Annotated in this window: 100 protein-coding genes and 4 pseudogenes (1 of these 104 running past the window's edge); 26 read left to right on the forward strand and 78 right to left on the reverse strand. The window is 56.7% G+C overall.

Features of this window, described 5'->3' with window-relative positions:
• Positions 1-1,589, forward strand: a 1,589-nt coding sequence (locus VSX58_RS04755; protein ID WP_327617079.1) for an ATP-dependent nuclease, incomplete at its 5' end; no start/stop codon positions are given.
• Positions 1,586-3,262: an ATP-dependent helicase gene (locus VSX58_RS04760; RefSeq protein ID WP_327617080.1), complete on the forward strand. Its 1,677-nt coding sequence runs from the start codon at positions 1,586-1,588 to the stop codon at positions 3,260-3,262. The genes VSX58_RS04755 and VSX58_RS04760, both read left to right, overlap by 4 nt.
• A gap of 47 nt (positions 3,263-3,309) precedes the next feature.
• Here VSX58_RS04760 and VSX58_RS04765 read toward each other — a convergent pair whose 3' ends face one another.
• Entirely contained in the window at positions 3,310-5,055 is a 1,746-nt protein-coding gene (locus tag VSX58_RS04765) for an ATP-binding protein (protein ID WP_327617081.1), read from the reverse strand.
• Positions 5,056-5,562: 507 nt separating this feature from the next.
• On the opposite strand from VSX58_RS04765, the gene VSX58_RS04770 reads away from it, so the two are divergent.
• Together VSX58_RS04770 and VSX58_RS04775 are read left to right on the forward strand one after the other, a co-directional pair.
• Complete coding sequence (locus VSX58_RS04770) at positions 5,563-6,276, forward strand: KilA-N domain-containing protein (RefSeq protein ID WP_327617082.1); 714 nt, start codon at positions 5,563-5,565, stop codon at positions 6,274-6,276.
• 365 nt (positions 6,277-6,641) lie between these two features.
• Positions 6,642-6,864, forward strand: a pseudogene (locus VSX58_RS04775) (Arm DNA-binding domain-containing protein); the annotation flags it as partial.
• 32 nt (positions 6,865-6,896) lie between these two features.
• Here VSX58_RS04775 and VSX58_RS04780 read toward each other — a convergent pair.
• From VSX58_RS04780 to ybtP, 4 genes and pseudogenes are all read right to left on the reverse strand, one after another.
• Positions 6,897-7,256, reverse strand: a pseudogene (locus VSX58_RS04780) (salicylate synthase); the annotation flags it as partial.
• 27 nt (positions 7,257-7,283) lie between these two features.
• Positions 7,284-8,564: a yersiniabactin-associated zinc MFS transporter YbtX gene (ybtX, locus tag VSX58_RS04785; RefSeq protein ID WP_327617083.1), complete on the reverse strand. Its 1,281-nt coding sequence runs from the start codon at positions 8,562-8,564 to the stop codon at positions 7,284-7,286.
• Positions 8,557-10,359 (reverse strand): yersiniabactin ABC transporter ATP-binding/permease protein YbtQ, encoded by a 1,803-nt coding sequence (gene ybtQ, locus VSX58_RS04790; RefSeq protein WP_327617084.1) that lies wholly within the window; start codon positions 10,357-10,359, stop codon positions 8,557-8,559. Before ybtQ ends, ybtX begins: the two co-directional genes overlap by 8 nt.
• A complete protein-coding gene (gene ybtP / locus VSX58_RS04795) occupies positions 10,346-12,058 on the reverse strand; it encodes a yersiniabactin ABC transporter ATP-binding/permease protein YbtP (RefSeq protein ID WP_327617529.1) in 1,713 nt (570 codons plus the stop codon). Before ybtP ends, ybtQ begins: the two co-directional genes overlap by 14 nt.
• A 381-nt stretch (positions 12,059-12,439) precedes the next feature.
• Between ybtP and ybtA the strand changes: the two genes are divergently transcribed.
• From ybtA to fyuA, 3 genes and pseudogenes are all read left to right on the forward strand, one after another.
• Positions 12,440-13,399: a yersiniabactin transcriptional regulator YbtA gene (gene ybtA, locus VSX58_RS04800; RefSeq protein WP_327617085.1), complete on the forward strand. Its 960-nt coding sequence runs from the start codon at positions 12,440-12,442 to the stop codon at positions 13,397-13,399.
• 79 nt (positions 13,400-13,478) lie between these two features.
• A pseudogene (locus VSX58_RS04805) lies at positions 13,479-13,598 on the forward strand (hypothetical protein); the annotation flags it as partial.
• 133 nt (positions 13,599-13,731) lie between these two features.
• Complete coding sequence (gene fyuA / locus VSX58_RS04810; protein WP_327617086.1) at positions 13,732-15,753, forward strand: siderophore yersiniabactin receptor FyuA; 2,022 nt, start codon at positions 13,732-13,734, stop codon at positions 15,751-15,753.
• Between the two features lie 247 nt (positions 15,754-16,000).
• Here fyuA and VSX58_RS04815 read toward each other — a convergent pair whose 3' ends face one another.
• From VSX58_RS04815 to VSX58_RS04850, 8 genes and pseudogenes are all read right to left on the reverse strand, one after another.
• Positions 16,001-16,180, reverse strand: a complete 180-nt coding sequence (locus tag VSX58_RS04815; protein WP_327617087.1) for a hypothetical protein — start codon at positions 16,178-16,180, stop codon at positions 16,001-16,003.
• 230 nt (positions 16,181-16,410) lie between these two features.
• Positions 16,411-16,677: pseudogene (locus VSX58_RS04820) on the reverse strand (PfkB family carbohydrate kinase); the annotation flags it as partial.
• A gap of 124 nt (positions 16,678-16,801) precedes the next feature.
• A complete protein-coding gene (locus tag VSX58_RS04825) occupies positions 16,802-18,205 on the reverse strand; it encodes an efflux transporter outer membrane subunit (RefSeq protein ID WP_327617088.1) in 1,404 nt (467 codons plus the stop codon).
• 262 nt (positions 18,206-18,467) lie between these two features.
• The gene (locus VSX58_RS04830; protein WP_327617089.1) at positions 18,468-19,430 is read right to left on the reverse strand and encodes an NmrA family NAD(P)-binding protein; all 963 of its coding nucleotides are present in this window, start codon (positions 19,428-19,430) and stop codon (positions 18,468-18,470) included.
• Positions 19,431-19,518: 88 nt separating this feature from the next.
• Positions 19,519-20,418, reverse strand: a complete 900-nt coding sequence (locus tag VSX58_RS04835; RefSeq protein ID WP_327617090.1) for a helix-turn-helix domain-containing protein — start codon at positions 20,416-20,418, stop codon at positions 19,519-19,521.
• A complete protein-coding gene (locus tag VSX58_RS04840; RefSeq protein WP_327617091.1) occupies positions 20,408-21,040 on the reverse strand; it encodes a TetR family transcriptional regulator in 633 nt (210 codons plus the stop codon). Before VSX58_RS04840 ends, VSX58_RS04835 begins: the two co-directional genes overlap by 11 nt.
• 101 nt (positions 21,041-21,141) lie before the next feature.
• A complete protein-coding gene (locus tag VSX58_RS04845) occupies positions 21,142-24,279 on the reverse strand; it encodes an efflux RND transporter permease subunit (protein ID WP_327617092.1) in 3,138 nt (1,045 codons plus the stop codon).
• Between the two features lie 9 nt (positions 24,280-24,288).
• Positions 24,289-25,413: an efflux RND transporter periplasmic adaptor subunit gene (locus VSX58_RS04850; protein ID WP_407654851.1), complete on the reverse strand. Its 1,125-nt coding sequence runs from the start codon at positions 25,411-25,413 to the stop codon at positions 24,289-24,291.
• 86 nt (positions 25,414-25,499) lie between these two features.
• On the opposite strand from VSX58_RS04850, the gene VSX58_RS04855 reads away from it, so the two are divergent.
• Complete coding sequence (locus VSX58_RS04855; RefSeq protein WP_327617094.1) at positions 25,500-26,129, forward strand: TetR/AcrR family transcriptional regulator; 630 nt, start codon at positions 25,500-25,502, stop codon at positions 26,127-26,129.
• A gap of 153 nt (positions 26,130-26,282) precedes the next feature.
• Here the strand turns inward: VSX58_RS04855 and VSX58_RS04860 are convergent, their stop codons facing one another.
• The gene (locus tag VSX58_RS04860) at positions 26,283-26,834 is read right to left on the reverse strand and encodes a TetR/AcrR family transcriptional regulator (RefSeq protein WP_327617095.1); all 552 of its coding nucleotides are present in this window, start codon (positions 26,832-26,834) and stop codon (positions 26,283-26,285) included.
• Positions 26,835-27,034: 200 nt separating this feature from the next.
• Between VSX58_RS04860 and VSX58_RS04865 the strand changes: the two genes are divergently transcribed.
• Positions 27,035-27,622 (forward strand): sugar O-acetyltransferase, encoded by a 588-nt coding sequence (locus VSX58_RS04865; RefSeq protein ID WP_407654856.1) that lies wholly within the window; start codon positions 27,035-27,037, stop codon positions 27,620-27,622.
• A gap of 95 nt (positions 27,623-27,717) precedes the next feature.
• On the opposite strand, the gene VSX58_RS04870 is transcribed toward VSX58_RS04865, so the two are convergent.
• From VSX58_RS04870 to VSX58_RS04880, 3 genes are read right to left on the reverse strand one after another with little or no spacing between them, the layout of a single operon-like run.
• On the reverse strand, positions 27,718-28,068 hold the full coding sequence (locus VSX58_RS04870) for a DUF488 domain-containing protein (RefSeq protein ID WP_327617097.1): 351 nt from the start codon (positions 28,066-28,068) through the stop codon (positions 27,718-27,720).
• A 12-nt stretch (positions 28,069-28,080) separates the two neighbouring features.
• Positions 28,081-28,839: an SAM-dependent methyltransferase gene (locus VSX58_RS04875; protein ID WP_327617098.1), complete on the reverse strand. Its 759-nt coding sequence runs from the start codon at positions 28,837-28,839 to the stop codon at positions 28,081-28,083.
• A 14-nt stretch (positions 28,840-28,853) separates the two neighbouring features.
• Positions 28,854-29,195 carry a cupin domain-containing protein gene (locus tag VSX58_RS04880; RefSeq protein ID WP_327617099.1) on the reverse strand — a complete coding sequence of 114 codons (342 nt, stop codon included), beginning with the start codon at positions 29,193-29,195 and terminating at the stop codon, positions 28,854-28,856.
• Positions 29,196-29,333: 138 nt separating this feature from the next.
• Between VSX58_RS04880 and VSX58_RS04885 the strand changes: the two genes are divergently transcribed.
• The 4 genes from VSX58_RS04885 (at position 29,334) to VSX58_RS04900 (ending at position 33,282) form a co-directional block, all read left to right on the forward strand.
• Complete coding sequence (locus tag VSX58_RS04885) at positions 29,334-30,035, forward strand: Crp/Fnr family transcriptional regulator (protein WP_327617100.1); 702 nt, start codon at positions 29,334-29,336, stop codon at positions 30,033-30,035.
• Between the two features lie 112 nt (positions 30,036-30,147).
• Positions 30,148-30,414, forward strand: a complete 267-nt coding sequence (locus VSX58_RS04890; RefSeq protein WP_327617101.1) for a type II toxin-antitoxin system RelE/ParE family toxin — start codon at positions 30,148-30,150, stop codon at positions 30,412-30,414.
• A gap of 773 nt (positions 30,415-31,187) precedes the next feature.
• On the forward strand, positions 31,188-31,997 hold the full coding sequence (locus VSX58_RS04895) for an EAL and HDOD domain-containing protein (protein WP_327617530.1): 810 nt from the start codon (positions 31,188-31,190) through the stop codon (positions 31,995-31,997).
• Between the two features lie 229 nt (positions 31,998-32,226).
• Positions 32,227-33,282: a bifunctional transcriptional activator/DNA repair enzyme AdaA gene (locus VSX58_RS04900; protein WP_327617102.1), complete on the forward strand. Its 1,056-nt coding sequence runs from the start codon at positions 32,227-32,229 to the stop codon at positions 33,280-33,282.
• Positions 33,283-33,299: 17 nt separating this feature from the next.
• Here the strand turns inward: VSX58_RS04900 and VSX58_RS04905 are convergent, their stop codons facing one another.
• A complete protein-coding gene (locus VSX58_RS04905; RefSeq protein WP_327617103.1) occupies positions 33,300-33,551 on the reverse strand; it encodes a hypothetical protein in 252 nt (83 codons plus the stop codon).
• Between the two features lie 319 nt (positions 33,552-33,870).
• On the opposite strand from VSX58_RS04905, the gene VSX58_RS04910 reads away from it, so the two are divergent.
• The 3 genes from VSX58_RS04910 (at position 33,871) to acuI (ending at position 36,449) form a co-directional block, all read left to right on the forward strand.
• Complete coding sequence (locus tag VSX58_RS04910) at positions 33,871-34,437, forward strand: E3 ubiquitin--protein ligase (protein WP_327617104.1); 567 nt, start codon at positions 33,871-33,873, stop codon at positions 34,435-34,437.
• Positions 34,438-34,651: 214 nt separating this feature from the next.
• A complete protein-coding gene (gene acuR, locus VSX58_RS04915) occupies positions 34,652-35,335 on the forward strand; it encodes an acrylate utilization transcriptional regulator AcuR (protein ID WP_327617105.1) in 684 nt (227 codons plus the stop codon).
• 136 nt (positions 35,336-35,471) lie between these two features.
• Positions 35,472-36,449, forward strand: a complete 978-nt coding sequence (acuI, locus tag VSX58_RS04920; RefSeq protein WP_327617106.1) for an acrylyl-CoA reductase (NADPH) — start codon at positions 35,472-35,474, stop codon at positions 36,447-36,449.
• Positions 36,450-36,609: 160 nt separating this feature from the next.
• Here the strand turns inward: acuI and VSX58_RS04925 are convergent, their stop codons facing one another.
• The gene (locus VSX58_RS04925; RefSeq protein WP_327617107.1) at positions 36,610-37,800 is read right to left on the reverse strand and encodes a M20 aminoacylase family protein; all 1,191 of its coding nucleotides are present in this window, start codon (positions 37,798-37,800) and stop codon (positions 36,610-36,612) included.
• Positions 37,801-37,825: 25 nt separating this feature from the next.
• The gene (locus tag VSX58_RS04930; protein ID WP_327617108.1) at positions 37,826-39,121 is read right to left on the reverse strand and encodes an MFS transporter; all 1,296 of its coding nucleotides are present in this window, start codon (positions 39,119-39,121) and stop codon (positions 37,826-37,828) included.
• 297 nt (positions 39,122-39,418) lie between these two features.
• Between VSX58_RS04930 and VSX58_RS04935 the strand changes: the two genes are divergently transcribed.
• A complete protein-coding gene (locus VSX58_RS04935; protein WP_327617109.1) occupies positions 39,419-40,321 on the forward strand; it encodes a LysR family transcriptional regulator in 903 nt (300 codons plus the stop codon).
• On the opposite strand, the gene pdxR is transcribed toward VSX58_RS04935, so the two are convergent.
• A complete protein-coding gene (pdxR, locus tag VSX58_RS04940) occupies positions 40,318-41,805 on the reverse strand; it encodes a MocR-like pyridoxine biosynthesis transcription factor PdxR (RefSeq protein ID WP_327617110.1) in 1,488 nt (495 codons plus the stop codon). The genes VSX58_RS04935 and pdxR overlap by 4 nt on opposite strands.
• Positions 41,806-41,920: 115 nt before the next feature.
• Here pdxR and VSX58_RS04945 point away from each other — a divergent pair, with 115 nt between their 5' ends.
• Positions 41,921-42,724, forward strand: coding sequence for an alpha/beta fold hydrolase (locus VSX58_RS04945; protein ID WP_327617111.1), 804 nt, complete (start codon positions 41,921-41,923; stop codon positions 42,722-42,724).
• Here VSX58_RS04945 and VSX58_RS04950 read toward each other — a convergent pair.
• Positions 42,701-43,102: a nuclear transport factor 2 family protein gene (locus VSX58_RS04950; protein WP_327617112.1), complete on the reverse strand. Its 402-nt coding sequence runs from the start codon at positions 43,100-43,102 to the stop codon at positions 42,701-42,703. The two genes, VSX58_RS04945 and VSX58_RS04950, sit on opposite strands and share 24 nt — an antisense overlap.
• A 97-nt stretch (positions 43,103-43,199) precedes the next feature.
• Between VSX58_RS04950 and VSX58_RS04955 the strand changes: the two genes are divergently transcribed.
• Entirely contained in the window at positions 43,200-43,931 is a 732-nt protein-coding gene (locus VSX58_RS04955) for an AraC family transcriptional regulator (RefSeq protein ID WP_327617113.1), read from the forward strand.
• Positions 43,932-43,993: 62 nt separating this feature from the next.
• Here VSX58_RS04955 and VSX58_RS04960 read toward each other — a convergent pair whose 3' ends face one another.
• The 9 genes from VSX58_RS04960 to murQ all read right to left on the reverse strand — a co-directional run bounded on the left by VSX58_RS04960 (position 43,994) and on the right by murQ (position 55,904).
• Positions 43,994-45,040 (reverse strand): fimbrial protein, encoded by a 1,047-nt coding sequence (locus VSX58_RS04960; protein WP_327617114.1) that lies wholly within the window; start codon positions 45,038-45,040, stop codon positions 43,994-43,996.
• Between the two features lie 85 nt (positions 45,041-45,125).
• A complete protein-coding gene (locus VSX58_RS04965; protein ID WP_327617115.1) occupies positions 45,126-45,716 on the reverse strand; it encodes a fimbrial protein in 591 nt (196 codons plus the stop codon).
• 14 nt (positions 45,717-45,730) lie between these two features.
• A complete protein-coding gene (locus tag VSX58_RS04970; RefSeq protein WP_327617116.1) occupies positions 45,731-46,780 on the reverse strand; it encodes a fimbrial protein in 1,050 nt (349 codons plus the stop codon).
• A gap of 101 nt (positions 46,781-46,881) precedes the next feature.
• Positions 46,882-49,500, reverse strand: coding sequence for a fimbrial biogenesis usher protein (locus VSX58_RS04975; protein WP_327617117.1), 2,619 nt, complete (start codon positions 49,498-49,500; stop codon positions 46,882-46,884).
• A 103-nt stretch (positions 49,501-49,603) separates the two neighbouring features.
• Entirely contained in the window at positions 49,604-50,254 is a 651-nt protein-coding gene (locus VSX58_RS04980; RefSeq protein WP_327617118.1) for a fimbria/pilus periplasmic chaperone, read from the reverse strand.
• 278 nt (positions 50,255-50,532) lie between these two features.
• On the reverse strand, positions 50,533-51,090 hold the full coding sequence (fimA, locus tag VSX58_RS04985; RefSeq protein ID WP_327612494.1) for a type 1 fimbrial major subunit FimA: 558 nt from the start codon (positions 51,088-51,090) through the stop codon (positions 50,533-50,535).
• A gap of 919 nt (positions 51,091-52,009) precedes the next feature.
• Positions 52,010-52,627, reverse strand: coding sequence for a helix-turn-helix domain-containing protein (locus VSX58_RS04990; protein WP_327617119.1), 618 nt, complete (start codon positions 52,625-52,627; stop codon positions 52,010-52,012).
• 918 nt (positions 52,628-53,545) lie between these two features.
• Positions 53,546-54,991: a PTS N-acetylmuramic acid transporter subunit IIBC gene (gene murP / locus VSX58_RS04995; protein WP_327617120.1), complete on the reverse strand. Its 1,446-nt coding sequence runs from the start codon at positions 54,989-54,991 to the stop codon at positions 53,546-53,548.
• Positions 54,984-55,904 carry an N-acetylmuramic acid 6-phosphate etherase gene (gene murQ / locus VSX58_RS05000; protein WP_327617121.1) on the reverse strand — a complete coding sequence of 307 codons (921 nt, stop codon included), beginning with the start codon at positions 55,902-55,904 and terminating at the stop codon, positions 54,984-54,986. The genes murP and murQ overlap by 8 nt, the downstream gene beginning before the upstream one ends.
• A gap of 174 nt (positions 55,905-56,078) precedes the next feature.
• Between murQ and VSX58_RS05005 the strand changes: the two genes are divergently transcribed.
• The gene (locus VSX58_RS05005) at positions 56,079-56,951 is read left to right on the forward strand and encodes an SIS domain-containing protein (RefSeq protein WP_327617122.1); all 873 of its coding nucleotides are present in this window, start codon (positions 56,079-56,081) and stop codon (positions 56,949-56,951) included.
• Between the two features lie 335 nt (positions 56,952-57,286).
• Here the strand turns inward: VSX58_RS05005 and VSX58_RS05010 are convergent, their stop codons facing one another.
• From VSX58_RS05010 to VSX58_RS05045, 8 genes are all read right to left on the reverse strand, one after another.
• Complete coding sequence (locus tag VSX58_RS05010) at positions 57,287-58,213, reverse strand: DUF3829 domain-containing protein (protein WP_327617124.1); 927 nt, start codon at positions 58,211-58,213, stop codon at positions 57,287-57,289.
• A gap of 317 nt (positions 58,214-58,530) precedes the next feature.
• Positions 58,531-59,883 (reverse strand): Na+/H+ antiporter NhaA, encoded by a 1,353-nt coding sequence (gene nhaA / locus VSX58_RS05015; RefSeq protein ID WP_327617125.1) that lies wholly within the window; start codon positions 59,881-59,883, stop codon positions 58,531-58,533.
• Positions 59,884-60,030: 147 nt separating this feature from the next.
• A complete protein-coding gene (locus VSX58_RS05020; protein WP_327617126.1) occupies positions 60,031-60,342 on the reverse strand; it encodes a hypothetical protein in 312 nt (103 codons plus the stop codon).
• A gap of 112 nt (positions 60,343-60,454) precedes the next feature.
• Positions 60,455-62,521: an FAD-binding protein gene (locus tag VSX58_RS05025; RefSeq protein ID WP_327617531.1), complete on the reverse strand. Its 2,067-nt coding sequence runs from the start codon at positions 62,519-62,521 to the stop codon at positions 60,455-60,457.
• Positions 62,522-62,573: 52 nt separating this feature from the next.
• Positions 62,574-63,776: an MFS transporter gene (locus VSX58_RS05030; RefSeq protein WP_327617127.1), complete on the reverse strand. Its 1,203-nt coding sequence runs from the start codon at positions 63,774-63,776 to the stop codon at positions 62,574-62,576.
• Between the two features lie 181 nt (positions 63,777-63,957).
• Positions 63,958-64,806, reverse strand: a complete 849-nt coding sequence (locus VSX58_RS05035; RefSeq protein WP_327617129.1) for a sugar phosphate isomerase/epimerase family protein — start codon at positions 64,804-64,806, stop codon at positions 63,958-63,960.
• A 28-nt stretch (positions 64,807-64,834) separates the two neighbouring features.
• Positions 64,835-65,986: a Gfo/Idh/MocA family protein gene (locus VSX58_RS05040; protein ID WP_327617130.1), complete on the reverse strand. Its 1,152-nt coding sequence runs from the start codon at positions 65,984-65,986 to the stop codon at positions 64,835-64,837.
• A gap of 49 nt (positions 65,987-66,035) precedes the next feature.
• Positions 66,036-66,824, reverse strand: coding sequence for a 3-ketoacyl-ACP reductase (locus tag VSX58_RS05045; RefSeq protein WP_327617131.1), 789 nt, complete (start codon positions 66,822-66,824; stop codon positions 66,036-66,038).
• Positions 66,825-67,141: 317 nt separating this feature from the next.
• Here VSX58_RS05045 and VSX58_RS05050 point away from each other — a divergent pair, with 317 nt between their 5' ends.
• Positions 67,142-67,786 carry a TetR/AcrR family transcriptional regulator gene (locus tag VSX58_RS05050; RefSeq protein ID WP_327617132.1) on the forward strand — a complete coding sequence of 215 codons (645 nt, stop codon included), beginning with the start codon at positions 67,142-67,144 and terminating at the stop codon, positions 67,784-67,786.
• A gap of 511 nt (positions 67,787-68,297) precedes the next feature.
• Here VSX58_RS05050 and VSX58_RS05055 read toward each other — a convergent pair.
• From VSX58_RS05055 to VSX58_RS05075, 5 genes are read right to left on the reverse strand one after another with little or no spacing between them, the layout of a single operon-like run.
• Positions 68,298-69,161, reverse strand: coding sequence for an endonuclease/exonuclease/phosphatase family protein (locus tag VSX58_RS05055; protein WP_327617133.1), 864 nt, complete (start codon positions 69,159-69,161; stop codon positions 68,298-68,300).
• A 16-nt stretch (positions 69,162-69,177) separates the two neighbouring features.
• A complete protein-coding gene (locus VSX58_RS05060) occupies positions 69,178-70,299 on the reverse strand; it encodes an ABC transporter ATP-binding protein (protein ID WP_327617134.1) in 1,122 nt (373 codons plus the stop codon).
• A 3-nt stretch (positions 70,300-70,302) separates the two neighbouring features.
• Entirely contained in the window at positions 70,303-71,349 is a 1,047-nt protein-coding gene (locus VSX58_RS05065) for a carbohydrate ABC transporter permease (protein WP_327617135.1), read from the reverse strand.
• Positions 71,346-72,263 carry a carbohydrate ABC transporter permease gene (locus tag VSX58_RS05070; protein ID WP_327617136.1) on the reverse strand — a complete coding sequence of 306 codons (918 nt, stop codon included), beginning with the start codon at positions 72,261-72,263 and terminating at the stop codon, positions 71,346-71,348. Before VSX58_RS05070 ends, VSX58_RS05065 begins: the two co-directional genes overlap by 4 nt.
• Positions 72,264-72,312: 49 nt before the next feature.
• Positions 72,313-73,683: an ABC transporter substrate-binding protein gene (locus VSX58_RS05075; protein ID WP_327617137.1), complete on the reverse strand. Its 1,371-nt coding sequence runs from the start codon at positions 73,681-73,683 to the stop codon at positions 72,313-72,315.
• A gap of 108 nt (positions 73,684-73,791) precedes the next feature.
• Between VSX58_RS05075 and VSX58_RS05080 the strand changes: the two genes are divergently transcribed.
• Complete coding sequence (locus tag VSX58_RS05080) at positions 73,792-74,895, forward strand: ROK family protein (RefSeq protein WP_327617138.1); 1,104 nt, start codon at positions 73,792-73,794, stop codon at positions 74,893-74,895.
• A gap of 83 nt (positions 74,896-74,978) precedes the next feature.
• Here the strand turns inward: VSX58_RS05080 and VSX58_RS05085 are convergent, their stop codons facing one another.
• From VSX58_RS05085 to VSX58_RS05115, 7 genes are all read right to left on the reverse strand, one after another.
• Positions 74,979-75,881 carry a thiamine pyrophosphate-dependent enzyme gene (locus tag VSX58_RS05085; protein WP_327617140.1) on the reverse strand — a complete coding sequence of 301 codons (903 nt, stop codon included), beginning with the start codon at positions 75,879-75,881 and terminating at the stop codon, positions 74,979-74,981.
• Positions 75,865-77,208, reverse strand: coding sequence for a pyruvate ferredoxin oxidoreductase (gene porA / locus VSX58_RS05090; protein ID WP_327617141.1), 1,344 nt, complete (start codon positions 77,206-77,208; stop codon positions 75,865-75,867). The genes VSX58_RS05085 and porA overlap by 17 nt, the downstream gene beginning before the upstream one ends.
• Before the next feature lie 33 nt (positions 77,209-77,241).
• Positions 77,242-77,703, reverse strand: a complete 462-nt coding sequence (locus VSX58_RS05095; protein ID WP_327617143.1) for a 4Fe-4S dicluster-binding protein — start codon at positions 77,701-77,703, stop codon at positions 77,242-77,244.
• The gene (locus VSX58_RS05100) at positions 77,696-78,340 is read right to left on the reverse strand and encodes a 2-oxoacid:acceptor oxidoreductase family protein (RefSeq protein WP_327617144.1); all 645 of its coding nucleotides are present in this window, start codon (positions 78,338-78,340) and stop codon (positions 77,696-77,698) included. Before VSX58_RS05100 ends, VSX58_RS05095 begins: the two co-directional genes overlap by 8 nt.
• 40 nt (positions 78,341-78,380) lie before the next feature.
• Complete coding sequence (locus VSX58_RS05105; protein ID WP_327617145.1) at positions 78,381-79,718, reverse strand: phenylacetate--CoA ligase family protein; 1,338 nt, start codon at positions 79,716-79,718, stop codon at positions 78,381-78,383.
• Between the two features lie 9 nt (positions 79,719-79,727).
• Positions 79,728-80,585 carry a MetQ/NlpA family ABC transporter substrate-binding protein gene (locus VSX58_RS05110; protein ID WP_327617146.1) on the reverse strand — a complete coding sequence of 286 codons (858 nt, stop codon included), beginning with the start codon at positions 80,583-80,585 and terminating at the stop codon, positions 79,728-79,730.
• Positions 80,586-81,159: 574 nt separating this feature from the next.
• A complete protein-coding gene (locus tag VSX58_RS05115) occupies positions 81,160-82,062 on the reverse strand; it encodes a creatininase family protein (protein ID WP_327617147.1) in 903 nt (300 codons plus the stop codon).
• Between the two features lie 613 nt (positions 82,063-82,675).
• Here VSX58_RS05115 and VSX58_RS05120 point away from each other — a divergent pair.
• The gene (locus VSX58_RS05120) at positions 82,676-84,373 is read left to right on the forward strand and encodes a methyl-accepting chemotaxis protein (protein ID WP_327617149.1); all 1,698 of its coding nucleotides are present in this window, start codon (positions 82,676-82,678) and stop codon (positions 84,371-84,373) included.
• Positions 84,374-84,429: 56 nt separating this feature from the next.
• Here VSX58_RS05120 and VSX58_RS05125 read toward each other — a convergent pair whose 3' ends face one another.
• Genes VSX58_RS05125 through VSX58_RS05145 form a run of 5 tightly spaced genes read right to left on the reverse strand, consistent with a single transcriptional unit; the run spans position 84,430 to position 89,682 of the window.
• The gene (locus VSX58_RS05125) at positions 84,430-85,386 is read right to left on the reverse strand and encodes a glycyl-radical enzyme activating protein (RefSeq protein WP_327617150.1); all 957 of its coding nucleotides are present in this window, start codon (positions 85,384-85,386) and stop codon (positions 84,430-84,432) included.
• A gap of 38 nt (positions 85,387-85,424) precedes the next feature.
• On the reverse strand, positions 85,425-87,905 hold the full coding sequence (gene hpsG / locus VSX58_RS05130; RefSeq protein WP_327617151.1) for a (2S)-3-sulfopropanediol dehydratase: 2,481 nt from the start codon (positions 87,903-87,905) through the stop codon (positions 85,425-85,427).
• Positions 87,902-88,702, reverse strand: a complete 801-nt coding sequence (gene ssuB, locus VSX58_RS05135; RefSeq protein ID WP_327617153.1) for an aliphatic sulfonates ABC transporter ATP-binding protein — start codon at positions 88,700-88,702, stop codon at positions 87,902-87,904. The genes hpsG and ssuB overlap by 4 nt, the downstream gene beginning before the upstream one ends.
• A complete protein-coding gene (gene ssuC / locus VSX58_RS05140; RefSeq protein ID WP_327617155.1) occupies positions 88,699-89,490 on the reverse strand; it encodes an aliphatic sulfonate ABC transporter permease SsuC in 792 nt (263 codons plus the stop codon). Before ssuC ends, ssuB begins: the two co-directional genes overlap by 4 nt.
• Positions 89,491-89,532: 42 nt before the next feature.
• Positions 89,533-89,682: a hypothetical protein gene (locus tag VSX58_RS05145; RefSeq protein ID WP_327617157.1), complete on the reverse strand. Its 150-nt coding sequence runs from the start codon at positions 89,680-89,682 to the stop codon at positions 89,533-89,535.
• Positions 89,683-90,421: 739 nt separating this feature from the next.
• Here VSX58_RS05145 and VSX58_RS05150 point away from each other — a divergent pair.
• From VSX58_RS05150 to VSX58_RS05160, 3 genes are read left to right on the forward strand one after another with little or no spacing between them, the layout of a single operon-like run.
• On the forward strand, positions 90,422-91,414 hold the full coding sequence (locus VSX58_RS05150) for an aliphatic sulfonate ABC transporter substrate-binding protein (RefSeq protein WP_327617159.1): 993 nt from the start codon (positions 90,422-90,424) through the stop codon (positions 91,412-91,414).
• Positions 91,411-92,844 carry an acylating sulfoacetaldehyde dehydrogenase gene (sauS, locus tag VSX58_RS05155; RefSeq protein WP_327617160.1) on the forward strand — a complete coding sequence of 478 codons (1,434 nt, stop codon included), beginning with the start codon at positions 91,411-91,413 and terminating at the stop codon, positions 92,842-92,844. Before VSX58_RS05150 ends, sauS begins: the two co-directional genes overlap by 4 nt.
• Entirely contained in the window at positions 92,841-94,382 is a 1,542-nt protein-coding gene (locus tag VSX58_RS05160; protein WP_327617162.1) for an AMP-binding protein, read from the forward strand. The genes sauS and VSX58_RS05160 overlap by 4 nt, the downstream gene beginning before the upstream one ends.
• Before the next feature lie 50 nt (positions 94,383-94,432).
• Here VSX58_RS05160 and VSX58_RS05165 read toward each other — a convergent pair whose 3' ends face one another.
• From VSX58_RS05165 to VSX58_RS05270, 22 genes are all read right to left on the reverse strand, one after another.
• Positions 94,433-95,950 carry an EAL domain-containing protein gene (locus VSX58_RS05165; protein ID WP_327617163.1) on the reverse strand — a complete coding sequence of 506 codons (1,518 nt, stop codon included), beginning with the start codon at positions 95,948-95,950 and terminating at the stop codon, positions 94,433-94,435.
• A gap of 355 nt (positions 95,951-96,305) precedes the next feature.
• Positions 96,306-97,445: a M24 family metallopeptidase gene (locus tag VSX58_RS05170; RefSeq protein ID WP_327617164.1), complete on the reverse strand. Its 1,140-nt coding sequence runs from the start codon at positions 97,443-97,445 to the stop codon at positions 96,306-96,308.
• 24 nt (positions 97,446-97,469) lie between these two features.
• Entirely contained in the window at positions 97,470-98,252 is a 783-nt protein-coding gene (locus VSX58_RS05175; protein ID WP_327617165.1) for an ABC transporter permease, read from the reverse strand.
• Entirely contained in the window at positions 98,249-99,100 is an 852-nt protein-coding gene (locus VSX58_RS05180; protein WP_327617166.1) for an ABC transporter permease, read from the reverse strand. The genes VSX58_RS05175 and VSX58_RS05180 overlap by 4 nt, the downstream gene beginning before the upstream one ends.
• A complete protein-coding gene (locus VSX58_RS05185) occupies positions 99,097-100,218 on the reverse strand; it encodes an ABC transporter ATP-binding protein (protein ID WP_327617167.1) in 1,122 nt (373 codons plus the stop codon). Before VSX58_RS05185 ends, VSX58_RS05180 begins: the two co-directional genes overlap by 4 nt.
• On the reverse strand, positions 100,218-101,351 hold the full coding sequence (locus VSX58_RS05190) for an ABC transporter substrate-binding protein (RefSeq protein ID WP_327617168.1): 1,134 nt from the start codon (positions 101,349-101,351) through the stop codon (positions 100,218-100,220). The genes VSX58_RS05185 and VSX58_RS05190 overlap by 1 nt, the downstream gene beginning before the upstream one ends.
• A 274-nt stretch (positions 101,352-101,625) precedes the next feature.
• The gene (locus tag VSX58_RS05195) at positions 101,626-102,492 is read right to left on the reverse strand and encodes a MurR/RpiR family transcriptional regulator (RefSeq protein ID WP_327617169.1); all 867 of its coding nucleotides are present in this window, start codon (positions 102,490-102,492) and stop codon (positions 101,626-101,628) included.
• A 499-nt stretch (positions 102,493-102,991) separates the two neighbouring features.
• The gene (cobT, locus tag VSX58_RS05200) at positions 102,992-104,056 is read right to left on the reverse strand and encodes a nicotinate-nucleotide--dimethylbenzimidazole phosphoribosyltransferase (RefSeq protein WP_327617170.1); all 1,065 of its coding nucleotides are present in this window, start codon (positions 104,054-104,056) and stop codon (positions 102,992-102,994) included.
• Between the two features lie 15 nt (positions 104,057-104,071).
• Entirely contained in the window at positions 104,072-104,680 is a 609-nt protein-coding gene (locus VSX58_RS05205; protein ID WP_327617171.1) for an adenosylcobalamin/alpha-ribazole phosphatase, read from the reverse strand.
• A gap of 48 nt (positions 104,681-104,728) precedes the next feature.
• A complete protein-coding gene (cobS, locus tag VSX58_RS05210; RefSeq protein ID WP_327617172.1) occupies positions 104,729-105,475 on the reverse strand; it encodes an adenosylcobinamide-GDP ribazoletransferase in 747 nt (248 codons plus the stop codon).
• Positions 105,472-106,017 (reverse strand): bifunctional adenosylcobinamide kinase/adenosylcobinamide-phosphate guanylyltransferase, encoded by a 546-nt coding sequence (gene cobU, locus VSX58_RS05215; protein WP_327617173.1) that lies wholly within the window; start codon positions 106,015-106,017, stop codon positions 105,472-105,474. Before cobU ends, cobS begins: the two co-directional genes overlap by 4 nt.
• A 496-nt stretch (positions 106,018-106,513) precedes the next feature.
• A complete protein-coding gene (locus tag VSX58_RS05220; protein ID WP_327617174.1) occupies positions 106,514-108,061 on the reverse strand; it encodes a cobyric acid synthase in 1,548 nt (515 codons plus the stop codon).
• The gene (locus VSX58_RS05225; RefSeq protein ID WP_327617175.1) at positions 108,058-108,873 is read right to left on the reverse strand and encodes an ATP-binding cassette domain-containing protein; all 816 of its coding nucleotides are present in this window, start codon (positions 108,871-108,873) and stop codon (positions 108,058-108,060) included. Before VSX58_RS05225 ends, VSX58_RS05220 begins: the two co-directional genes overlap by 4 nt.
• A 13-nt stretch (positions 108,874-108,886) precedes the next feature.
• Complete coding sequence (locus VSX58_RS05230) at positions 108,887-109,564, reverse strand: energy-coupling factor ABC transporter transmembrane protein (RefSeq protein WP_327617532.1); 678 nt, start codon at positions 109,562-109,564, stop codon at positions 108,887-108,889.
• Complete coding sequence (locus VSX58_RS05235) at positions 109,551-109,832, reverse strand: energy-coupling factor ABC transporter substrate-binding protein (protein WP_327617176.1); 282 nt, start codon at positions 109,830-109,832, stop codon at positions 109,551-109,553. Before VSX58_RS05235 ends, VSX58_RS05230 begins: the two co-directional genes overlap by 14 nt.
• A gap of 1 nt (position 109,833) precedes the next feature.
• The gene (gene cbiM, locus VSX58_RS05240) at positions 109,834-110,565 is read right to left on the reverse strand and encodes a cobalt ECF transporter S component CbiM (RefSeq protein WP_327617177.1); all 732 of its coding nucleotides are present in this window, start codon (positions 110,563-110,565) and stop codon (positions 109,834-109,836) included.
• A gap of 258 nt (positions 110,566-110,823) precedes the next feature.
• Positions 110,824-111,534, reverse strand: a complete 711-nt coding sequence (locus tag VSX58_RS05245) for a cobalt-factor II C(20)-methyltransferase (protein ID WP_327612547.1) — start codon at positions 111,532-111,534, stop codon at positions 110,824-110,826.
• On the reverse strand, positions 111,534-112,328 hold the full coding sequence (gene cbiK / locus VSX58_RS05250) for a sirohydrochlorin cobaltochelatase (protein WP_327617178.1): 795 nt from the start codon (positions 112,326-112,328) through the stop codon (positions 111,534-111,536). Before cbiK ends, VSX58_RS05245 begins: the two co-directional genes overlap by 1 nt.
• Position 112,329: 1 nt before the next feature.
• Complete coding sequence (locus VSX58_RS05255) at positions 112,330-113,124, reverse strand: cobalt-precorrin-6A reductase (protein WP_327617179.1); 795 nt, start codon at positions 113,122-113,124, stop codon at positions 112,330-112,332.
• Entirely contained in the window at positions 113,121-113,846 is a 726-nt protein-coding gene (locus tag VSX58_RS05260) for a precorrin-3B C(17)-methyltransferase (RefSeq protein ID WP_327617180.1), read from the reverse strand. The genes VSX58_RS05255 and VSX58_RS05260 overlap by 4 nt, the downstream gene beginning before the upstream one ends.
• Positions 113,846-114,919, reverse strand: a complete 1,074-nt coding sequence (gene cbiG, locus VSX58_RS05265) for a cobalt-precorrin 5A hydrolase (protein ID WP_327617181.1) — start codon at positions 114,917-114,919, stop codon at positions 113,846-113,848. The genes VSX58_RS05260 and cbiG overlap by 1 nt, the downstream gene beginning before the upstream one ends.
• A protein-coding gene (locus VSX58_RS05270) for a cobalt-precorrin-4 methyltransferase (protein ID WP_327617182.1) crosses the window boundary here: on the reverse strand, positions 114,900-115,343 show its 3' portion. 366 nt of this gene lie beyond the right edge of the window; only the last 444 of its 810 coding nucleotides appear in the window; the start codon falls outside the window, past its right edge — the gene reads right to left on this strand; it ends in the stop codon at positions 114,900-114,902. Before VSX58_RS05270 ends, cbiG begins: the two co-directional genes overlap by 20 nt.

Below are 115,343 nucleotides of genomic sequence, written 5' to 3' on the forward strand. Positions count from 1 at the left end.
CACGTGTGCGTTTTCGCCTCACTGCAACTATGGGAATGGATGGGGATATTGAGGAAAACTTAGTATATGTTTTGGATGTCAATCCTGATAGTTCACCTCAAACCACAGCTCAAGTAACAAGGGCAGAGCGTAATAATATCCAAATTCACTATTTGCCAGCCAGACGAGATCCTGCAGACCATATTGCTTACGGTGCTAACGCATTACTCGGACGTTTACTTCGTGCAGTACGTTGGGATGATGAGCGTACAGCGATTAAGGAATTAACCAAGCAGATAAGCGAGAGCCTAGCAGCTAACCCCTCCATCAATGCTTTCAGTGAAAGTTTGAAATTAACCTGGGCAACACTACACAAAGGCAAATTTTTCTCTGATCCTAAAATTACATTTGTGGCTTCGGAAATTGAAGCATTACTACGACATTTATCGGTCTCATTTACTCCCGGCCATGATGGCTCGCTTGTCGATTTTTCTCGGTTGAGCGATGGTCAAAAATCGATGCTTTACCTTTCTCTTGTTCTGTCATCTCAAGCGATCGGTAGAGCTGTGCTCGCAGAGGAAGATGTTACATTTGATCCCGACAAGTTACGCCCTCCGATTTTTACGCTGGTCGCAGTAGAAGAACCGGAGAATAGCCTTTCCCCCCATTACTTGGGACGTATTGTCAGTGCCTTGAATACCATGGCAAAGAATATTGATGCGCAAGCCTTAATTGCTACTCATGCACCATCAATGTTGCGAAGAGTTGATCCTAAGTTTATACGTTACCTAAGACTTACTGAGGAAAGAAAAACACGAGTTGCGTGTATCAAATTGCCACCTAAAGCAGATGAAGCACATAAATTTGTGAGAGAGGCTGTACAAGCATTCCCTGAGATTTATTTCTCACGCTTGGTTGTTCTTGGCGAAGGAGATAGTGAAGAAATAGTACTGCCGCGTTTGCTCCAGGTTAAAGGTACTCCTGTTGATGAATCAGCTATTACAGTAGCACCATTAGGTGGTAGGCACGTAAATCATTTCTGGCGGTTGCTTTCCGCACTGCAGATTCCTTATCTGACTTTGCTTGATCTGGATGTAGCTCGGTACGGTGCAGGATGGGGGCGAATTAAATACGTTAACGATCAGCTTGCTGCATTTGAGCCGGAGAAAATACTCCCTTCAGAATGGAAAATTTCAAGATGGAATGATGAAGCTACACCAGTAAGAACTCACCATTTTTTTAATAAAGGCACACAAGACATTTTTGAAGAACTTGAAAACAGATCTGTGTTTTTTTCCTTTCCCATGGATTTGGACTTTTCCATGTTGCTAGCTTATCCCGAAGCTTATGGAGTTGAAGAAGATGAGCCGGACGAGTCAACAATAAAAGCAGTCCTAGGCAAAAACTATAACAATGTTTCTCAATATAGTGCAGATGAACAGAGCTTGTTCGCTACTTACCATCAACGTTTTAAATTAGGTAGTAAGCCAGCCGCACACATTGATGCTTTAGCGAAACTAAGCGACAGAGAATTAATTGCGAATATTCCAGAATCGCTGAATAGATTAGTTGATGCCGTTATTGCCAAACTTGGAGAATTACCTGAATGATTCCTATTGAAGCATGGCAACCCGCCGATGGATTAACACTGGAACCGAATGCAAAACGAGCAGCAAAAGCCCGTAACCGTTGTTTAGCTCTTACCGCGGGTCCTGGCGCTGGTAAAACTGAAATGCTAGCACAGCGGGCAGATTTCCTATTACGGACAGGTACATGTCGGTATCCGAAGCGGATTCTCGCTATCTCCTTCAAGGTTGATGCAAGTAGAAATTTAAAAGATCGCGTCGAACGGCGCTGTGGTGCAGATCTTGCCTCCCGTTTCGACAGCTATACTTTCCATGCATTTGCCAAGCGAATAATCGATCGTTTTAGACCAGTCCTTAAAGGAAGAGATGCATTGGATTCCGGCTATACGATCGTTGAAAAGAAAATCGGTACATCTAGCACCCAAATAGAGTTTAGTGATCTTGTTCCATTGGCTATCAAGATATTGCAAAACTCAAGTATTGCCCGTAATGCAATTCGTCAGGCTTACAGCGATATTTTTCTTGATGAGTTTCAGGATTGTACAAATTTGCAGTATGAATTAGTTAAGCTTGCTTTTCTAGGGACTAAAATCCGCCTCACCGCTGTAGGCGATACTAAGCAAAAAATCATGGGTTGGGCGGGAGCGATGGATGGGATTTTTCAAACATTTACTAATGATTTTAATGCAGTACCACTAAACATGTACCGTAATTTCCGATCAAAACCGCAATTACTAAAAGTTCAGAACGAAATAATTCGGGAGCTTGATCCGACCTCTGCCATGCCAGATGAACAACTGAATGGTGACGAAGGTGAGATTCATGCCGAGAGTTTCGAAAGCAGCCAAGAAGAAGCCATTTATTTAGCGAATATTATTAATAACTGGATCAATAAAGAACAATTACCACCAGCCGAGATTGCTGTCTTAGTTTCTAAACAATTAGATCTATATGCTGACCATTTAATGATGGAGCTGGAATTACGTGGTATCCCATATCGAAATGAACAGCAAATGCAGGATATTACTGTCGAGCCCGCTGCACGATTAATCGTAGATTATCTTTCATGCCTCTATGGAAAGCGTGAACCTAAGGCTTGGATCCGTTTGATGAATCAGTTGATTCCTTTTGCCGATGAAGAAGTACAGTCCAGTGCGCGAAAGGACCTTGATCGTTTGTTAAAAAAACAGCGCAAAGAAGCAGCTAGTGCTGAACAGCTTGATTCACCTTTTTCTTGTTGGTGGAAGTTTGTGAAGGCGTTTTTAAAGCATATTGGCTCTGATACGATCGTAGCCTTATCACCTGATTACGAATCCCACAAACGTCTACAGCAAGTTTTTCGTGATACCAAAGCACGGATTGAAGAGTTGCTTAAAATTGAATCAGATTTGCCGCAAGCGCTCGGGCGATTTACGGATGACCAAGCAGTTCGGATTCTGACCATTCACAAAAGCAAAGGACTAGAGTTCGATTCTGTAATTATAATGGCAGTTGAAAACGAGATTTTCTTTGGTGACCAAGATGAGAATCGATGTGCATTTTTCGTTGGTGTTTCACGTGCGAAAAGACGATTGATATTAACGCATGCAGACGAGCGACAACGTCCTGCTAACGCCAAACGTTGGGATGTTCACAGGACCGCTCAATCTGAGTATTTTAGTTATGTTACACCGTTTATAACAACAGCAATAAAGTGAAGAATTCATATGCCACATTGATTAATTTCATAATATTTCTCGTGTTGTTAAACTCGCAGTTGCCATTCGATTTGCTTTCGAGCGGTTGAAATAATTTGATTGAATAACATAACGCTCACCTCAGGTTCTCGATTATTAACAGGAAAGTCAGGAGAACGACTCCCACCAACAAGCAAAACCTTCACAGGTAAATCCACATATTTTAACAGTTCATGTCTATAGGCTATAGCTTGAATATAGTCTCCGTGGTTAAGTGCATGATCTGGGCGCTTGAATTCAATAAGCAAGTATTGACCACTCAAATTTTCATTCAAGAGCAAATCTGGACGATTGTTGGCTTTATCTCCAATATATGATTTGCCTACTAGATCCTCTATTTGACGGCGCAAAGTAACATTCGAGCTAAAAAGAGAATATTCAGCACCAAATATCCAAAGATTCTTCTCTAGAGCTTTATGCATTATTGATTCAGTAGTTGATTTATCGCGTACAATCGAATCTAACTGATCAAGAAAAATTCTACGACCTTCTGCTTGTTGAACAAGAAAGGCCATGTCAGCAAGACCAAAATCGTTTAAACGCTCAGCTATACCCGCAACATCCGAGGGCATAGCTTCTCCAATATGCTCCAACAATATGCGATAGTCAGAACTCTCCATTGATTCAAGCAACACATTTACAACTAACTCAACTTTGCTTTCCGGTTCTCCATAATATTTGTCAAGAATCTTTTTGATTGCCCGATCTGCAAAGGCACGCTTATATTCGGGAAGAGAAGATAATCTGGTAAGTAGTGATCTTTTTAAACGTGCTTGTGCTAATTGTATTTCACGGCGATACTGCTGCTCATAGGCCATTCGCAAAATTGGTTGAACATAGCTTTCGACCGCTTGTAAAAGCTCACTATTTTCAACCGTTGCATCCCACCCTGCAGTGATATGATCACGTAGCCCATCAGCTTCAATTTCACCATAAAGTTTGCGCAGTAGTTTCGATGGGAAATCCTCTGACTGATCCAGACCAAAGAATCTTGGTCGTCCAACAGACTTTCCATCGACACGTAGTGTCACACCCGGCTGACGTAATCCAGCTTTAGCATCACTGATAGTAAAACGCAGTCTAACACTACCAACATTTGCGAGTTCAGTCTCAAATTCTGCGTAATTACCCGATACATCATCAACATCTAGGCATTTTTCATTAACATTGATGGAAAAATCGTCTTGACGTCCGTAATCCTGTAGGAGGATTTGACGTAGTTTATTAGCATCAGGAAAACTTAGGCCCTGATGCAGTTCACTCAGGGTAATCGTTGTTCCATGCTGGTTTACATCACATGAATCACTGTGCAAGTCGATATTTAGCCTCTCAATATCATCTACCTGCGAAAGCTCGTCCAAACGCAATATAAAGCGGCACACACGTCCACGAGCTCGGGTTTCAAGAGTCATGACTGATGCAGCCATCAAACCAGCAAACTTACCTATACCCTTTCGCCCTTTAACCAATCGATTTTTTAAGGCGGTTCGTTCGCCGCGATGTGAACGTCGGTCAGTTGCAATGAATAAATAATGTCGCCTCAATTCCTCTTCAGTCATGCCAGTGCCATTGTCTTTAATGACAATGGGGTCACCACTGAGTGGCTTAGGGAGCAGGATAGTGACACCTTCTGCATCTGCATCCCATGCATTGTCTACAAGCTCCTTCAATGCACGTTCAGAGGACGGATATTCCTGACTTAATAAAGTGGCAATACGAGAATCAACCTGAAATCTCAAATGAGACTTACTCATATCAAAACCTCTCTGACCGATAGTAACTAAAACCTGAATACTACATTTCCTTTACAACTCGCGTTTACTTTGCTTATGACAATTATGAAAACACATTCGACTCACCATAAACCTTTAGAAATTTTTATAAAAATCATAGAATTAAAAGTTAAATCTAAATTTAAGATATGAACTGCGTAATGTGTGAAACATAAGACAGTTTGCACATTAATGCTTATAACATAACCGCGTGCAACATGCCGATAGAAACGAGAGCAGCCATGACGAGACTGGCAAAAGATGAGCAAAAAACTTGGGATATGAGTTGGTTAGTTATTTTCGATAGCCATGAAGTCTTCTATAACAGAACCCGACAGCACAACTTCCTAGGAACCAGCTTTGTAAGTTGGCAAGATCGTGACAGGGATCAAATCTATGCTTTAAATTGTCATCTCTTGGCATTGAAAATAAGTCTATTAGTCCACATAGAAAAGACGGGTATCTGCCCTGATTGAAAATGAGAATAAAATGGCTGAACAATTTGAATTAATTCCTCGGGTTGAAGAAGGGTCGATTATTCCTCAACGCATGAGCGATGGCTACATTAACGCAACAGCCCTATGCCAATCTGTCGGTAAGACGTTCTCAGGCTACAAATCAAGCAAACTAGCCTCTGACTTTATTGCTGAAATGACGAAGCAAACTGGGCTATCTGAAGCACAGTTAATTCACTCTATAGTAGGAGGTAACCCGAAGCTACAGGGCACTTGGGTACACCCCCAGTTAGCTATTAATTTAGCTCAATGGCTTTCACCGAAATTCGCAGTAAAAGTAGCCCAATGGGTTTATGAATGGTCTCAGGGGCAAGTTAAATTTGCCACTCCCTCACACCTTCAACGATACACTCGTAACAGACATAAAATTCCTCACACTCATTTTTCGATGCTAAACGAGATCACCCTGAGTTTGATCGCCCCTCTCGAAATTGCGGGCTACACTCTTCCAGATAACATGATTCCCGATATATCAGAGGGGAGAATGTTCTGCGCTTGGCTAAGAAAGCACCGAGGTATCGAGCCAAATACCTTTGATACCTACAAACACGAGTACATGGATGGACGCGTAGTAGATGCGAAACTCTATCCAGTAGAACTCTATGGTGATTTCCGTCGACATTTTCACGAAGTATGGCTACCACAAAAGCCCCTGAATACTTTAAGCAGAGAGATTCTTCGGCTTTAGAATATCTTGAAGTCCTACTGCTCCCTGCCCCTCATTGACAAGGTGGTCGATAAAGAGCCCAAAATTATAGCTATCATGGATCAAATATGGTGGTCATTTTGGTGGTCTTGACAGAAATGGAATTCAGGTTTAGCTTACTAATTAGCCAGTTACTGGCAAAGGCGATCCCAGTCAGAGGAGCCATTTACTTGTTTTCATGCATCCTTGCGAATCCCTATTTGTACATTGATTCAACAAGTTAGCATGAAAAACCTTCCTGATGCGTTTCTAGTTTTCCCTCCGCATCGGGAAAAAATGGTGGTCAGATTTGGGGTCAGGTTGGTTCGATAATGGAGTGACCCCCAAATGCCTCTTACCACGCGAAAATCCGTAGTCTCAAGCCTTCTGATAAACCCTTTAAAATCTCCGATTCCCACGGCCTGTGTCTTTTGGTCAAACCGGGCGGCTCCCGCCACTGCTATCTCAAGTACCGTATTAACGGTAAAGAATCCCGCATTGCACTGCGTGCCTATCCTGCCATCTCCCTGTCTGACGCCCCGTCAACAACGAGAAGGTATCCGCAAGATGCTGGCGCTGAACAGCAACCCGACGGCAAACCTTGACGGCATGACGACACCGCCCGTCAGCAGCGGCCACTCCCCAGCGTTAAAGGCAATCCCCCGCATGTGTGCCGCAAAGTTGAACCCAACCTTGCCCATGTACCCGACGTCCTTTCACCTGCGGATGCGCCATAAAACGACGCGCGCAGTCGGCAATGGAATTCACCGCCCATTTTTGCTCCCCGGCCTCATCAATGAATGTCGCCTGCGCTCCGTCGGCATTAATGTGCAACCGTACCTGGCATCCTTTGCTAAATACCAACAGGGTTGACGCTCATAGACATAACACTCTTCTTCTGCGAACTGGCGTAAGACGCCAGAAATCGCCGGCAGCCATTGTTCCTCTGGTAACGCCTGGTGTAAAAATTCACTGATTTTCATCCCTTACCTCTCTGTGTTATTCCCGGATCAATCAATTGCGCTTGTCATCAGTTCTCTTGCCGAATGCAGCCGAATATAAGCAACCCACGCCGCCAGCAACGTGAATACCCCGGCAAACAGGAAGCAGGCCGCATAGCCAAAATGTTGGGCAACAACGCCGCCGACAACACCTGCCAGAATGGCGATTGCCGCGTCAGTACACTGAAAGAGGGTGAAGTCGACACCGGCCTGCAAAGGCGATGAAAGCGACATCAGCGTGGCATAAAGACAGACCAGCGCGCAGGCCAGCGAAATGGACTGGACAATGACCAGACACTGGAGAATCGGCAGCAGCAGATGACCCGGCGCCATCATCAGCGTTACCACTACCGCCAGCAGCGCGATCCCCTGGGCGCCATAAGCCGTCAACAGCGCTCTGCCGGGTGAGGTGTATTTCATCAGCAATCCGCCGGCCAGCGTTCCTGTTATGCCCGCCGCAATATTGCCGCCGCTGAACAGCGCGCCCAGCGCTGACATGCTTAACCCATGATCCAACAACAGCGGCGCCAGAAGAGGCAGCACAAACCGCATGCCTGAATTCAGCATCAATACCAGCAGTAAGCCCAGGCGCGCCTGTTTCCTCCTTAGCGCATAACCTAACGCCGGAATATGCGGGATAGTCGCTGTTCGCGTCGGCTCCGTAATGCGCCACAGCGGGAATGACAGCGCCATAATCAGCATCGCCATCATCAGCATGGCGACAGGCCAGCCGGATGCTGCCGACAGCATCAGGAACACCCCGCCGCCGCACATCATTCCCAGATAGCTGCCGCCGACCTGCACGCTGTTTCCCCAGCCGTAGCCCGCACGGGTCAGTTGATCGACGCAAAAGCTGTCGCTGGCGATATCAATGGTGGAGGCGACCGTGCCCGCCACCATGAACAGAACAAATAACGCGACGATTTGCGTATCGGGAAATCCCCCTTCTCGCCCGAACCAGCCAATCGCGGCGACAATCGTCAGGATCGCCGCTAACGCGACCTGACCACGCAGGATTAACATGCGGGAACGGCGCTCCGGGCTACCGGGCGGAAGCCGCCAGCGCTCGATCCACGGCGCCCAAATAAACTTCAGCGCCCAGGGCAGCATGAACAGAGTTGTCGCACCGGCAAGCGCCAGCGATCCGCCAGCAGCGCGCACCAGCGCGGGTAAGGACTGCATAGACAACGCCGATACCAGGCTCTGCGTCACATAGACGCCGGCAATGGCAAAAATCACCCGCCCGGTCGTCAACGTCAGCGGTTTCACATTCGACTGAACATCACTCATGTACCCACTCCTCAGACGCAGAAACCCCTTCGTCGCGCCACGCGCGCGCGGCCATTTGCGCCTGCCACAGCGCCTGATAACGTCCATAACGGGAGAGCAATTGCGCATGAGTGCCCTGCTCAATCACCTGTCCATCCTCCATCACCAGGATGTTTCCGGCCCCGGCGATGGTGGATAAACGGTGGGCGATGATAATCACCGTCCGATTGTGAACCAGATTATCGATCGCTTTTTGCACCGCCAGCTCGCTTTCAATATCCAGCGCGGCGGTCGGTTCATCGAGAATGACGACCGGCGCGTTTTTCAATAACGCTCTGGCAATAGAAATCCGCTGACGCTCGCCGCCCGATAGCTGGCCGCCCATCTCCCCCATTGGCGTCAGCCAGCCTTGCGGAAGACGGGAAATAAACTCAAGGCACTGCGCCGCTCGGGCGGCCTCTTCCACCTCCTGCCGCGTCGCCTGTGGGCGCGCGATACGAATATTCGCCAGCAGCGTGTCATCAAACAGCCAGACATCCTGGAAAACAACAGAAATCAGGCTATTGAGCTGTTCCGGCGTCAGGCGGCGAATATCGACGTCGCCAATAGAAATCTGCCCTTGCTGCGGATCGGCATAGCGCATTAACAGTTTGGTGACCGTGGTTTTACCTGCGCCGGAGGCGCCCACCAGCGCGCTCATACTGGCTGCCGGGAACGTCAAAGAAACATTATTAAGCACGTAGCCATCGCCTTCTTCGTAGCGATAGCTGACGTTGTTAAAGCGGATATCGTAACGTTCCGGCATCTCGCTTTTCTCTGCGACGGGAAGCGGAGCTACCGCCATAAACTGCTCAATACGTTGCAGGGCGCCGGCGATCAGCTCCACAACCGAGGTGTAGCTGATAAACATCGCCATCGGTTCTGCGAAGCGCATAATCATCGCGACGGCGGCAATCAGAAAGGCGAGGTTCAGGGTGCCCGTCGCCACCCAGACGATTCCGGATAACACCACCACCTGCAGGCCCAACTCCACGACGCTGGCGATCAGCATCGTCGCGCCGGCGCCCTGACGGTGAGTGCGGGTCTGTAAGTTTTCCAGCGCATTGAAATGCGCCAGCAGCGCCCGGCTTTTATCGGCATCGCTGCCGCAGGTACGCAATACCATCATCCCCTGAGCAAATTCAACGATATCGCCGCTCAGCCGCTGGTGCGCTTCCCCCAGCGTCTGCATTTGTCGCCGCATCGCCGGGCGGCGCCAGTAATAAAACGGCACCAGCAGAGGGAAGATCAGCAACATCACCAGCCCCAGCCGCCAGTCTATCCACAATGTCGCCAGCGACGCCGTCAGCGGTGTGACAATGGTGAGCAGCAAAATATTGGCTATCGCAATAACATAATTGAGGTTTTCATCCACGCTGCCCAGCAGCAAGGCGTTCATTTCACCCGCTCTGCCGCGCTGGAGCTTCTCCAGCGGCACGCGGCGTAACTGCTCGCCAAGTCGCAGGCGCAGCTCATGGGTGGCCTGCGCCAGATGACCACGGTATTCAAAGCCTAGGCCATACCAGCGTAGCGCCAGCGTCACAATCGCGGCAACGCTGAAGGCCACCGCCCAGTTGAGAAGTTGCGGCGCATCTCCCCGTAACAGCGCATCAATGATCGGATAAAGACAGGCAAAGGCGATCCCCTGCATGAATGCCGCCAGCAACAGCGCCAGCATACTGCGCCGCAGCATCCTGGCCTGACTGCCAACGCTGGAGATAAGCTGGCGCCAGATGACGCGCCAGGCCAGGTTATCCGCAGGATTATTGTCTTTCATTTTCCGCCACCTCTTCCTGTTCTCCCCCCGGCACCCAATGCTGCGCCTGCTGATAGTGTTGCCAGAGCCGTTGATACAGGCCGCCCTGCGCCAACAGTTGCGTATGGTTCCCCATTTCCCTGAGCCGCCCGTCGGAAAACAGCAATATCACATCGGCCTGAGTCACCATTGAGAGACGATGCGCGATCATGATGACCGTCCGGCCGCGCATGGCCGCCGCGAGCGCTTTAATAAGCGCAGCTTCGTTTTCCGGGTCAGCAAACGCCGTCGCCTCATCGAGCACCAGAATGGGGCGATCCTGCAAAAGCGCCCGGGCGATGGTGATGCGCTGCCGCTGACCGCCGGAGAGAAATACCCCGAGTTCCCCGACTCGCGTGTTGTAACCTTCTGGCAACGCGCTAATAAAATCATGGGACTGCGCCACCCTGGCCGCCGCTATTACCGCCTCCAGCGGCGTATCCGGCGCGCCCAGACGGATGTTATTGGCTATGGTGTCGGCAAAAAGGAAGTTGTCCTGAAACACAAACGAGAGTTGCTTCATCAGAGTGTCCGTCTGCATATCGCGCAGATCCACGCCGCCAATACGGATATGGCCTTTGTCCGGATCGGCGTAACGCAGCAGCAAGCGCGCCACGGTGCTTTTTCCGGCGCCGCTTGGCCCGACCAGCGCCACAATTTGCCCGGCAGGCACATGAAAGCTCACCTCCTGCAACGCGGCGCCAGTACGCGCTTGCGGATAATGAAAACTCACCTGCTCAAAGGTAATGCTCGCCTCTTTCGGCTGCTGGTCAGATAGCGGCAGCGATAACTCCGGCATCGCGAGAACCTGATAAATACGCTGAATGCTTAAACGCGTTTGCGCGACCAAGTTATTGAGCATCATCATTGGCATCACGGCTTCGGCCATCCCGCTGCCCAGCAGTAAAACGGCCACCCACGCGATAAAATCGAGACTGCCGTAGTGCAGCAGGCCGTACCCCGACCAGATCAGAACAAATAGGGTCGGGAGAGGATTCAGAATCGAGAATGAAAAACGCGCTGAAAAACCGGCTTTGCGATACCAGGTTTTGAGCACATCGCCCCACTCTTCAAGGGCGCGTTGATAGCGCAAAAAACTGGTGCTGCCGCTATCAAACGTTCTCACCACGGGCATGGCCTGCACGAACTCAATAACCGCCGCGCTAACTTGCTCGCGCGCCTTATGATAACGCTGAGCCATATCTTCCGAACGCTGGCGGGCGAGCACGAGAACAACCGAGCCAAACGCCAGTACCCCCAGCGTCGCGATGGCCAGCCGCCAGTCCAGCCAGAACAAGATAGCGAGGGTCGCCAGCGGCATGATGATCGCGCGGGCATAGAGCGGCGTGCTGTCGGCCACAAAAATATGCAGTGACTTCACGTCATCCAGCATCACTTTCGCCACTGACCCGCTGCCCATTTGCTGTAACGCGTCAGGCGGAAGCTGCAATGCTTTACGGGCTAATCCGCTGCGCAGAATGTTCTCCAGATGAAAAGCCGCATAATGAGAGGTGTTGAACGCCTGCAGGCGCAGGACAAAAGTTAAGACCACGCAGCCGATCACGCCGCCCAGCGGCCAGGCAGGAATAGCGTCAGGCGTCGCCCGAATGTCGCGCAGGCTCCACGCCAGAAAAAGGAGCGCCCCCAGGCTGGTTAATGCCGCCAGTCCCGCCAGCGCCATAGCTAAAATAACCTTCCGGCGAACCGGTGTAATCACCTGCCAGAGAGGAAATCGGGACGGCGATTCAGTATTGGATAATTGGGATGACATGGGATTGACTGAATTTCCTGATGAATTTTTACGGACGCCAAAAACGACAATTCAGGGTGGCGTTCCGAGAATTAATGTGAATAATAACCATTATCAAGAACTCATCTACCCCATTCGGTTCTATTTATACCCTAAATAGTTCGAGTTGCAGGAAGGCGGCAAGCGAGGGAAGCCCCAGAAGCTTACAGAAGTAAGTGACTGGGGTGAGTGAGCGTAGCCAACGCACATGCAACTTGAAATATGACGGGTATATGCCCGCATTGGTCTAAGCCACAGGGAGATAACCAGGTCATGACGGAGTCACCACAAACGCAATCTGAAATCTCTATTCACCAGTTGGTGGTCGGGAAACCCGCAAACGATGGCAATATTCCTGCCCAGTGTGAACTGCTGCGCTGTTCGTTGCAGGAAGGTATGGATATTTTGCTCTGGAGGGGCCATTTTTCGCGGCCTGAGACATTGCAGCTACACGACGATCTGGGCAGGATTAACTTCTCGTGCATCCTGGAAGGCACATCGCGCTTTGCGATCCGGGGACTCAGGCGCCACACCGACTGGGAGCTTGCGTGCAATCGCCATTACATTACCCATACGCCAGACTGCCGCGGTAGCGCCTCCTATTGTGGCCGATTCGAGAGCATTACCCTCTCCTTCAGCCCTGAAACCCTCGCGCTGTGGGTGCCGGATATTAGCGCGGTCATTAAGAATAAGATCGATTCCCACTGCTGTTGCCAGCAGCAGCGTTGTAATGCTGAAACCCACTTAACGGCTCAGGCCTTGCGTCACGCGCTGATGCGCATGCACGGCGGCTTCAGTCATGAACAAAAGCCGTCGACGCTATGGTTGCAGGGGCAAAGTCTGGTCATGCTCAGTCTGGTGCTGGATGAACATCGCGAAGACGCCAGTTGCCCCTCCTGCCACTTCAACCCCATGGAACGTCAGAAACTGCTGCGGGCGAAGGATCTGCTGCTGGCCGATCTGACGCAAGCGCCGGGCGTCGCGGAGCTGGCCAGAGAGTCCGGCCTGAGCGTACTCAAAATTAAGCGGGGTTTCCGCGTTCTGTTCAACAACAGCGTCTATGGCCTGTTTCAGGCTGAGCGAATGCAGGAAGCCAGAAGACGCCTGGCCAACGGCAATACCTCCGTCATGACGGTGGCAGCCGATCTGGGCTATGCCAACGCCAGCCATTTCTCTGCCGCTTTCCAGAAACAGTTTGGCGTAACCCCTTCGACATTTAAACGCGAAATGTAACCGGAACCGGGGTCGCGCCTCCCTAAATTCCTCCCTGACAGCGGCCCGGATACCCCATCCCGGCCTCTGTTTTTTCCGCGCGTGGAAAATTCCTGACCAAATCGAGTTCCTGGACCACTGGCCGCTCACCGCCGTCGGCAAGATAAACAAAAAACGCCTGACGACACTCGCCGTCGACCGTCATCCCGATACCGTTTAATAAACGCGAATCGACCCGAAACAGGTTGAAATAAACCCGTTTCGGGTAGCGTTAGCATTCGAAATGCTTATCATTTTCAATTCATCATTGTCGGTATTTTTGACTTTTCGCCGTTTTAAAGGAACGCACAACAATGAAAATGATACGGCTTTATCCTCTGGCCTTGGGGGGATTATTGCTTCCCGCCATTGCTAATGCCCAGACTTCACAGCAAGACGAAAGCACGCTGGTGGTTACCGCCAGTAAACAATCTTCCCGCTCGGCATCAGCCAACAATGTCTCCTCTACCGCTGTCCGCGCGCCGGCGTTAAGCGATGCCGGCGTCACCGCCAGCGGCAAACTCCCCAGAGTCTTGCCCGGAATCAATATTGAAAACAGCGGCAACATGCTTTTTTCGACGATCTCGCTACGCGGCGTCTCTTCGGCGCAGGATTTCTATAACCCCGCCGTCACCCTGTATGTCGATGGCGTCCCTCAGCTTTCCACCAACACCATCCAGGCGCTTACCGATGTGCAAAGCGTGGAGTTGCTGCGTGGCCCACAGGGAACGTTATATGGCAAAAGCGCTCAGGGCGGGATCATCAACATCGTCACGCAGCAGCCGGACAGCACGCCGCGCGGCTATATTGAAGGCGGCGTCAGCAGCCGCGACAGTTATCGAAGTAAGTTCAACCTGAGCGGCCCCATTCAGGATGGCCTGCTGTACGGCAGCGTCACCCTGTTACGCCAGGTTGACGACGGCGAGATGATTAACCCCGCGACGGGAAGCGATGACTTAGGCGGCACCCGCGCCAGCATAGGGAATGTGAAACTGCGTCTGGCGCCGGACGACCAGCCATGGGAAATGGGCTTTTCCGCCTCACGCGAGTGTACCCGCGCCACTCAGGACACCTATGTGGCATGGAATGATATTAAGGGCCGTAAGCTGTCGATTAGCGATGGTTCACCAGACCCGTACATGCGGCGCTGCACTGACAGCCAGACCCTGAGTGGGAAATACACCACCGATGACTGGGTTTTCAACCTGATCAGCGCCTGGCAGCAGCAGCATTATTCGCGCACATTCCCTTCCGGCTCGTTGATTGCCAGTATGCCAGAGCGCTGGAATCAGGATGTGCAAGAGTTACGCGCCGCAACCCTGGGCGATGCGCGTACCGTTGATATGGTGTTTGGACTGTACCGGCAGAACACCCGCGAGACGTTAAATTCAGCCTACGATATGCCGACAGGGCCCTATTTAAGAAATTCCAGCTATACCAGCGCTGAAACATTAGCCGCATACAGTGACCTGACCTGGCATTTGACCGACCGTTTTGACGTCGGCGGCGGCGTTCGCTTCTCACACGATAAGGCCAGTACGCAATACCACGGCAGCGTGCTCGGTAACTTATTTGGCGACAGCGGTAAAAGCAATGACGATCAGGTGCTTGGGCAGCTATCCGCAGGCTATATGCTGACCGATGACTGGAGAGTGTATACCCGTGTAGCCCAGGGATATAAACCGTCAGGATACAACATCGTGCCTACCGCGGGTCTGGATGCCAAACCGTTTGTCGCAGAGAAATCCATCAACTATGAACTTGGCACCCGCTACGAAACCGCCGATGTCACGCTGCAAGCCGCGACGTTTTATACCCACACCAAAGATATGCAGCTCTACTCCGGGCCTCTCGGAATGCAAACATTAAACAATGCGGGTAAAGCCAACGCCACCGGGGTAGAACTTGAAGCGAAATGGCAGTTTGCGCCAGGGTGGACATGGCATATCAATGGCAATATGATCCGCTCCGAATTCACCAATGACAGTGAGTTGTATCACGGCAACCGGGTGCCGTTCATACCCCGTTATGGAGCGGGAAGTAGTGTGAACGGCGTGATTGATACGCGCTATGGCGCACTGATGCCCCGACTGGCGGTTAATCTGGTCGGGCCGCATTATTTCGATGGCGACAACCAGTTGCGGCAAGGCACCTATGCCACCCTGGACAGCAGCCTGGGCTGGCAGGCGACTGAACGGATGAACATTTCCGTCTATATCGATAACCTGTTCGACCGTCGTTACCGTACCTATGGCTACATGAACGGCAGCAGCGCCGTCGCGCAGGTCAATATGGGGCGCACCGTCGGTATCAATACGCGAATTGATTTCTTTTGATTATTTTAAAAGGGATAGCGAAAGGTATCCCTTTTACGCCATCGGTTAAAACGGTACAACAGCAACTGTCCAATACAACGTTGCCTCGATTATATCGGCGGCAAAGAGTCCCGCCTCGGTTTAGGCGCTTATCCCAATGTTGCGCCGGCGCAGAATATTCCCCCCGCGCAACAGCGCGCGGGCGGCCTATATCCGCAAAGCGAAACCCGGAAAGCTCAAAATAGGTGTGAAACTAAAACCGGTATGCTTACAAAACCAGCTCCGCTGGGCGTGGAATAGCATCGATTGCACCGCAACGCGTACAGGTTAACGCACCAACTTTATTGGCCCAGGCGAAGGCATCTCCCGCGCCCTTCTCGTGGAGATAATGGCAGCCCTTGGTCAATCCAGTTTGGCCGGTTATCAGCACAAGCTCTTCTTCACTCATTTTTATCACATCGGCCATCTCGAGGAACGGCCCACAGCAGCGAATAAATTCTACCTCGTTGCCCCCCACAGACCGCTACGGAAATTCGGGTCAAAGGAAAGCATCCGACCTTCCGCCTTCGCGGCTTTCGCCACTGCGGCGTATGTATGATGCAGCTCGCCATCCAGTAAAGCCGTAGCAGCGCCAAGATGAACAATGCCGCAGTCTTTCAGAAAATCCGCAGGCAGACTTTACCGTGATAAATGACCATCAGCTCCCCGGCAGAAAACAAAGTCACGTTCACCGCCATACTGAATGCCCACAAACGCCAGCGTCGTCGGTGCGTGGGTATCACGTATAATCAAGGAGGTATCCAGCGATTCCTGGGCCAGAGTCTCGATCAGAAAATCACCAAAAGAATCATTCCCTACCTGCGCCGCCAGCTTTGCGCTGCCGCCAAAACGGGAAATTGCCACCGCGACATCCGCCGGAGCGCCACCAGCTTTCTTAAGGAAGTTTTCCCCCTGAACAAGCCCCTAAACGCTGCGATAGGTCGATCCCGACCGGCTCACGTCTCTTAATATCGCGTCGGCGGCAAAGCCTTCCGCCAACGCGCGAGAACGGCGATGATATGGGGGACGGCTACGCCTTCCAGCCGCCGCCAAGCACCTTATAGAGAGTAACATGCTGCGTAATCTCGCTAAGGCGGGTCGATATCTCCGTTTTTTTGGCCTGGAATAGCGAGCGCTGGGCCACAAGCACGTTGAGGTAGCCGTCCACGCCTTCCCGGTAGCGGTTATTGGCAAGATCGTAGTATCGCTGGTTTGCCGCGGTGTCCTGCTGCCGGGCGGCCAGTTCGTGCTGATACGTCGATTGCCCGGCTAAAGCATCGGAAACTTCCTGAAATGCCTGCTGAATGGCTTTTTCATAGTTTGCTATTTCAATGCGCTTCGATACCTGCGCCACGTCCAGATTCGCCTGATTCTTGCCGCCATCGAAAATAGGCACGCTAACGCTCGGAACAAACGACCAGGCGGCCGTTCCCCCCTCAAGCAAATGCCCAAGGCTCTCTGAAGCCGATCCCCCGGAAGCCGTCAGACTGATGGTAGGGAAAAAGGCGGCCCTTGCCGCGCCAATATTGGCATTCGCTGCCTTTAGCGTATGTTCGGCGGCGATAATATCAGGCCGTTTCGTCAACACTTCCGATGATATGCCGCCGGGGAGCGCGGGAAAGCGCCACGCTTTGTTTAGCGTTGCGTTTTCTACAAGGTTCGCCGGCAGCTCGGTGCCCAGCAACAACCGGAGCGCGTTTGCATCCTGCTGCACCTGGCGGGTGTATTGATACACTTCGGCTTCTGCGCTTCTTAATCCCGTTTCCGCCTGGGCGAGATCCTGTTCGTTGCTGATATCCATCTCATAGCGCTGTTTCGTCAGGTCATATGTTTCACGCTGACTTTTTGCCGTGTCGTTTGCCAACTGCAGTAAGTCCTTGTCGGCGCACAGGGTCAAATAGCTGGATACCACCTCGGAGATCAGGCTGATCTGCGTCGCTTGCGCGGTAGCTTCCGTGGAGAGATAATTTTCAAGCGCCTGAGCCTTCAGACTCCGGAGCCTGCCGAAAAAGTCGAGCTCCCAGGAGGTTACGCCGAGATTGGCTTCATACTGCTGATAAGTTACCGGCCCCGAGGACTGGGTTGAATACAGATTGCCGGGCAGATGCGCCGAAGTCTGGCTACCGCTGGCCTCTATCGTCGGCAGCAAAGCGGCTCTCTCGATCCTGTACTGCGCCCGCGCGGATTCGATATTCAAGACGGCGACCTTAAGGTCGCGATTGTTTTTTAGCGACAGCGCCACAAGCTGCTTCAACGTTGCATCAGCAAAAAAGGTTTGCCACGCAATATCCGCCGCTTCAGCGCCTTTACCCCGCTGCGCATCATGATTCCATGCGCCGGAAACAGGCATTGCAGGACGTTCATAACGCGGCTGTAGGTTGCACGCTGTCAAATTGAACAGCACGGGTATTAAAATAAAAAGACGTTTACGCATTTCCCATCCTTTTCGGCGCGGTTTACTGCGGCCCGGAGTCGATTACTCTCAGTCTGATAAATCATATTTCATCACTGATAAGCTGTTTTATACGGCGGTAAAATCCTATTTCCCCACGGAGACATATACCCTAACTAATTCAAGCTGCGGGACAAAAGCGCCAACGCGCATGCAGCTTGAAATATGACGGGTAGAAATGGAGGGCGAGCAAAGCGCATCGTCAGGATAAGGTTGCATTTTCACTCCCCCTTCATCGATAGCGCTATTTAATATCCCGCCAGTGAGTCACTTTCTGCTCCCATATGTAGCGATAGTTATTGATTAAATCACGCGCGGTAAGCTGTTTCCGGCACGTCAGAAAATTAAAATCGCCGGATTTAACATCAAGCAACCCCTCGGCTATACTGGCTTCATTCGTCACCATATCGTTACCACACCATGGTACGGGGGAGTGAGAAAAATCCTGATCGGTATCGCGCGGTATATTCATTGAATCCAGATAAGTAAAAAACTCCTCGCTGTTGACCGGACAATATTCGATATCAATACCCGAGGCATTGCTTACAAGATCGCAGAGTTCGCGTTGAGAGATAGATTGGGAGCCGGTAATATCATATGCCTTCCTGCTTACTCCGGCCCCTAATAATAATGCGGCGCCTGCAAGCGCGCTGTCATCCTTGGCGATAAAGGTCGCTTTCCCCTCGCCGGCGGTCGTATACCACTTATTACCGGACATGAGCGATAGCATTACGGACGTTGTCAGGTAGTTCTCAAGGTAAAGATTATTACGCATAACGTTAAAATCTATTGCGCAATCGCGCAGGTAAAGCTCCGTCGCCGTATGATCCGGCGTCACATATACATGTGCGTAGGCCGGGTTTGTGGCGCCCAGAAAAGAGGTGTATGTAATGTGTTCCACCCCGGCTTTTATTGCGGCATCAATGACATCTTTATGCTGTCGGACCCGTTTTTCTCCGATTAAAACCCCCGAAACCATAAAAAGGCGTTCTCCGCCCGTAAAGGATTTCACCATCTCGACAGGATCGTCATAATTAGCTCGTCTGAGCTCTATGCCTGACGATTCCCAACCGTTACGGACTTCGCTGGCTATTTTTTCGGGCGCCGGGCATGTAAAGATCAACTCTTCCGGGTCCACATTGGCGATCATATTGTTTGCGACCCGCCCGCCCAACTTTCCGTCCACTCCGGTGATAATATATTTCATCTGCGCGCCTCATAATTCAGGTTGAAAAATATGGATTTATGGCTAAAAATCCCCTATTCCATCAATCATTGACATGACCATTGCAATATTACATAAGCCTACCGGCAGTCTGCTTAAGCAATGAATCGGAACACGGCACAAAATAGCTGCACTGGATAAAGTTCGACTGCAAAGACTGTTTATTTCTGTCAGCAAAATAGTAACGTTCGATATCCTGTCCTTTTCGTCTTGTAATATCTAAACCGGGTAAATGGTAGCGATTTACATCCATGATAAATTGCTGAAAACCCTCTTTCGTCCCCGTATAGTTAAACTGGGCATAGCTTCCCTCGGGAATAACAACCGAGCGCAATCTATGCCGCTCTATATATTTACGGACATAGTCCGATGCCGTAATATATTCCACTATTAATCCGGGAGCCTTCGGCCCCGCCGGCACGAAACTACGGATGCCGTAGGCGTAAGAAGGCAGTACCGGATAGTCCCTGAAATGCCTTCTGAAAAAATTCATTCTGACTTCCATATCAAACTGGTTGATATTTTCAAAAACGCACGAAAAATTATGCGGCACGCCGGTAAAAATTTGCTGGGGCAGTGAAATAATATCCGGCGTTGAAACCGGATAAGTTGTTCTCTGGAACGGCGGATAGAGCTGCGAACAGTCCCATTCGCTCTTTTTCCGGTATCTCGCCGGCGTTTGATGAAAATACTCTTTAAAAGAGCGGGTAAACGCCTGTTGCGAGGTGAAACCATACTTCAATGCAATATCCAGGATTTGCGTTCTGGTTATCTGCAATTCCACCGCCGCCGCGGATAATTTCCGTAACCGAATATACCTGTTCAGCGTCACGCCCGTAAGCTCATGGTATAAACGCTGCAGATGCCATTTGGAATATCCTGATTTAGCGGCAACCGTATCCAGGGAGAGTTTTGTCGCAAGCCGAGATTCTATCCATTCGACAAGGTCATAAATAATGTCACGTTGCATTACATACCCCCTGCTTTCCGGCGGCAATATCAAAAATAAGATTTAATGCGGATAAATTATTACGGAACAGCAAACCATCTGACGGCATTAAAATAATGGCTTTTAGGGCGCCGATAAAAACATGAAAAATTAATGCGCTAAGTATCTCAACAGGAATATCCGCTCTTATCTTGCCCTGTATTTTCGCATCTAACAAAATGGAGCCTATCAGCGACATCAGCTTTTCCGCGCTCTTTTTTCCCGAAATATCTTCATCACTCATTGCGTCAGGATATTCATGACGGAAAACAATCATCTCAATAACATTCCGCAGACGCCTGTTTCCCTTTAAGTCCATAAGACCTCTGATTAAACAGTGACGCAATGACGCGACAGGTTCGGTACAGCGCTTTATTGCTTCAATTTCCGCGAAAAGAAAAAGCGGAGTACGTTCAATAACCTGTTTAAGAAGATCATTTTTTTCACGGAAGTGCCAATATATGGCTCCCCTCGTACATCCGGCTTTTGCGGCTATCATCTGTAAAGTGGTACGAGAAACGCCGGTATCGCGAAAACATTGTTCCGCCGCGTCTAATATATGTTCCCGTGTTTCTTCAGCATCTTGCCTGGTTCGTCTTACCATTCGCAGCCTCCCAGGTAAAATCCATGTTTGTGATAAATAGGTTCTAAACTGCATTGGCGCTGTGGGGCGGCGCTATATGGAACGCCGCCCCCTTTTTTACATCACTCTTTTTTCCCCTCAGCGGTCGCTAATTTATTTTTGGATGACCTTTTGCTGAAAAAGCCCGCGACAACAACATAAAACAGAGGAATATAGAAAATGGCCAGTACGGTGGCGGTTATCATGCCGCCCACGACCCCGGTCCCGATGGCGTGTTTGCTTCCCGAACTTGCGCCTGAAGCAATGGCCAGGGGGATGACGCCGACAATAAACGCCAGAGAGGTCATGATGATGGGTCTTAACCGTACGCGCGCCGCCTCAATTGCCGCCTCCGAGATCGACATGCCCTGCTTTTCGTGAAGTTCGCGCGCGAACTCGACGATTAATATGGCGTTCTTTGCCGACAGCCCTATTGTCGTCAATAGCCCGACCTGGAAAAAGACGTCGTTGCCCAGCCCGCGTAAAAGCGTTGCGCCCACCGCGCCGAGAACCCCCAGCGGGATCACCAGTAGTACGGAGAAAGGGATACTCCAGCTTTCATAGAGACCCGCCAGGCAGAGGAAGACGATCACAAGCGACAGCGCGTAAAGGGCCGGCGCCTGCGAGCCGGAAAGCCGCTCTTCAAAGGAAAGCCCCGTCCAGGCGACATTGAAGCCCTGCGGCAATTTCGCCGCGATCTCCTCCACCGCCTTCATCGCATCGCCGGAGCTGTAGCCCGGCGCCGGTTCGCCGAGAAGTTCTACCGCCGGCAGGCCGTTATAGCGCTCCAGCTTCGGAGAACCATAGATCCATTTTCCGCTGGCGAATGACGAGAATGACACCATCTTTCCGTCGCTATTGCGCACATACCACTTATCGAAATCCTCCGGCGAAATACGTGAGCCGGCATCTCCTTGAATATAAACTTTTTTAACCCGTCCGCGGTCGTTGAAGTCATTGACATACGACGAACCCCAGGCAGCGGACATGGTGCTATTGACATCGGACAGACTCAGTTTCAGGGCCTGAACTTTCTCGTCATCGATCAGAATCTGATACTGCGGCTCATCGTTCATGCCGTTGGGACGCACCATCTGCAGGGCGGGATTTTTCGCGGCCATTCCCAGAAACATATTGCGCGCCTGCATTAATTTTTCATGCCCGCCCCCGGTCGTATCCTGAATAAACAGATTAAAGCCAGTGGCGTTCCCTAGCTCCATCACCGCCGGCGGCGCGAAGGCAATCACGGTTCCTTCTTTTATCGTGCTGAAATACCCCATCGATCTGCCGGCCAGTTCAAATACGGAGCCTTTCCTTTCATTCCACGGCTTAAGTCCGACGAATACCATGGCCGAACCCTGACCGCGCCCGGCGAAGTTGAATCCGTTGACGAGCATCGTGGTGGCGACCATATCTTTTTCCTGCTCCAGGAAATATTGCGAAATCTTGGTCAAGACTTTCTGCGTCTGCTCCGCGCTGCTGTTCGGCGGCATCTGCACCTGCACGAAGAGATTTCCCTGATCTTCATCAGGCAGGAATGAGGTCGGTATCTGGGGGAATAGCGCGGCAAGCAGGGCGACGATCGCCAGAAAGAAAAGCATCGCTCTTTTTCTGGCGCCCAACGTACGCTTCACGCCATTGTGATAAAGCGCGGTGCCGCTTTCAAATTTACGGTTGAACCAGGCGAAAAAACCTTTTTTGCCGTCCGCTCCGTGGTGAGACGGCCTCAGAATAGTCGCGCACAGTGACGGGGTAAAAACCAGGGCGACAATGACCGACAGCGCCATCGCAGAAACAATGGTGATGGAAAACTGGCGGTAAATCACCCCGGTGGATCCGCCGAAAAACGCCATTGGAAGGAACACGGCCGACAGCACCAGACCAATCCCCACCAGGGCGCCGGAGATCTGTTCCATCGACTTACGGGTAGCCTCAAGCGGAGAGAGCTTTTCTTCTTCCATCAGACGTTCGACGTTCTCGACCACCACTATCGCATCGTCGACAAGAAGACCTATCGCCAGAACCAGGCCAAACATCGTCAGTATATTGATGGTAAAACCGAACGCGGCCATCACGCCGAAGGTGCCCAGCAAAACGACCGGAATGGCCAGCGTGGGGATAAGCGTCGCCCTCCAGTTTTGCAAAAATACCAGCATCACCACAAAAACCAGGACGATGGCTTCAATCAGCGTATGCACCACCCCCTCAATCGAGGCGCTTATAACCGGTGATGTATCATAGGGATAGATAATCTCAACCCCGTCAGGCAAACCGGGTTTAAGCTCGTCCAGTTTCGCCTTAACCGCTTCGATGGTATCCAGGGCATTAGCGCCTGTCGCCAGACGTAACGCGATCGCCGTACTGGGAAGGTTTTTTCCGTATTTAGACTGTATTGAGAAACTTTCAGACCCCAGGCTCACCCTTGCCACATCTTTGAGTAAAACGCGGGACCCGTCCGGCTGAACCTTAAGGAGTATATTTTCAAACTGCTCAGGCTTTGTGAACCGCGTTTTGCCGATTACCGTCGCGCTAAGCTCAATATTATCCTTGGTGGGCAGGCCGCCCAGCTGGCCGGCGGACACCTGAACGTTTTGCGCCTGAATGGCCGAGCTGACATCCAGCGGGGTGAGTTTGTACCCATTCAGCTTGTTAGGGTCCATCCAGATGCGCATCGCATACTGTGCCCCCATCATGGTGAAGTCGCCGACGCCAGTGATACGGGTTAGCGGATCCTGTATGTTGGAAACCAGATAATCGCCAAGGTCGAAGCTACTCATACGGCCGTCGGTGGAGACCAGCCCGGCAAGCAGCAAAAAGTTTATCTGATATTTCGCTACTCGGATCCCCTGGTTCTGAACCTCATCCGGTATCAGCGGGGTAGCCAGAGACAACTTATTCTGCACCTGAACCTGGGCGATATCAGGGTCCGTGCCTTGATCAAAGGTGACGGTGATGGTGAATGAACCATCAGAATTACTCTCTGACTTCAGGTAGCGCAGGTTATCAAGGCCGTTCAACTGCTGCTCGATAACCTGCACGACGGTATCCTGTACCGTATCGGCCGAGGCGCCGGGATAGGAGCCCGACACGGCAATAGCGGGAGCGGCGATATTCGGGTACTGGTTAATGGGAAGATTCATGATGGAGAGCGCGCCAGCCAGCATGATAATGATGGCCACAACCCATGCGAGTACGGGGCGGTCAATAAAAAAACGAGACATGACGACTCCTTACCGGGACTGAGAAGATTCTGAAGATGAGGACGTCGCCGTTTGCGCAATTTTCACCTCGCTGCCGGGCTGGGCTTTTTGCGTTCCATCAACAATCAAGCGATCCCCGCTTTGCAGGCCGTCGCGTATTAACCATTGATTACCCACCACCCGATCGGTCACCACCGATTTGCGTATCACCTTGTTATCTTTATCGACGACAAGGGCTGACGCCTGTCCGATAGGATCGCGGGTAATGCCTCGTTGCGGGACAAGCAGGGCATTCTCGCGCACGCCTTCCTGTAATTTGGCGCGCACGAACATGCCCGGCAGTAAACGGCCGTCCGGATTGGGGAACTCGGCGCGGATAATTACAGAATCGGTGCTTTCATCTACCGTAACCTCCGAAAGTTTGATGCGTCCCGGATAGGGATACTCCGCGCCGTTGTCCAGCATGAGTTTGACTTCGGCCTGTTGTTCGCCATTCTGTTTCAGGCGGCCCGCGGCGAATTCATCCTGCAATTTCAGCAGCGCCGTCGAAGACTGCGGGATATCCACATAAATGGGGTCGAGCTGTTGAATGGTTGCCAGCGCATCCGTCTGATTGGCGGTAAGAAGCGCGCCCTGAGTCACGGAAGAGCGGCCAATACGGCCGGAAATGGGAGCGGTGATGCTGGTATAGCCCAAATCGATTCGCGCCGAATCCACGTCAGCCTGCGCCTGCAGCCAGGAAGAGCGTGCGTCATCGCGGTCCTGTTGGCTTATGGCCCTTGTTTTCAATAATCTTTCATAACGCTGGGCTAAAAGTTTCGACGATTCCAGGCTCGCTTGCGCTTTTGCCAGCGTCGCCCGGTAAGGCGCCGGGTCTATCTGATATAATACCTGTCCGGCTTCAACTAGCGTTCCTTCATCAAATAAGCGTTTTTGGAGTATGCCGCCGACCTGAGGGCGTATTTCCGCGGTTCTGAATGAGGCGGTACGTCCGGGGAGTTCGGTTGTCAGCGCGACGTTTGATTCGGTTAACGTCACGACCCCGACTTCAGGAATCGAATTTTGAACCGGGCGTTGCGGCTGGTCGCATCCGGTAAGCGCAAGCGTCAACAAGATTGACAGCGCGGGGTATGCGGGACGAAAAAGCACAAACATTGTGAGCGTTCTCTCTTAGATTGAATGTTCATTCTAGTATATTCATACTAAAATAGAACTTGCAAGGGATATTGAAGAGGTAGCAAATGAGCGAGATGCAAAACGAAGAAGTCGGAGCGAAAAGCAAAGAGCGAAGAAAACAAGTGCTTGATGCAGCAGCTAAGTGCTTTCGTGATATGGGATTTCACGGATGCAGCATCGCCAAAATATCGAAAGAAGCCGGCATGAGCCCCGGACATATCTATTATCATTTCGCCAACAAAGAGGCCATCGTGGAAGCCCTGGTAGCGCAACAGGAAAGCACCATGTTTGAACTCATCAACGATTTGGCGGCATCCCCGGCGGATGAAAAACTCGCCGTGACGCTAAAAAGGCAAACCGCACGCATGGTTGAGCTTCATACGTCGCCGAAGTTTATCGGGCTATGGCTGGAAATTGCGGCCGAAGCGCTGCGCAACCCGAATGTATCTAAAGTGCTTCAGTCATCCCATAACACCATTAGCGCGCTTATGCATGAACAAGTGCTCAAAAAAACCGGGAAAAGCGGTGAAAAGGAGATCCGTCAGATACGCACGAGTATGAATATCATCGCCTCTATCTTTAGCGGCTTGTCGCACCATACCGCCATCAAATCACACGATGAAACGAGCGATAAGGAGATGCTTATCGCGATGATCAATGAGGTTATCGATCTCTTTTTCGCTAAATATGAATAAGCGATAGATTTTTTTAACAAAATTCGGCGGCGGCGCAGATAAGGCCCTCGGCTTCGCGGGCTTATGTAAAGACGGCGATAGTCCTCCAGTCCGTATGGGAATGGAGAAGCCGCTTCGCCGCGGCTTTTTTATTCACGCCCCGGCGCGTGAGATTTATAAATTCGCCAGTTGCACAACCATCTTATGAACATCCTCGCGCGATACCGGGATGACCGAGCGATGAAGAATCACGCCTTCAATCAGGGCATCCAGGGCCACGGCGGCCAGCGGAGAAAAGTGCGGCTCAAGGGCTCTTCGGCTGCTTCTCATCCATCCTTCCATAACCGATTTCATCACCGGCGTTCGACATGCGAAACTGTAAAGCTCGTAACTCAGCTGGCTGGTTCTGTCGCCGGAGGTCGTCGTTGCGAACACGATTTCCACGATGGCGCGACACGCCTCTTCCTTGGTATCCGCCTTGCGAATGGTTTCCGTAAAGTTTGCCGAGACGTCCTGCGCCAGGCTTCTGAACGCCTCCAGCAATAGTTCCTGCATATTGGCGAAGTGGTAAGTCAGCGACCCCAGAGGAATACCCGAAATTTCAGCTATTTTTCTGTAGGTTGTGCCGCTGACGCCGTTTAGCGCAATAGAATCCAACGTAGCCTGAAGGATATGCCGTTTACGGTGCGGATCCTGCTGCCAGGTCCTGCGGCGCTCGTTTGTCATGCGTCTCCCCCTTTAAAATCCCTGCGACGATACCACAGCCGTCGAAACCGTACAAAAATATTAATTCATTGACGCGCCGCTAAGCTGCCCTTACGCTTAAAACCGTACCTATGTACGGTTTTAAGACGACATGCCGTTTCAAAAACATGGCGCGAACCGAATCCGCGCTAATCAGCGTTAATGGAGTAAAAATGCGGGAAATGAACGAGTTGACCGGCGTAATCGATGGTTTTTTATATGACGCCAACAATGACGACGCCCTGATTCACCTAAGAAGAAAGGCAAAGAGTTTATGTTTCAAATACAACCAGACGATGCCGGAGAGTGAAGGCGAACGGTTTTCCCTACTCGGGGAACTCCTCGGCAAATGTGGACGCAGCATCGCCGTTGAGCCCCCTTTTTATTGCGACTACGGCACTAATACGTTTATTGGCGATCATTTCTATGCAAATCACAACCTCGTCATTCTGGACGGGGCGCGCGTCACTATAGGAAATAATGTCTTCATCGCGCCGAACGTCGGCATACATACGGCAGGACACCCGCTCGACGTCGGGCGCAGAAATCAAGGTCTGGAATACGCGCTTCCGATCGTCATCGGAAATAACGTATGGATCGGCGCAAGCGCGGTTATTCTGCCCGGCGTCTCCATCGGGGATGGCGCGATGATTGGCGCGGGAAGTGTCGTTACAAAAGATATTCCCGCCAACGTTATCGCCGTCGGCAATCCCTGCAGAGTGCTGCGGGAAATCAGCGACAGGGAAAGCGAACGCCAAAATTTCAGCTAAATGGCTTCCGCGAAGCCGGATTAAAACGCTTTAGAGATGGCTGTCTGGCGCGAATGAGCGCGCCGACCGCGCGGGGACGGCGCCGGTAATGCGCGCTACGCCGCCTGCCCCCGCAAAAACGCCGCCAATACCTGCGCATGGTTGTGCTGTACGTCGCGCGCGGCGTACAGCAGAGTGATCCGCTGCCGGCGCGCTCGCGCCAGCAGCGGCCGCCACGCTTCAGGCTGGGCGGCCAGCTCCTCTCGATAGCGCGCGGAGAACGCCGCGAAATCGAGCTCGCCGTGATGAAACCGCCGGCGCAATTCCGCGCTGGGCGCCAGCGTTTTATTCCACTCATCCATCGCCAGCGACGCCTTCGCCATCCCGCGCGGCCAAAGCCGATCCACCAGCACGCGGTAGCCGTCCTCAGCCTGTGCCGCTTCATACACCCGTTTGCAGTTAAGCATGCCTTTGCCGTTTTATTTTTCGCTACAGATGGCAATAAAGTTTAGTCGATCGCTATTGCGCCGGAAAGTGCGGAACATCCTCCAGAACATGGAACGGTTTTCCGCCCGCAGCGCCCGGCTCAGGATTTTCAGCGTGCCGCCGACGCCTTCGTCGTACAGCAGGCCGCGCGGCGACAGCAGCGTCATCGCGCCGTTGAGCGTCTCCACCCGCGCGAAGCCGCCGTCCTCCATCAGCGCGCGCCAGCCCGCCAACGTCATCGGCTGCGCATTGACGTTGATCGCCCTGCGCATCTGCGCCAGCACCTCCTCGACGCCCTGCGCGCGCGGGAACATGATGTCGTGGGTTAAAAGCCGCCCGCCGGGCTTAAGCACGCGGAAATACTCCGCCACCAGCCGCGACTTCGCCTTATCGGCGTACATGGTCAGCATCGCTTCGTTGATCACCACGTCGAAGCTGGCGTCCGGATAGGGCAAATGCAGCGCGTCCGCCTGGGCGATCGTCACCCGCGACTGCAAACCGCGCGCCGCCACGTTTTGCCGCGCGCGCGCCAGCGCCTCGGCGTCCATGTCCACGCCGGTGATATGACAGCCGTAGCGCTGCGCCACCGCGATGGCGGTGGTGCCCATATTGCACGCGACTTCCAGCACCTCGCTGTCGGCGCCGAGCGCGGCGTGATCCAACAGCCACTCGGTCGCCCGGCGGCCTCCGGGGCGCAGTCGGGTTTTTCCCAAACGCGCCAGAAATTTATGGCCGGCTTCTTTTCCTGTCATGGCGACCCCTCCGTTTACCGCGCGTCCGGTTCGAGCAGCATCACCAGCAGCATGCGCGAGGATTCCAGCGCCTTCAGCGCGTGCGGCACGTTGGCCGGCAGGCGCACCAGCGTCTCGGGGCCGCCCTCCACCGGCTCTCCGCCGACGGTGAAACCGATGCGCCCTTCCAACACCCATACCAGCGCGTCGAACGGCGCCGAATGTTCGCTCAATTCCTGATCGCAATCGAAGGCGAATAGCGTGACGTTGCCGCCCTGGGTTTTCGCCAGCACGCGGCTGGCGATCCCTTGTTCGGTCGGCGTGATAAGATTGTGAATAGGCAGAGCGGTCGCGGCCGGAAGCAAGGATTTGGTCATAATGGCTATCTCCATTAATAGGTTATACATATCGTGCCGGCGGCGCGGGATGAACGCCTTTTAATCTTGCCGCCAATAGATGAGAATGATTGTTATTTCCTGTCGTCACCACATTAGAACACCGCGAGGGCGGAGCAAATGACAAATGTCAAAACGGCCGTGATTGATACGATCCGCCAGCAGCGCTGGCTCAGCCAACTGGACGAACCCGCGCAGCGGCAGATCGCCGAACTTTGCCAGCGGACCGTTTTTCGTCAGGGAGAGATGCTGTTTCACGAAGGGGATGCGATGAGCCACTGTTTTCTGCTGGAACAGGGCAGCCTGGAGATCTACCGCAATACCTGGCAGGGCGAGGAGAAAGTGTTTAACGTGCTGGGCACCGGTCAACTGGTGGCGCTGGCGGCGGTGTTTATGGATCACGGCCGCTTCCCGATGAACGCGCGCGCCCATAGCGACGGCAGCGCGCTAAGCATTCCGCGCACGCTGCTCCATGAACTATGCCTGCGTCATCCTGAGCTGACGCTGCGCTTTCTCAGCCATTTCTGCAACCAGCTCTACGGCACCATCAATCAGGTGGATTGGATCACCTCCAGTTCGGCGGCGGAGCGTTTGGCGGCGTGGCTGATCGACCTCAGCGACAACGGCGAGCGGCTCCAACTGCTGCTGCCGATCAGCCGGTCGCAGCTGGCCGCCACGCTGGGAATTCGCAGCGAAACGCTGAGCCGGCTGTTATCCCGCTGGCGCGAAGAACAGGTGATTTCCGGCGTCGGCAACCGTCTGCACATTGAGAACCTGGATTTTTTGCAAACCTTGTCGCGGGCGGCGCGACGCCAGTTTTAAAAAGAGGGTCGACAAACCTATCACCCTTATTGAACGATGATAAGAATAGATCCCCCACAAATTGGGGGAAGAATTTCTGTCAGTGCGGCGAAGGTTTCGTGCGCACTAACCATTGTCGAATCATGCGGTTATCGCCGCACAGATATGGGAATATCTTGTCAAGCAGAATCCTGATGCCGCGGTGAAAATGGATCAGTTATTTGAAGCCACAGTCGAACGCCTTGCTGATTTTCCCTATAGGGGACGAGAAGGCTTAGTTGCTGAGACACGTGAAGTTTTTCCTCATGAACACTATCGGATGGTTTATGAAATTCAGTTAAACGAGGTTTGGGTTTTAACCCTGATCCATACTTCTCAACTTTGGCCCAGAGAAAAATAACGGTATTTCAGACTGTTGACAAAGTCAGATATTACTCGCCCCGTTGGCGCGGCCGCCGTTCTGGACGCGGCGAAAACCCGCGCCGATGCCGCCGACGTGAAGATCGAAAAATTCGCGGCCGAATGGCGTAAAGAGATTTATGGTCGCGGTCGATAACAGTCACAGAGAGATTATCGATATCAAGAGGGGCGTATCTGGCCCGCATGATTATCTCCTAAGCAACCCGAGCGGCGGGATAAAAACGTCGAAAGCGTTTTTGCACAGCGCCGGCGCCGAAAGAATGAGAACCGGTAACAAAGCCAACGCACCTGCAGTATGCAGTATGAGGGTATAGATTATTTCAAGGATTTTTTATGATATATTCATTCGTCGCGCGACAGCCTATTTTTGACCGAAATTTAAATACCGTCGCGTATGAATTGCTCTTCAGAAACGGACTTAACAATACCTTTCCCTGCGTTTCAGATGAATACGCCACAACGCAGATGATTTCCGACCAATTTCTCTGTACCCCGCACACCCGGCTCGTTGGCGGCTACGCTTCATTCATTAACTTCCCTTACCAAATGATAATCCAGGGGCTGGCGGATGCGCTTCCCCGAGAGGATGTCGTGATTGAAATACTGGAAAATGCCGAACCTGACGATCGTTTGCTAACCTCCATACAGCGATTGCATTATGACGGATTCCGCATTGCGCTTGATGATTTTTCTTTAAGCGCCAGGTGGGACAGATTTATTCCCTATATTAATCTGATAAAGTTCGACGTCAGAATGAGCGCGTTTAGCGAAATAGACGACTATATTAATTCCCGCAAACAAAGACTCCAGCACGTGACCTTTCTTGCAGAGAAGATTGAAACCTACGTTGAATTTGAAAAATATAAAAGGCGGGGATTCGAGCTTTTTCAGGGATATTTTTACAGCAAGCCAGAACTCATAAAAAACCGCCGACTCTCGCCAAATGAATTTTCCGCCTTTCAGTTGATACTTGAAGCGAGTTTGGAAGAGCCCGATTTTGATAAAATAGAGACGATAATTAAGCGGGACCTGTCTCTTTCTTACAAAATCATGCGCTATGCGAAAAACTTTTTATATAAAGCGGGCGGATATCACAACGTGAATCGGATATCCCTCAAAGAGATCGCCATCTACCTCGGCAAGAACGAACTGCGCCGCTTTGTTTCCGTTGCCTGCCTGGCGAGCAAGGATAAGATAAAAACGCCGGAGCTGTATCATACCAGCTTGGTCAGGGGACGATTCTGCGAACTGATCGCCGAACACTTTAACTTTAACCTGCATTCTCAGGACGCCTTTCTTTGCGGACTCTTCTCTTTGCTTGACGTTATTCTCGATATTCCTCTGGAGGAGCTGTTTAAGCAGGTCACGATATCCGAAACCGTAATAGAGACACTGCTGCGCCATGAAGGCGCGCTCTATCCGTACTTAAATCTTGCGCAGCAATACGAACAGCAGCGCTGGGAAGAGGCCAACAAGGTTATCGCCCATCTGGGCGTCTCGGAAAAATTCGTTATCAAAACCATGGGCGACGCCATCAAATGGACGGATGAATTTCAGCTATAGCGCTAAGACGCCGTCGGTGCAAATTTCATACTGGGAGAATAGCGTCGACCCGGCTCCGCGCCGCCGTTGCCGGCCGGAACGAACGATCACGCCGTAATAGGTTTTTATCGTCATGACGCGCCCTCGATGCGCGTAAAAAAATACTCGTCTGATTTTCGGTTGTCTCTTTCAAGACTGAGTTTCTACACTCCCTACTCGGCGAACCATCATTTAAGGTGACATTTTCCCCATGAGAATAACGGATAGCGCCAAATGCGACGGGTTTTATCGCGCGTTGTTAGCGAGATCGTCTGAACACGTCGGCGTTTTCTTTGCCGGCGTAAAGACAACCGGCGTGTTTTGCATCTCAACCTGCCGGGCGCGTAAACCCAAACGAGAAAACGTTGAATTCCATACGGATTTTAAATCCGCGATGGATGCGGGGTTTCGCCCCTGTAAAATATGCAGTCCCACGGAGAATGCCTGTACGGCGCCGGAGTTCGTTGAACTGGCGATGAGCCTGGTGCGGCAGAATCCCAAAACGCGGCTGGCGGACTGGCAGCTAAGGGAAAAAAATATCAGTCCCGAACAGCTGCGCCGCTGGTTTTCCAACCACTACGGCATGACTTTTCAGGCCTTTCAGCGCATGTTGAGAGTGAATACCGCTTTACAGGAGCTCAAGGGCGGACGGCGGACGATCGATGTCGCGTTTGACAGCGGCTACGACTCACTTAGCGGTTTCGGCTACATCTGTAAGAAATTGACGGGCAACGCGCCAAGCGAAATGTCGCGCGTGATCCTGATACACCGATTTACTACGCCGCTGGGGCCGATGTTCGTATGCGCGACGGAAACGGGAGTATGCCTGCTGGAGTTTGTCGATCGCCGCATGCTTGAAACTGAGTTCAGGGATCTGCAGCGGTTATTAAAAGCCCGGATCATCGCGGGTGAAAATCGGCATACGCGCCAGGCTGAAACGGAAATCGGCGAGTATTTCGCGGGTCGGCGCCGCGACTTCGCCATCGCGCTGGACACGCCGGGCAGCGATTTTCAACGCCGCGTCTGGCATGAGCTGCAAGCCGTTGCGTACGGCCGTACGGCGCATTATCAGGCTATCGCCGAGCGTATCGGCAAACCGAGCGCGGTACGCGCCGTGGCCGGAGCCAATGGCGCCAACCGGGTCGCGATAGTCGTTCCCTGCCACCGCATTATCGGTAAAGACGGCTCTTTGACCGGATACGGCGGCGGCATTGCGCGAAAAAAATGGCTGCTTGAGCATGAGCAGAAACTGGGCCGGCCGCTCTGACGACCGTTATCGCCGCGTTAACCGCGCAGAGCAATACAACGGCGCAGCTCGGCGTTCATATCCAGGGGGCGCTGCCCGTCGGCGTAGCGGAAATGGATGACGGCAGTATCGTCGTTTCTCAATACGGCGGACGCATCACGCGCATTCTGCGCAATGGCGAAAAGCAGGAAATAGGCGACAGCTTTAATCGGCCGGGCGTCGGGATCCTTGCCGACGGCCCCGACGCGGTTTTTGCCGTTGATAACGGCGCGTCGCCTTTGACGGCACATCCGCCGTCATCGCCGACGACCTCGCCGGAAGCGCGGTGGCTCTCGGCCGGGGGCTCGACAACGAACTGCTGGTCGGAGCCTGGGGAAGCGGCGTCGTCTACCGCATCCGCCCCTGACGCCCGCGGTTCAGCATATAATCCGCCGCCCCGCGTTAGTCAGTGCGCCGTGTCGTATCTGAGGCGCGCGACGAAACGCGGTTGGGCGGCGTTTATCATGCCCGCGGTGGCAAATATTGAAATCTGTACTATCATTTTTCTGTATAATGTAATGATTACATTACATATTTCTAACATCTCACCCATCATCAGGAACATGAATTATGAAAGTATGGAATAAAGTTTTGCTGGCTTCGCTGATCGGATTAGCGCTCGCCGGCTGCGACGACTCTTCCAAAGTGGATGCGCAACTGGATAAAGCGAAGGATAACGCGCAGCAGATCAAAGAGGCGGCCGACGGCAAGGCCGAACAGCTCACCGACGCCGCCAGGCAGAAAGCCGATGAGTTGAAAAAACAAGCGTCTACGCAAATCGAACAGCTGAAATCGGAATCCGCGGCGATTAAAAACGATGCCGACCGGCGCGCCAAGGAGATTACCGAAGAGGCGAAAGCCAAGGCCGGCGACATTAAAGAGCAGGCCAAGCAGCAGAGCGACCAGATTGTCGAGCAGGCGAAAGATATCAAGGATAGCGCCATCAGCGGCGCGCAAAATCTCTCCGCCGAAGCGCAAAAACAGACCCAGGCGATCAAAGACAGCATAAATAAAGACAACGTAAATAAAGATACCGGCCAGCAAACGGCGACCCAGGACGCTCAGCCGGCGCCGGTAAGCGAAGCGACTCCGACAACGGAAACGGAGCCGGCCTCCGCCGCGCGCGCCAACCCCTGATGGATTTGGCTTCGCCGGATCTATGATCGGGCGAGCCACACGTGGCCTCGCCAGAGCCTGATTAACGCAGTCTCTGCGGTCCCCCCCTAAATCCGTCGTCCCCGCGATCGGCTGGCGGGGACCCGCCCCTCCCTGAACGTTCGATGCCGCGCGCTTGCCTGCGCCGGCGATTTGGCGTAGTATCCTTGCGATTAAAAACCAATCGGTCTAAATTATGGATACTGAATCTTACTCCACGGCTAAACCGCGCCGGGGACGGCCGCCTAAAGCGGACCGCGACTTTACCGATACGCGCGAAGAGCTGATTCGCTCCGGTCTGGAAGTGATTACCGAGACCGGCTATCTGTCCGCCGGCATCGAAGCGATAATCAAAAATATTTCGGTGCCGAAAGGCTCTTTTTACCATTATTTCAAAAGCAAAAAAGAGTTCGGCGGCGCGGTGATAACGGCCTACGGCTCATTTTTCGCCCATCGGCTGGATAAGTTCCTGCTGAATACCCAGTCGTCGCCCTTGCAGCGTATGCAGGAATTCGTCACCCACTCCGGCTTGGCCATGGCGAAGTATGATTTCACGCGCGGCTGCCTGGTCGGCAATCTGCTGCAGGAATCTCCGCTGCTTCCCGAAGATTTCCCCGACATGCTCAAAGCGATTCTGGAAGATTGGGAAAAGCGCGTGGCGCAATGTCTGGAAGAAGCGCAGCGGGCCGGGCAGATCGCCGCGGCGGCCTCCCCGCGGTTTCTCGCCCGGATCTTCTGGTCCGGCTGGGAGGGCGCCGTCATGCGCGCGAAGCTATTCCGCTCGGCGGAACCGCTGGATCAGTTCTGGTTTTTCTTTCTGCAAAGCATTGATAACAAAAACACCTGCGATCGGGAAAATGAAAAGCGCATTTTCCAATAGGCGACAGTAGCTAAAAAATCCCCACCGGTACGCCTGTCAGTACGCGGTGTTTAATCCATTAAACCGTTCTCCTTCCCTGCCGGAAAGCGGCATATCAAGCCGGGAGAGAACGCTTCAACCCATAAAGGCGCTATTAATGAAAGCTCTGGTACTCGAACAGCAAGACGGCAACACCCTGGCTGAAGTGAAAGATATCACGCTGCCTTCGATGGCGGATGGCGACGTGCTCGTAGACGTCGCTTGGTCCAGCCTTAATTACAAGGATGCATTGGCGATCGCCGGCAAAGGGAAAATTGTTCGCCAGTTCCCGATGGTTCCGGGCATTGATTTTTCCGGCCGGGTCAACCGTAGCAACGATCCTCGCTTCGTTGCCGGCCAGTCGGTGATTTTGACCGGATGGGGCGTGGGGGAAACCCACTGGGGCGGATTGGCGCAACAGGCGTGCGTGAAGGGCGACTGGCTGGTGGCCTTGCCCGAAGGGCTGGATAGCCGTAAAGCCATGATCGTCGGCACCGCCGGTTTTACCGCCATGCTATGCGTCATGGCGCTGGAGGAAGCGGGCATAACGCCGCAAAGCGGCAAGATCCTGGTCACCGGCGCCAGCGGCGGCGTGGGCAGCACGGCCGTCGCCCTGCTGCACGCGCTGGGCTATAGCGTGGCGGCGGTAACCGGCCGCGAAGAGACGCATGACTATCTGCGTCGACTCGGCGCCGACGAAATTCTGCCCCGCGCCGATTTCGCGCAATCCCGGCCGCTGGAAAAACAGCTTTGGGCGGGAGCGGTGGATACGGTGGGCGATGCCGTGCTGGCGAAAGCGCTGGCGCAGACCAACTACGGCGGCTGCGTCGCCGCCTGCGGCCTGGCGGGCGGCTTCAATCTGCCGACCACGGTCATGCCTTTCATCCTGCGCAACGTCCGGCTGCAGGGCGTGGATTCCGTCTCCGTCCCTACCCCGCGCCGGACCGAGGTATGGAAGCGCCTCACGGAAATTCTGCCGCAGAGCTTCTACCGGCAGGCCGCCACGGAAATCGAACTCGAAGAAGCGCCCGGCAACGCCGCGGATTTTCTGCGCAATAAAATACAGGGGCGGACGCTGGTAAAAGTCGGCGGCTAAGGGTCCGCGCCTCCCCTTAGCAAACTTGAGCGCCCGGCGTCGGGCGCGTGCTGCAAGGCGGCGTGAAAACGGCGGCATCACAGCGAGCAAAACTGTCTCCGAGTCCGCCTGAAAACGCAACGAAAAGACAGTCTCCGCAAGGGAAGATACGGAACCCCGCTTATTCCGCTCCCAGCTCCAGCCTTACGATATTGATCCAATAGCCGATGCCGAACGGCAGAATCTCGTCATTGAAATCAAACAGCGGCGTGTGGACGTGATGGTAGGAGCCGTCCGGCCCGACGCCGTTGCCAATCAGCATAAAGGCGCCCGGTTTGGCCTTCAGCATATAGGCGAAATCCTCGCCGGCGGTAATCGGCGGGTAATCCGCATCCACGTTCTCCGCGCCCGCCGTATGGGCCGCGGCGGCGGCGGCAATCTCCGTTTGCCGTTTGGCGTTGACCAGGGCGGGGTATCCCCGTTGATAGCACACCTCCGCGCGGCATTGATGGGCGGCGGCCAGGCTGAGCGCCAGTTCGGAAAGCCGCCGTTCCAGCGTATCCCGAACCGACGCCTCGTAGGTACGCGCGGTGCCGCGCACCACGATCTCGCTGGGAATGACATTCGCGGAACGCGCATGCCCCGCCGAGATATAACCGGCGCTGATCACCGCGGTTTCGCGCGCCGGAACGTTGCGGCCGATAATGGTTTGCAGCCCCAGCAGGAAGTGCGCCAGCGGCATGCTGGGATCCACGGCGCGATGAGGCACCGCGCCGTGTCCGCCGGTGCCCTTAAAGCTGACGGTCCAGGTATCGACGCTGGCCAGCATCGCCCCGGGACGGATGCCGAACCGCCCGGCCGGCAGCCCCGGTTCGTTATGTAAGCCGTAGACGGCATCGCAAGGGAAACGGTCGAACAGCCCCTCTTCGATCATCACGCGCCCGCCGCCGCCCTCTTCTTCCGCCGGTTGGAAGATAAGGTGCACCGTGCCGGCGAAGTCGGGGTTGGCGGCAAGATAGCGCGCTGCGCCCAGCAGCATCGCCGTGTGGCCGTCGTGGCCGCAGGCGTGCATTTTTCCCGGGTACGCGGAGGAGTAAGGCAGGCCGGTGGTCTCTTCCATATTAAGCGCGTCCATATCCGCCCGCAGCCCGATACGGCGCGTTCCCGGCCGGTTGCCGACGATGGTGCCGACCAGGCCGGTGCCGGCTAGCCCGCGCGCGACCTCAATTCCCCAGCTTTCAAGCGTTCTGGCGACGATCTCGGACGTTCGCTCCTCCTCGAACGCCGCCTCGGGGTGCTGGTGAATATCCTGTCGAATGGCGATCAGTTCAGGAAGATATCCGCGGATTTCATCAAATAGCGTGTTGTTCATTAGTTACCGTATCCATAACTCTCGGTTAATCATTTAGCGCGACGTGCCGCGTTTCACGCATCATCAGCATAGCGACGACGGCGACCGCGTTGGCGATGACCAGATACCAGGCCGGCGTCATCGGATTGCCGGTAATGCCGATCAGCCAAGTGACGACGAACTGCGCCGTCCCGCCGAAAAGGGTGACGGCCACGGCATAGGAAAACGACAGGCCGATACTGCGCACGTGGCTCGGGAAGGATTCGGGGATCATGCCCAGCATCACGCCGGCGTTGATGGAGTGCAGCGTCACCAGCAGCGCGACCATCAGCAGCAGCATGGTTCCCGTTTGGTGATGGGTGATCAGCAGAAAAGCCGGGTACGCCGACAGAACCAGCAGCACGCGCGGAACGATCATCACCACCTTGCGGCCGAAGCGGTCGGACAGCCAGCCGCCGACCAGACTCATCACCGCCATGGTCGCGCCGGTGACAAAGGTCGCCAGCATCGCAACGCCCATCGGCAGCTTAAGCGTCGTCATGGCGTAGGTCGTCATGTAGCTCGATATATACATGGTGACGGCGCCGCCGGCGATGGCGAGGCCGGCAAGCACCACGGTGCGGCCGTGACCGGCGAACAAATCGGCAAGCACGGCCCCGGTCGAACGGTGCGTCCGCGCATGGTTCAACGTCTCGGGCAGACGATTACGGATATAGATGCCGACCGGCGCAATCAGCACCCCGAGCAGAAACGGCAGCCGCCATCCCCATGATTCCAGGCTCTCTTTAGGCAAGATCTGCGTCATAAGAAAACCCATAAGGCCGGCAATCAGGAAAGCCAGCCCCTGGCTGGCCGACTGCCAGCTGGTATACAGCCCGCGTTTGCCGGCGGGCGCGCGCTCCAGCAGGTAGGTGGTGGCCGGCCCCATTTCGCCGCCGGCGGAAAAGCCCTGAATAAGACGGGCCAGCACCACCAGACAAGGAGCGGCGATGCCGATCGACGCATAGGGCGGAATAACGGCGAGCAGGGCCGAACTCAACGCCATCAGCGAGATAGTCAGGGTCATCGCCGCTTTCCGTCCCTTCCGATCGGCATAGGCGCCAATCAGGATCCCTCCCAGCGGACGCGTCAGAAAACCGACGCCAAAAACCGCCACCGAAAGCAGCAGACTGCCAAGCGGCGTCTCCGCCGGAAAAAACTGCCGGGCGATCACCGCGGCGAAAATGCTGTAAATAGTAAAATCATAAAATTCGAGCGCGTTCCCTAAGGTGATCGCGCCGATGCTCGTCGTCTTGCCGGGCGCGTGAGCTTCCGCTTCGCCCTCGGCGGAAACTGCCGCCATGCTTCTTTCCATTCCACTCCCCCTGACTATTCCCTTTACTCTTCAAGCCGCAGGACGCGCCGACCGGATCACTCGGCCATCTATCGCCTCGCCCGCCGGGCGGCCGCCGCAAGCGGCGCTCAAAACGATAAGCTGTTGTCCCGCAACTCGAATTATTTCGGGCATACGTTTAGTTTTTATCTTTCAAGGCCAGACTAGCGAAAATTGCTAAGCTGAAAAAATGCATTAATATTGAGCAATACATCCATAAAATGTATGCTTTAATAAAACCGTCACCATAAAGGCTCCGACGAAAGCGTGTCCTATTCAATCAAACACCTGCGTTATGTCGTCGCGGTAAAGCAGACCGGTTCGCTCGCCCGGGCTTCCGAAACCATGTCTGTTTCGGTCTCGTCCATCCGCGAAGCCATTCGCCTTATTGAAGAGAAACTGCGCATAAGCCTGTTTCTCAGCGAGCCGGCGAAAGGAATGAGGCTAACCCGCGACGGAGAACGCTTCGCCCTGCTTGCCGAAGAGTTTCTCGCCACCTATATGGGGTTTGAACAGGCGGCAGCGCACATCCCCCAGGATTGGGAACGCGATATCTCGCTGGGCGTGCTGACCAGCGCCGGACCGCTCATTATGCCGGCGCTGGTCGCCCGGTTTTCGCGCGCCGTTTCAAACGCGCACATTCAGATCTATGAGCACAGTTCAAAAGCGCTGTCGGAAGCGGTGCGCGCCGATAAACTTGCGGCGGCCTTCACCTTCAACGACGACCTGCACCCTTCGCTGGAATTCGTCGAGCTCTTCAAGCCGCCGCTCCACGTCGCCCTGCACCCGGACCATCCCCTGGTGGGAAAAAGTGAAATCCATTTATCCGAGCTGGCGGAAGAGACCTACATTCTGCTCGATTTCGACGGCGCGCGACGCTACTACGCCGGCCTTTTCGATCATCACCGGGTCAAACCGCGGGTCGGTTATACGGTGAGCTCGCGCGAAACGGCATACAATATGGTCGCCGCCGGACTTGGCTATTCGGTTTTCAATCTCTATCCGCTGCCGACCGAGGACGGACCGTCGTCCGAAGCGGTGGTGCGCATTCCGCTGGTATCGGACTACTGGAGTCCGACCTTCGGCATGATCCATCTGCGCGGCCGAAACGGGGGGCTTATCGACGGGCTGCATCGGGCCTGCCGTTCGATTGCGGCCGGCGCCGCCTAACGCGCGCCATAAAACCGCCCGAGCAGCGCGCCAAGCGTTTTGCCCGCGTAGCTGATTTTGGCTTCGGTCAACGCCGCGTAACCCACCAGCACGGCGGGCGGATAAACCGCCGCGTGGCAGAACATGCCCAATGGCTGTAAAGATATTCCCCGCCGCGCCGCCGCGTCGCAAAAATCCGCTTCCGACGTTCCGGCCGGCAGCCATAAGATAAGATGAAATCCAGCCTGCTCTCCGCCGATCTGCGGGGCGTATCCCGCCGCCTGGGTCAGGCTGAACATCAATAGATCCCGTCTGCGCTGATAGGTCTGCCGGGCGAGGCGCAGGTGTCTGGCGAAATGCCCCTGCGCTATGAAATGCGCCACCGCGGCCTGCTCGATAATCCCGGCGGCGCGCCCGGAAAACTCCCATCGCGCGCTCAGGCGTTCGCGCAAACGGCGGGGAATAACGCAATAGGCCACTCTCAGATCCGCAAACAGCGTTTTGTTGAAACTGCCGCAGTAAATGACCCGCTCTATCCGATCGATGGCCTTGATCGCCGGTAAGGGAGAGGCGTGGTAGTTGAAATCGCTATCGTAGTCATCTTCGATGATATAGGCGTTCGTTTTGACCGCCCAGTCCAACAGCGCCAGGCGTCGTTCGGCCGTCATCGTTATGCCCAGCGGAGCCTGATGGGCGGGCGTCACATACGCCAGCTTCGCCTTGCTATACGCGCGCAGATAGGCGACATCGATCCCGGCCGCATCCAGCGGAACGAAATCAAGCCTGGCGCCCGCCTCTTCCAGTATTCTTCGCGCCCACAGATAGCCGGGATCCTCCACCGCGACGGCCTCTCCGCGCCGCAGCAGAATACGCGCCGCCATTTCGGCGGCGCTGCGGATCCCGGTGGTGATAATGACATCCTCGGCATGGCAGGATATGCCGCGGTAGGCGCGCAGATACTGCGCGACCCGCCGCCGCAGGTCCGGCGTCCCAAAAGTCCGCCCCGTCGCCAATTCGCCGGGCGTCAGTTGGCCTAGGGCGTTCGCCAGGCCGGCGCGCCACGCCTTGGCGTCCAACAGCGACGGGTCGGGCATGCGCGCGATAAAAGGAACGTCATAGGCCAGAGACGCCGCGGTAAGGGATTCCGGCGATGCGGCGCCGCGCGAGGAGGAATGCGCCGAAGCATCCGCAGCGAGCGACGGCGCAGCGGCCTTCAGCAGGACGTCGGGCACCGCGGCGCGCACCGCGGAACCTGAGCCGCGTTTTCTTTCGATGTAGCCCTCCAGCCGGAGGCGGTCGAACACGATCTCTACGGTGCCGCGCGATATCCGCCAGCGCTCGGCCAGCGCGCGCGTGGCCGGCAGATGCTCGCCGGCCTTCAGCAGCCCCTTCAGGATCGCTTCGCGCAACGCCTCATAGACCGCCGTCTGTTTATCGGCGCTACCCTCTTCCAACGCAATCGGTCGCGGAATATCCAGCGCTATCGCCGCTTTGCCTCTGCCCATAATGGTCCAATAAAATCCCCTATAAATGGCTCTTATAAATATACCATTTTGCCGCTACAGTCATAATAAATAGCGGGCGCGGCAAACCCGGGAATCATATTTACAGGAGCAAGCGATGAAAATTATCGAAACTCATGGCGCAAGCGCAGCCTACTTTACCGAGGGAGCCGGTCGCGGCGTGCTTTTTCTGCACGGCACCAATAGCGCGGGAAAGAGCAGCTTTGGCCATGTGGTGAAGGCATTCAGAGATCGGTATCAGGCCATCGTTCCCGACTACGCGGGATGCGGACAGTCGACGCTGCCCGACGGTGAAATTAGCGTCGAGCGGCTTGCCGATCAGGCCGCCGCGGTCGTCGCCGACGCCGCGGATGCGCCCGTCGCGGTGGTGGGAACGTCGCTCGGCGCGGTTGTCGCCGCCGCGCTGGCCGCCCGTCATCCCGCTCTCGTCGAAAAACTGGTGTTGACCGCGCCGTGGGCCGATGGGCGCGATCCACGCCACGCGCTGATGTTCGACACCTGGCTCCACCTGGAGCAAAACCGCCCTCGGGATGCAACCGCGTTCGGCCTCTCCCACGTCCTCAGCCCGGCGTTTCTTACCGGTCTGGGAAGCGAAAAATTGGCGGCGTTATGCGCCAGGCCATCAGAAAAAGATGCGGCGCGCAGAATCGAACTGGGGCTACGCCTTGATATCCGCGCCCATCTGGCCGCGATAAACGTTCCCACCCTGGTCGTCGCCCTGACGCAGGACACCCTTATCCCGCGCTATCGGGTCGAGAAAGTCCATTCGCTTATTCGAAACAGCGAATATGCCGAGATCGAAAGCAGCCATGCCGTTCAGATCGAAAATCCTGACGTGTGGGCGCGAACGGTGAGGCGCTTCCTCGATAACGCCACGCTACGCGGACACGCGCGATCCTAAATCCGCATCATCACCGGCGCCGTCAACCAGGCGGGTCAGCTCGCTGCATCGATAGATGCGCTGGTTCCTCAAGGTAAAGTGCGCGAAAACCTCTATCGTGCTGCGCGCGCCATCGCGCTTTTCCACGTCGACGCGATGATGCGTCAGCACGTCGTCTCCCTGCGCCGCCGCGGCCAGGATCGTTAGCGACATGCTGCGCGTGACCTGCTTCAGCAACGCCATATGATGCAAAAAATCGTTATAACATAGCCGATTGCCATCCACCCATTGCTCATATTCCGCGTCGAAAAACACGGCGATCGACGCCGGGCGATGATCTGGGGAGGTGACCACCTGATGTAACGCATTGATAACCTGTTGCCGTGCGCAAAAAAACATTTTCGTCTCCCTGATTGCGTGAACGCAGAGAGCATAACCCGGGCAAAGGGTGTCATAATAACCACATTCCGACATTTAATAATGATTTTCCGCCATCATGGACATTATCCGCAGCGAAAAACTGGAACATGGGAAAAAACACCTGACGCCCTGGCACCGGCATGCCGACGGCCAGCTTTACTGGTTAACCCGCGGCATGATCGCGCTTGAAACGCCGGATCGACAATGGGCGCTGACGGCGGGCTGTATCGGCTGGTTTCCGCCGCATCTCGCCCATCGGGCATGCGCTTTCGGCAATATGACGGGATTGAGTCTCCATCTGGCGGCGGAGTATTGCCGGGATCTTCCCGGCGCGCCGCAAATTTTCAGCGCCAACGCGCTGCTACAGGCGTTGGCGGAGCGCATCGCCAGCCTGAACGCCTGCGCATTGACGGCGAAACATCTGCGCCTTATTCAGGTTCTTATCGACGAACTGTCATCCGCGCCGACGATAGCATCGCACCTGCCGCTGCCGCAGGACGGCCGGGCGCTGAACATCGCGCGCGAAATACTGGAAAATCCGGACGATCCCCGCACCCAGGCGCAATGGGCCGGCTGGGGCGGCCTGAGCGCGCGGACGCTAAGCCGGCTTTTTCTCGCCCAAACGGGGATCGGTTTTGCCCACTGGCGCCAGCAAGCCCGCCTGCTGCGCTCGCTGGCGCTACTGGCGAACGGCGACGCCGTCGGCAACGTCGCCGCGGCCTGCGGCTATGAGAACGTCAGCGCCTATATTGCCGTATTTCGCCGCCGATTCGGGGTCACGCCCGGAAGCTATTTCGCTAAAGGCTGACATAGCGGCGGGCGGCGGCAACCCCATTAGGTCGCGATGTCTCGGCTCTCGTCCACGGCGCCTCAGGCGAAGTCGACGCGCAGATACGCCAACGCGCTTACGACGCCTTCCGCCGGCTTATTCCCGGTAACGCTGACCGGATAGGCCGTGATCGTCACGTTGGCGCTGTAATTATCATCAAGGGAAAAAGGCAATATGCTGGAGAGATCGTTCGGCGTCAGGGGGCTATTGGCGTCGTTGGTGATGACGAAACCGACATCCGCGTTATTGGAGACAATCGCGTTGCCGGAGACCGTGTCCGCCTGAACGCGCAGCGTCAGATTGGATTGCGCCTCCAGCCCGTTGCAGGAGACGGTTATCGTCCGTTTAACCGGGTTTACGCCATCCGCTTTGGCTCCCGCCGTCTTAAATGCGCCCGTCGAAACCGTGCCGAAATCGATAGAGATGATTTGTCCCGAGTTCAACGTGCAGCTTTGCGGCACCGTCATCGTTCCGTTCAGATACCCCACCACCAGCGGCGATCCCGTTCCCTGTCCGGTTCCTCCCTGATTACCGTATAGATAGAAGATCGGGATATTTGGGATGGTGGTAACGCCGACAAACTTACGTTTAATGCGAAAATTCACCTGTACCCGGCTGCCGGTCGTCGCCGTTCCGCCGCATTTACCGTTGCAGTTATTCGATAAATCGGTAAACGGAACATTATGGTAAACGCTGGTGCCGGACGCGTTATACACATAGATTTGCGAGGCGATCTGCAGGTAGTCGTTACCGGCGACGTCGTACCAATTCACGCCGCTTTCCGTAGAGGCAAGGCTGAGGGAGGCGCCCGGCTGCGCGGTATAGTAAACCGTATCTCTATTATTGCATCCGCCGCTGATTGTATAAGAGCCGCTGTCCGTTTTTGAATTCCATCCGGTGGTGTAACCGATATAGTTTTGCTGCGATGCGAACTGAATCAAAAAATCATAGGTCACGGGCGAGCCGGTGGCGGTATTACACTGCGTCGCGAACGCCGTCTGGGGACAAAAAAACGGCAGCGACGCCAGACATAACCACAGCATTTTTCCCCTCAGCGTCTCGATTAACCCCATTATTTTACCGATCATAATCCCTCCCCGCCTTAACATGGTTCATCGACTTATGCGCGCGCGTTTCCTACGCCGCGCATCATGGATTGCGCGTCGCTGCGATTCATTGATAGTTCAATGTAAAAGTGGCGTCGGCATTGGCGGATCCGGGCGTCACCGCGGCGCCGGTTCGCACATACTGTCCGTAGAACGCCAGCTGTTCGCTATTGCTGTTGGCGCTCAGCGTATACACCTCGCTGGCCTGGCCAAGCGGAATGCGGTTGCGATCTTTATCCAAAATCGCCACCGCGACATTAGTGGCGGTGCTATCGCTGCTCAGAGCCAGCAGCGAGCTATCCTGGGCGTCCTGCGTGCCGGTAAAGGTCACCTGTACGCCGGATGCCGCCGCGCCGCAGTCCTGCAGGGTGATGATAAAACGGGTCGGCTGCGGGCTTTGCGACTCGCCGATGAATTGTTTGCTGGCCCAACTGCCCAGATCCACGGTTTGATTGGCGCTGTCCTGGCTCACAATGCAGCTGTTGGCCAGCAGCGTGACAGTTAACTGGATATTGCTCAGCCCCAAATCCGCCTGCGCCGCCGGCGCCAGCGCGGCGAGCAACAGCGCGCCGCCGAATTTCAGGCCCCGGCGGCCGGTTACGCGGGAGGGGCGCGCCCGGCCGCGAGCAACAATACGGGTAGATAAAAAATCTTTCACCTGATTCTCTCCTGCTAGTAAAAGTCGACGCGCAGATAGCCCTTGCCGGTCGCCAGGCCGACTTTCGGCGTCTGGCCGGTCACGCTGACCGGATAAGCGTAGATGCTGACATTCGCGCTGGCGGCGTCGTCAAGCACGAACGGGATAACGCTCGACAGGGAGTTAGGCGTCAGCGGGTTGTTGTCGCTGTCGGCGATGACAAATCCGACGTCGGCGTTGTCGGACACGATCATATTGTCTTTTACCGTATCGGCCTGCACGCGCAGCGACAGGCTGGCCTGCGCCTCAATGCCCTTGCACTGAATGCCGATACTGCGGCTGACGGGCGTTACGCCCTCCGCTTTTTGACCGGCGGTTTTAAACGCGCCGGTGGAAACGCTGCCGAAATCGATGGAGATGATCTGCCCGGCGTTCAGCTCACAGCTTTGCGGCACGGTGACCGAACCGCTTAAATAGCCCTGGGCCAGAGGGCTGCCGGTGCCCTGCCCGGTTCCGCCCTGATTGGCGTACAGATAGAAAATCGGAATAGAGGCAATGTTGGTGATGCCGACGAAAGGACGCTTGATGCGGAAGTTGACCCGCACGCGGCTACCGCTGGCTAGCGTGGCGCCGCAGCGGCCGTTGCAGTAATTATTGACGTCGGTGAAAGGGACATTATGGTACTGAAGCTGTCCCAGGTTTACATTATTGATGGCGATCTGCGAAGCCACCTGCAGATAGTCATTGCCGGCAATGTCGTACCACTGGGTATCGCCCTCGCTCACCGCAAAGGTCAGCGAGGGACCGACCTTGGCGGTGAAATAGGTATCGGGGCCGCCTTTGCAGGCGCCGCCGATCGACGACGAGCCCGACGCGGTTTCATCCTTCCACCCGGTGGCGTAACCGGTATAGTTCTGGCTCGAGGCGATGGAATAGGTAAAGTTGTAAGTGGTCGGCGAACCGCTGACCGTGCTGCACTGGACGGCCCAGCCCACCTGCGGCAGCCCCAGCGCGCCGGCCGCCAGCGTTATCCAAAGCGCATTGCCGCGCGCGGCGACGAATATTTTTTTCACAAGCTGTTTCATTAGCATTTCACTTTTAATGAAAATATCGTTGGTTGATTTCCACCGCCGCTCGGCGGCAGCGGCGCGTCGTCGCGCCCTCGCTACATTTTTGACGCTCCGTTTCATTGGCATCCCGCCTTGGTGTAGGTTATCGGTTGGTTTTCACTGCCTTCGGGCAGCGTGTAGCCGATCAGGCACTGCTGCTGCGCGCCGCTGCCCCATTCCGCTTTCAACACCCCTTTGTTCGGCAGGCCGGACAGGAACACCTGGCCGTTATCGCCAACGATACCGGTGTAATCGCTGTCGGTGCGCGTCACCTGCGCCCCGAACGGCACCGGTTTGCCATTCCGCTGTTGCAGGGTGATCAGCGCGCGTCCCCCGACGCGGGCGCGGAAGTCCGCCCGCACCAGCGCGCCGCGCGTCGGCACCACGTTCATCACCGCGTTATCGATTTCGGTATTGGTCCTGAGCGTGTCGACGTCCAGCGCAATGCGGTTGGCGCGGTATACGCTGGCGTAAGGGATCACCGCATAGCCGCGCCAGTCGGTGCGCACGCCGGTGGTATTGATCAGTTTCACGTCATCGGCGCCGGGCGCTTTGATCAACACATTGGTATCGCCCAGCGGCTGGCTGAATGTGATGCCGTTTTCATGGGCGACGATGCCGCCGTTCAGGCCATAGTTCACCTGACGGTAATTTTTGTAGTAGTTGTAACCGACGTTGCTATTGCCGTAAGCGCCCTGATAATTGAGATCGACGCCGCCGCTGTAGCCGATATTTTTATTGCCATAGCCCTGGCGAACGCTGTAGTTGAGGTTATTGTCCTCCAGCAACGTGCCGCTGACGCCGGCCTGATGAATGGTGCGGTGGCGGTTGTCGGAGGTGGCGTTATAGGTTGCGTAGGCGCTATTGCTGGCGTTACTGAAAATGCTTTTATTTTGCGTGGGACTGAGCCATTGGCCCAGCGGCAGCGAGAGGTTAAACGAGATCATCCTATCGCTATCGTCAAGCCCCTGGCTTTTGTTGTAGCTGTACGTCAGGTTATAGCTGATGTTGTTATAGTTACCGCTGTAGCCCACCTGCCACAGCTCGTTGCTGCGATCGCTTTGCCAATAGGTCTGACGGTTGGCGGAAAAGAATATCGACCCCAACCCTTCGGCCAACTGCTGAGAAATGTTGATTTGCATTTGGCTTTTCTTGGCATGGCGCAGGTCGTAGTAGTCGCGGTAGACGATGCGATCGGTCACCGTATCATCTATCGTATACCCCTGCATATTCCTGTAGCTGGATTCATCCAGCGTAAAGAAGCCTTTGGTGGAATAGCGGTAGCCGAGTAGCTGGAAGTTGGTGCCGAGATCGTTAAGCGATTTCGCGTACAAGAAGCGCGCCGACTGGCCATCATGCTCGCTGCCGTCCGCCAGTTTGGTATGGGCCTGCGTGACGTCCAGAGACAGCGCGCCCCAATAGCCCAAATTCTGCCCGGCGCCGAACGCCAGGGACTCATAGTCTTCCGACAACTGGCTGCCGCCGTACAGCGTCGTGCCGCCCGGCAGCCCCCATATCAACGTGCCCTGCGCGAATTTCGGTTTATCCTGCTGGCTTAAGTTGCTGCGGTACTCCGCCAGCGTAACGGCATATTTGAAGTGGCCTTCCCGCTGCAGCAGCGGCACGGCCGAATAAGGTATGGTAAAGCTGTTGACGCTATTGTCGCTTTCGGTAACGGTTACCTGCAAGTCCCCGCTGGATGACGTGGGGTAGAGATCGTTGATAACGAACGCGCCCGGCGCGACGTAGGCCTGATAAATGACGTAGCCGTTTTGTCGAATGGTGACGCGGGCGTTGCTCTTGGCGATGCCGCGAACCGTGGGCGCGAAACCGCGCAGGCTGTCCGGCAGCATGGTGTCGTCGGACGCCAATTGCACGCCGCGGAAGCCGAGGCTGTCGAACACTTCGCCGGGCGTCGTGCTGTCGCCGACCGTCATCTGGCTGCGCCAGGGCGTAATGGCGTGCTGCAAATAAGTGCTGACATGCTGCCATTCGCTGTTGCTGACGCCATGCTGCCGGTTATAGTTCCAGGTGGAGAAGTCGCGCAGACGCCAGCCTTTCCAGTTAATCCCGCTGTCTAAATTCAGAAAATAGTTCTTGCTGTCAGTTTCGTCGCCGGAGGTGTTGCTGCCGGCGAAATGGTAATTGAGCAACGCGGAGGTGATGCCGTCATCCCACTGATCCGGCGGAATATAGCCGCGCCCGCTGTGCGTCAACGCGGCCTGCGGCACGCTGAGATAAAGGCGCTGCTGTTCGAAATTAAAGATACTGCCGGCATCGGGAATAGCCTCCGCCAACGAGATGCATTTATCGTCGGGCGTCTGCGCGATGGCGGATATTGCGCCGACGTTCACATTAAGCTGCGCCAGCATCGGCCGCGTCAGGCAGGCATCCAGCCCGGTATTGTCCGGCGCCGGCGCGGCGTTTTTCTCCGCGGCGGGTCTGGCGCGAAAGGAGACGTCGCGGGAGGTGGCGAACTCGTCGTTGATATAAATATCCACGCGGTAAAGACCCGGCGGCTGTCCTTCGCCGCGTTCGAAACGCGATAGATCGGCGACTGCGGACGGATCGTTCGATAGAAACGACGGATTAAAATACTCTTCGGCAGATGCGCCGCCAAATGGGAGCGCGATGCTCAGTATAATCGCCTGGCATAGCGGGCTCAGGCGATAATGTATAGGGATTAGCGACTGCATGCGAAAATCCTCGTTGTGATAACGAAAACGCGCCGCGAGGGAAAAGTTAAGCCATGGCGCTTTTATTTGTTTCAGGTTTAGTGCCAGCGGCGGCGCGGTGAAATCACTTCAGTACGCCGCTCGCTTTGGGCGTATTGCCGCCGTAATCGTTAATGGTCTGATAGGTCAGATCGCCGCTGGTCCCGGCCGGGAGCGGTATCGAAATGTATCCCATAGGCGGCACCATGACGTTGGGCAGTTTTTTTCCGCTTCTATTGATGTTGACTAACGTAATGTAATAGGGCGTGGGATTATCGATGCGGGCCGTTTCGTTCACCCGGCTGAAATGCAGTTGGCCCGGCGCGTCGGTAGACGAAATAGCCAGATTGGCCGGACGCACGAACAGTTTGATGCGCGACAACACCGCCAGTTGCAGAACATTTTTATCCTGCAGTTCGTTTTTATTCACCGATGGAATCGCCTTGACGTTCATCCAGAAGATAGACTCCCGGTCGGTCGGCAGCGGTTTGCCGGTATACATGATACGCAGCGTATTTTCGCCCTTGGGATTGGCGACGAACAGCGGCGGCGTCACGATGAAGTCGCTGGTTTTATTGCCGCTACTGTCTTCCACCCAGGATTGAATCAGAAAGCGCGACTTATCGTCGCTGTTGTTGACGGTCAATGACGTCTGGGTCGCGCCGGCGGGATAGATAACGCGCGTGGCGCCAAGACCGATCCCTCCCGCCAGCACGGCGTGGGAAACAGTCAACAAAGAAAAAAGTACAATGCCGGCTCGCGCTAACCCGCGTAATGGCGTTGCATATGATGATGGGGTATTAAACACGTTAGACCTCGTTGATACATAAATGGAGGCTGAGCAATCAGCTTTTCTTAACGGCGGCAGCGGCTGCATGTGATCGGACGACAGGCGAGATAGATGCGACGGAACGCCAGCGCGCGACGGCGAATAGGTGTTCTTGCCTTGCATGGCCCTTTCCAACTGAATCAGCCATCCTTGGCCTCTGCCCATATCCTTATTCGTGTTGCAACTTATTCATACTGCATAGTAAAGGTGGCGTCCGCATCAGCCTGACCAGGAGTAACCGTGGCCTGAGTTGATTTATAACGCGCGGTAAAGTTAAGCGTATTGCCATTACCATTCACCAGAGTCTGCGCAGCGGAGAAAGTCGAACCGTTTGGCGTCAGCACGGTGCCTTTGCTGTCGGAAATTTCGATACCTACGCCGCTAGCCGCGCCGGCGCCGCCGCTAGTATTGTTACTGGTGGTCAGCACAGTGCTGTCGGTGGCATCGGCGGAACCGTTAAAAGCAACAGCCGCAGTAGTGGAAACTGTGGTATCACAGTCTTCAAGTTTGATGGTGAATGGAACTTTGCTGGAATAAGAACCCGCTGCGGTGAAGTTGGCCGTACGGTACTGACCCAGGTTTACGGTCTGATCGGCGGAATTCGTGCTTACCGCGCAGGCGGCATTAACGATTTCGCCTTTAAAATGAACGGTACCGCCAGAAACGGTTGTCGTAGCCGCAGCAGCCAGACCAGATGACAGCACAGATGCGCCGATCAGGGCGCCGAGTAGTAATTTACGCATAAGTGACGATTCCTTAATTACCAATAAAAGGCCACGTTAGTGACAAATAAATGAGTGTCGTGCTTTGGGCACATGGTTATTTCTCCTCTGCCACGATCCATCCTGACGCCGGCATAAAGGCATACTTAAATAAATGCTTTTATATATCCGTCATAATTCAAACCGCATGTGCGTTGGCGCGTGATTCGGCGTGATGGCCTCACCCCTCCGGGGACAGCGCAAGCGCTGTTCAAAAACGCTTTTGGCGTATTTTTCCTGCGCCTCGAATTATTTAGGATATAGAGCCATAAACAGCGACATAGAGAAATTACCGCTTACGCAGTATCCCTTCCGCCTTCCTATTATTTGAAATAAAAAACATTTTGTGCGGAAAGCGATAAAAAATCGATAAATATAGATAAAAAAATCAAAAACATCGTTACAAACCGAATACAACAGAACAAAAAACCACAAAAATTAAACAATAAGAAATAAAAAACCATAGGCGCCGTAATAAAGCATGCTTTATCAAAATTGCAAAAAAAATAAATAACGTGCATATGATGATAAATGTTTTTTAATTGTTAATCGATATTAACCCTCCGCTAAACATAAAAAAATCAATAAACAATCAGTCAACAAAATAAAAAACGTCATGAAAATAAAATAATCTTCATCGCATCCTGAATCATTAAAATAGAGGGCTATTAATTTCCCTTCGTTACGGTAAACCGGGTGATTTTATAAAACACCTATTCCGGTAAGGGATAATCTCCACAGATAATTATCTAAATACCACCGCCATAGAAGAGAGAAGAGATGAGAGAGAGGAGCGCTATGCGACAATGGGTAAAACCGGGGGAGATGAGGATAAAGAGAGAGGGTGAAAAGCGCTCAGGTTACCGGATCCTCAAGAGTTAAGCATCCGGCCGGGCAAGAGTCAGGTCCTCACGAGAAATGAGATGTTTTTTAAGCGACCATTTTCCATTTCAATAACCTGTTCCTGCTGTAGTTTCTTCAATATTCTGAATATGGTGCTTTTTGATAATGATGTTCTTTCGGAAATAAAGGTTAACACGCTAAAACGCCGTCTGACTTCCGGCGGCAGGTTGCTTAAGGAAACCAGGCATTTCTCGACGACGGATATCGAATCTCCGTCGTTATCGACACAAAAATTAACCAGGTAGTGGAACCAAAAATTGACAATATACAAAACATCATCAAATCGTTGATAAGCGGTAACCACCCTTAATGCAATATCTAACGGCAAACATCTTATTTTCCCGTAATCAACCCTTTCGATATAGATATCATTACCGCCTAATGCCGCTAAAGACCACCCCACAATCGACGGAGATACAATAACCGAGATAACTTTATTATCGCGGGTTCGTTTCATTAGAAACTCACCTTCATCAAGAAAATAGATAAGCTGTTCGCCGCCGGAACGCATATGGTAGCGTCGTTTTCCCTTCACTATTTCAGTTGGCGTGGCCAAACGCGTGTGTGGAGAAAGCGTCTTTGTCAGACGATTTATGGAATTTTCTAGATCAATCATTCTAATCACCTTTAATCTAAAAACAATAAAAAAACCAAAAGGTCATTGCTCAGGGCATGATAAATTCCACCCTTTTTTAGTCAGTATTTTTATTAGTATGGCGCGCGCATACCTTTTATACCCGTCATACTTCAGCTGCAGGTGCGTTGGCTTTGTTACTCATCCATCCTTGGGGCCGCCGCAGCGCTGTTCAAAAACGCTTTGGCGTTTTTGTCCTGCAACTCGAATTATTTTGGGTATATATCGTCAAATTTCAGGCACGGGAAACGTTGCCAATAAAGGATAAAAAAATCCATTTAGCATATTCCTGAATACATCTCGTGCGAGAAAGACGACAATCCGCAGCTTAAGTCGCCGCGTTATTCGGCCTGCTGGCCTCACCCCTTGGGGGCAGCGCAGGCGCTGTGCAAAAACGCTTTGGCGTTTTGTCCTACAACTCGAATTATTTAGAGTATAAGCTTAGACATATAACTTACTTTGTTCCGCCATCGAAAAAAAACGCCTCCTAAAGGATAAATAGCCAAACATTAAAACAAAGTCCGCATCCTTTAGAATTCTAGTCTAAAAAATAAATAAAACAAAAATTCATATGCTAAAAAATTGGCCATTCACGCGATGGCGGCATAACGAGCCGAGAAAACTCCTATTGGCAAATGAAACCCCATGTTAAATAAATGTTCAAAAGAGACGCGCCGCGGCGCTCTGCGGCGGGGGAAAGGCGCTGACGCGCCGTGGAGGGAGAGAAGTCGGCGATAGAGCGCGGGATTACGCGCGATCAGACCGTTGACAAACTCAGATATTACCCGCCCCGCTAGCGGGGCTCGTCCTGCGGGCCGGCGCAGGCGCGGTTCGAAAACGCGTCCGCCGCTTTTGTCCCGCAGCGCGAATAATTTGCCCTGTCGTCGTCCGAACGCCGTTTCAGCTTAAATCCACATTTCGGCTGGCGAAGAACCAGGTAAAAATAAAACCGGCGGCGTAAGCGACCAGCAGCCCGGCGATATACACCAGAATACCGGCATAAATGCCCTGCCCGGAGGTCATCAGCGGAATAGACACCACGCCGGAAGGGCCAAAAACGGTATTCAGGCCGATAGGCAGGCCCAGATAGGCCACCAGACCGATGAAAAAACCTCCGGCCGCGCCGCCCAGACAAGCGGTGACGAAAGGTTTCAACCTGGGCAGCGTCACCCCGTAAATCAGCGGTTCGCCGATCCCGAGAATGCCGGGAATAATCGCGCCCTTAATCTGGGTGCGCAGCACCGAGCCGGCTTTCGCTCTGACGAACAGCGCCATGGACGCGCCGACCTGCCCCCCGCCGGCCATGGCGAGAATCGGAAACAGCGAGTTAAAACCCTGAGAATCCATCAGGGCGAAATAGACCGGAACAAAGCCCTGATGGATACCGAACATGACCGCGATCAGGAACAGCCCGGCCAGCACCGCGCTGCCGATCGGGTTGCCGTTCAGGTGCAGAAACAGCCATGACATCCCCTTAAACAGTTCGCCGCCGACCGGCATAATCACCACAAACGTCACCGCCCCCATAATCAGCAGGGTAACGAGCGAGGTCAGGATCATATCCAGGTTGTCGGGCATCCATTTACGCACCTTGCGCTCGACCCAGGCGCCCATAATCGTAGCGATCAGCACGCCGATAATACTGCCCCGGGGATCGATGGGCAGACCGAAGAAATTATCGATTCCCGCGTAGTAGCCGACTTTGGCCTCCGGCACATAGCCCAGCACGAAAAGCGAGGCGATGATGGCGCCGTTCACGCCCGTGCCGCCAAAGGCCTTCTGCGCATTATGGCCGATCAGAATACTCAAAAAAGCGAACAGCCCCTTGCTGAATACCTTCATATAACCAATGGCGCCGACCAGCCAAGGGCTAGGAGACTCAACGCCCAGCACCATGCTTTGCTCCAGCAGCGTCGCGATGCCCAACAGCAGGCCGGCGGCAATAAAACCGGGGATAAGCGGGGTAAAAATGGTGGCGAATTTGGCGAAAAAGTGATGAATGGCGCCGCTCTGTTTCGCTTTGATCTGCTGCTTATTCTCCGCGGCGATCGCCTTGAGATCTCTGCCGGCGCCGGGATTTTCCGCCGCGGCGCGGCTCAGCAGCGCATTCATCATTTCCGCGGCGGTTTGCGCCTTACCGGGGCCGAGAACAATCTGCAGCTGATCGTCGCCCTCAATCACGCCCAGCACGCCGGCGATGCGCTTTAGCGCATCCTGTTCGACCAGATCCCGGTTTTCCAGCGTTAAACGCAGCCGCGTCATGCAGTTGCCGCAAAGCGTGATATTACCGCCGCCCCCCACATGACCGAGGATCTGCTCGATCGTCGCTTCAGTTATTTTAGCCATCGCTATGGTGTCCTGTGTCGTGTAATGCCGAACGGATAAAACCGTTGTTGCGCTGCAGAATCGCGCCGGCGTCGGCGGCGGAAAGATTGGCCAATACCATGACGATCGCCGTTTTGCAGTGGTTGCCGCACTGGCTCAGCGCGTCGGTTGCGCGCTGCCGGTCGCACTCCGTCGCCTGCATCACGATGTTAATCTGGCGCTGAACCAATTTGGCGTTGGTGGCTTCGACATCCACCATCAGGTTGCCATACACTTTTCCGCTGCGGATCATCGATCCGGTGGTCAGCATATTCAGTACCAGCTTCTGCGCCGTCGCCGCTTTCATCCGCGACGAGCCGGTCACCACCTCGGCGCCGACCAGCGGCTCAATGGCGATGTCGGCCAAACGGCTCATCTCGCTGTGCGGATTACAGGTCAGCGCGACCACCGCGGCGCCCAAAGTACGGGCGTAGCCCATCGCCCCCAGGACGTAAGGAGTGCGCCCGCTGGCGGCGATGCCCACCAGAACATCGCGGGAGTTAAAACCCAGATCGCGCAGATCCTGTTCGCCCTGCGCGCCGTTATCCTCGGCATTCTCCACCGCCTGTAAAATCGCCGGATGCCCGCCGGCGATCAGGCCGACGACCTGCCCGCGCGGCGTGCCGTAGGTCGGCGGACATTCGCTGGCGTCGAGAATCCCCAGACGCCCCGAGGTGCCCGCGCCGCAGTAAATCAGGCGTCCGCCGCGGGGAAAAGCCGCGCTAATCGCATCCACCGCCTGCGCCACCTGCGGCAACACCCGCTCGACGGCGAAGGCGACCTTTTGATCTTCGGCGTTAATAACCTTAAGCATCTCCAGCGTCGGCAGCGTATCGATATTTTCACTCGCCTTATTTCGGCTCTCGGTAACCAGGGTAGACAAATCTATTTTCATCGGATAATTGCGTCATATTTGTACAGTAAGGAATAATTTATACTTAATAACAGCCAAATCAAATAATATTTTATTACTCTTCGATGTCGGCCATAACCCTTTTGTTTTTACCCCGCGAGCGACGTAAGATAACTCGGCCGACCGCCCGTTCCGCCGACCATGTGGATGCCGCTGATGAGATATACGCAAAAAATTATCCATAACCAAAAGACGTTCACGCCTGGCGAACGCAAGATCGCGGACTATGTGCTGCAACACCCCGATAAGTTAAAACAGCTCTCTTCCCAGGGGCTGGCGGCGGTGCTCGGCGTTAGCCAGTCGAGCATTATCAAATTCGCCCAGAAGCTGGGCCTGAAAGGCTTTACCAACTTTAAGCTGGCGTTAATCGAAGAGTGGGGGCAGCAGGCGTCGCAGCAAAAACAGCAAAACTCGCATATTCACAACGCCATCAGCAGCCAAGACAGCCTGCCGGATATCGCCGAGAAGCTATTCGTCGAAAAGCAAAAAGCGCTGCGCGATACCACCGACAGCCTGGATTTTTCTCAGCTGCAGCAGGCGGTTTTACATATCCGGTCCGCCAAGCGCATTCAAATTATCGGCATAGGCGGCTCATCGTTAGTCGCCAAAGATTTGGCCTACAAGCTGATGAAAATCGGCTATCCGGTGATGCACGAATTGGACAGCCATGTGCAGATCACCGTCGCCCAGTCTCTCAGCGCCGCCGACGTGCAGATCATCATTTCGTTTTCCGGCAAACGCCGGGAGTTGCTGATTGCCGCCGAAGCCGCTAAAAAAAGCGGCGCGACGCTGATCGCCATTACCTCTCTGCAACGCAATCCGCTGCGCGCGCTGGCGGACTGCGCGCTGGATACCCTGGCGGATGAAACGCGCTGGCGCAGCTCTTCCATCTCCGCCAGAACGGCGCAAAACACCATCACCGACCTGCTGTTCGTCTGCCTGCTGCAGCAAAACAGCGAAAAGAGCCGCCGCTTTATCAAGCAGAGCCAGAAGCTGGTCGATCGGTTAAGCGACCCGAACGCCGGGTAAAGGGTATCTCGCTGAGCGGCCGCCATCATCCCTCCAGGGCAGATCACATGCGGCTATTTTTGATTTTGGGCGATGATCGCCCCGATACGCTGAAAACGCCGGCTAGGCGATATAATGCCGATCGTTTAAGCATCGAGATACACCGGGCGACCACCGGGGTGAGGCGTCCCTACGGGAACCTTCCCCGGTGTTTCCCCTAAAAACCGGCTTAAGTGAACGGCATTAGGCTAGGCGATAGCGGTTGAATTGGAGAGGACCGGATGGGGCTCGCTGAAAGCGCCGGGGGGAAAATAGCGCGCGGCAAACCGGCGTTCGCCGCGCGCTGTACGACACGCTTATCCTCTATTGTAAGAGGTAACCGCGTCGTTGTAGCCGTCGATCATAAACTGCAGATCGCTCGGATTTTTCGACTCTTTAAACTCGCGATAATATTTCAGCTCGCTATAAAGATAATCGATCACCGTATTTTTCGGCACGCCGGCTTTTTTAGAATCCGGGTTCTGGTCGATGAGTTTTTGCAGACTGGCAAGATTATCCTGAATCTCTTTGGCGATGGCGTCCGCTTTGGCGACTTTGTCCTTATCCTGCACATCTTCCGGCGACTGGATCAGCGAGGCTAACTGTTCGGCCAGGTTTAAGCTCTTCAACTGATGATAGGCATACATGTTACCGCCCTTTTTCACCGCCTCTAATTGCTTATCCTGATTCTGATGATAGACCACGTTCAGCTTCGACTGAAAAGCGGCGTAGCTCTGCAACGCCTGATTCAGCTCATCCTTAATGCGGGCGTCCGCGCTTTTCCCTTTAGCCAGATTATCCGTTTTATATTCGGCCGTGTCATAATACTGTTTTAATTGCTGCTCTTCATTATGCAGCGTCTCAAGATTTTTCTTTAAATCCGCGGCGGCCTGGGTTAATTCAGGGCTCCCCTGATAATTTAACGCCTCCGCCTTGGTATACTGTTCCATGATGTAATTATAATTACTCGGCGTCAGCGTCAGCGAATAGGTGCCTTTGCCGTCGCCTTTATCGATATTCTGCCGTTTATAACGGTTCGCCGCGAATTCCAGTCCGCTGATATTATTCAGCTGGTTGCTTATTTCCACGTAATAACTGATAGCCTGGGTCTCTTTTTGATCCTCGGACTGGCTGCTGGCGGCGACAGCAGTAGGCTTCTGACTTTGCCCGTCGCACCCCGCCAGGCCGCACAGCAAAAGCGCGGAGAACAGCGTCGTCAACGTAAATTTTTTTGCATTATTCATGTATATATTCACTTTATTTCACCACAGAAACGGTAGCGAGATGATAGTCTTTCCACGCTTCGCGTTACAACCTTGGGCATCGCCGATTTAATCGCCTAATTCAGGTAAAACCCCGCCATATACCGACTGGAATAGATATTAAGAATATTCGCAAAATATAGGCGCGGCCCGAAGGGCGAGACCCGCGGACGGGCCGAGTGCAAAAGCCGGCGCGCCGGCGACGCGAATTATTTGCGCGCCTCTCACCTGCATCTCGAATAAACGCCTTGCCAGTCGTTTACTATGAATCGCCAGCCGGGCGCCTAATCGTAATGGTGTTACGGCGCGCTAAGCCGCCGGGCGTAGATTTTTCCCCAGGCGATCCCCACAATCGCCGCCGTCAGCGATCCTAATAACACGCCCAGCTTGGCGGCGCCCAGCTGGTTTTCGCTCGAAAACGCCAGCATGGCGATGAAAATCGACATGGTGAAGCCAATGCCTCCCAGCAGCCCGATCAGGGCGATACCGGCCCAGGAGACGCCGGGCGGACGCTGACACAAGCCGCTCCTCACCATCAGCCAGCTCACGCCGATAATGCCCAGCGGCTTGCCTAGCACCAGTCCCGCCATCACGCCCGCCATCACCCAGTAAGCGCCGTCTGCGGACAGATTGACGCCATCAATAGCAACGCCGGCATTGGCCAGCGCAAATAAGGGCATGATGAGAAAAGCCACCCACGGATGAAGAAATATCTGCACCCGCATCACCGGGGGAAGCAGCTCGCGTCGGGCCAGCCGCAGCTGTTTAAAGGGCTGGGATAACCGGCTTGCGTCTTTCTCCTGCGCGGCGGGGTTCGCCGTCAGTTCATCGGCGATACGGAGGATTTTGTCCAGAGCGGACTCGCGCGCGCGCGCCGGCACTACCGGGGTGATTAGCCCAAGCACCACCCCGGCAATAGTCGGGTGCACCCCCATAATCAAAAAACCGGACCAGACGACGACGCCGGGAACGACATAGACCAGCGCCGCGCCGACGCCGATTAATTGCAAACCGAATACCAGTAAAACGCCCGCTCCGGCGATCGCCAGCCCGCTATAGTCGAGCCCGGAGGAGTAAAAGAGCGCGATCATAATAATGGCGATAATGTCGTCGATAATCGCCAGCGTGAGCAAAAACACCCGCACATTGCCGGGAATAGAACGCCCCAGCAGCGCCAGGACGCCCACGGCAAAAGCGATATCGGTGGCGGTGGGCACCGCCCATCCGTGGTGACGCGCCGGATCGCCGTTAAGCGACAGATAGATTAGCGCGGGAAGCGCGACGCCGCCGAAAGCGGCGGCGATCGGCAGCGTCGCCTGCTTGATATGGCTTAGCGCGCCGGCGTGAATTTCATAGCGGATCTCCATGCCGACCACTAAAAAGAAGATCGCCATTAGCCCGTCATTAATCCAGAAATGGAGGGGATGGGAAAATGAGAACGACCCGACGGCGAAAGATATCGGCGTATGCCACAGCTGATGGTAGCCGGCGGCAAAGGGGGAATTGGCCCAGATTAAGGCGATGGCCGCGGCGAGAAGCAATATGACGCCGCTAACGGATTCAATATGGGCGAAACGTTCTAATGCGGCGAAGGCGCGTTCGGCGGCAAAACGAACGCGCGGGATTCTGCGCTGTGCAAGGTCGCGCTTCATAACGTGAAAACTCCGCGCGGCGGCCCGACCGACGCATGATAATAACCTGCCTAACTGCCCTATACAGCCGACACCCGGCTGAAAATCTACCATGTCCGCGCACAGGGAGACAAGATCGGCGGCGTCCCCGCCTCACCCCTTCGGCAATTACAGCGCCGTCACCGCATCGACATGATGGTGGAACACGTAGGGATCGGACAACAGCTTGAATCGTTCGTCATCCGGATATGTCACCGCCACGGCGTAATGTTCGCCGGCGAAGGCCGTTACCGCCGCCATATCCCGCCAATACGTCGCCAGAAAGAAATGTTCCCATTCCCCCTGGGTTTCACGTCTGACGAAAGCGCCAAGATTGCCGTCGATGCCTTTTGAGTGCTGAACGCCGGTATGCTGAAGATGTTTATCAAAACCTTCGGCGTGCTCCAGCGGCACACAGCCGTGCCAGGTACGAACTATCATGCTAATGGTCCCGTTTTTATGAAAAGATTGAACAGATTAGCATAATATTGCGGGATAAACGGAAGCTGGACCGCCCGCCCAAGCGCATCTCGGGCAGGCGTTCGCCGCGTCGTTAACGGTAAATTTCCCCGGTGAGAAAGTCAGGCCAGTTTTTCTCGAAAAAGAGAGCATCCAGATCGCCGAGCGGCCGTAACGCTTGCGGCGTCACGGTAAATCCCGGCGGCTGATAGCTCACGAATAGCTGCTGCCGTTTATGCTCCAGCTTTTCCGTCAGCAAGCGGTACCGCTCCAGCGCGCCGGCGCGCGTTATCGGCATCTCCTCCCCCCGCGGAGAGCAAATCGCTCTGGCGCCCCGGCTGCCGCCCCCCTGACGGATATAAAAATCCAGCGCGCTGAGCACCGCTTCCGATGCCAACGCCATATGACGCCATTGGAAGCTGACCGCCACCTTGTTGGCGAACGGCATGGCGATACCGCGTTCGCGTATCCGTTCATTCAGCCGTCGGGCGGCCAGCAGCGCGCCTTCCACCTCATCGGCGTAGCAGATAAATCCGGCCTTATCGCTCATCCGTTGCTGAATCTCCCGCTTGACGTCGAGGATATCCAGGCCGTTTTCACTCTCCATTCCCGCACGGATCGCCTGCGCGCAGTCGGTAATCTGATCAAGCACGCTTGCCGCTGGAATCGGCGCTCTTTTCCCCCGGCTGGCGATCTGCCGGGCGCAGCGCATGCCGAAGACCTGTCCGGCGTTCAGCGCCGCCCCGCCCGGCCGGGTGACGCCATGGGTTCCGGCCGCTTCGCCCACCGCAAAACAGCCGGCCAGCGAAGTTTGTCCCCACATATCCACCGCCAGTCCGCCGTTCATATGCTGATGGTTGACGTTAAACGGCAGCGGCGCGGCGCTGATGTCGTGGCCGTGATGTTTGTAAAGCTCGATCGCCAGCGGATTCATGCGCCGCAGGCGCTCGATCGGCGTCGTCAGCAACGCTTCATTGTTCGTCAAATACTGCGCCGCGTCCTCATCCAGCTCATTGAGGCTGAATGGCCGCCAGCCGGGCGCCGGCTGCGGGTTGCGGTTGAAATCCATATAGATCGCGCGCCCCTGCTGCGACTCGGAAAAGATCGCCAGATCGACCAGGCTGGAGCCGAAATTCAGCATCCGCGTCGCATGGATCGGCCATTGATAACCCTTTCTAAAAACATTAGACGCCAACTCCTGCGTACTGCGGTAGTAGTCGGCCAGAAAATTATGCTCTTCCCCTTGTTCATCCACCGAGTAGATATAAGGCATGCACTGCACATAGGTTCCCGACAGATTCCACGGGAACTCATCGCGCCGAGTGCCGATGCCGAATTGGTTTTCGGTAAGGTTGACCGCCTGGATCCCCGCCTCCAGCCCCAGCCCCAGCGATCCGAAACAACGGTTGGGATAGACGCTGTCGCGAAATAGCTCCCCCGGACCGCCGGCGGCCAGCACCAGCGCCGGGCAAAGATAGAGCGCCAAACCGGCGGGATTATCCGCGCGGCGCGCGCCGGTATTAATCGCCAGCGCCCCGGCGATCCGCCGCTTATCATCACCCTCATCAATGAGCAAGCGAATCACCGTTGAATGATCGACGAAGGGCACCGCGAGCCGGTTCGCCTCTTCCGCCAGCACTTTCACCATCAGACGCGAGGTGCGCGGACCGCAGCTGGTGGCGCGCCCCGCCTCGTCATGGTCGGTCTGATAGCGCAGCGTGGCGCCGTAGCGATCTTCCGGCAACGGCAGGCCGATATATTGCAAACCCGCAAAGGCTTCAATCGAACCGACGGCCTCAACATAGGCCGTGTCGGCGTCCATCGCCCCGCCGGCGCTCAGCGCATGCGCCAACTGAATAAAGTTATCCCCCCGATTGCTGGTGGCGGCGGTGTGCAGGGTCTGTTTATCCGATCCGGAGCAGGCGGAAGTGCCCCAAAACAGCGTCTGCGTGGCGACCAGCACGTCCACCTGCCGGCGTTTAAGCTCCACCGCCGCGCGCAATCCGGCGGCGCCGCTGCCGACCACCAGCGCCTCGCAGCGGTAGACGGGGATAACGATGCCCTGCGGCAACGCCAGCGCCTCATCCGGCCGGCGTTCGGCCGTATGTTTAGGCATTTCGACATCGGTTAACTGGTCCAGCGTATCCTGCGAAATCTTCATTGCCATATTCGGTTCACCCATTGAGATCTGTTATGCCATGGTTCGACGACCGTCAGACGAGACGTTCGCTGTCGGAAACCGCGCCGGCGCCCGCCGTTTTCTGTTTGGCGGCGTTTGCGGAACCCGCCTCTATTTTATTCACCCTCAGCAGCAGCAAGCTGCTCAGCGCCATCAGACAGGCGGCGAAAAACCACACCGACGGCATGTCGTAGCGGTCGGACAGGTAGCCCGCCAGCACCGGAGAAATGCCGCCGGCGATCATGCCGATATTCATCACGAAGCCAATGGCCGCGCCGCGAATGGAAACCGGCACCAGTTCCGAGGTAAAAGAGATCACCAGCGGGGTAATGGGATAACCGATAAAACCAAGCAGCATCACCAGCACCACCACCGCGGAGATTGGCAATGGGATAACCAGCGAAGCCATCAGCAATCCGCTGACCGCGGTGATCCCGATCAGAATCCATCTTTTGCGGGAGAAGTTGCCTTTATCGCAGTAACGCCCCAGCAGGAAACCGCCCAGCGCACCGGTCAACCCAAGCAGACTGGCGATGGTGCCGGCCATACTCATCGGCATCTGTTTGGCGTTCATCAGGAAAGTGGGCGCCCAGAGCAGCACGATCCACCAGCCGCACAGCAGCAGAAAATAGTAGAGCGCCATCATCACCACGGACGGCGTGCTGAACAGCAAAGACAAAGGCACCTTTTCTTTAACCACAGTGGATTTGGCGCGGGCGGCGGATTTAGGCGCGCTCTTCACCAGAATCGCATAAAGGATCGCCACCACAATGCCCAAACCGCCGGCGACATAAAACACCATGCGCCAGCCGTAAACCGGCCCCAGCACCGCCCCCAGCCAGGTGCCAAAGAAACCGCCGATGGGGTAGCCCATCCAGTACAGCGACATCACGGTGGTACGCTGTTTTTCCGTGGTGACGTTAGCCACCTCCAGCGACGCCGCGGGCCAGAAAATGCCCTCGCCGATCCCCGTCATCACGCGATAAAAAATTAACGCGCTGAGGCTGCCCGCTAATCCGGTAAATATGGTGGCCAGCGAAAATAGCGTTAAACCCAGAATTAATACCGGCTTACCGCTGAGCTTGTCGGAAATAATCCCCGAGACGAATAAAAACAGGATAAAACCGTAAAAGAAGGAGCTGAGCAGAATACCGGAGCTGCCTTTACCTAAACCAAAATCGTGAGAAATCAAACCAATGGCTGAGGATACGGTCATGCGGTCCACTGAATACATCATGTACCCGAGACCGCAAAGGACGGACACCAATATCATTTTTTTTGTCTCTGTATTCATAATTTCCCCGGCTGATAATAGTCACAACGAGAATGGAATTTCACCTCGGCAGCCAAATAATGACCGCCGATATTCTTTCTATGTCAGAGAAACGGCAACAACTGGGATACGCGTTTTCCGCGGCTTAACAACACGCCAAATGGCGCTCCTTGCAGGTAGCCAGAACGTCATCGGGATCGCGCAGCCACCAATTTTTGGCGGAGAAGATCTCCACCTCATGAAAACCGCGGTATCCTTGCGCCTCCACCGTCCGGCGGGCGGCGCGGATATCGATAACGCCATCGCCCATCATGCCGCGATCGAGCAGCAGATCCTGCGTGGATGCCAGCCAGTCGCAGATATGAAAAGCGAGCAGCCGCGATTTCCCAGCACGTTCAACCTGTTGGGTAAATTTGGGGTCCCACCAGGTATGATAGAGATCGACGGCGATGCCCAGACCGTCGTCGCCCAGTTCATCGCACAGATCGTTGGCGTGTTCGAGGGTATTGACGCAGGCGCGGTCGGCGGCATACATCGGGTGCAGCGGTTCGATAGCGAGCGGCATTGAGCGCGCGCGCGAATATTCCAGTATCGTCGCCAGCCCGTCCCGCACTTGTTCGCGCGCCTGAGCGAGATCCTTGCCGCCTTCCGGCAGGCCGCCGACCACCAGCACCAGACATTGCGCGTTCAGCTCCAGCGCTTCATCCACCGCGCGGCGGTTGTCGTCATCGTTATGACGGCGCTGTTCCGCCGTCGCGCCGGGGAACATGCCGCCGCGGCAATAGCCGGTAACCGTTAACTGGTGGCTGCGGATCCGGCGCGCGGCCTCTTTCACCCCGAGCGCATGCGTTTGATCGCGCCACGGGGAGATGCCGCGGATATCGTGGCGGGCGCAGCCATCAATAATTTTATCGAGCGTCCATTGCTGGCGCACCGTGGCCGTATTGAGCGAAAGCAGGTTGGCGTCGGGCCGTTGGTTGTGATGTTCAGACATCGGTATGATTCCTTATTCAACGCGATCGTTAACGGCGCAACGCGGGAATGTCGATCCAGCGGCGTTCGCGCCAGCTTTGCAGCGCAAGCTCGACCAACTGCACGCCCTTCGCCCCCTCCAGCAAATTCCATTTGAAGTCGCCCTCGCCCCATACGTGCCGCAGGAACAGCTCCCATTGCACTTTAAAGGCGTTGTCGTAGGCCTGATTTTCAGGCATCGGCGTCCAGTCCCGATAGAAGTCGTGAGTTTGGCGCACGTCCGGATTCCACACCGGTTTGGGCGTATTGACGCGGGCTTGGGTGAGGCAATCGGTCAGACCGGCGACGGCGGAACCGTTAACGCCATCGACCTGAAAAGTCACCAGATCGTCACGCCGCACGCGCACGCACCATGAGCTGTTGATTTGCACCACGGCGCCATTGTGCAGTTCAAAGGTGGCATAGGCGGCGTCATCGGCCGTTGCCGCATAGGGCTGGCCGTTTTCATCCCAGCGTTGCGGAATATGCGTCGCGCCGAAGCAGCTCAGGCTTTTTATTTCGCCGAAAAGATTGTCGATGACGTAACGCCAGTGGCAAATCATATCCAGAATGATGCCGCCGCCATCCTGCCGGCGGTAATTCCAGGAAGGACGTTGCGCCGGCTGCAGCTCGCCTTCAAACACCCAGTAGCCGAATTCGCCGCGCACGGACAGCACCTTGCCGAAAAAGCCGGATTGATTGAGCATTTGCAGTTTCTGCAGGCCGGGCAGCCAGAGCTTGTCCTGAACGACGCCGTGTTTCACCCCGCGCGCTTCCGCGCAACGATAAAGATCGAGCGCTTCTTCCAGGCTGACCGCCACGGGTTTCTCGCTGTAGATATGCTTCCCGGCGGCGATCGCCTGTTTTAATAGCGCCGGGCGCGCCTGCGTGGTGGCTGCGTCAAAAAAGATGCTGTCCTGCGGATTGCCGAGTGCCTGCGCCAGATCGGTGCTCCAGCGTTCGATCTGATACTCGCGGGCCAGCGCGGCGATTTTCTCTTCATTGCGTCCCACCAAAATAGGATCGGGCATCAGCCGATCGCCGTTCGCCAACGCCACGCCGCCCTGACGGCGGATGGCGACGATGGAACGAATCAGATGCTGATTTTTGCCCATGCGGCCGGTCACGCCATGCATAATGATGCCAATCGAGTGTGTTGCCATTGATGATTTCCCCCGGTGCCGCTTTGGCACTCGTTACCTGTCGTTTTTATTAAAAATGAGGAATATTCAGCCCGCCGTCGACATGGATGATTTGCCCGACGGTAAAGGGCAGCCGCCCCGCCGCCAGGGTTTGCACCACCTCGGCGACATCCTGCGTTTCTCCCCAGCGCTTCATCGGCACCAGTCCATCGGCGATCAGCCGATCGTATTTAGGCTTCACCACGCGGGTCATATCGGTATTGATAATGCCGGGACGCACCTCATAAACGCCGATCCCCTCTTCGGCCAGGCGCAGAGCGAAAAGCTGGGTGACCATACTGGCCGCCGCCTTGGAGATACAGTATTCGGCGCGGCTGATGGAGAGGATCGAAGCGCTGCACGAGGTGATATTGATAATGCTGCGCCGATAACCGTTCAGTTCGCCCTGGCGCAACATGATGCGCGCGGCGCGCTGGCTGAGAAAAAACATCGCCTGCGCGTTGATATCCAGACAGTGCTGGTAGTTTTCGGCGCTGACGTCCAGCAGATCGCCGCGCTGTTTAGCGGCGGTGCCGGCGTTATTGACCAGACAGTCCAAACGTCCCCAGCGCGCGAGAATAGAGTCCAGCATCGGTTGGTGTTGTTCGAGATCCGCCACGTTGCCGGGGCAGGCGATCGCTTGCGCGCCATACTCGCCGAGCAGATCGACCAACTCCTGCTGGCGCGACAGGCCGTCAGGGGTATCCCGTCCGTTAATCGCAACATTGAATCCCTGTTTAGCCAGTTCAATGGCGCACTGTCTGCCAATGCCCCGCGTTGAGCCGGTGATCAGCGCCACGGGACGAGTTGTTGTCGTCATATGATCTCCATTTTTATATTATTCAATATATTACAATAAACCAACCGTTTGGTTACTTATAATTCTAGAGCCAGTTCGGGGACAAAAAAATGATCCAACTCGCATAATCAACCGTATGGTTGATAATTTTTTGAACAGAGTCACGATAACGTTCATGGCGCGGATCCCGGGGTTTTAGGCTGAGGACGCGGCGGGCGTGCCGCCAAACTTAACGCCGCCCATTGTTATTACAGACGGGCGCTATGGTAGGATGAGGCGCGTCGCCGGCGGTTTTCGGCGGCGAAAAATACCTTTGATCAAGACGTTGAGGTGGCGGAGTGGCAAAAGAAACACAATCTAAACGTAAACGTGACCCGGCGCTGACCCAGGCGAGGATCCTTGCCGCCGCAAGCAAGGAGTTTGCGGAAAAAGGATTTGACGGCGCCCGCGTTGAGCAAATCGCCAGTCTGGCGGATATCAATAAACAGCTTATCTATCATTACTTTAATAATAAAGACGAGCTGTTCACCCGGGTGTTGGAAGACGCCTACCGGGGGATCCGCAAGGAAGAGGCGGCATTGCGGCTGGATCACTTACCGGCGGATCAGGCGATTTTGCAACTGGTGGATTTCACCTGGCACTACTATCTGGAACACCCTGAGTTTATTCGGCTGCTGAGTAGCGAAAATCAGCAAAAGGCCCGTCATTTGAAGGCGTCGCGCAATATCGACGATATCAATATCAGTTGGCAGGGGATCTCAAAGTCGCTGATCGAACGCGGGGAGCGCGAAGGAACCGTGAAAGCGGGGCTGGACGCCATGCAGTTGAACATCTCGATTTCCGCGCTCGGTTTTTTCTATCTGATAAACTGCTCCACGCTCTCCATCGTCTACCAGCAGGATCTTACCGAGGCGCAGGCGCTGGATAAGCGGCTGGCCGCCATGCGCGATACCATCGCCTGTTGGATACGCCCGGTTAAATAAAGGCAACGCAGTATGGCCGGCAGCGGTAAATCCGTTGCCATTCATCCCCCTCCCGGCCTCCCCTTTGCCAGGGGGAGGAGTATTAAACGCCGGCTTTCCTCCCTCTTCTGTGCTGTCTCTGATACACAAATCTAGGGACTCTGACGGGGGTTGGCCGTTACCCGGCGTAAAAAATTATGCTGAGGAAGTGAAAGGCTCCCGAATGAACCGCAAGGATGCGGTTCAAGCCAGTGCCGCGTCGGGAACGCGTCACTGGCGGTTCGGTAAGAGCGTTCCACTTCCGAAGGCACCGCGTAGCGGCATAATTTAGCCGGAAGCCTGGGTTCGTAGGGGGGTGGCGTTTGAACCACCCTGCGTCGGGCGCGTGCTACGACGTAGCAGGGAAATGGCGGCTTTATCGCGCACGAAACTGTCTCTGAGTCTGCATAAGAATGTGACTAAGAGACAGCTTCTGTGAAGGGTTGGCGTGGCGACCGTTTATCATCAGGCGAAAAACCTTCACACAATCCGCTTACTGAATCTCCACCCACAGCGGATAGTGATCGGATCCCTGAGCGTCGGTATCCGCCCAGCAGCGGCGCACCCGTCGGCCCAGCGTCGGCGTCAGCAGGCAGTGATCGATGCGCCCTCCGACGTTCGGGTGCGTCACCCCGCTCTCTTCCGGCTGCCCGGCGGCGACCCAGGCGTCCATCAGGCCGTTATGGCGGATCAGGCGGCCGTGTTCCGGCGATAGCGGCCCGATCAGGCGGTCATACTCCCGGCTGCCCGGCAGAAAATTCAGATCGCCCATCAGGATCATCTCCGCCGGCATCGGCGGCATGTCCCCTTCCGTCCAGCCGGCGCGCGGATCGGGATGGCCGCCGCACCAGGCGCCGCCCTCGTCCGGCGCCTGCGCGAAAATCGCCAGCAGCGCCTCCACCTGCGGCAGACGCGTTTGCGCGCACAGGTGGCTCAGGTGGGTATTGTACACGCGCAACGCCGACGCGCCGGTATCGATCACCGCTTCCAGCACCCCTTGCTGAATAGAGTGCTGGGTCAAAGCGCCGAACTTCGGCAGCGGGAAATTGCGGCTGGAGATAATCGGCCGGCGGGAGAGCGTCAGCGTACCGAACTGGCGGCGGCGATTATGCACCCGTCCGTCGGCCTCCACGGCGCTGGCGTCCATATCCAGATTGGCGCCGTATACCCAGTAATAGTTTTTCAGCAACGCCGCCAGCTCGGCGGCTTCGTCCCGGGCGCCGGAGCGCTGCCAGAAGCGCTCGACCTCCTGCATGCAGATAATATCCGCGTCCCGCACCTCATCGGCGATGCGCGCCAAATCGTAACGGCCGTCGCGGCCGAGCCCGTACTGAATGTTATAACTGACAATAAGCATAATGGATCATCCGTAGCTAAAGAGCATTGGCCTGCCATCGGGCAGGAGATTGTTCGGAAGAGAGAGAAGAGAGAAAAGAAACGCTCACGCCGGACAGGCGATTACCGCCGGCGTCGAAAAGCAGCAGCGTCTCCAGGGGCAGCGATACGCCGACCGACGCGCCGGCGCCGTATTGCGCCACCGCCCCGGCGACCAGCGCCTGCAGCGATCCCAGCGGCGTACGCAGGCGATAGAGAATTTCTCGCCCCATCGGCTCCACCTGTTCGATAACCCCGTCCAGAACGCCGCCGCCCGTCGGAGTCAGCGTAGTATCCTCCGGCCGGACGCCGAGCGTCAGCGCGCCGCGGTAAGGCTGCGACAGCCGGAGGCGGCACTCGCCCACCTGCGCCGCGTCGCCGTGCGCCGCGCCCGGCAGCAGCGTAATCGGCGGCGAACCGATAAAGCCGGCGACGAAGGTGTTGGCCGGCTGGCGATACAGCGCGTCCGGCGCGCCGATCTGCTCTACCCGGCCCTGGTTCATGCAGATAATACGGCTGGCCATGGTCATGGCTTCGATTTGGTCGTGCGTCACCATCAGCGTGGTGGCGCCGCTGCGGGCGTGAATCGCTTTCAGCTCCGCCCGCATGGCCATCCGCAGCGTGGCGTCCAGATTGGAGAGCGGCTCATCCAGCAGCAGCAGCGACGGCCGCTTCACCAACGCCCGCGCCAGCGCCACCCGCTGCTGCTGCCCGCCGGATAGCTGCGCCGGTTTGCGATCCAGCAATTCATCCACCCGCACCAGCGCCGCCGCCTCGCGGATTTGCCGATCGGCCTGCCGGCGTTCGACGGATTTAAAGCGCAGCGGGAAAGCGATGTTGTCGTAGACGTTAAGGTGCGGGTAAAGCGCGTAGGACTGGAAGACCACGCCGACGTTACGATCGCGGGCATCGACGCCGTTGACCGACTGGCCGTCGAACAGAATGCGTCCCTGCGTCGGCGCGTATAGCCCAGCCAGCAGAAACAGCGTGGTGGATTTGCCGCAGCCCGACGGGCCGAGGATCGCCACAAATTCGCCGTCGGCGATAGTCAGATCGACCGGGTGCAGCACCTGCGCGTCGCCCCAGGCTTTCGCCACGCGTTCAAGAACAATTTCCGCCATGATTTAACCCTTGATTCCACCGACGCTCATTTGCGTCAGATATTTTTGCGTAAACAGATACAGCACGATCACCGGAAGGATGTAGATAACGCCAACGGCGGCGATCAGGCTGGAATCCGCGCCCATGCTGTCCTGCGATGTCCAGAACAGATACAGGCTCATCGTCATTCTGTTGCTGTCGATCAGCAGGGTGCGCACGAAGATGTACTCCTCCCATCCGCGCAGAAAGGCGAAGGTGGCGATGGCAATCACGCCGCCGGTAACCTGCGGCAGCACCACCAGACGAAACGCCTGAAAGCGGCTGGCGCCGTCGGTAATGGCGCTCATTTCGATATTCCAGGAGACGCCGTCGAAAAATCCTTTCATCACAAAGATGGCGAACGGCAGTTCCAGCGCGCACATCACCAGCATCACGCCGAGCAGGCTGTTGAGCATCCCCATCCAGTAAATCTGGATGAAAATGGCCACCGTCAGCGCCATCACCGGGAAGGCATGCAGCAGCAGCAGCGTTTTCAGCACGCCCTCGCGGCGCCGAAACCCTAGACGGGACAAGGCGTAAGCCGCCGGCACCGCCAGCAGCGTCACCAGCAGTGTATGCCCGGCGGCGAACAGAAAGGAGTTGCCCAGCGCGGCCCAGATCGACGGCAGCGTATCGCTTCTCGCCCCGGCGGCCTGTACGTCCGGGTTCCATAAAAAGCGGTAGTTGTGCAGGGTGAGCTGCGGCGCTACCAGCAGCGACAGCAGCAGCAGCGCCATCAGCCCCACCATCCAGCGCAAACGCACGCCGTGGGTCTCATTGCGCACCCGGCAGGCAATGGCGATCAGCAGCGCGAACGCTACCCCCGCGATGCCCAGCACCCGCCACAGTACGTGGAACTCGGCGCCGCCCGCGCGGTCGGTGAGCGAAATCACCAGCAGCCACAGATACGGCACGATGATCGGAATGGAAACCAGCGTCAGACAGGCGATCACGCCGGTCGTAAAACCGATCCGGTTCCTGCGGGAGCGCGCGGCCCGGCGCGCCCAGTCAACGCCGACAACATCGGTCATCGCAACACCTCAATACGCGGCGGGGCAAACTGATCCCGCATGTTCATCATTCGCCATTGCAGCAGCGTCAGCAGCACGCCGAACAGCATCAGCCCCAGCGCCAGCATGGCGCCGTACCCGTACGCCCCGGACTCAAAGGCGCGCCGATAGATATACAGCGCGTAGGTGGTGGTGTCGTATACCGGCCCGCCGCCGGTGAGCAGCAGGATATATTCGTAGGTCACCATCAGCGACAGCGCCTGATACATGGCGATAAAGCGCGCCGGACCGACGATGGCCGGCAGCACCACGTGGCGGATGACCGACCACTCTCCGGCGCCGTCCACGCGCGCGGCGTGCCAGAGATGTTCGGGAATGGCGCGAATGGTCGACGTCAGGATCACCATGGCGAAAGAGGCGCCCACCAGACCGTTGGCGAGCACAATCAGCATCATCGGGCGATCGTTGCGGATATTCAGCGGCGGCAGCCCCATCAGGTTGACCACGACCTGGTTAAGCAGGCCGTGCGTCGACGGATCCACCACCCATATCCACAGCAGCGCATACAGCACCGAGGGCGAAATGCGCGGCAGAAACCAGATGCCGCGAAACAGCGCGCCCAAACGCGCGGGAATCGCGGTGGTGGCGATCGCCAGCGCTATCCCCAATCCCAGGTTGAATAGCAGCAGCGTCGAGCAGACATACACCAGCGTGGTCATCAGAATGGTCGGCACCCGTTTGTCGGACACCAGCAGCCGCACCAGATTGTCGGCGCTAAAGCGGGCTATCTCCAGGTTGCTGCCCATATCGCTGAAGGCAATCACCAGGTTAAGCAGAATCGGCGCGATGAAAAACACCGCCAGCACCGAGATGGCCGGCGCCATATAGCGCAAAGGCTGCGCGCCGGCTGACGGCTTGGGAGAAATAACGGACATAACATAACCCTGTGGTATAACCGGGAAATCAGCGCTTCCCGGTATGCTATCAATGAAGACTATCGACGATTTCCACATCCTTGCCCAACTGCATATCCAGCTCATCGGCGATAAATTCGACCGCCTGCGCCGGCGTCATCCGTTTGGTTTCCACCGCCTGCAATCCTTTGAACAGCACCCGGTTGTAATCGCCGAACCGCGCGTGATTAGGCACAAAGGTCAGGTTCTTCATCATCTTGCCGGCTTCGGCCAGCGACCAGTTATCCGTATATTGCGGCATGGCGGTCTGCGCGTGGCTGATGGCGGTATGATAGGAGGTCACATCGTGGCGGTTGTTGTAATAAGGCAGGCTGGCGATCGCCACCAGCTGCGCCGCCAGCTCGCGATTTTTGCTCTTGTTGCTGATAACGTGCACGATGGGGTGGGAAAGGTTGGCCGGTTTACCGCCTTTAACCGCCGCCGGCGCCGGAAGCCAGCCGATTTTATGGCTATAGCCCGCCTTATCGGCAGGCCAGGCGGGCGCGAAATTATCATTAACCTGCCAGGCCAGCGCCCAGATTCCCTGATGGAAGATAAAGGCCCTTTCCTGTTTGAAACTGGCCTGGATGGTATCCCAGCTCATCGAGGTATTATCGGTTGGCGTTACCCCTTCGCTGACGTTGCGGGCATACCAGTTCAGCGCGTTTTCAATCTCTTTTTTCGCCAGCAGCAGCTTGCCGCTTTTCTCGTCCATAAACTTCGCGCCGAACGATGAGAAGACCATCAGATAATCAATGCCGACGTTCGGCCGGTGCAGCATGCCGATCTGCGCGGCGCCGCCGTTTACCACCTCTTTTGACAGCGCGGTCAGATCGTTCAGGGTAAAATCGCCGCTCTCCACCCGCGCCGGCAGGCTTTCGATAAAGGCGTCGTCCTTGCCGATCTTGCGCAGCATATCTTTGTTGTAGAAAAACATGCGAATTTCGGCATCCTGCGGGATGCCGTAAACCTTGCCCTGATATTTGGCGGCGTCCCACAGCGCGGGCAGGATATCGCCATACACCCACGGATTGGCCTTAATCTGTGCGTCCATCTGCATGGCGTAGCCATTACGGGCGAACTCGCCGATCCACTCGTGGGGCAGCAGCACAATGTCCGGCCCCTGATTCACCGCAAAGGCTTTCATGGTATCGAGCGCCAGATCGTCCCAGCCCTGTACCGCGCTGGCATGGGCATCGACGACAATTTTCTTGTCTACCCCCGCCGCGGCGAACTGCCGGTTCATCACTTCCGCCGCATCCTCCAGATTCGCGGTGCGCATCGGGGCATTGCGGTCATTCAGGGTCCAGAGTTTCAGTTTGATCGTTTCGGCCAGCGCGCTATGAGCCGCCATACTTAGCGCGATAGCCGCGGATAGAGACAACAATGAAAGTTTACGCATAGCTACGATCCTGTTACTTATTAGGTTAGGGTTGACGAATTAATTAAGTAGCTTAATTATATTGCAGACAGATGACGCCGCCGGGATATCAGGAGAAATCGATCGACCATGGATAAACGCGAACTCACCGCGACTCACCGTAAGCTGCTGGCGCTATTACGCCGGTCGGGCGGCCTCTCCCGCCTCTCGCTCGCCGCCGCCAGCGGGCTGACCACCGCCGCCGTCAGCATGATGACGCGGGACATGCTCAATTTAGGAATTCTGGAAGAGAGCGACAGAGAGCAGGGCCGGCGCGGACCGCCGCAGATCAATCTGCGGGTGGTCGCCGGAACCGGCTACGTGCTGGGAATCTATGCGGAATACGATCTGATCTGCCTGCTGCTGATGGACTACGCCGGACGCTGCGCAGCGGAAAAGACGCTGCGCGGCGATTTTCGTTGCGTATCGACGGTGGTGGAAACCCTTTGCGAAGCCGTCGCCGCGCTGATGGCGCAACAGCGTATCCCGCGGGAAAAAATGCTGGCCGTCAATCTGGCGCTGCCCGCCCGTTTTGACGGCGGCGCGCTGCCGGTGTGGATGGCCCCCGGGCTGATCGCCTGGCGAGGCGTGGATATCGCCAGCCGGCTGAGCGCGCGGCTGGGCTGCTCGGTGCAGGTGGAGAACGACGCCAACTGCGCCGCCGTCGGCGAGTCGAATTTCGGCGAAGCGGAGCGGCACGACAACTTTTTTTATCTGTACATCGGCAAAGGGATCGGCGGCGCGCTGGTGCTCAACGGCGAATTGTACGGCGGCCGACACGGCAATGCCGGGGAGATCGGCGCGCTACGCCCGCGCCCCCTGTCCCGCCCTTCGTTTGACGATTTGCAGGATTGCCTGCGGGCGGCCGGCGTCGCGATCCCGCCATCGCCGGACGACGCGCGCTGGGAAAATTTGACGAACATGCCGGCAGGCGGCGATTGGATCGCGCGCGCGGCGGGCGAACTGTTCGACCTGATTCACACGGTAACCGCCCTGCTCGACCCGCCGTGCGTCTATCTCGGCGGCACCCTGCCGCTGCCGTTTATGAGCCGGTTGAAAAGCGCGCTGGAGCTCGTATGGCCGCAGCACAACAGCGAGGCGTCGTTAATACTGCCGCCGCTGAAAATTTCCGCCATCCCGGCGCAAAATAGCGCCGCGTTCGGCGCCGCGGCGCTGGCGCTCAGGCAACGCTGAATTCGCCGCATCCGCGGCGATAGGCGCGGCGCGCGGCGGATTACGGCTTTACGCGCTCCGCGCGCGCCATCGCATAGGCGCGATTACGCCGCCTGCGACGAGGAAGCCGCCCAGGCTCTGAGTTCACGCCAGCGCTCATCGCGGGCGGCGGCCAGCGCGCTCAGCAGGTCGGGATCCAGCGACTTAAATCGGCCCTGCCCGGCGAAGTAGCTTTCCAACGGCGCGAAACGGCTGGGATTGCGGTTAATGGTCAGTCTCCCCTGCTGATATTCCAGCAGCGGCCACAGCCCGGTATCCACCACGCTTTTCCCCAGCGCGATGGTGCTGTCGCTGGCGCATCCCCAGCCGGTGGGACAAGGGGCGAACACATGCAGAAACGCCGGGCCGTCGACGCACGCCGCCTTCTCCAGCTTTTTCAACAGATCGGACGGTTGCCCCACGCTAGCGGTGGCGGCATAGGGAACATGGTGAGCGGCGGCGATTTGCAGCAGATCTTTTTTGACGTTGAGGCGATAAGGTTTGAAACCGGTCGGCGACGTGGTGGTCTTGGCTCCCCAGGGGGTGGCGCCGCTTTTCTGGATGCCGGTATTCATATAGGCTTCGTTGTCGTAGCAAATATAGATAATACGCTCCTGGCGATCGAACGCCCCGGAGAGGGATTGCAGACCGATATCCGCCGTCGCGCCGTCGCCGGCGAACCCCACCACCGGGATATCGCTAACGCCTTTGGCGCGCAACGCCGCCGCCAGCCCCGAGAGGACGGCGCCCGTCGCCGCGAACGGCGCGATCATGGCGTTCACGCCCACCGCCATTTGCGGATAGATAAAGCCGACCGCCGACATGCAGCCCGCCGGGATAACCACATGCGTTTTCGGCCCGAACACTTTCAGCGCCAGGCGCACCACCAGGCTGCCGCCGCAGCCCGCGCAGGCTTTATGACCGATGAAATACTCTTCCGACGGCAGATTTTTAATCGATATGGACACGGCTATCCTCCCGGTTAGCAGGAATCGTGGACGACGTCGGATCTGATGACGACGGGTTAATGCCGAGAAAACGCAGATCCGGCGCCGCGGCGCCGCGGGCCGGCGAGTCTGACAACGCGCCGTATAGCCGCGCCACATCCTCCAGCCCGATCTCCTGCCCGCCGAGTCCGGCGATCTGGTTGATCAGATAAGGCAGGCGGGCGCCGGTGACGCTGGCGTGATCGAACAGCGCGGCCTTGACCTCCAGCGCCACCGCTCCCTGCTGCCCGAAGGAGATATCTTTTTCCAGCACCGCGACGGCCCGCGCCGCCCGGGCGCGATGAGCGCCGAACAGCGCATTGAGCAGCGCCGCCTGCGGAAAAGGACGCAAATAGCGTATGCGCAGCATCCCCACCGCCTCGCCGCGCGCGCGCAGCGCATCGACGGCGGCGCGCACCGTGCCGGCCACGCTGCCGAGCGTAATCACCACCCGTTCGGCGTCATCCAGGCGGTAGCTTTCGACGACGCCGTCCGTCAGCCCCTCTTCGCCGCGGCCGAAATGAGACTGAAAACGCCGGCTGACGGCGGCGATTTCGCCCAGCGCGCCGCGCATCGCCTGATGCTGCAGATATTTGAACTCGGTATACTCCCCCGGCCCGGCGGTAATCGCCAGACTCTGCGGATGCGCAAGGCTGAAGGTTCCCGGCGTGCCCTCGGCAAAAAAGCGCGGCCCGAGAAACGCATCCACCCGCGCCTGGTCCGGCAGGCGCACCGCCTCATAGGTATGGGTCAGCACAAAGCCGTCCAGATTGATCAGCACCGGCGTGCGCACCGCAGGGTGTTCGGCCAGCGCGTAGGCCTGAACGATCAGGTCCAGACTCTCCTGCGCCGTTTCGGCGTAAACCTGGATCCAGCCGCTGGAGAGCTGGGAAAGAGAGTCGCTTTGATCGCCATAGATATTCCACGGCAGCGCCAGCGCCCGGTTGGCGTTCATCATCACCAGCGGGAAACGCCCTCCGGCGCTGTAGGGCAGGCACTCGGCCATATACAGCAGCCCCTGGGAAGAGGTAGCGGTAAAGGTGCGCGCCCCCATCGCGGCGCTGCCCATCACCAGCGAAAGCGCCGAGTGTTCCGACTCCACATGGACGAATTCGGCGTCGAGCTCCTCCGTTTCCACCATTTCCGCCAGACGTTCCACCACCACGGTTTGCGGCGTGATGGGATAGGCGGCGATCACCGCGGGCCGGCATAAACGCACGCCGTGGGCGACGGCCTCGTTGCCCGACAGAAACAGGCGTTCACCGCCGTCCGCCGGCAAATGCTGGCCGCGGGCTAAAGATGGCTTCATATCGCTTCTCCCGCGGCGGCAGGGTGTGAAAAATTAATCATGATGCCGTATCTCCTCAGACAACGGTTCGAATTCGCTCACCATCCTGATGGCGTCCTTGGGACATTCGCGCGCGCAGATGCCGCAGCCCTTGCACCATTCAGCCAGCAGACGCGGATAGTTATCGCGGGTATTCGCCAGCGCCCCGTCCGGGCAAAGCAGCACGCACAGGTTGCAGCAAATACAGGCGCTATCTTCAATCGTCGGCCGCGAGGTGCGCCAGCCGCTGTTTTCCGTCACCAGATAGCCGGAGGTGAGCTGGGGCGCGGCGGGCCACTGCCGTAAAGCGGGCTGCTGATGAGGCCGCCGCCGACAGGGCCCCTGCAAGACGACCGGCAGCGGATCCTGGCTGCGCCCGCCCCGGCGCGCGCGCCGGGGACGTTCGCAGGCGAGTTCGTCCGCCGACGCCGCGCCGGCGGCGTTTTTTGCATCCTGACGTCCGTCGGCATCACGCATGCGTCGCCTCCTGAATCGCCGCCGAGCGATGATGGGCCGCCAGCCACTCCGCCAGCGGGCCGGCGATGTTTTTTTCCGTTTGGGCGAATCGGGCGGCGGCGGCGAACGCCGCCAGATTGCGGCGCGCCCGTTCCGGCAACGGCGCCGGATGGCGCCAGAGCGGGGCGAACTCGGAAATAATGGCGTTCTCCAGCGCGTCGGGCGGGAGCAAAGAGAGCAGCCCATTGAGTATGCCAAGAAAAACGGTATTGGTATGCCGGCCGCCCAAGTGCCGTTCAGCCAGCTCGCCCGCCGGGGCGCGCCACTCCAGCCCCTGGGCCAGCGGTTGAATACCCTGCCGACGCTTGCCATCAACCAGGATGAGCGCCCCGGCGCAAAGCCGATCGGCGCGCAGCTGCGGCAGCAGGGTGTCGTCCATCACCACCGCCACCTGGGCCTGACGCACCGGGCTGCGATCGCGGATAGGCCGGCGCGATAGCCGCGTATAGGCGAAAACCGGCGCGCCCCGGCGTTCGGGGCCGAAAGAGGGAAAGGCCATCGCCTCAAGATCGGCGAAGCGCACCGCGCCCAGCCCCAGCAACCGGGCCGCGGTGAAAGCCCCCTGGCCTCCCCGGCCCAGCCAAAGAATATCAAGCATATTTATACCTACGCCTCATGCGGCGTTTCGTAAGTGAAAACTAAAGCGCGCAGGCGCTGCGCGTATCGATAACGCGTTTGGCCTTATGGGTGTGACGCGGCAGGGTTTCCGGCGCCAGCAGCAGAACCCGCTTGGGGCGTACGCCCAGCCGGGTTTTAATCTCCTGGTGCAGACGCGCCTCCAGCAGGCTGTCGCCTTCGTCGCTATGAGTATTGCGCTCGACCTCAAGATCAAAGCGCGTCAGGTGCCCCTCTTCATACAGCGTGATGCGGTATTCGCCATTCAGCTCCGGCGCGGCGCGTACGATCGCTTCCAGATCGCCGGGGAAAACATTCACCCCGGAGACGATAAACATATCGTCTTTGCGCCCGGTGACGGTGATGCGCACATGGGTGCGGCCGCAGGCGCAGGGCGAATGGTCGGCGATGATAATATCGCCGGTGCGAAAGCGGATCATCGGGCGCGCCTGCTTGGTCAGCGTGGTCAGCACCATCTCTCCCGGCTGGCCGTCCGCGACCGGCTCGTCGGTAACCGGATCCAGCACTTCCAGCAGAATATCGTCCTCGGCCAGATGCAGGCCGTTCTTCTCTTCGCAGGAGCCGGCGCAGGCGCCGTAAATATCGGAGATGCCGTAAAAATCATAAACCTGAACGCCCCAGCGCGCTTCGATGGCCTGCCGGGTCTCCGGAATAGAGCCGCCGGGCTCGCCGCAGACGATAATGCGCTTCAGCGCCAGATCGCGCTGCGGATCGAGCCCCTGGGCAACCGCCGTTTCGCCCAAATGCCAAGCATAGGAAGGCGTGGTCCAGGTGATGGTGGGGCGGAAGGTTTTCATAATGTACAGCAGGCGATCGGATGGAATGGTGCCGGCCCAGAAACAGAGCGCCCCCAGCTTCTGCGCGCCAATCACGTCCGGCCCGCCGACGAACAGCGTGAAGTTGAGCGCATGTACATAGCGGTCGTCCGGACGCATGCCTACCGCCCAAAAAAGCCGGGCCTGAATATCCTGATAGCGTTCGAAATCGTCGGCGCTGAACGGACTCAGCGTCGGTACGCCGGTGCTGCCCGACGAGGCGGAGACAAACACCACCTGTTCTTCGGGGATCGCCAGCATATCCCCCAGCAGGGGGGCGGCGTCCTGCCGTTCCCGTTCAATCTGTTTATTGATAAACGGATAACGGCGCAGATCGTCGAGCCGATGTAACTCTTCAGGATGTACGCCCGCCCGCTCGAACGCTTCCCGATAGTAAGGAGAGTGCTGATAAGCATGGGTTAGCGTGGTTTTTAACCGTTGCAGTTGCAGCGCTTCAAGCGCCTGACGCGGCAGTATTTCCGCCTCATCCCAATAACGCCGATAGCCTGTTGTTGTGCTCGTCATGACATGCCCTTATTGCTGCGCCAGTTTCTTTTGTAGCCAAAGCGGTTTCTGGAAGTCGCGGAAGATATATTTAGGGTCCTGAATCGCCGCGGCGAATTCCGGCGACTCAATGGCCGCTTTAATATCGGCGACGAAGGGTTTGTTCAAATCGTCGGTGCGAACCGCCACCAGGTTCTTTAGATCTTCATCGAGCTTTTCAAGCGCAATGGCGTCCGAGAGCTTGAGGCCGGAGGCAATGGCGAAGTTGCCGTTCACCAGCGAGGCGGCGGAACTCTCCAGCGTTCTGGGCAACTGCGCCGCTTCCAGCGGTTTGAGCGCCAGCCCCTTCGGGTTGCCGCCGATATCCCTTTCCGTGGCTTTCGTCGCGTCGATATCTCCTTTCAGGGTGATGAGCCCCAGGCTGGCGAGAAAACGCAGCCCGCGCGCCAGATTGGTCGGATCGTTCGACAGCGTCACGACATCGCCGCGCTTAAGCTCATCCAGGCTTTTAATTTTCCTGGAATAGATCCCCAGTCCGGCGGTGGGAACATTAATCAGCGGCGACAGTTTCAGCCCCTTATCGGCGGAGAATTTCCGCAGATAGGGAAGATGCTGAAACAAATTGGCGTCGATGCTGCCGTTGGCCAGCGCCAGATTCGGCTGCACATAATCGCTGAATTCCGTGATCTTCACCTGATAGCCTTTCCGCTCAAGCTCGGGCTTAACTGCGTATTTAATCATGTCGCTATAAGGCCCGGGCGCCACGCCGAATACAATCGTCTGCGCCTGCGCCGAATAAGGCTGCGCCCAGATAGCGCCGATTAATAAGGACAAAACAAAATATAAATATCTGCGGTACTTTCCTGAAATCATCTTATTAAATCCCATGCTAAATTAATTCCCGGTCATCAGGCATCAATAAACAGTCAATATACTCGTCATACTTCAGGCTGCAGGGGCGTTGGCCGGGTTATTCGGCCTAATGGCCTCGCCCCTTCGGCGCAAGCGCTGTGCAAAAACTCTTTAGCGTTTTTGTCCTGCAGTTCGAATTATTTAGAGTGTAAAACGCTACCAATAATGAAGATTGAAAATAAATTAAATAATCAACTATCATTATATGAAAAACAGAATTAAATACTTTTGTTTCTCCTTTGTTAAAAAACATCCGTTTTTATCATTTTATTAAACCTCCTCTGCCAGTTTGATTATCAGATGATAAAACCCTATAGCGAATAAAAGGTTACCCGTCGCTATCATTTTCTGTTTTCTTTTTCATTTGAGAATGAATATTGTTACGCGCTTTATAAATTGATCGGCATCATATTTTCAATTACAGAGAACGCCAATAAAGTTAATTTAAATGGTTCATCCCACGCCGACTATTTCCGACTGACGGGAATCATCAGCAATAAAAATGCTAATGCGTTATTAAATAGCGTAAATTGAGGTCGTTGATTCCCGATTAATAATCGACGCGGAAGCGCGGCGCCTCGGGACGGATTTTGACATCCACGCCGGGCACTTCCGCCGGGGCGTAATGGGTCTCCAAATCGCGAATCAGCGCCAGATACCGATCCGCCGCCTTGCTCAGTATTTTGCGCCCCTTTTCGGCGCTGGCGGTCAGAATATCTTCGGTTCTTCCCAGCCCGCCGAGGCTTTTATGGCCCGCGGCGGGAATCGGAATCCAGGTGGCGATATCCATCACGCCGAACGTCTCCGTCTCATCCTGGGTGACGGAGCGCTTGAGCAAATTACGATCGAGCAGCGGCTTCAACTCATGCCCCTGAACGGTATCCAGTTTCACCAGGTCGGGCCGGACGAACAGCACGTTGCTGGTCTCCTCTTCGCCGGCGTGATAGAACGGCGTAGTCAACTCCTCGCGCAGCGTTTGCGCCGCCAGTTCCCAATAGGTGGCGCCGCCGATAAAGATCGGTTTGCCTTCTCTGCGTAGCTCGGTGGCCACTTCATGGGCAATAACCTGAAAATTCGGCTCCTGACCGTGCGCCTGAACGAGAATAATTTTGCGAAAACCGGTGGCCCACAGCCCGCGGACGATATCCTTAATCAGCGCATGCATGGTGGCGTGGCCGATGGCCAGCGTACCGGGAATCGGATCGCCATTGACATCGTAATGGAACGTCGGCGAAGCGCCGGCTCTTATCGGCGTCGGCAGCAATGCCGGCAGCCCGGTTTTGCGGCTTAATTCCGCCGCGATCCATTCGGCGGTAAAAGTATCCGTTCCCAGCGGTAAGTGAGTGCCGTGCGCCTCGGTCGTCGCCACCGGAAGAATAATGATTCCGCGCGTTTCGGCGCTTGCAACCGCCTGATCCAATGAAAGCTCGTCAAAATGAATAGCTTCTGCCATAAAATTACACCTCGGTTATATATCAATAATATTTATTCAATATACCCAAAATAATTCGAGCTGCAGGAGGCGGCCTCTGGTGAGAAACAGGATTAAATGCGGCCAACGCGCCTGCAGCTTAAAGTATCACGGGTATAAATCATCCATGCCGGATTGCGTCGCACTTATTATTTCCCGCAAACCTCAATAACTATGCAGATACTTTGCCAAAAACATAAATAACAATCTTTCATGACGTAATGAGAAAAATAATTTTTGATTTTAATATGCGAAAAAATCAAACGCCGGCCGTTTACAATAAACTTGATCGCCGGCGATATTAAAAAAACACACCGCCAACGATAAATTGATTAACATCATATTTGGGTGAAAGGCTGTTTTTATAATTTATGACCCGGCCCGCCGCGAATATAAATCGATGAAAAGATATAACCCGTACGCTCCTATCGTTGAGCGCGGAATCCCATTGTTCCTGACGGCCCGGCGGACCCTCGGCGCCGGCCTTATAAAAATCACATATCGATGTTCATGTTTACATGGCATAAAGTTATAGAAAAAAACGACGATAACTATCCGGCAACACCTCATATGGTTATTTTTTAAAGGGAATGAAATGTTTAATCGTATAAAAGTCGTTACCGGATTGATTGTAGTGCTATCGCTATTCTTCACATTGCAATTAGCGTCAGGCGGGTTGTTCTTTAACGCGCTAACCAACAGTAAGGCGTCGTTTAGCGCTTCGCAGCGGATTAATCAGCAAAAAGCGGAACTGGATGCGGCCTGGTCATTACTGCTGCAAACCCGAATCACCCTGAACCGGGCGGGCACGCGGGCGGTGCTGGAAGTCAACGGTTCGGGCGCCAGGGCGGACTCCAGCGGCCTGCTCGCCTCGGCCAAAACCACGCTGGATGAAGCCAACGACCGCTTTCTCCGCTATGAAAAAACGGCCGGCGGCGCCGGCCAGGATCCGGCGCTCGTCAGCGAGGTAAAAAAACACTATCTTGCCTATCGCGCCGCGCTCGCCGAACTGATTCAATTTCTCTCCGCCAACGACATCCAGAAATTTCTCGATCAGCCGACCCAGGGTTTTCAGAACAACCTTGAAAAGGCCTACCGCGCCTATCAAAGCGATATCGCGCAGCTCTATCAGCATATCAACGACCAAAACGACAGCAACTATCGGCTCTCGCTGTGGACGCTGGGCGTGGCGATAACGCTTATCGCGCTGCTGTCGCTGCTGGCGTGGTTCGGCAGCAAAAGTTTGCTGATCCGCCCGTTGAACAGCGTGGTTGACTATATCCGCCAGATCGCCACCGGCAATCTGGCCTATACGCTGAACGTCCACGGCAGAAATGAGATGGGCGCGCTGGCGGATAACCTGCGCCATATGCAGCATGAACTGATCAAGCTGGTGAGCGAAGTGCGCGATAGCGCGGAATCCATCCTGACCGGCGCCACGGAGATCAGCGAAGGCAACAACGACCTCTCTTCCCGTACCGAACAACAGGCGTCGTCGCTGGAAGAAACCGCCGCCAGCATGGAACAGTTGACCGCCACGGTGAAGCAGAACGCGGAAAACGCGCGCCAGGCCAGCCAGCTGGCGCTGAGCGCATCGGAAAGCGCGCAGAAAGGCGGCGAGGTGGTGAGCAACGTGGTGTTGACCATGCGCGATATCGCCGGCAGTTCGCAGAAAATCGCCGATATTATCACGGTGATAGACAGCATCGCCTTTCAGACCAACATCCTGGCGCTGAACGCGGCGGTGGAAGCCGCCCGCGCGGGGGAACAGGGCCGGGGATTCGCCGTGGTGGCGGGCGAAGTGCGCAATCTGGCGCAGCGCAGCGCGCAGGCGGCCAAAGAGATCAAGTCCCTGATCGACGACTCCGTCAGCCGCGTAGGTGAAGGCTCCTCGCTGGTGGAAAACGCCGGGGAAACCATGACGGAGATCGTCTCCGGCGTCACGCGCGTAACCGATATTATGGGCGAAATCGCCTCCGCGTCCGACGAACAGAGTAAAGGCATCGCCCAGGTGGGCGTGGCGGTCAGCGAGATGGACAGCGTCACCCAGCAGAACGCCGCGCTGGTGGAGCAGTCGGCCGCCGCCGCCATGGCGCTGGAAGAGCAGGTGCGTACATTGAACCGGGCCGTCTCGGCGTTTCGTCTGACCGACAGGCAGCAGCCCGCCGCGCGTCCGGCCGCGGAAAGACGCCCAACGGAAAATACGGCGCTACTGACGCATAGGGATAAAGCCGGCGCCCATTCCGCCTCGGCCAAATCCTCCGGCGACGACAATAACTGGGAAACATTTTAAAGCGCCGCGTAACGCCCCGCCGCTAAGGCGGGGCTCTCCCCTCCTCGCCCCAATCGCTACGCCACGGACACCCCATAACGCTCGCCGCACCGCGCCTGCGCCCGGCGAATGATATCGCCTGCCAGCGCGGGCGCCAGCCGCTGCTCCGCCGGGAAATACTCCCGGCCCAGCAGGCGGTATTTGTCGCTGCCTAAACGGTGGTAGGGCAAAATTTCGTAGCTGACCTGCGGCAGTGAAAGAATGAAATCGATAATCGGATTAATTTCGGCCCACGAGGCGTTAAACCCGGGAATAAGCGGCGTGCGGACATGGATCGGCAGACCGGGAAACTCACGGCGCAAACGCAATAAGTTATTCAGAATGCGGCGGTTGCCGCGCCGGGTAAACCGGCGGTGCAGGCTGTCGTTCAGGCTTTTAACATCGAAGTAAACGGCGTCGACACAGTCGGCGATCTGGCGCAGAATCCGCCAGCTGCCGTCGCCGCAGGTTTCCAGCAGCGTATCGATATTGCGTCTCTTCGCCTCCTGCAATAGCGCCAGCGCGAACGCCCCCTGCATCAGGGGTTCGCCGCCGCTCAGCGTTAATCCGCCGCCGGAGCGCTGATAAAAAATCGCGTCGGACTCCACGATATCCAGCACCCGATCAACCGTCATGCGTTCGCCGAAATGGTGTAAAGCCCGCGTCGGACAGTGGGGAGCACATTGCAGGCAGTGGGAGCAGCGCCCGCGGTCGATACGCACCGCGCCCCCGGGCGCATAGTCGAGCGCCGCCGCCCGGCACTGGCGCTCGCACAGGCCGCAGTCCGTTCGCCCCAGGCATTTTCGCGCATCGACGGCGATTTCCGGCCGGCCGTCTTGCGATTCAGGATTGCTGCACCACGCGCAGCGCAGCGGGCAGCCTTTTAAAAACACCACCGTACGGATCCCCTCCCCGTCGTGCAGGGAGTAACGCTGGGTATTGAACACCCAGCCGGCAAGCGCTTCGGCGCGAAGCGGCATCGGTTTATTCACCACGGCCCGACGGCCTCGCGCATGATGCTGCGCGTCTCCGTCTAGAAGATTTCATGCCCGGTTCTGGCAATCAGGTCATCCTGTAAATCCGGCGACAAATCGGTGAAATAGGCGCTGTAGCCCGCAATGCGCACGATCAGCCCGCGGTAACGTTCCGGATCGGCCTTCGCCGCCAGCAGGGTTTCCCGGTTAATCACGTTGAACTGTACGTGCCACAATTTCAGATCGCACCAGGCCCTGATTAAATCGCACAGCTTACGGGTTCCCGTCTCCCCGGCGACAATGGACGGCGTGAACTTAATATTCAGCAATCGCGCCGCCCGCTCGCGGAATTGATAGTTTTTGCTCTGATAATTTGACAGCAGCACCGCCGTCGGCCCGCGGGCGTCGCATCCCTGGGATGCCGAGGAGCCGTCCGACAGCGGCATCCACGCCTTACGGCCGTTCGGCGTGGCGTGAACCACCTTGCCGAACGGCACATGGGAGGTGAACGGCACCAGCCGAAGATCGAGATGTACGCCAAGCGTTTGCGAATATTTACGCGTGAACTCCAGGCAGGCCTTATCCAGCGCTTTGCCGATGTCGTCGGCATAGGGATCGTTATTGCCGTATTTAGGCGCATTCATCAGCAGCGCGCGCAGCACCGGCTGCCGCTCAAAATTATTTTCCAGCGCCGCCAGCAGCTCGGTCATTGAGATACGCCGCTCTTCGTAGACCAGTTTTTTAATCGCCGCCAGCGAATCAATCACCGTCCCGTAGCCCATAAACTCGAAGTAGCCTAAGTCGATGCCGCCCTCAATCACCGGCTGATGAATATCTTTGCAGGCCTCCATGGCTAAATCATGCAGCGCCGTCCCTAACGGCCAGGCAAAATGTTTGGCCCGCAAATCAATAATGATCTTTTGCTGGATAAAGGCGTGGCGCAGAAAATTGATATGCTGGCGCAGATAAGCCTGCCAAAAATCCTCCCATGAGGAAAAACTCAGCGGATCGCCGGTTTCCAGCCCGAGCCGTTCCATGCCGTAGCGCTTCATCCGTCCGTTATAGAGCGTCATTTCCAGCGCGGCGGGAAAGTTGATATAGGCGCAGGGGCTGGTATAGGTATCGCGGTTAGGCATGCGGCATTCGGCGCAGCCGGAAACCGCGTAGTCATAGGCCTGGGAAAACTCCGCCCCTTTGGAGAGCAGTAAGGGAACCACCTCTTCATCATTGATTAACTTAGGAAAGCCGGTGCCCTCCTTAATCGTCAGCGCAATATCGTGCAGAAAGCGCGCCGGCGTGCGGTTGTGAATGCGAGCGGCCAGATCGGGATAGTGCAGGGGAAACTCCCGTTTGGAGCGTAAAAACAGGTGCGACAGGGCGTTGGTGGCGTCCATTCCCTCCGGCGTCTGCCCGCCGATCGTCACCGCCTCCCAGTGCGCGTAGCCCTCGTTGAAGGCGCCGCCGGTCGGCGAGATATAGAGATCGACGAACTGCGCCATAGCGACCCATACGCAGGAGAGCCACTCCAGCGCCTGCTCATCATTCAGCACTCCCCGCTCGATATCCCGCTGATAATAAGGGTAAAGATACTGATCCATCCGGCCATTGGAAATAATGGTGCCGGTTTTCTGCTCCAGGCGGGAAAAGAGCTGGGTAAACCACTGCGCCTGCAGCGCATCGCGGAAATCCCGCGCCGGCTGCTCCGGCACCCGCTCGCAGCGGTCGGCAATCTCCAGCAGCTCCCGGCGCCGCCGCGGGTCGCTCTCTTTCTCGGCCAGCTCGGCGGCCAGCCGCGCATGACGCTTCGCCCACAGCACGATGGCGTCGGCGGCGATAACGACCGCCTGCAGGAACGGCGCTTTCTCCACACTCTCAACCGGATTCAACGGATCCAACAGCGCCAAACGCCGCTCGGCGTCCTGGCGGATGCCTTTAAATCCCCGCCGCAGCACCTTTTCGTAATCATGCACCCATTGAATGGATGAGCGAAAAGAGGAGGTTTCATTAACGATAAAGCGCGAAGTCTGCCGGTCTGTGGGGTCGTACGTCAGGCGCAGGGTCTCTTCCGGCAGCGCCTGCGATAGACTCTCATGATAGGTTTTACCCCGCCAGTACGGGGAGATCTCCTCGCGGATCACCGCGCGCTCCCGCTCGTCTATGGTAAACGGCGACGCCTGCCGGGAGGGAAGCTGGCCGATGGCCGCGTCAAGAAAATCGCCGTCCAGTTCGGGATACAAAATGCCATAGCGCCCCGGCTTGCCGGCGCGGCCGACGATAAGCTGTTCATCGTCGATATAAACCGTGATCTTCTGCGCGATGTGATACATCGCCTTGGCCCAGCGCAGGAGCAGCGGCTGCCCTTCCGTCGCGCGCATCGACTCGGTGAAATAGCGGGCGCGCTCGACGTCGATGCCGGGTTTGCCCTGCTGGATTTCAGCCAAGATCTTATCCGTTCTGCGCGACCGCCCGGCCTGCGCAACCTCGGCGGACTGCAGAAGGCGCGACTCCTGCGGGCTTAATACCGGCGTGTCCTGACTCATTGGCGCGCCTCGCTATACTGACGGCCGCTATCCGCGCCATTCTCGGCACTCGCCTCATGCCGGTTAAAAATATGCTCCAGCACTTCCTGTTCCAGCGCCGCCAGACGGGGCGTTCCCCGGTGACGCGGTCGGGGCAGATCGATGGTCAAATCCAGACCGATGCCCCCCTGTTCGATGAGGATCACCCGATCGGCGATGCCGACCGCTTCGCTGACGTCATGCGTCACCAGCAAAACGGTGAACCCCTGTTCCAGCCATAAGCGTTCGATAAGCTGCTGCATTTCAATGCGCGTCAGCGCGTCCAGCGCCCCAAGCGGCTCATCAAGCAGTAGCAGTCGCGGGCGGTGAATCAGCGCCCGCGCCAGCGCCACACGCTGTTTTTGCCCGCCGGACAACGCCGCCGGCCAGTCGTTCTCCCGGCCGGCGAGGCCCACGGCCTCCAGCGCGTCCCGCGCCTTGGGCTTCCAGTCGCCCGTCAGACCGATGCCGACGTTTTCAATCACTTTTTTCCAGGGAAGCAGTCTGGCATCCTGAAACATCAGACGGATATCCTGCTGAAATTGCTGCAACGGCTGATTTCCCGACAGCAGTTCGCCTGCGTTGGGTTTTTCCAGCCCGGCGAACAGACGCAGCAGGGTGCTTTTGCCGCAGCCGCTGCGCCCGACCACCGCGACAAACTGCCCGGCGGGGATCTGCAAATCCAGATTATCCAGCACCGCGCGCCGGTTGAAATGCTTGCCAAGGCGCCGCGTCGCCAGCGCAATACCCTGATTGACGGAATAGATGCGGGCGCTCATGCCTCACCTCCGGCGGATTGATAGGATGGATGCCAACGCAGCCAGCTGCGTTCCAATAGACGGGCGGCGACGTCCGCCAGTTTGCCCAGCACGGCGTACAGGATAATGGCCATCACCACGACATCGGTTTGCAGGAACTCACGGGCGTTCATCGCCAGATAGCCGATCCCGGCGCTGGCGGAAATGGTCTCCGCCACAATCAGCGTCAGCCACATCAGGCCGAGCGCAAAACGCACCCCGACCAGAATGGAGGGCAGCGCGCCGGGAAGAATAACCTGACGAAACAGCGAAAATCCGGAGAGTCCGTAATTGCGCGCCATCTCCACCAGCCCGGCGTCCACATGCCGCACTCCGTGGTAGGTATTCAGGTAAATAGGAAAGAAGGTGCCCAGCGCCACCAGAAAAATCTTGGCCGATTCATCAATCCCGAACCAGAGAATAACCAGCGGTATCAGCGCCAGATGCGGCACGTTGCGCACCATCTGAACCGTACTGTCGATCAGCAACGCGCCGAAGCGCGACAGCCCGGTAATCAACCCCAGCAGTAGGCCGATGGCGCCGCCGATGCCGAAGCCAACCGCCGCCCGCCAGCTGCTGATCGCCAGGTGTTGCCATAATTCGCCGCTGTAGGCCAGCGCCCAGCCGGCCTTGAGCACGGCGCCCGGCGCCGGCAGTATGCGGGTGGAAAGCCAGCCCGCCATCACCGCCGCCTGCCAGGAGATAATCAACAGCAGCGGAATCAGCCAGGGGATCAGCCGCGTCAGCGTCTGTTTAACCACGGTGTTCATCGCATTCACTCCCTCTGTCGACAGAAATAGATAGGTAATTGATTACTGAGGCTGCTCCCCCGCCCCTTTTAACAGCACCAGCGTTGTCGCCGATTTTTGATAGCCGATTCGCAGTACCTCCGCAGAATAGGCCGCAACAGAGAACGCCATGGAGACCATGAAAATAAAGGCATAACGGGGAAAACCGAGCATAAACGCACCGCTGAATCAGAAATAATAATAATGCATCCTAATCTTTATCGGGCTAGGGAATAAAACATCAGTTATAAATAAAGATATCGATTATTTATATATACTCGTTATCCTTTGATTTATATAGGTGTCGGTTTTGTTGCTTGATCCATCCGTGGCGTCCCCCCTTTTTGGCTGACGAATCCCCAGAAGTCATTAAACGTAATTTAATAAATTGTCATAAATAACAGTATGAGTTTGCTGACAAAGCCCGGTGAATGGCGAAAATGAACGATAGGTTTGTCAACCGTCCGAGTATGTTGTTTTTTCTTCGCATAAAGAATCGCGCTGAGGCGGGCGAGACCACCGGGCGAGCGGCAGAGCCGCCGCGAAAGCCAGTGCCGCGTCGGACAAAAATGTTTTGTCGTTTTTTCCCCGCAACGCGAATCTTTTTGAGTATAGACCTAAAAAAACAACTTACCATAACTTATTATTTTCATTTATTTCACCCGGCGACAATTTTTATATTTTCTATACCAAAAACAGCATTAAGAAAGTGAGATAGTGAAAAAACAACAATAAAAAGAAAAATATCATCTTTGACAGCGTTGATTATTTTTATAAAACATACCGCTTTATCTCCTAAATAATCCGAGTCGCGGAACAAACGTCATCGTTTTGAACAGTGTGAAAAAATCGACGCATCCGCAGCTTGAAGTTTGACGAATATATCTCATATACCCAACGGGACGCCTTTAACATGCCGCTATTACGCTCTTATATTTATCGTCGATTGGCCGCCTTGCCGCTGTTGTTATCCCTTTTCGCCTTATCGCTATTCGCCGCCTACCCCGCCCTGGCCGAATCGACATTGCGCATCGGCTACCAAAAATCGTCCACGCTGTTCACTATCCTCAAGTCGCAAGGGGAGCTGGAAAAAAGCCTAAATCAGCGCGGGGTGCGGGTTACCTGGCATGAGTTCTCCAGCGGCTTGCCCTTACTGGAGGCGCTGAATCTGGGCAATGTGGATATCTCCGCCGACGTGGCGGATACGGTACCGGTGTTCGCCCAGGCGGCCGGCGCCAGGCTCACCTATTTCGCGCTGGAGACCCCCTCTCCCGAGGCGCAGGCGATTCTGGTTCCGCAGCACTCTCCGCTCCACGGCCTGGCTGAGTTAAAAGGCAAGCGCATTGCCGTCACTAAGGCGGCGGGCAGCCACTACTTACTGATCGCCGCGCTCGCCAAAGCCAATCTCGCGTTCAACGACATTACGCCGGCCTACCTGACGCCGGCCGACGGGCGGGCGGCGCTGGAAAACGGCAATATCGACGCCTGGGTAACCTGGGAGCCCTTTGTCTCCAGCGCCATCGTTCAGCAAAAAGCCCGGGTGCTTGCCGATGGCAAGGGGCTGGCAAGCTACCAGCGCTATTACCTTGCCGCCACGGATTACGCCGGCCGGCACCCTGAAATTTTAACCCTCATCTATCGGCAGTTGGAAAAAACCGGCCGCTGGGTGAAAGCCAATCCCGATGAAGCGGCGGCGTTGCTGGCGCCGCTATGGGGCAACCTCGACAGCGCTACGGTCAAACTGGCCAATGCCAACCGGACCTATCAGGTCCGGCCGGTCACGCCGCAAAGCCTGAGCGAACAACAGCAGATCGCCGACGCCTTTTTCAATGAGGGCCTGCTGCCCAGGCGCATCAACGCCCAGGACGTCGCGATCTGGCGTCCGGTGGCGGGTCAGGACAAATGACCGCCGGCGGCGATCGCGATCAAAGCGCGCCCGCGGCGCACGATTCGGCAATCCGCGAATTAGTCAAACAGGCCCGTCGAGCGCAGCAGGCTATCGAACATTACTCGCAGCAGCAGATCGATCGGGTCGTCGACGCGCTGGCCTGGGCGGTTATTCATCCGGAGAATAACCGGGCGTTGGCGACGCAGGCCGTTCTCGACACCGGTATGGGCGATATTGAAGACAAAATAGCGAAGAACTACCGCAAAACTCTCGGTCTGCTGCGCGATCTTCAGGGAAAACGCAGCGTCGGGATTATTAATGAAATACCAGACAGGGGCATTATTGAAATCGCACGGCCGGTAGGGGTTGTCGCGGCGCTTACGCCGTCCACCAACCCGGTCGCCACGGTGATCAATAACATTATCAACGCCGTCAAATGCCGCAACGCCATTATTCTCGCCCCTTCTCCCGCCGGGGCGAAGGTGTGCGCCCGCATGCTGGCGTATATCCATCACGAACTGGATTTCATTCAGGCGCCGCGCAAGCTGGTGCAGATGCTGCCGCTGCCGGCGGCGCGCGCTCAAACGGCGGCGTTGCTGCGACAGGCCGATCTGGTCATCGCCACCGGGTCGCCCAAAAATATTGCCGACGCCGCGCAAAGCGGCACCCCGCTCTTCGGCGTCGGCGTCGGCAACGTCGCCGGCATCATCGGTGAAACAGCGGATATCGAGGCCGCCGCCGCCCATATCGCCGCCTCCAAAACCTTTGACCACGCCACCAGCTGTTCCGCGGAAAATAGCCTGATCATTCCCGCCTCCCGCTATCGGCAAACCATCGACGCGTTGACCGCTCGGGGCGGCGTATTATTAACGCCGCAGGAAAAACGGCAGTTGCAACAGGCGCTGTGGTCGCAAGGGAAACTGGCCCGCGGCAGCATTGCGCGCCCGGCGGGCCGGCTGGCGGAAATCGCCGGATTGACGCGGCCGGCGTGCCAGCGGGCGCGTTTTCTGATGGTGGAGGAACAGGGGATCGGCCCGCAGTTTCCCTTTTCCGGCGAAAAGCTCGCCCCGGTATTGACCCTCTACCAGGTGAACGATTTTCACCATGCCTGTGAGACGGTAACGGCTCTCTATCGCTGGCAGGGCGCCGGACACTCGGTCGGCCTGCATACCCGGGATAGCAGGGAGGCGGTGCAGGCCGGTCTGTCACTGCCCGCCAGCCGGGTGATCGTCAACCAGGGGCACTGTTTCGCCGCCGGCGGCAATTTCAATAACGGCCTGCCCTTTACGCTGACGCTCGGCTGCGGCACCTGGGGTAAAAACCACTTTTCGGACAACCTCAATTACCGCCATTTTTTCAATCTGGTCAGAATTTCGTCGCCGATACCCGAACGTATTCCCGCGCTGAATGAGGTGCTGGGCGACTATCTGCAGGGGCGCTATCCATGACGCCGCCGGTTACGCTGCTGGATATCCTATTGCAACAGGCGGCGCGACGCCCGGATGCGCATTTTGTCGTGGCCGGCGAATCGGCTGACGTTCTGAGTTTCGCCCAGCTACTACAGAGCACCGCCGCCGCCGCCGCGTGGCTGCGCGGGCAGGGATACCGGCCGGGCGACCATATCGCCTTTCTGTCGGAGGGCGGCTTCCATACCGTCAGGCTGGCGCTCTCGCTGATGCTGGCGGGCTATGTGGCGGTGCCGCTGAATCTGCTGGCGACGGATGATGCGCTGGCATGGACTATTCCCCATAGCGACGCGCGGATTATTTTTACCACCCGTCGGTTCGCCCCCCGCCTGCAGGGCATACTGCAACGGCTTGCCGCGCAGGAGAGACCGCGGATCATCGCCGACGAGCGCTGGCCTGCCGCCGGGCAGCCGTCATCCGCGCCGCCGCCGACGCTTTATCAGCCGGCACCCGCGCACCCCGCGCTACTGATGTACACCTCCGGCACCACCGGCAACCCCAAAGGCGTGCTGCTCAGCCATGCCAATCTGTTCGCCGCGGCGCGGGAAATCAGCCGCTGGCACCGGCTTGGCCCGCAGGATCGATTGCTGAGCGCCCTGCCGATTTACCATATCAACGGCTGGGTTATCGGCGTACTGGTTCCGCTGTTTTCCGGCGGCAGTCTGGTCGCGATGCGGCGTTTCTCTGTCTCCGCATGGTGGCGAACGGTCGATGAGCGTCGCTGCACCTGGCTGAATCTGGTGCCCACCATGATTGCGTTCTTATTAAACGCCGGCTCGGACGGCGTGCGCCGTTATCCAGGCGTGCGCTTTGCCCGTTCGGCGTCCGCGCCGCTGCCGCAGACGCACCATGAACAGTTTGAGCAACGTTTCGGCATCCCGGTGCTCGAAGGCATGGGGATGACGGAATCCAGCTCGCTGGTTTTTTGCAATCCCCCCGCGCGGCGGGTGTACGGCAGCGTCGGGTTGCCCTGCGGCGTCGAGGCGGCGGTGGTCGACCAACTGGGATACCCCCTGGCGGATAACCGCGTCGGGGAGATTGTTCTGCGCGGCGCCGGCGTCATGAACGGCTACTACAAGGACGCCGCTCAGACGGCGTCGGCCATCGACCGGTCCGGGTGGCTGCATACCGGCGATTTGGGCTATCGCAATGATAAAGGGTTTTATTTTATTACCGGCAGGCTGAAGGAGCTCATTATCAAAGGCGGCGAGAATATCGCTCCCCGGGAGATCGACGATATTTTGATCGGCCACCCGGCGATTATGGAAGCCGCCGCGTTCGCTATCCCCGACGCCGACTACGGGCAGGAGATCGCCGCCGCCATCGTCCTTAAAGAGGGCTATCCGTGGGATGAAGACGCGCTGCGGGAGTGGTGCCGGGAAAAGTTGGGGAAATACAAAACCCCGCGCTGCTTTCATGTGGTTAACAGCCTGCCGCGGGGCTCCTCAGGGAAAATTCAGCGCCTTAAGCTGAGCGAACGCCTGACGGTGAATCCGGCGGCTACCCCCGCCCGCGAATAGCGCCGGTCGCGCATGCGCAAAGGACGGGGGGAGAAAGCGGCCGCCGGAAGCTAGGTTTTATCGCCGGTCCCGTCACGGTAGTATTGCCTGAAAGACTCCCCGCCCATCGGTTTGCCGAAATACCACCCCTGCCCGACCGAATCCGGGCAGCGCTCGCCGACATAGACGGCCTGCTCATAGGTTTCGATCCCTTCGACCACCACGGCGGCATTAAACATCGCCATCATATTAAAGAGATGCTCGACCATTTGGGCGTTAATCGAATCCGTGCCGATGGCCTCGGTAAAAATTTTATCTATTTTAATCGCATCGAAAGGCATGACCGCCAGATAGGATAAATTGGAGTAGCCGGTGCCGAAATCATCCAGCGCGATTTTATAGCCGGCGTCATGCAATATGGCGAGCCGTTCAGACATCACCGCATGATTCGCCGTCGAACGTTCGGTTATTTCCAGCATAATCTGTTTTCTGGCGATACCGAACCGCTCGACAAGCTCATCCAGATAGCGCTGAAATTCAGGCTCCACGATATCTTTAATATCAAGATTGATACTGAGATAAAAATTTTTGTTTTGAATCAGAATATCGTGCAGCTCTTCCAGCGCCGTATAGGCGACCTGGCGGGTAATCTGCCCGATAATCCCCAGCCGTTCCGCAACCGGTATAAAAATATCCGGCGGGATATTCTCTCCCTTGTGATTCGTCCAGCGCACCAGCGCTTCAGCGCCAATCGTCTCGCGGCTGCGCAGGCAAATCAGGGGCTGATAATTAACATACAGCTCTCTGCCGCAGACGGCGCTATAAACCTGTTTGCTGAACGATCTATTGCGTTCAATAAGCAAAATAACCGCCAGAGACAAGGACCCGCTCATCACTCCGCCCACCAGCGCAAGAATCAGGTTGATATAGAACGGCAGAGAGAGGAGTCCCGATGCGTTCAGGCGCGCATAGATGCAGATATTATAAATATTGCTGCACTGATACCCCAGGCGATACTGATGGTACCAGGCGCTACGCTGGCGCGAATATGTCTCTCCCCCGGCGCCGAAGTTCTGATAGATATGGCGCTCATCGGCCGTCGTCATTAATGCGCTATAGCCGGGAACGGGGAGGGAAAAACTGTGGAAGGCGTCGGGAGAGGTAAACACGGCGATATCGCCGCGGCTGGCGATATCCACCTCTATTCGGGGATCCAGCGGCCCTTTCGCCGCCCGCCAGAATCCGATGTTTTTTTCCACCAGATCCGGCTTTGGCAGGGGTTCCGGGAGGGGAAGAACGCCCCGTCCGGCGGAGCAAATCAGTTCGCCGTCACGCAGCCGTGCGATATCCAGCAGATAGCGATATTTGTAAACCAGAAAACGCAGTTGAAACAGATCGTCGTCGGAACAGGGGGCCGGCGCAACATATTCGGCGTCGTCCATCGCCCGCACCGACTGCATCGCCACATCATTGGCGCGGCGTATCAGCGCAGCACCATAATTATTCAATTTATTTTGATCTATCCTGGCGATCACCATCTGGCCGACCAACAACAGACACAGGGCGCCGCAGACTATATTGAACGCCATGATGACTTTTGCTTTTTTGCTAATCGATCTCATCGCTTCAAGCTCTCTGCCATGAAAAAAACGCTCCCTGGAACTCAATAATCGGCACTGGCACCGATAAGTTTATCAATTTATACGTAATATGAGCGCGGGATCCCAAGATCGGCTCGCCGCCATGCCGCGGGAGCGGCGAAGCGCCCGCGCGATCGAAAAACCCGCGGCGGCGCGCACCGGGAGAAGAGCCGGCGCGGCTCAGGATGGAAATAACGCAGGGAAACAGACGCGGAGAAACGGAAAAAACGGTCGGCCAGACCACGGGGAAACGCCGGCGGCGTTTCCCAAAGCCGCTCAAGGGGGCAAAAGCGCGGCGCGGTTATTACGCAATAAACAGCCGGCGCGGCGTCTGGGTCAGACGCTCATGTCCCTGCTCAGTGATGACGATGGTCTCGCTAAACGCGAGCCCTTGCGCATAAATATACATATGGAACACCATTCCCGGTTTCAGGATCCACTCGGCGTTCGGTAAGAATACGCGGCTGAAATCGCTGGTATGGGGGGTATAGCGCGAATAATAGCCCAGGGTATAGCCGGTGATGCCGGCGTAGTCCTCCCGCAATCCTGCTTCAAGCACCGCATTACGCGCCAGCGCGTCGATATCTTTCGCCACCGCGCCCGGCCGCATCGCGGCGAGCTGGGCGTCCTGAATGGCAATCAGCCGAGCGGCGATCTCTTGCTGCCGCGGCGACGCCTTGCCAACAATCGCCGGACGCATCAATCGAGCGCTGTATCCGTGCAGAATGGCTACCAGCTCCATATGGACAATCTCGCCCTCTTCCAGAGGATGATTATGCAGGTTGCCGTGTAAAAAACTGTTCCCGACGCCGGATGTAATGATGCCATAGCGGGCCGAGTCCAAACCATTGCTCATAAAGACCTGATGCACAACGGCCGCCGCGCCGCGTCCGCTCTTCCCAACGCCCAACTCCGCGACGGCGGCCGCCAGCGCGATGTCGCCCACTTTCGCCGCCCGGGAAAGATAGGCGATCTCCTGCGGCGTTTTGCACTCTCTCAACTGCTCCAGCACGCCGGAGAAGTCGCGGAAGGGGCGGGAAGGGAAATAGCTTTGCAAGCGATTAAAACGGTTTACCGTCATACAGTAAGAATCAAAATCGACGCCTATATTCAGCCGCTCCCAGCCGCGTTCGATAATGGTGCCGACCAGCACCTCGATTGGATCCTGCCAGTCGGCAAAGGTCACGATATCCGTTACCCAGCTATTTTCATGAAAGGTGTGCTCGTCCATGGCGCGGAAGATCATAAGCGGATCGCCTTCAAGCGGTAATAAACACGCCCGGTACATATTTTCAGAGACGGTGAATCCAGTCAGGTAAAACAGAAACTCCGTCTGATCGATCACCAGCAGGCCGATATCCTTCTCCCGCATATAAGCGCGGGTTTTGGCTATTCTCTGATGATACTCCGCCAGTGTAAAAATAAGATTTTTATGATTTTCCATAATTTCCCCGTCACAGTTACAATTTTATTGTCGCCGTTGTGTTAAAAAATTAGCCGCCAGTAAAAATACAATAGTAATAAAAATCAATAATACGCTAACGGCGGCAATCGTCGGATCCAGCTCAAACTGCACGCTATTCCATATTCGTACGGATAGCGTCTGGACGCTGTTGCCCGCCATAAATAAGGCAATCAATAACTCATCAAAAGAGCTAAGGAACGAGAAAATCGCGGCGGATATTATGCCTGGCGCCGCCAGAGGAAAGGTAATACGCCGAAAGACGGTGAAATCGCTGGCGCCGAGGCTCATCGCCGAATACTCCAACTGCCTGTCGATGCCCTGCAGCGTTGATGAAATAATAATCGTCGCCACCGGCAATGCGATCACCGCGTGACCGATAATAATCGAACTCACGCTGTTAAAGATGTCGACGGCAGAGAAGAAAAAGAATAGCGCGAGCGCCGATATAATATTCGGCACAATCATGGGAAGCAGCACCAGCACGTAAATAATCTGTTTGCCGCTAAAACGGTAGCGAACCAACGCCAGCGCCATCAGCAGACTGAATACCATCGACAGCAACGTTGAGACGACGGAGATACGAAAACTCAGCCACAGCGAGCTCATCCACTCCGGGTTTGTCAGCACCTTTGCCATCCAACGCAGAGAAACCCCCTCGGGAGGAAAAGTTAAATATGCGGTTGGGCTCAATGCCAGCGGAAAAATAATGATAATGGGCAAGGCCAGAAACAACAGCACCAGTATCGCCATCACCAGCGAAAACAGCCCCGGCTTGACGGTATTCATAGTTTGGCCTCAAACAGGCGCTCCAGCCCCACCAAACGCTGATAAAGCCAGAATAACAATAGCGTACAGACCAGCAGCACCGTGGCTAACGCCGAACCGAACCCCCAGTCGAAATAGATCTCTATCTGGCTTTCAATCACCATCGAGAGCATCGTCTGCTGCGGGCCGCCCATCAGCGCAGGCGTAATAAAAAAGCCGAGCGAAAGAATAAACACCAGCAGCCCGCCCGCCGCCACCCCCGGCAAAGAGAGCGGCACGATAATCCGCCAGAAAGCGCGGCAGCGCGACGCCCCCAGACTCTCCGCGGCATTCAACAGGCTAAAGTCGATGCCCCGCATCACGCTGTAGAGCGCCAGAATCATATAAGGCAGCAGGATATAGGTCATGCCGATCAAGACGCCTGTCGAGGTGTACATCAGCTTTAGCGGCTCGGTAATCAAACCGGCCGCGATCAAGAGCTGATTGACCACGCCTTCCGTCCCTAACAGCACCATCCAGGCGTAGGTTCGCACCAGCACGCTGGTAAAATAGGGGATAATCACCAAAATCAGAAAGATATTCGCCGTGCGCGGTTTCAGCCTCGCCAATACCCAGGCCAGCGGATAGCCCAGCAGCAATGTGCTCAGGGTGACCCAGAAGGAGATTCGCAGAGTGATCCACAATACGTTAATCCAGACGGGCTCATGGATGATGCGCAGGTAGTGGCTCCAGGTGAAATCCGGGCTGTAGAGGCTGAAGCCCAGCATTTTTATCAGCGGATAGACAAAAAACGCCAGCAGCGCCAGCAGCGAAGGCGCCAGCAGCAGCCAGGGTTTCCAGTCACGCCGCTTGGGTATCGACAGGCTCATTGCGCCGCGTCCCCGGCGACAAACCACAGGCTTTCCGGCTGCCAGCCAAGAGAAACGGCGGCGCCCGGCGCGATGCTCTTTTCCATATCGCTATTCTGAGTCTGCACCAGCAACGCCGTGCCGTCGTTAAGCCGTACGGTGACCTTCACCGTATGCCCCAAATACAGCACCTCGCCGATCTGCGCGCTGACCGGCAGCCGCCCCGCCGCCGACAGGCGAATCTTCTCCGGCCGCAGCACCGCGAAAACCCGCTGTCCGCACGCCAGATTCTCCACGCCCCGCCCGCCGATCCGCTCGCCGCTATCCAACCTGACGTCGTAGCCATCCGGATGAATCGCCTCGATATGACCGCCGATAAAATTGGATTGTCCGATAAATTCAGCGACCCAGCGGCTTGCCGGTTTTTCGTATAAGGATTGGGGCGAATCAATCTGCGCGATGCGCCCATCCCGCATCACCGCAATACGATCGGAAAGCGTCAGCGCCTCCTCCTGATCGTGGGTAACAAACAGCACCGTCGAGCCATTCGACATATGCAGGCGTTTTAGCTCCAGCTGCATATGCTCACGCAGTTTTTTATCCAGCGCCCCCAGCGGTTCGTCCATCAACAGCGCTTGAGGCTCGAAGATCAACGCCCGCGCCAGGGCAATGCGCTGCTGCTGTCCGCCGGATAGCTCACGCGGCAGCCGCCGGCCTTTATCCGCCAGCTGCACCATCTCCAGGGCATCCGCAACCTTTTGCCTGATAACGCTCTGCGGCGCGCCGCGCATCTCCAGGGGAAACGCCAGGTTGCGAAAAACGGAGAGATGGGGAAAGAGCGAATAGTTCTGAAAGACCATGCCCAAATTGCGTTTGGCCGGGGGAAGGTCCGTCACGTCCCTACCGCCAATCAGGACGCGGCCGGAGGTCGGCGGGGTAAAGCCGCCGACCATCATCAGGGTGGTGGTTTTTCCCGATCCGCTGGCTCCCAGCAGAGTCACGAACTCTCCCGATTCGACGGTCAGATGCAGATCATCCACCGCCGCCGTCTGACCAAAACGCCGGGTTACCCCCTCAAGGCGCAGCTCCGTTCCCTTGGTTAACCGCCGGGAACGGCGCGACGAATCGACAACGCCCATTAAGCCTGACCCAGGAACCACTGCTGCCAGACTTTACCGACCTCTTCCAGATGCTCCGACCACCACCGCGCGTCCCGCACAAACGTTTTGGAAAAATACGCGGGGTTGGACGGCAACTTAACCAAATCTTCCGGACGTACAAAATCAAAGGCTTTTTTATTGGTGGGGCCATAGGCGATATGCTGGGTGAGCTTGGCCTGAACTTCCGGCTGTAGGGCAAAATCAATAAACAGCTGGGCGTGTTCCGGGTTAGGCGCGCCTTTAACCACGCTCCAATACTGCACCTGCTGCTTTGCCAAATTCCATTCGATCGCCAGCGGCGCGCCTTGATCGATCAGCGTCTGAGCCCGGCCGTTCCATAGCGCGCCGAGCACCGCCTCTTTGCGCTCCAGCATCTGCGCGGAAACCGCGCCGGTGTCCCACCATTTTGCCACATAGGGCCTGATTTTACTCAGGGAGGCGAAAGCGCGTTCAATATTAATCGGATAAAGCTGGCTTTTATCCACGCCGTCAGCCAGTAAGGCAAGCTCTAATTCGGTTGAACTCGTACGCATATCCGCTAGCGTGCGCGGACCGGGGAATTTTTTCGCGTCCCAGAACTCTTGCCAATTTTGGGGATGGTTTTTATCACTGAATACTTCGGTGTTATAAACCAGTACGGTGGCATAGAGAAGATTGCCGACCATATTAGGATGACGCAGCTCCGGAATAATATCGTTCGGATTGCTCAACTTCATCGCCGAGTAATTAATCGGGGCCAAAATTCCGGCTTTATCCAGATTAAATTGAGTGATATCGCTCAAATCCAAAACATCGATACTCATTCTTCCGGTTTTGGCCATGGCCAATATTTGCGATCCCGTTGAGGGGATGACTTTAACATTGATGCCGGTCGCCTCGGTAAAGGGCTTATGAACGGCGATATCCATTGCATCCTGATAAGAGCCGCCCAACCCTCTGACAATCACTTCCCTATCGCTTTTGGCAAACGCGGTCGATATCGAGAAAGCGCCTAACGCCGCGCCAGCGCCAAGAATCGAACCTTTTTTTATTAAATCCCGTCGGGAGGTGTTTATCTCTCCCTCCGTTAACGCCGGTGTAGTGGAAAGCAGGCTTTCCTTTTTATTACTCATAGCTACTATCCTTTAGTTTATAAATTGCAAGCACAGCCCGTCCTGGTGTTAGTAACTAATATGTTATTAAGTGATTTCATAAAAATTATCTCCTTCATTTTTCAGGCTGCAGGCGCGCCGGCCGGATCCGCTGAACGGGATCGTCTCTGATTGCGCTACGAGGCTCATCAATGAGCCTCGTCCGCAATAGAGTCGGCGCTTGGCGTTAGGCCACACGATAACGTTTGGCCCTGCCCCCCGAATTACTTAGAGTATATATTATATATATTTTTTATTATCGGTGTTTCCCTGGTGTTGACATTTTCCAATGTCCGAGCAATTCCCAGATTTTATCTGAGTCCTGCAATCTTTTATTTATGTTTTCCTTATCTATTACAACCATTTGCGACATCAACCAGTCAGCCATAATCATGGTTCCGATCTGGGACCATCTTCCAATCTTCGACATGCTCCGGGCAATATACAGCGCTTCCGCCGCTTCTTTCGCCAGGGGAGAAGAGGGGCGATCGGTTAACGCAACCACATAGGCTCCGCGCAGACGCGCAAGATGCATAAGCTCAATGGTATAAGGAACATAGCGTTCATAACCGATGCCGATAAAAACATCTTCTTCGTTTATATGCCTGATGCGATCGGCAACATCGCCTACGCCAATATTAATTAAATCCGCGCTTTTCAGCACATTGAGCTGCATTGCCAAATAAACGGCCATTGAATGCGTGGTGCCGTGCGCGGTAACCCATATGCGCCTGGCGGAAACCATTTTCTCAGCGATAGTGGCAATGGTCTCGGGCTGATTCAACGCCGACGTTTGATTCATCAGCAAACTGCCGTTGGCAAAAACATGCTCCTTTAATTCGACTTCGCTGGATGATGCCGGAATCTGTTGATATACGCCGCTTAATCCAACGTTTTCAATCAATTCTGCGCCCAGATTCTCACGTAAATGGGTATAACCGCGGTAGCCTAATGCGCGGGAAAACCGAACAATCGCGGCATCGCTCACATTTATCGCATCGGCTAACTGCTTGGCCGTCATAAACGCGACTCGTTCCTTATTCCTTTCAATATAGCGAGCAATAAGCTGTTGCGCTGGAGTAAGTTTAGAAAAGCGTTCACGGACCAAAGCTGAAAAATTCATATAACATCCCGAATGACTCAGTCACTACAGTAAAATGCAAACATGTTGTATTTGCAACAATAAAATTAATTTTTTTGGGCGATACCAATAAAATATAAAAAAATCATACAGATAAATTTAACTAAAACACACATTATCGAAAGCAATAATAATTCACCGCCTTAAGCATATAAATAGCATGTTAATAATTTCACCAGGATTAAAATCGTTACTTTATTGACATACGAAATAGATAATATATTCAATTATTATCTACCGACTTGTTCATACAATAACGCACCTAATAGGATAGAACAGATATAAAATTTTGTGAAAAAACCGGGAGAAATAAGCGCTTCGGCTAAGGCGACGGCTTCCCGGCGGCCCGCTTTCCAGGCGGCGGCGCGGCGGCGCGGACGGTCGGGGATGCGGAATGCCTGCGACGGCAGATCGACATCCCCCACACCGCGCCGCGGGTAGAGAAAAATAGCGCGTTTCCTGCCGGGATAGGCGCTTAAGATTATGACGGCAGGACGATATTGCTGTCGGATAATCGCCCCATATCGTTATGCATCGCACAGGCGGCGTCGATCAGATGCATCGCCAGCGCTGCCCCGCTGCCTTCGCCAAGCCGCATGCCCAGCTGCAAATAGGGCTCCATCTGCAGATGCCGCAGCGCAATCACCGCGCCCTTTTCCGCCGAGAAGTGGGAGGGAATCAGGTAATCCCGCGCCTGGGGCGCAATACAGCAAGCCGCCAGCGCCGACGCGTAGGAGAGAAAACCGTCCAGCACCACGGGCAGTCCGGCCGCCGCAGCGCCCAGCATCACGCCCGCCATCCCCACCAGTTCAAAGCCGCCGACTTTGCTCAACACGTCGACGCCGTCGTGCGCATTGGGTTGGTTAACGGCGATCGCCCGGCGCACCACCGCTACTTTATGATCCAAGCGTTCGCTGGGGAAATTAGCGCCGACGCCGACCACCAGTTGGGGATCGCTGTCGGTCAGCACGCTGATGATGGCGGCGGCGGGCGTGGTGTTCGCCATGCCCAGCTCGCCGACGCCGAAAACACGCACCCCCGCGGCGGCCTGCCGCTGGGTCAGTTGCGCGCAGGCCAGGAGTAAATCCTGCGCCTGCCGATAGGTCATCGCGGCCTCGCGGGCGATATTGCCGCTGCCGCGCCGCACCTTCATATTCAGCACGCCGGGCAGCGGATCGCTGTCGATGCCGACATCCACCACCTTCACCTCGGCGCCGGCATTGGCCGCCAGCACGCAGACGCCGGTAATGCCTTTGACCATATTCGCCGCCTGAATGGCCGTCACCGCACGCGGAGAGATCGCCACCCCCTCCTCATAGACGCCGTGATCGGCGGCCATCACGATAATCTGTTTGCGCGCCGCCTGATGGGCGGAAATCCCGCGCATACCGGCCAGCTGAATGGCCAACTGCTCTAACCGTCCCAGGCTGCCCAGCGGTTTCAACAGGCTATCCAGCCTGAGGGCCGTGCGCCGCATAGCCTCTTTATCCAACGGCGTAATCGCCTTAACCAGGGATGAAAGCGCGGATGATGAATCTGTTTGCATCTCGTTATTCTCAATTTATTCGGGCTGCCAGGGCGCCCGATTATTTAATGCCCGTAACGTGGCGAATCCGTCCTGCACGTCCAATACGCTGTAGGCGCCTTGCTCAAAATGAAAGTGCCACATCCCGCTCGCCGGCATCGCCAGCAAGGTCGCCAGCAGCAGGCTTAATACGCCCTGATGCGCCACGATCAGCTGATTGTCCGCGCCGCGCCGGGCGCGCAGGGTTTGCGTGATTCGCTCCACGCGGCGTGAAAACTCGGGGAACGACTCCCCGCCGGTCGGACGCGCCGTCTGCCAGTCCGCGATCCAGGCGGCCCAGGCGTCGGCGTCCTCATGCTGTAAATCGCGATGATGGCGCATTTCCCAATCGCCGAAAGACATTTCGTTCAACGCCTTGTCCGCGGCGGCGGCGATTGGGTGCGTCTCCAGCACGATTTCCGCCGTATGGCGCGCCCGCAGCAGCGCGCTGCTGACCGCCGAACCAAAGGTCACGTCGGCCAGCCAGCCGGCGACCCGCCGAGCCTGGGCGACGCCCGCCGCCGTCAACCCGACATCCGTCATACCGCAGAAAACGCCGCTAAGGTTCGCCGCGGTCTGACCGTGCCTGACCAGAAACAAGCGCATGGTTTATCCTCGTTTTTTGGCATAACGTTGCGTCACGGCATTTTCTCGTCACAGCATCGCCAGCAGAAACACCAGCTCGCCGACCTCTTCGGCGGCCCCCAGCGTATCGCCGGTTTGACCGCCCAGCCGGCGGCGCAGATAGCGCCCCATCAGCCAGACGATAATCAGCGTGACGGCAAATGCCCGCAGCGCGGACCACTGCCCCAGCAGCCCGATCAGCAGCGCCCCGCCCGCCAGCGTAATCAGCGTCTCAGCGCCGCGAACCTGGCCGATATAGAGATTGCCGAGCCCTTGCCCTTCGCGCGCGTAGCGCTGCCGGTACATCAACAGCACAATCGCGCTGCGGCCCGCCACCGAAGCCGCCGTCAGTACGGCCAGCATCGATGCGCCGCGCAGCGCCAACTCGCTCACCACCAGCACTTTCGCCGCCACGATAAAAATCAGCGCCAGCCCGCCGTTGGTGCCGAGGCGGCTATCGCGCATAATCTCCAGCATTCTTTCCCGCGCGCGCGCGGAAAACACGCCGTCGCAGGTGTCCGCCAGTCCGTCGAGATGAAACGCGCCGGTAATCAGCGCCAGGGCCAGCACATAGGCCAGCGCCGCCAGCGGCGCGCCGCTCCAGGGCGCCAGCGTAACGAACACGGCGCCGGCGATGGCGCCCACGATCAGGCCGATAAAAGGGAAACCGACGATTCCGCGCACATACTGGCGCATCTCCAGCCCCCGCGTCCAGCGCGCCGGCAGCGGAATGCGCGTCATAAACTGTAGCGTGGCGAAAAACAGACGCAGATTCATTTAATTTTGACCTCAATGCCCGATACCACCAGATAGACCGACTCGGCGGCGGCGGCCAGGCGCTGATTGACGCGCCCGGCGATATCGCGGAAATGCCGCGCCAGCCGGTTCTCCGGCACAATGCCCATGCCCAGTTCGTTGGTCACCAAATAGATCGGCGCCGCGCTGCGCAAGCAGGCATCGATCAGCGCGTCGATCTGCCGTTGGATCACCGCCTCTATCGCCGGGAAATCCATCTGTTCCGCTGGCGTATCCCCGGCTTGCTCAAACAACAGGTTAGCGATCAGGGTGGTGACGCACTCAACAATCACCGCCCGATCCGCCGCCGCTTGTTGCGTCATCACCGCACCTAGATCGCGATAGCCTTCCCAGGTGCGCCACTGCGCCGGACGGCTCTCCCGGTGCCGCCGCACGCGTTGAGCCATTTCGTCGTCGGTAACGACCGAGGTGGCGATATACAGCACGTTATCGCCGTGCCGCGCCGCCAGCCGTTCCGCCAGCGCGCTTTTGCCGCTTCTGGCTCCGCCCGTAATCAATATCACCGGATAAACTCCTGTTTATGTATGTGCGGCGCGACGTGCAGCCGTTCCCGTGCACTCGCTTCATTCCAACCCACTCTCGCCATCTCCGCAGGTCCCGCTTATTCACTCTTTACGTCATTCCCGCGCAGGCGTTGAGGCGTTACCCATAATAATATCTTGTTTGTGTTTTTATATTTAACATACTGATATTAAATATAGATTTAGTGTTTAAACCGTTCCCCCCTCGGCGTAAGAAATCACGCTGAGGTGGATGCTCCCGCGAATGCGCCGCAAGGATGCGGCGCAAGCCAGTGCCGCGTCGGAAACGCGTCACTGGCGGTTCGGAAAAGGGGGCGGCCGCCGAAGGAACCGCGTCAGCGGCGTGATTTCAGCCACAAGCCCGGGTCCGGAGGGTGGTGGCGTTTGAACCACCCTGCGTCGGGCGCGTGCTACGACACAGCAGAGAAATGGCGGCTTTACCGCGCACGAAATATTCTCCGATGTGACATATTCCAATTTATGGGGAGCCCTCAGCGTGCAGGCGGCGCCCCGACCCCATAAATCCATATATCGCCGCGATATCAATATGCTCGCGCATCGCCGCGGCCAGAATATCGAACTGCCGCTGCTTGTGGCGGGCATAGTCAAAAACCTCGCCGTCGAAGGCGGCCAGCCCTTTGCGCCGACGCAGCCGGTCCAGCAGCGCGCGGGTAAAGCGATCGTTGTCAAACAGGCCGTGGATATAGCTGCCCATCACGCTGCCGTCGGCGTTAACCGCCCCGTCATCGCGCCCGATCGCTTGGCCGTTGCAGTGGCTCAGACGGATAAAAGGCGCGGCCTGCCCGCCGAGGCGCGATCTGCCCATATGGATTTCATAACCGGCGATCGGCATCTCCGCGCCGGCCGCCGCGATGCCCGGCAGCGCCGCCCGGCAGCTTCCGCTCACCCGCGTGGTGATTTTTTCCGCCGCGAATGCGGTTTCGATATCCAGCAGCCCCAGCCCCTCCATCCGGGCGACGCCCGACTCCACGCCGTCGATAATGCGCCGTCCCAGCATCTGATAACCGCCGCAGATCCCGATAATCGGCGCGCCGGCCCGATGCCGCTCCTGCAGCGCCGCCGCCAGCCCGTTGCGCTGCAGCCATTGCAAATCGCCCAGGGTATTTTTACTGCCGGGCAGAATAATCAAGTCGGCGCCGGTCAGCGCCGACGGGTCGGCGACATAGCGCAGACGCACATCCGGCTGCGCCGCCAGCGCGTTAAAATCGGTGAAGTTGGCGATATGCGGCAGACGCACCACCGCGATCTCCAGCGCCCTCTCCCCGGCGCCGGCGTATTTCCCGCGCTGCAGCGCGACGCCGTCTTCATCCTCCAGATCCACCTCCAGCCAGGGCATGACGCCGATCACCGGCACGCCGGTCAAGGCCTCAATCTGCGCCAACCCCGGCTTGAGCAGCGCCACGTCGCCGCGGAATTTATTGACGATCACCCCTTTTACCCGCGCTTTCTCTTCGGGGCGCAACAGCGCCAGCGTGCCGTAGATGGCGGCGAACACCCCGCCGCGGTCGATATCGGCCACCAGCAATACCGGGCAGTCGGCCATCGCCGCCATGCCCATATTGACGATATCCCGATCGCGCAGATTGATCTCCGCCGGGCTGCCCGCCCCTTCCAGCACCATGACGTCATACTCGGCGGCCAGGCTGTGGTATACCTCGCCGATCCGCCGCCGTAGCCGCGGCTTATATTGGTGGTAGGTCAGCGCATCCATATTACAGAGCGCTTTGCCCATCAGCACCACCTGCGACTGGCGATCGCCGGTCGGCTTAAGCAGCACCGGATTCATCCGCACGTCGGCCTCAATGCCCGCCGCTTCGGCCTGGAAAATCTGCGCCCGCCCCATCTCTTCGCCGCGCGGCGTAATCCCCGAATTCAGCGCCATATTTTGCGATTTAAACGGCGCGCAGCGGTAGCCGTCCTGAGCGAAAATCCGGCACAGGCCGGCGACCAGCATGCTTTTTCCCACATCGGACGCCGTTCCCTGCAGCATAATGGACAGGCTCATGCGCTTCCTCCCGCGCCGCGCTCGCGCAGCAGCGCAAATAGCTGTTGTTCGGTTTTACACAGCGGCAGCCCCAGCTCGCTATGCAGCTTGACCAGCCACGGCTGCGTCAGCGCGGCCGCCCGCAGCCGTTCCCGTTGCAAAAAGAGGTCGGCGCTCTCCCCTTCGCCAACCAGACGCCCGTGCGCCAATACGTACACATAGCCGCACACCGCGTAGATCAGATCGATATCGTGGCTGGAGATAATCACCCGTTTTCCCTGCGCCGCAATCCGCTCGATGATGGCGATCATCTGCTCGCGTCCGGCGGGGTCGAGCCCGGCGGTGGGCTCATCCAACAGCAGATAAGGCGCCTCCATCACCAGCGCCCCGGCGACGGCGACGCGTTTTTTCTGGCCGTGGCTCAGGTACTGAATCGGCCGATGGCGAAACGCCTGCGCGTCCACCAGCGTCAACGCCCGCTCCACCCGCTCGGCGACGATCGCCTCATCGACCCCGAGATTACGCAGGCTGAACGCGATATCGCTGTCGATATCGGTATAAAAGATCTGCTGTTCCGGATCCTGAAACACCGTGGCGATGCGCTGACGCAGCGCGCGCAGCCCCGCTTTGCCGTAATCGATCGGCCGATCGTTCCACAGCACCGCGCCGCTCTGCGGACGCAGAATGCCGGTCAGGTTCATAAACAGCGTCGATTTGCCGCAGCCGTTCGCCCCGATCACCCCGGTGACGGCGTGACGCGTAAAATCCAGCGACAGATCGCGCAGCGCCGGCTCATCCTGATAGCGAAAATTCAATTGTCGGGTCGTCAGCATAGCGTTTCTCTTCTCACAGAGGGAACTCTCCCCGGTACAGTTTGATCTCCAGCGCGATCGTCATCTGCTGATAGCGTATCATCACCCGGGTAAACAGCATGCCAACCAGCATGGAGAGCGAACGGTAGCTGCTTCCCAGCGACGAATAGCCAAAACGCAGCGACTGCGCGCGGCGGATAGCCTGCGCCTCATCGAGGAAAATAAAGATAAAGCGCCAGGTAAGCAGGATCTGCTCCGTCAGTAGCGTCGGCACCCGGCAGCGCTGCAGGATACGGATCAGCTGCGGAAAGGGCGTATTCAGCACGAACCAGAAGGTGGCCGACAGCGACGCCAGGCTGCGCCAGAAGGTCTGATTGGCCGTATGTGCGCCGGCGGGATCGACGCCCAGCCAGAAGGATCCCAGACGGACGCCCCACCACAGCGTTTCCGGCTGGCGTGAAACCGATAGCACGATCGTCGCCACCCCCGCCAGCAGAAAGCCCAACGGCAGCGACAGCCACTTCAGGTAGCGCAGCGGGCCGACGCGCAGCAGCCAGCAGGTCAGCGCGGCGATAAACGCCAGCAACAGCGCCTGGTACAGCGGCGGACAGATCATCGCCAGCAGCAGGAATAGGCCATAGAGCGCCAGCTTGCGCAGCGGATCGACCTGCCGCCAGCGGCTCTGATAGCTCAGTTTGTCAATTCCCAGCATCATCGCTGCGCTTGCCGCGGTAATAGCCGAGAATGTAGAAAATCACCGCCGTCCCCAGCGATCCCTGCAGGGTAAACAGCAGGCTTTCAATCTCGCCGCTGGCCGGCTCATACAGCGGCTGGAACCAGGGCCGATAGTCCGGCGCGGTTTGCGTAATCAAGGCTTCGGCCTCGCCGTCGGAACCGCCATATTCGCCGCCGTGGTTGATAAAAAACGGCAGGATCACCAGCGCGACGGTGAGCGCCAGCAGAATTAAATTCTTTTTCATCTTAACGACTCCCGGCATGAATCAGCCGACGCTTGGTTAACTGGTCGTAAATCATCACGGTAAGCAGCCCTTCGGCGATAGCGATCGGCACCTGCGTCAGACAGAAGACCCCCATAAATTTCATCATCGACGCGCCGACGCCCAGCTGCGGGTCGGGAAAGGCCGCGCCCAACTGGAGCGAGGTCACCAGATAGGTCGCCAGATCCGCCAGCATGGCGCACAGGAAAACCCCGACGTCGCGGCGGATCCCGGCCTTACACGCCAGTTTCCACGCCAGATAACCCACGATCGGCCCGATAACCGCCATCGACATCCCGTTGGCGCCGAGCGTCGTCAGGCCGCCGTGCGCCAGCAGCAGCGCCTGAAACAGCAGCACGATCGCCCCCAGCACCGCCACCACCACCGGGCCGAACAGAATCACCGCCAGGCCGACGCCGGTCGGATGCGAACAGCTGCCGGTCACCGACGGGATCTTAAGGGCGGAGAGCACGAAAATAAACGCGCCGCACAGCGCCAGCAGAACTTTCTGATTGCCGTCTTCGCTAATGATGTTGCGCAGACGCGCCAGCCCAGCGAATAGGCAGGGCAGAAACAGCGCCCACCAGGCCAGCGCCCATATCGGCGGCAGGAATCCTTCCATAATATGCATGGCGAACGCCTCCTGCGGCGTCAGCATCAGCAATAGCGCTATCGCCAAACCCGATAGCGAGAGTTTCTTTAGCTGTTGTTCCACTGAGTACCTCTCAGACCGTGTCAATTATTGCGTAAATACCCATTTCTTGTTTCTTCTCTCCCCATGAAGGCTCCCCATAAATGGGATATGCCGCATCGGAGAATATTTCGTGCGCGACAAGGCCATCATTTACCTGCTACGTCATAGCACGCGCCCGACGCAGGGTGGTTCAAACGCCCCCCTACGAACCCGGACTTGCGGCTGAAATCACGCCATGTAACGGCAAAATCCGTCATGCCCTGCAAGTGGGTTGGACCGTTATTCGCTGCGCCACTGTTTATTGACCAAAATCGTCGAGAAATAGGGCAGCGGCCGATCGTCGTCAACCTGATCCAGCCGCCGCCAGCACTGCTCGCCCGGCAGCGAGGCGTCGGCCATCAGCAGGGCGTGATCGAACAGATCGAGACGCGCCAGCAGCGCGCGCACCGCGGCGAAGCGGCCGTAGACCTTCATCAGCACCACGCAGTCGTGCGTCAGCAGCGCCCGTTCCAACTCCGCTTGCGGCGCGGTGCAGGACATCACCGCCATAGACTGCCGCTCCATCGCCAGCGGCAGCGCCGAACGCGCGGCGATCGCCGCGAACGAGGTGACGCCCGGCACGATTTCCAGCCACGGCTGGCGGCCGATGCGCGCCAGCAAAAAGACCCAGGTGCTGAATAGCATGGCGTCGCCCAGCGTGATAAAACCGACCTGCCTGCCGTTGGCCACCTCGTCCGTCAGCTGCCGGGCGATCGCGTCCCACACCGCCTCTTTCTCCGCGTCGTCCGCCTTCATCGGAAAATGGGTGGTGCGGATCTCCGTCTGCGGCGACAAATACTCGCGCACGATGGAGAGCGCCAGGCTGTCGCCGCCCTTACGTCCCGCCGGCGCATAGAGAATATCGAGCTTGCCGATCAGACGCGCGGCGCGCACGGTGATCAAATCGCCGGCGCCGGGGCCGACGCCTAATGCATACAGCCTGCCGCTCATTACGCCGCCTCCTGTCGTTTCGGGTTCAGCGCGGCGTCGAGATGCCGGGCGAACATACGCCGGACGTGCGCATTCTCGCCCAGCCCTTGCAGCCAGCAGCGGGTTGCAATGCCCGCCGCTTCAAGCTGCGATTTCCACGAATCCGCCTCATCCGACGCCATATCGTTGATGGCGTGATCCCCCGCCACCAGCATCAACGGCATCAGATGCACCCGGCGCACCCCCTGCTGCCGCAGACGCCGGATGATATGGCCGATCTCCGGATAGCTCTCCACCGCCCCCACCAGCGCCGGAAAGTCGCGCGCCGTCATCAGATGATCGAGACAGGCATAGGCGGAAAAGGCGTGATGGCTGGCGCCGTGCCCCATAAACACCACCCGTTCGTCGGCGGCCAGCGGCGGCATCTGCGTTTCCAGCGCGCTCATCAATTGCTGATAGTCGTCAAAGCCGCTGAGCAGCGGCGTACCCAGCGCCAGCCGTTGGAAATGCGGAAGCCAGGCGCGCGCTTCCGCCGCCACCTTCTCGTACTCGTCGCCATTAATCACATGCAGCGACTGGATCGCCACATCCTGATAGCCCTCCTCCGCTAGCCGCCGCAAGGCCTGGGCGGGATTGTCGATCTGCAGGCCGTCGCGCTCCCGCAGCTTGCGGATAATCATCTCCGAGGTAAACGCCCGGAAAAGACGGCGATCGCCGTAAGAGTCCGCCAGAAACCGTTCACAGGCGTCGATATTCTTCTCCCGCGTTTGCGGGTAGCTGGTACCGAAACTGATAATCAATAACGCTTTTTTCATTTTACGATCCTCGGTGTGTCCGCCAGACGGATAAACGCTGGGTAAATTCATCCAGCGAGGCGATCCCATCCGACGGCTCGTCATCCGCCACGGCGGGGCGACATATCACGATGCAGGGAATATTCAATGCCAGACAGGGCGCGACCTTTTGTTGATAGCCGCCCGGCGCGCCGGACTCTTTGGTGATCACCACATCGGGCCGGCAGTGCTGATACAGCGCCTGATTAAACGCCGCGCTGAACGGCCCGCACTGGGCGATAATCTGTTCCACGCCCAGCCCCAGCGCTTCGCACTGCGCCAGCACCGCCGCGGTCGGCAATACCCGAACCAGCAGCTGTTTATCCGGCAGGTTTCGCCGGTACTGCGCCAGTTCTTTACTGCCGGTGGTCAGCAGCACTCGCGGCCCAAGCCGGCGGGCGACGGCGCAGGCCGCCTCAAGGTTTGCCGCCTTATGCAGCAGCGGATGGTCGAAGGCGTCGATCTCGCTGGGGCGCCGATAGCGCGTCAGCGGCAGCCGCAGCCGGCGGCAGGCGGCCGCCACATTGGCGTGCAGCGCATCGGCGTAAGGGTGGGAGGCGTCGATCACCCAGCGAACGCCCCGGGCGGCGAGATAAGCCGCCATCTGATCCGCATCCATGCGTCCGACCACCACCTCGCCGGCGATGCCGCACGCCAGTTGTTTTCCCGTCTCGGTGGCGACGGACAGGCGGTAAGGTTCGCCCGCCTCATCCAGCGCCTGGCAAATCAGCCGGGCGTCGCTGGTGCCGCCGAATACGTGGATGAGCGCATCGCTCACAGTACGTAGCCTCTAGGCGTGATCATCAGCCCGTCGCGGCAGTAGGTGGTTTTATTGCCGACAATCACCAGACTGGTCATATCCACCGGGGTGAAATCCATTTCGCCGAAGGTGGTGATCCATTTCTCCTCTTTCTTACGCCCGGCGGCTTTGACCACGCCGACCGGCGTTTGCGGCGCGGTCCAGGGCTTCATCAGCTCGAAGGCGCGCGCCAGATGCCCTTCCCGGCCGCGGCTGCGCGGATTATAGAAACAGATAACAAAGTCGGCCTGGGCGGCGGCGGCGATGCGCTTTTCAATCACCGGCCACGGCGTCAGCAGATCGCTCAGGCTGATATGGCAAAAATCGTGCATTAACGGCGCCCCCAGCAGCGACGCCGCCGCGATGCTGGCGGTGATGCCGGCTACCAGCCTGACCTCCAGATCCAGCCGCTGCTGGCCGACCAGCTCCAGCACCAGCCCGGCCATGCCGTAAATGCCGGCGTCGCCGCTGCTGATCAGCGCCACGTTATGCCCGGCCTGCGCCAGATCGATCGCCGTCTGGCAGCGTTCGATCTCTTTGCACATCCCGGTTTTGATCACCTGTTTATCGCCGGTTAACGGCTTCACCAGATGGGTGTAGGTTTTGTAGCCCACCACGATGTCCGCTGCGCGGATGGACGCGACGGCCTCCTGCGTCATCATGGCTTCACTGCCCGGCCCGATGCCGATTACGGTTAACATTAGTGCGATACTCCCAGGGTAATAGTGACCCCCTGCCGACGCAGGGTATGGCCAACCGGATTGCCGCCGCTCATCAGCCAGGCGACCGGTTGTGAAACGCTGCCGACGCCCACCGTGCGGCGCACGAATTCGGAAGCGGGAAAACGCCGCGCATGCGGGCGCAGCTCATCAACGCCGAATAGCTCGAACGGTACGCGCCGGCGCTGCGCCAGCTGGAGCAACGCCGGTTCATCCCGCTTAATGTCGATGCTGCCGATGGCGCGCAGCGCCAGCGCATCAAAATGGTTTTCCGCCAGCTGCTGCGACAATAGCGATTCAAGCGTCGGCAGCGGCGTCGCCCGGCGACAGCCGATCCCCGCCACTACCCGCTTAGGCACCAGTTTGAAGGTCGGCCGCGGGCACTGCGTCGATAAAACGTCAGGCAACGCGTCCGCCATCGTCACGCACACCAGCGCATCCAGCGGCGGCAGCGCCTCCAGACTCTCCAGCGCGATAAAACCGCGCGTATCGCAGCGCGACCGCTCTTCATGCAGGGATGCGTCCCACCACAGGCCGACGCGGCCGTCGCTGACCAGCAGATGATTCACCGCTTTCACCGCGCGGCGGAAATCGCGCATTTCCGCGTCCAGCTGCTGCGCCAGCGTATCCAGCGCCGCCATCTGATTGACATCCGTGGCGGTGGTGATCACCGGATCGGCGCCCAAAACGTCCGCCAGATAGCGGGTCAGCGCGTTACCGCCGCCGACATGGCCGGAGAGCAGGCTGATCACATGCTCTCCCCGCTCGTCAATCACCACCACGGCCGGGTCGGTCAGCTTATCGCGCAGCAGCGGCGCGATAACCCGCACCGTTATTCCGGTCGCGCCCACCACAATCAGCGCGCTATAACGGCTGAACGCGTCGCGCAGCGTCTCGCCGAAGCCGCCGTTAAACGCCGTAAAGCCCGGCTCCAGCAGCTTCTCGCTGGTAAAACAGGTCAGCTGCGGCAGATGCGCGCGCAAACGCCGCGCCAGGCGCACGCCGCCGGGCGTCAGGCAGAAAACGGCGCTGGATTCAGGCCTGACGGTATTCATGGCTGAATTCCGCGTCATAGAGTTTGGAGTAGTGGTACTCCTCCCCCAGAAAGGCGCCGACCAGAATTAACGCGGTTTTGCGGATGGCGGCCGCCCGCACCTGCTGCGCGATATCGGCCAGCGTGCCGCGTACCGTGCGGCTTTCCGGCCAAGTGGCCTTGTAGACCACCGCCACCGGGGTATCGGCCGGATAACCGCCGGCGGTCAAACGCGCCACCACCCCGTCGATATCCTGTACCGACAGGAAGATCGCCATCGACGTCCGGTGGGCGGCAAACGCCTCCAGCTGTTCCAGCGGCGGCATCGGCGTACGTCCTTCGATACGGGTGATCACCAGGCTCTGCGCCACCTCCGGCACGGTATACTCCACGCCGAGCTGCGCCGCCGCGCCGAGAAACGCGCTCACGCCGGGAACGGAGACAAA

The sequence above is a fragment of the Brenneria populi genome (genome assembly GCF_036016195.1).
Lineage (GTDB): Bacteria > Pseudomonadota > Gammaproteobacteria > Enterobacterales > Enterobacteriaceae > Brenneria > Brenneria populi.

Bases quoted from the DNA above. Each gene is read 5' to 3' on its own strand.
- fyuA (WP_327617086.1), top strand. From the start codon at position 13,732: ATGAAAATGATACGGCTTTATCCTCTGGCCTTGGGGGGATTATTGCTT.
- VSX58_RS05225 (WP_327617175.1), bottom strand. From the start codon at position 108,873: ATGCTGACGACCCGACAATTGAATTTTCGCTATCAGGATGAGCCGGCG.
- cbiK (WP_327617178.1), bottom strand. From the start codon at position 112,328: ATGAAAAAAGCGTTATTGATTATCAGTTTCGGTACCAGCTACCCGCAA.
- VSX58_RS05030 (WP_327617127.1), bottom strand. From the start codon at position 63,776: ATGATGTATTCAGTGGACCGCATGACCGTATCCTCAGCCATTGGTTTG.
- VSX58_RS04975 (WP_327617117.1), bottom strand. From the start codon at position 49,500: ATGCAGTCGCTAATCCCTATACATTATCGCCTGAGCCCGCTATGCCAG.
- ybtP (WP_327617529.1), bottom strand. From the start codon at position 12,058: ATGGCGCTGGCGGGACTGGCGGCATTAACCAGCCTGGGGGCGCTCCTT.
- VSX58_RS05095 (WP_327617143.1), bottom strand. From the start codon at position 77,703: ATGCGTGATGCCGACGGACGTCAGGATGCAAAAAACGCCGCCGGCGCG.
- VSX58_RS04880 (WP_327617099.1), bottom strand. From the start codon at position 29,195: ATGACCAAATCCTTGCTTCCGGCCGCGACCGCTCTGCCTATTCACAAT.
- VSX58_RS05145 (WP_327617157.1), bottom strand. From the start codon at position 89,682: ATGCTCGGTTTTCCCCGTTATGCCTTTATTTTCATGGTCTCCATGGCG.
- VSX58_RS04840 (WP_327617091.1), bottom strand. From the start codon at position 21,040: ATGGTAAGACGAACCAGGCAAGATGCTGAAGAAACACGGGAACATATA.
- VSX58_RS04860 (WP_327617095.1), bottom strand. From the start codon at position 26,834: ATGACAAACGAGCGCCGCAGGACCTGGCAGCAGGATCCGCACCGTAAA.
- VSX58_RS05060 (WP_327617134.1), bottom strand. From the start codon at position 70,299: ATGGCGGAAATTGTTCTTGAACGCGTGGCGAAAGCCTGGGGCGACGCG.
- VSX58_RS04870 (WP_327617097.1), bottom strand. From the start codon at position 28,068: ATGCTTAACTGCAAACGGGTGTATGAAGCGGCACAGGCTGAGGACGGC.
- VSX58_RS04990 (WP_327617119.1), bottom strand. From the start codon at position 52,627: ATGATTGATCTAGAAAATTCCATAAATCGTCTGACAAAGACGCTTTCT.
- ybtX (WP_327617083.1), bottom strand. From the start codon at position 8,564: ATGAGTGATGTTCAGTCGAATGTGAAACCGCTGACGTTGACGACCGGG.
- VSX58_RS04815 (WP_327617087.1), bottom strand. From the start codon at position 16,180: ATGAGTGAAGAAGAGCTTGTGCTGATAACCGGCCAAACTGGATTGACC.
- VSX58_RS04765 (WP_327617081.1), bottom strand. From the start codon at position 5,055: ATGAGTAAGTCTCATTTGAGATTTCAGGTTGATTCTCGTATTGCCACT.
- VSX58_RS04925 (WP_327617107.1), bottom strand. From the start codon at position 37,800: ATGAACAACACGCTATTTGATGAAATCCGCGGATATCTTCCTGAACTG.
- fimA (WP_327612494.1), bottom strand. From the start codon at position 51,090: ATGCGTAAATTACTACTCGGCGCCCTGATCGGCGCATCTGTGCTGTCA.
- murQ (WP_327617121.1), bottom strand. From the start codon at position 55,904: ATGAAAATAGATTTGTCTACCCTGGTTACCGAGAGCCGAAATAAGGCG.
- ybtA (WP_327617085.1), top strand. From the start codon at position 12,440: ATGACGGAGTCACCACAAACGCAATCTGAAATCTCTATTCACCAGTTG.
- VSX58_RS05110 (WP_327617146.1), bottom strand. From the start codon at position 80,585: ATGGGATTTAATAAGATGATTTCAGGAAAGTACCGCAGATATTTATAT.
- VSX58_RS04895 (WP_327617530.1), top strand. From the start codon at position 31,188: ATGAGCGCGTTTAGCGAAATAGACGACTATATTAATTCCCGCAAACAA.
- VSX58_RS05165 (WP_327617163.1), bottom strand. From the start codon at position 95,950: ATGGCGTTCAATATAGTCTGCGGCGCCCTGTGTCTGTTGTTGGTCGGC.
- ssuB (WP_327617153.1), bottom strand. From the start codon at position 88,702: ATGAGCGCCCGCATCTATTCCGTCAATCAGGGTATTGCGCTGGCGACG.
- VSX58_RS05120 (WP_327617149.1), top strand. From the start codon at position 82,676: ATGTTTAATCGTATAAAAGTCGTTACCGGATTGATTGTAGTGCTATCG.
- VSX58_RS05235 (WP_327617176.1), bottom strand. From the start codon at position 109,832: ATGAAAAAGAATTTAATTCTGCTGGCGCTCACCGTCGCGCTGGTGATC.
- VSX58_RS04845 (WP_327617092.1), bottom strand. From the start codon at position 24,279: ATGTCTCGTTTTTTTATTGACCGCCCCGTACTCGCATGGGTTGTGGCC.
- VSX58_RS05070 (WP_327617136.1), bottom strand. From the start codon at position 72,263: ATGTCCGTTATTTCTCCCAAGCCGTCAGCCGGCGCGCAGCCTTTGCGC.
- VSX58_RS05175 (WP_327617165.1), bottom strand. From the start codon at position 98,252: ATGAATACCGTCAAGCCGGGGCTGTTTTCGCTGGTGATGGCGATACTG.
- VSX58_RS05160 (WP_327617162.1), top strand. From the start codon at position 92,841: ATGACGCCGCCGGTTACGCTGCTGGATATCCTATTGCAACAGGCGGCG.
- VSX58_RS05230 (WP_327617532.1), bottom strand. From the start codon at position 109,564: ATGCTGGGAATTGACAAACTGAGCTATCAGAGCCGCTGGCGGCAGGTC.
- VSX58_RS05075 (WP_327617137.1), bottom strand. From the start codon at position 73,683: ATGCGTAAACTTTCATTGTTGTCTCTATCCGCGGCTATCGCGCTAAGT.
- VSX58_RS04770 (WP_327617082.1), top strand. From the start codon at position 5,563: ATGGCTGAACAATTTGAATTAATTCCTCGGGTTGAAGAAGGGTCGATT.
- sauS (WP_327617160.1), top strand. From the start codon at position 91,411: ATGACCGCCGGCGGCGATCGCGATCAAAGCGCGCCCGCGGCGCACGAT.
- VSX58_RS04930 (WP_327617108.1), bottom strand. From the start codon at position 39,121: ATGGCGGCAGTTTCCGCCGAGGGCGAAGCGGAAGCTCACGCGCCCGGC.
- VSX58_RS05245 (WP_327612547.1), bottom strand. From the start codon at position 111,534: ATGAGCGGCAGGCTGTATGCATTAGGCGTCGGCCCCGGCGCCGGCGAT.
- acuI (WP_327617106.1), top strand. From the start codon at position 35,472: ATGAAAGCTCTGGTACTCGAACAGCAAGACGGCAACACCCTGGCTGAA.
- nhaA (WP_327617125.1), bottom strand. From the start codon at position 59,883: ATGAAGCGCGACCTTGCACAGCGCAGAATCCCGCGCGTTCGTTTTGCC.
- VSX58_RS04875 (WP_327617098.1), bottom strand. From the start codon at position 28,839: ATGACAGGAAAAGAAGCCGGCCATAAATTTCTGGCGCGTTTGGGAAAA.
- VSX58_RS05025 (WP_327617531.1), bottom strand. From the start codon at position 62,521: ATGAAGATTTCGCAGGATACGCTGGACCAGTTAACCGATGTCGAAATG.
- VSX58_RS05205 (WP_327617171.1), bottom strand. From the start codon at position 104,680: ATGCGCTTGTTTCTGGTCAGGCACGGTCAGACCGCGGCGAACCTTAGC.
- VSX58_RS05065 (WP_327617135.1), bottom strand. From the start codon at position 71,349: ATGACCGATGTTGTCGGCGTTGACTGGGCGCGCCGGGCCGCGCGCTCC.
- acuR (WP_327617105.1), top strand. From the start codon at position 34,652: ATGGATACTGAATCTTACTCCACGGCTAAACCGCGCCGGGGACGGCCG.
- ssuC (WP_327617155.1), bottom strand. From the start codon at position 89,490: ATGAACACCGTGGTTAAACAGACGCTGACGCGGCTGATCCCCTGGCTG.
- VSX58_RS05020 (WP_327617126.1), bottom strand. From the start codon at position 60,342: ATGATAGTTCGTACCTGGCACGGCTGTGTGCCGCTGGAGCACGCCGAA.
- VSX58_RS05170 (WP_327617164.1), bottom strand. From the start codon at position 97,445: ATGGAAAATCATAAAAATCTTATTTTTACACTGGCGGAGTATCATCAG.
- VSX58_RS04950 (WP_327617112.1), bottom strand. From the start codon at position 43,102: ATGTTTTTTTGCGCACGGCAACAGGTTATCAATGCGTTACATCAGGTG.
- VSX58_RS04865 (WP_407654856.1), top strand. From the start codon at position 27,035: ATGAACGAGTTGACCGGCGTAATCGATGGTTTTTTATATGACGCCAAC.
- VSX58_RS05185 (WP_327617167.1), bottom strand. From the start codon at position 100,218: ATGGGCGTTGTCGATTCGTCGCGCCGTTCCCGGCGGTTAACCAAGGGA.
- VSX58_RS05220 (WP_327617174.1), bottom strand. From the start codon at position 108,061: ATGAGCCTGTCCATTATGCTGCAGGGAACGGCGTCCGATGTGGGAAAA.
- hpsG (WP_327617151.1), bottom strand. From the start codon at position 87,905: ATGAGTCAGGACACGCCGGTATTAAGCCCGCAGGAGTCGCGCCTTCTG.
- VSX58_RS05010 (WP_327617124.1), bottom strand. From the start codon at position 58,213: ATGAATAATGCAAAAAAATTTACGTTGACGACGCTGTTCTCCGCGCTT.
- VSX58_RS05055 (WP_327617133.1), bottom strand. From the start codon at position 69,161: ATGCTTATTGTCAGTTATAACATTCAGTACGGGCTCGGCCGCGACGGC.
- murP (WP_327617120.1), bottom strand. From the start codon at position 54,991: ATGGCTAAAATAACTGAAGCGACGATCGAGCAGATCCTCGGTCATGTG.
- cobS (WP_327617172.1), bottom strand. From the start codon at position 105,475: ATGAATCTGCGTCTGTTTTTCGCCACGCTACAGTTTATGACGCGCATT.
- VSX58_RS05045 (WP_327617131.1), bottom strand. From the start codon at position 66,824: ATGACGACAACAACTCGTCCCGTGGCGCTGATCACCGGCTCAACGCGG.
- VSX58_RS04855 (WP_327617094.1), top strand. From the start codon at position 25,500: ATGAGCGAGATGCAAAACGAAGAAGTCGGAGCGAAAAGCAAAGAGCGA.
- VSX58_RS04905 (WP_327617103.1), bottom strand. From the start codon at position 33,551: ATGTGCCGTCAAAGGCGACGCGCCGTTATCAACGGCAAAAACCGCGTC.
- VSX58_RS04910 (WP_327617104.1), top strand. From the start codon at position 33,871: ATGAAAGTATGGAATAAAGTTTTGCTGGCTTCGCTGATCGGATTAGCG.
- VSX58_RS04760 (WP_327617080.1), top strand. From the start codon at position 1,586: ATGATTCCTATTGAAGCATGGCAACCCGCCGATGGATTAACACTGGAA.
- VSX58_RS04955 (WP_327617113.1), top strand. From the start codon at position 43,200: ATGGACATTATCCGCAGCGAAAAACTGGAACATGGGAAAAAACACCTG.
- VSX58_RS04945 (WP_327617111.1), top strand. From the start codon at position 41,921: ATGAAAATTATCGAAACTCATGGCGCAAGCGCAGCCTACTTTACCGAG.
- VSX58_RS04885 (WP_327617100.1), top strand. From the start codon at position 29,334: ATGACAAATGTCAAAACGGCCGTGATTGATACGATCCGCCAGCAGCGC.
- cbiG (WP_327617181.1), bottom strand. From the start codon at position 114,919: ATGAATACCGTCAGGCCTGAATCCAGCGCCGTTTTCTGCCTGACGCCC.
- ybtQ (WP_327617084.1), bottom strand. From the start codon at position 10,359: ATGAAAGACAATAATCCTGCGGATAACCTGGCCTGGCGCGTCATCTGG.
- VSX58_RS05180 (WP_327617166.1), bottom strand. From the start codon at position 99,100: ATGAGCCTGTCGATACCCAAGCGGCGTGACTGGAAACCCTGGCTGCTG.
- VSX58_RS04825 (WP_327617088.1), bottom strand. From the start codon at position 18,205: ATGCGTAAACGTCTTTTTATTTTAATACCCGTGCTGTTCAATTTGACA.
- VSX58_RS05190 (WP_327617168.1), bottom strand. From the start codon at position 101,351: ATGAGTAATAAAAAGGAAAGCCTGCTTTCCACTACACCGGCGTTAACG.
- VSX58_RS05260 (WP_327617180.1), bottom strand. From the start codon at position 113,846: ATGTTAACCGTAATCGGCATCGGGCCGGGCAGTGAAGCCATGATGACG.
- VSX58_RS04960 (WP_327617114.1), bottom strand. From the start codon at position 45,040: ATGATCGGTAAAATAATGGGGTTAATCGAGACGCTGAGGGGAAAAATG.
- VSX58_RS04835 (WP_327617090.1), bottom strand. From the start codon at position 20,418: ATGCAACGTGACATTATTTATGACCTTGTCGAATGGATAGAATCTCGG.
- VSX58_RS05195 (WP_327617169.1), bottom strand. From the start codon at position 102,492: ATGAATTTTTCAGCTTTGGTCCGTGAACGCTTTTCTAAACTTACTCCA.
- VSX58_RS05005 (WP_327617122.1), top strand. From the start codon at position 56,079: ATGAGATATACGCAAAAAATTATCCATAACCAAAAGACGTTCACGCCT.
- VSX58_RS05100 (WP_327617144.1), bottom strand. From the start codon at position 78,340: ATGCTTGATATTCTTTGGCTGGGCCGGGGAGGCCAGGGGGCTTTCACC.
- VSX58_RS04850 (WP_407654851.1), bottom strand. From the start codon at position 25,413: ATGTTTGTGCTTTTTCGTCCCGCATACCCCGCGCTGTCAATCTTGTTG.
- VSX58_RS05105 (WP_327617145.1), bottom strand. From the start codon at position 79,718: ATGACGAGCACAACAACAGGCTATCGGCGTTATTGGGATGAGGCGGAA.
- VSX58_RS05115 (WP_327617147.1), bottom strand. From the start codon at position 82,062: ATGGCAGAAGCTATTCATTTTGACGAGCTTTCATTGGATCAGGCGGTT.
- VSX58_RS05150 (WP_327617159.1), top strand. From the start codon at position 90,422: ATGCCGCTATTACGCTCTTATATTTATCGTCGATTGGCCGCCTTGCCG.
- VSX58_RS04900 (WP_327617102.1), top strand. From the start codon at position 32,227: ATGAGAATAACGGATAGCGCCAAATGCGACGGGTTTTATCGCGCGTTG.
- VSX58_RS04970 (WP_327617116.1), bottom strand. From the start codon at position 46,780: ATGAAACAGCTTGTGAAAAAAATATTCGTCGCCGCGCGCGGCAATGCG.
- porA (WP_327617141.1), bottom strand. From the start codon at position 77,208: ATGAAGCCATCTTTAGCCCGCGGCCAGCATTTGCCGGCGGACGGCGGT.
- VSX58_RS04830 (WP_327617089.1), bottom strand. From the start codon at position 19,430: ATGAAATATATTATCACCGGAGTGGACGGAAAGTTGGGCGGGCGGGTC.
- VSX58_RS05040 (WP_327617130.1), bottom strand. From the start codon at position 65,986: ATGGCAACACACTCGATTGGCATCATTATGCATGGCGTGACCGGCCGC.
- VSX58_RS05080 (WP_327617138.1), top strand. From the start codon at position 73,792: ATGGATAAACGCGAACTCACCGCGACTCACCGTAAGCTGCTGGCGCTA.
- pdxR (WP_327617110.1), bottom strand. From the start codon at position 41,805: ATGGGCAGAGGCAAAGCGGCGATAGCGCTGGATATTCCGCGACCGATT.
- cobT (WP_327617170.1), bottom strand. From the start codon at position 104,056: ATGCAAACAGATTCATCATCCGCGCTTTCATCCCTGGTTAAGGCGATT.
- VSX58_RS05035 (WP_327617129.1), bottom strand. From the start codon at position 64,806: ATGTCTGAACATCACAACCAACGGCCCGACGCCAACCTGCTTTCGCTC.